Consider the following 115343-nt stretch of genomic DNA (forward strand, 5'->3'; position numbering starts at 1 on the left):
ATTTAGTTAGCAATTGTAACTACTAATTTTTACCCTTTGCGTAAGCAGAGGTATATGAAAACTAATTTGTATATTCCTTGTGGTTGGTAGGTATTTTTACATACCTATCGACTCATTGACCCCCCTCTCGCTAAGTTACCCTCTCCTATTCAGTCGTATTTAATAGTTTTAAAAACTCATTTTTATATAAACCTTTATCTTTTTTATATGGTGACAGTCTAATTAATGCTTTCAACAAAAAAGCGCCCTAATAAAATCAGGACGCTTTGCGTTTAGGACAAATGAACAAGGATTATACAAATTTAAATAACAAATATTTGAGCGCTACCTTCATACTACGCTTATTACTTTGACAATATTTCTCGTAGTTAATTATGCCAATAGCAATTTTAGTGCAAAACAAACTCAGGGCGATAAGCCAAGCAAAATTTTGAGTCGACTTGTACTGTAAAAACAATATAGATGAGCCACTAAAAGTAATAGTCGAATAAACAATTTCTATTCGATATCGACTAATAGCTTTCAAAATTTTGGGCATTAAAAGCCGTCATCGAACGGGTCAAAAGCATCAAAACAGTCATCATTGTTTGAATCGGCTATCGAATCTTCAATCTCATAAACAGTCATTACTCTATTAGGCTGGCCTATCACATTGCCGCCAACGTCTACGATATTAGCGCTCGCATTTGTGATAGGTAATCCTGTTGTTGGGTTAATAGCTATGTCAGTAACGTCATTCTTTTTCATTTTTTAGACCTTCTTAATTATTAATTACACTTCACAATTTAATGATTTCGTGATAAAAAACAAACTCGTTTGACTGCGCAGCTCAGCAACAAACGGTTTGAATAAGACATTCACTCTTCTTCTATTTTCACTTAATTTTTTTAAGTAAAAACCCTTTCCTCTTTATCTAAAAAATACATTATTAAGTTAATTTGAAGGCGTATTTTGTCTGAAAGACAGATTTAAACTCGCATTTTTCGGCACGAAAAACTGCAAAAAAAAGCGCCTCAGAATGAGGCCAGTAGCTCGCGTAATACATTGTAGGCGAAGCCGAAAGTGTATGGAGTCGCGCGAATGTACAGCTGGTCTGTACTAACCGCGATAATGTTTCGCATCAGCGAAATTCGATTAAAATTTGGCACAAATTGATATCGAACCATCTATTTTCGTAGAAAATAACAGCAAATGAAAAAGGCGAATAGTGAGGAACTCACAGCCTTGTCATGCGCGGCAGTATGGCGGTTAGTACAGAGCGTAGCTCGGTGCATTCGCGCTGGGTCTACAACGCTAGCGCGATAGCGCGTCGAGTCAGCTCGTTGCGGAGCAACATCAGAGTTGGCGGGCGTTTTAGACCCAATGGTTGAGTAGCGAAGCGACGAAGCCATCCGCTGAAAGCGGCTTTTGTTCCGATATTTATCGCGACAATGATTTCGTGCATGCTGTCAAAGCATCTCGGAATGAAAAACGGGGTTTAAGTCATCAAATAACGGTAATTTGTGTACTGTGATACTAGTTAATTTTACTAATTAACTTACTAAAAGGATTTTGTGAATTGACTCAGCAACCATCAATAAATTTGGAAACGAACAACACTCTTCATACTCACTACCCTCGCTATTTTGATATTGATATGCGATATCGTGCAGGCGCAAATAACCATCAAAAAGGAGTTAACAGAACCAAGCTCTCGGTGCTTATTGCGATTCGGTTTTCTATTGTTACACCAGGCATTGTGCGTTGGCTATATGCCATCAATCATCGGTTAGCTTTAGAGCATCTAAACCGGCTAGAAAAAGATGGTTTTTTGCGGGTGGTAAAAACACACCGCAGTCCAGATGGTCGCGTCTATGTTCCTACCTATACTGCTGCCAAATTTGTCGAGGAGTTGATGGGCATCGACGTATATTTTAGGAGCAATAAAAACCCTGCTCTGCAGTTCAATCATAATAATGTTATGCATAACCTAATTAACGCATTTGTCATGCTGCGCGGTCTACATAATTATCACAGTGATGAAACATACGCCCCAATGTGGACGGGGTTTATTACTGAGCCTGAATTTAAACGTATTAATAACCTATCTGATACGCGAACTGTGGATGGCGCCGTGCTTCTTCCTGATGGCTCAATAGCCGCTATTGAGGTGGAACACAGTTTTAAAAATAAAACTGCACGACAGGTCATTTTACTAAAATATTTGGCCTCGTTAAAAAATGGCGATTACAGTAAGATTTTTTTATTCTCCCAATCAGTTAAAATTTTTGATGACATTAAGCGACTCCACGAACAGCTATTTACGGAGCTAACTGAACGTTACGACAAAAAAACGCGAGCACCACTTCTCAGTGAAAGCGATGCTGAATTACTTCACTCATCTATTATTTTCCGTACTAAATTATGTGAAGAAATTAATGAAATGTTTTATCAATAAACGATAGATAAGCAAAGGGGGAATGGATGTTAATCTATTCCCCCTTTGCTTTTGGCCTATTTAAAGCCTTGCCAACATTATTATTAAATACACGCTTTTGTGAAGTAATAACAAGGCGCTATATTTGCATCACGCCTTCCCCTAGAGGTGTAATCTCTATTAATGAGATTGAGCTGCTTAAACCAGATTCCAGCTTAAGCAGTGAGCCTGCAAATAATGACTCATGGCATATTTTAGGGGTAATGATTAGGCAGTTATTCTATTATTAAAATAACTTATATTTGTCCTTTATTATTTATTTAGAAGACTGTTTATTGCATCTTGGATATTACGATCAATACGATCTTGTTCAAACTCGTCAACAAATTCATTTTCAATATCATTTTTATAGTCTTCTTCAAATTCATCCTCAAACTTGCTATCAAAAACTGAATCAAAGTGTTCTTCTGGTGCATCATTAAATGCTTGCTCTGGCTCTTCATAAAACTCGTCATCGTAATCAGGACATGCTGATACGGGTTGGTGTACATCGTTTATTAAACAAATCATTAATTTATACATCAACAATTTTACGCCACGATAATTAAGATGTTTTTTATTAAAAACTTGAGGCTCTACAATAGCCCAAAAGCCTTTAAAGTTAGGGTTGTCTGCACTTAGCATTAGTTTATTTATTTTATGATCGTTATCCCTTACAACCGTTTTGACATCTTCTAACAGGGTGATAATGTCTAGAGTAGAGGTATATCTGCAAGTCATAGAATTTCCTTATTTAAAATTAACTTAATAATTATTGTCCGTTAATAATTATTTACTCCTCTTATTGTGAGGCTACTATTAAATAGGCACTTTCAGGGAGAAATAGTGACTTTTTTGTGAGTTTAAATTATTTATTTAAAACACAATTGGATCAGAATCTTTAAAATTAAAAAGCGAGCCAAAAGGCTCGCTAGAGTTTATGAGCTTTCTATTAACCGTAACCAACTGTCTTCTGCAGCTGCAAAATATACGTTGGGTTTTAGCATAAACAGCTGCTCAAATTCTGCACTAAACAAGCTGCAAAAGTTTGTTATATCTTCAATATGTATGAGTAAAAAAGCATACATCTCAATACCTTCCAAATACCTCTCCGAGAACTCAGGATTAGTAGCTAGTAACTGTTGAGAAATACTAATACCCAGCACACTCCCCATGCTATCTCGGTGTAAATAAATGTAATTGGTGAAACCTAGTTCTAGTGTTTGCTTATCAATAACATCAGCTAATAGTAAAATGGTGGAAGCATCTTCCCACGGTGATTTACTAGCGCGTACATATTGGCGTATAAACGGTGATTTTTGTTCTTTCATGATTTTTCCTCGTTAATTTGTCCTAAAGCTAACTAGGCATAAGTCAGGAGAAAAATTGAAAGTTAATAGATAAACGACTTAAATTTGCAAAACACCTCAAAAACATTAATGTTAAGTTACTATTTCAAATATTGAGAATCTAAGATGAGTGATTTTATATGGTTATTACCAGCTGCTGTGCTGACGATAATTCTAATTAGACTTGTTAAACAAGCTAAAAAAGAAAATTAAGTAAAACAATACTTAACTCTTTGAGTACAACCAGTAGTAGTTAAAGTGACCAATAAGTCACTTTAAGGCCTTAAATGCAGCTTAATGATCCCTAAAAGGCACTTTATTGTGAAAAGTGAAAAACACTAAAATGCGTTTTAATTTTTTAAGCTTCTAATTTGATTTACACTCTATTGTATAAGGAACCTGAACAAGATTAGTCGGTATCTACTTTACTTGGCATTAACACATCTCAAACGCTTTACTCGCAAAAAATAGACACTATTGTATCCATTAATCCTATTTTAAATCCATTTAAGATACAGCTGTGTCTCTTTTACTTGCGGGTTATATTATTAATTACCTACTATTAAGCGAAGGTGATGTGCAGCTAGCTTTTGCAGAGCATCTAAAAGAACGTCGCAAAAAAGCAAAAATGTCACGCGAAGCGTTAGCTAAAAAAAGTACGGTACCTGCTTCTACGATAAATGTTTGAAGTTACTGGGCTCATTTCATTCAGGCTGCTATTATTTTTGTGGCAATCTCTCGACTACTTAACTCGTTTATATGACTTAACAAAAGTGCCAACTCAAGGCAAGAATGCGCCAACGTCTATCGCACAGGTATTAAAGCGTTATTAAATAATATCGATTCAAAGGTTATGGTAGTTTGTGTTTTTAATTTTGTAGTTAATACAATTTGCCTTTTAAGGCTGTTTTTAAGATACTAACTAAGTGCTGACGAGTTACATAAAATCGTAGCACAAGCCATAGCACGACAAAGTAACAGACTGTTTTTAAAGACTTTAATTGAGAACCTTATAACTATCGCAGTTAATTCTTTTGTTATTTATGAGTAGAGCCACTTATTAGCCTTTCCAATTAAAGTTCATATAAAACAAAAAATGAAAAAATAGAACATTTACTGCTTTATTTTAAATTATATGATTAACAGCGTTAAATTATGCATTTTATTGACTTTTTCTTTGTTGATCTTTATCAATAAAAACTTCTGGCTTCTCTAATGAAATTTTAAAGCGTCGCTGTTAATATTGTCTACATCCTAAACAATAAAGTAGTTCTGATGGCAGCTAATTATTCTCTCGATGATTTACGTTACTTTTGCACCATAGTAAAACTTGGTAGCTTTAAAAAAGCATCAATAAGCCTTGATATGTCACTATCAACTTTGAGCCGTAGAATACGTTTATTAGAGCAAGCACTTCAATTAACGTTACTAAATCGAGATGCCCATCGAGTTACACTTACGCATACTGGCGAGTTATATTACGATCGCTATCGTAAACTGTTTGATGAAGTAGAGTGTATAGAGCAAGCACTTTGTGATGAGAAAAACCAACCTAAAGGGAAAATTAGGATCTGTGCACCCATTTACATGGGTAAACATTTTTTAAGTGCTATTTTTTGTGATTTTTTACTGCAGTATCCCGATATTCAACTAGATTTACGCTTTTCAAATAACCTTATTGATATTGAAAAAGAAGGGATTGATATAGCGTTTAGAGTAAGAAATCCTGCCATTGATAATTGGGTTATTAGGGAGCTTAAGCTTACTCACAATATATTATGTACTCACTTAAATCATGATTATCAATCCATCACTCATCCTAAGCAATTAGAAGATCACCCAAAAGTTACGTGCGTTGGGTTGGTACCGTGGCAATTAAAAAATCAGCAAACGAGTGAAGAGTACAGTTTTAATCCAAACACACATGTTCGATTAGAAGTTGATGAAATTCAAATGATGAAACAAGCAGTTGAGTCTGGTGTGGGTATTAGCTACATCCCTGATTATATAGCATTACCACTTATTAAAGCCGGAAAGCTTAAACACATTCTTCCTGATTGGCAAAGCAAAGGGCAGCCATTTTCTATGCTTTATCGCGACAGAAAACAAATCCCTTATCGAGTGCGATTACTTATAGAGCATACACTGCAACACTTCACTAAAATGTAGCAGTGTAGGCTTTTCACAGCAAAATAATTAAGCTAATTCGTCTTTTAAAAACTAAGCCTTAGTACGATTACACCTAAAAATGCCGTTGTTAATCCTATAACTTCTTGGCGTGTAAAAGACTCTTTTAGAATGATGCGTGAGTACAGCAAAATAATTAAAATATTCATTCCTGAAATTGCCGACACTAGCCCTGTATTACCAATTGCAAAAGCCGATATTATTGCAACCATACCTGCTACATTCGTTAAACCAATAAGTAACCCGCACGAGAATGTTTTACCTGCAGACCAATATGCTTGAGAGCTGCCTTGCTCTGCTAGCGTTTTTTTGCGTTTTACTAACCAACTAACGGCAAAAAGAAAGCTACCAAACCCAAACATAGACGTTAAAGTTGCAAACGTATCCGCCTCAAGAAGCGTTGATTGCTTACCCATTAAATCATTAAATGCAAAGGACAGTGCCGCCAGTAATCCCCATTGCGCGCCTTGTAAATTACTTAATGAGATATCGCTGGAATAGCGAATAATATAAAGACCGCCAAAAATAATAAAAAAGCCGATTAATTGAATAACAGTTAAGGTTTCTTGCCATAATAAAAAGGCAAATAAAAGCACAAATAAAGGCGTTAAGCCCGACAGAATGCTAATTAAAGACGCCTTTCCAACCGAAAACCCTTTGTGCAAAAACCCATTAGCCGCAAAAGATCCAAAACCTAAAGCGAGTCCAACAGTAATGTCAGCCCAGCCGTACCATGTATGTTCAAATATTACAGTACCTAGCGCGCTAATTATGAACCCTACAAAAAAACACCGAATAATAATAGATTACGATTAATCTTTTTTTGCGACGTCCATTGGTACATTATTCCTCGAGCACCAAAAAAAACGGTTGCGAGTAATGCAAAAATTATCCACATACTAAAATGATTCCTTTAAAAACAACAATAAAGTAACTGTAATGAGCGTTTTAACAACACGTGTTAAATATGAAAGCCTAGTATATTCGCTTTTTAGATTTTATAAATAAGCATTACTGGCAACATAGGTTTCATAAGTGGCATTTAAATAAATATAGGTTGATTATTTTAGTAGGGAGTGTAGAAAATATAACTGCTCAATTTTACTTTACTAACTGTATTAGATAATAAAATGGCCTGAGCAGTTACTAAAAAGGCTAAACAGCTTGTTTAAATGGATTACGAGTATCTTGATGCTCATCAAGATTGCGCATTAAAATAGCGTGCTCTAAGTCAATGCCTTCATCTAGTGGTATTTTTACAATGTGACCAGAGCCTTTAGCATCGCTAATAGTTTCCCCCTTTTTGTTTTCCATATATTCAAGCTTAAAAGTAATGTTACCTTGTGGTGTCATAAGCTCTAAGGAGTGACCTGTACAAAATTTATTTTTAACGTCTATTTCAACTAATCCATTTTCGCAGCGCCCAAGTACTTCACCCACAAATTGCTGTTTAGTTGATACAGAATGACCGTACTCATAGTTTTGATAATCTTGATGGGCATGGCGTTTTAAAAAGCCCTCTGTATAACCACGATGCGCTAGATTTTCGAGAGTTTTAAATAAGTTAGTATCAAATGGTTTACCCGAAGCGGCGTCGTCTATTGCTTTGCGATAAACTTGTGCTGTGCGCGCTACATAATAAAATGACTTAGTACGCCCTTCTATTTTTAAACTATGTACACCCATTTTTGTTAACTGCTCTACGTATTGTACTGCGCGTAAATCTTTTGAGTTCATAATATACGTGCCGTGTTCATCCTCAAACGCAGGCATATACTCACCAGGGCGACCTTGTTCCTCTAGCATAAATACATCGTTACTTGGCGCGCCTTCACCCAGAGTAGGAATCACCTGTTTGGGGTCAATTTTATGCACCATTTCGCCGGTTTCGTTTTCAACCCCTGGTTTTACATCATAATCCCATCTACATGCATTAGTACACGTGCCTTGATTTGGATCGCGCTTATTTATGTAACCAGAGAGCAAACAACGCCCCGAATACGCCATACAAAGCGCACCATGTACAAACACTTCAAGTTCGGTGTCTGGGCAGAGTGTGCGTATTTCGGTTATTTCTTCGAGCGACAGCTCCCGTGATAAAATAACACGTTCAATCCCCTGTTTTGCCCAAAATTGTACACTTGCGTAATTTACCGCATTCGCCTGTACTGATAAGTGAATAGGCATGGCTGGCCATTTTTCACGAACAAGCATAATTAAACCAGGATCTGACATAATCAGCGCATCGGGCTGCATCGCAATAACAGGTTCTATATCACGTAAATACGATTTAACTTTAGCGTTGTGCGGTGCAATATTAGACACCACATAAAACTTTTTATTTTGCGCATGCGCTTCACTAATTCCTACTTGCAGAGTATCAAGGTCAAACTCATTATTGCGCACACGCAAACTATAGCGAGGCTGCCCTGCATAAACCGCATCTGCGCCATAAGCAAAAGCGTAGCGCATGTTTTTTAAACTGCCTGCGGGGCATAGTAATTCAGGAATAAAAGGCATTGAAGAAATAACGGGTGACATGTGCGCTCCATACATCAAACTGGGTTTAAGCCAGTTGCATAAGTAGTTAACCTGAACTCTGAAAAATAAATCTATCCCAAGCAGAATTCAGATTAGTCATTAACAAATAAGTAAACAGAAGCGCGGCAGTATAAATGCGGTCAATAATTTGTATTTGATCGAGATCACAAAACGGCAACCAAACTGGTTTTTAATAAAATTAGGATTTTTCACTTAAAACGCGTATAATTCGCGCCCGTTAATATTCACACTTTTACTTAAAATTATTGGAGCATAAAGATGGCTTTAGAACGTACTTTTTCAATCGTAAAACCTGATGCAGTTGCTAAAAACCACATTGGCGCTATCTACAACCGTTTCGAATCTGCTGGCCTTAAAATCGTTGCAGCTAAAATGGTTCACCTTTCACAAGAGAAAGCTGAAGGTTTCTACGCTGAACATAGCGAACGTCCTTTCTTCGGTGCTTTAGTATCTTTCATGACATCTGGTCCAGTAATGGTTACAGTTCTTGAAGGCGAAAACGCTGTTCTTAAAAACCGTGAAATCATGGGTGCTACTAACCCTGCTGAAGCACTAGCTGGTACTTTACGTGCAGACTACGCTGATAGCATCGACGAAAATGCTGTTCACGGTTCTGACGCTGTTGAATCTGCTGCTCGCGAAATCGCGTACTTCTTCGCTGACGAAGAGCTTTGTTCACGTACTCGTTAATTCGAATTCGTTAACATATTGAAAAGGGCTTTCGGGCCCTTTTTTAGTCATTACGTAAAGTATTAATCAGAAACTCATGATGTTTTACTTAATGATTAAAGTGAGTGAATTGTGTACAATTCGTCCTCGTAAATTTTATCTCCACCGTCACCGATTGAGGTTGTTTCATGACCGAGCAAAAAAAGATTAACTTATTAGATTTAAACCGAGAAGCAATGCGCGAGCTATTTGCATCGTTCGGTGAAAAGCCGTTTCGTAGTGACCAGGTGATGAAATGGATTTATCATTTTGGCGTAGATAACTTCGACGATATGAGCAACGTAAACAAAAAGCTTAAAGAAAAACTTAAAGCTGAGTGCGAAATTGTAGCGCCAGAAATCACTGTGCGCCAACAAGCAAGCGACGGTACTATTAAGTACGCACTTATTCTAGAAGGCGGCCAAGAAGTAGAAGCCGTTTGGATCCCTGAAAAAGAGCGCGCTACGTTATGTGTATCATCACAAGTGGGTTGTGCTCTTGAGTGTACTTTTTGTTCTACTGCTCAACAAGGCTTTAACCGTAACTTAAAAGTATCTGAAATTATTGGTCAAGTTTGGCGTGTAGCTAAAGATATAGGCCTTGATGGCCATAGCGAAAAGCGCCCAGTAACTAACGTTGTAATGATGGGTATGGGCGAGCCTTTACTTAATCTTAAAAACGTAGTGCCAGCAATGGAACTAATGATGGACGATTGGGGCTTTGGTTTATCTAAGCGCCGCGTAACATTAAGTACTTCAGGCGTTGTACCTGCACTTGATTTACTAAAAGAGAAAATTGACGTAGCACTGGCTATTTCACTTCACGCACCCGATAACGCACTGCGTGACATTTTAGTGCCAGTTAATAAAAAGTACCCTATTGAAGAATTTTTAGCCTCGTGTCGTCGTTATATCGATGGCTCAAAAGCAAATAAAGATGTAACGGTTGAATACGTGATGCTTAACGGTATTAACGACAGCACCGATCAGGCGCATGCATTAGTGCAAACGTTAAAAGGCACACCTTGTAAAGTAAACCTTATTCCGTTTAACCCGTTTCCGGGTAATGAATACACGCGCTCAAGCAATAGCCGTATTGACCGTTTTTCAAAAGTATTACAAGCAGCAGGCGTTACCTGTATTGTGCGTCGTACTCGCGGTGACGATATTGACGCTGCTTGCGGACAGTTAGTAGGTGATGTAGTTGACCGTACTAAACGTTTAGCTAAAAAGAAAATGCGTGACGATAACGCAATTAGCGTTAATATCCACCAAGCATAATCTGTAACCACCCTATGTTAATTAGTCATGTAGGGTGGTTAAGTTGTTTATTTTTAAATAAATGATGCAACAACAAAGGTTTTAGGTAAGATAGGCGCCATGGACTAAAAATAAAGAGATAAGGTAATGCGATCTATACTTGCTATAACACTATCAACACTTGCCTTAAGTGGCTGTGTTAGCGAAAGTAGTTATAACGGCAGTAATAAGCCCGTCGTCGAAAATAAAATTAATAATACTGGCGCAGCACGAACACGAATTGCTTTAGCCCTACAGTATTTAAAAACGGGTAATAACTCTCAAGCCAAATACAATTTAGAACGTGCAGCTGCATTTGCTCCTGACCTACCTGAAGTACATTACTCTCTTGCTTATTACTATCAACAAGTAGGCGAAAACCCGCTAGCTGATAAAGCCTACCAAAAAGCACTCGAAATAAAGCCTGACGATCCTAATACCCTTAATAACTACGGCGTGTTTTTATGTGGTATTGATGAATACGATCGTGCAACTGATCAATTTTTAAAAGCCATTGAAGTACCAAGTTATATTCGTGTTGCCGAAAGTTACGAAAATTTAGCCTTGTGTGCTATTGAATTTGATGATTTTGAAAATGCAGAAAGTTACTTTCAACAGGCACTTAATCACAGCTCTCAGCGTACATCTACGTTAATTAGTTTAGCAGCGCTGTATTACGCAAAAAGTGACTTATACAAAGCCAGTGAACTTTTAAAACGCTACGAAAGCACAGGTCGAGTATCTTCTCGCGCATTAATGCTTAGCTACCTTGTAAAAAACAGAATGGGCAGAATAGAAGAGGCTGAAAAAATTTCCAGCACTATTTTACAAACTTACTCTAGCAGTAACGAAGCCTATGCATTAAAAGAGAAAAGAACACGTTTTAATGAGTTTGAAATACTGCGAGAAAAATACCGTAAAGCGCAGTTAAAAGAACTAAAAAATGACGAAAGCGGCGCGCACGTTAGTTCAAAAAAACCAAAAATAAAAGTAATCAGAAAGAAACGTTCACCACAAGACGGTTCAACAAGCTTGGTAACAAACGACGAGCAAAAAACAGATAAAAAGATCGCAATAGCAAATAACCAAGATGTAAATCCAGTTATAGTAAGAGAAAAGCAAGCTAAGGCGGTACAAAACACGGTCAGTAAGCAAGCCGACGAAGCAACCGTAATAGCAAAACAAGTAACAACCCAAAAAGAAGAAGCTCCTAAAGTCGTCGCACCAAGCAACCCTACCGATACATCGGCTGTTATGCTTGCACTTACTACTGAGCACGACTCTGCAGATTCCGTAGTAGCTGCACCTAAAAAAGCTAAGTCCGTTTACGAACCTCAAAAAGAAGCTATAGCAGCAAAGCAACCAACTAAAGCTGATGACGAGGTAACAATAATTTCGTTTGGCGCACCTAAAACAGGCCAGTTTAATTCGCAACAAACTAGTAACTATAGTAATACAGTTCCTGCAGTTACCGCTCAAAAAAATAGTAGTGACGTGGTATTCTACGAAGCGACTAAAAATACAACTGTATTTGAAAATAGCAGCTATCAAAATGATGCAGATATTGAATTTAAAAGTTACGAAGCAGTACAAAAAACAGAGCTCCCAATGCTTAACCCTAAAGTATCGCCTTTACGCGTGCCATTTCACGTAATTGCTGTTGGCGAAAACCTATTTAGCATTTCGGTGCGATACAATGTTAAACTACAAAAGCTCCTGCAATGGAATGGTCTAAAAGAGTCGGATCGGGTAATGAATGGAAGTAAAATATACCTAAACGATCCAAATATTTATTACGAAATTAAAGCTGGTGATTCCCTTTACGATATAGCTACCCAGCGGCATGTATTAATTGATGAATTAATGCGATGGAATAAATTAAGTCCTGATATAGCACTAAAACCAGGGCACAAACTTTTACTAGTGGATCCAGACTCATACACATTATGAATGAAGAAAATACGCAAACACAGAGCGAACAGCCAACTGTAGGCCAAATATTAAAAAACCACAGAGAACAAGCGAACGTTAGCATAGCGACTATTGCTGCACCGTTAAAGCTGTCTGAACTTCAAATTAAACGCCTTGAAAATGATGAATTTACATTGCTCGGCCCTATTACTTTTGTTAAAGGCTATATAAAAAACTATTGCCGTGAATTAAAAGTAGATAGCGCACCTATATTAGCAATGATGCCAGCCCCACCAGAGCCGGCTAAACCCGCTAATATGCAGAGTTTTTCACGCCGTACAGAAAAAGAAGCAAACGACAGTCGTTTAATGTTTTTTAGCTATTTAATTTTAGCGATTGTTATTGGCTCATCTGCTCTATGGTTTTGGCAAAACGCGACACCTATTGAAGAGCAAACGAGTAACATAAACGTAGCCAACTCAAAAATGAGTGAACGACAAGCCGCTCAACCCAGTATTTCAGAGCAACAGCAACAAGCCGAAATTGACGATGAATCATTATTAGAATCACAAAGCACGTCTAGTGAAACATCAACAAGCCCAGAAATAGTTAAAGAAACGGCTCCTATTGCTTCTAACAGCGCAAGTCAAGACGATGCTAGCAGTACAATTGTCATGAACTTTAATGGCGAAAGTTGGGTTGAAATTTACGACGGCGAAGGCGAAAAAATAGCATTCGGCGTTAAAAAAGCAGGCTACATTATGACCGTAAGCGGTACGCCTCCTTTTTCAGTTGTGCTTGGTAAGCATGACGCTGTAGACATTACTTTAAACGGTGAACCTGTAGATGTTTCTGCATTTCCTCAAAACCGTTTAGCCAAATTTACATTACCACTAGCAGAGTAGTCGCTATGTTTTCAGAATCTCCAATTAAACGCAGAAAATCCACCCGAATCAATGTAGGTAACGTCCCTATTGGTGATGGTGCCCCTATTGCAGTGCAATCAATGACCAACACCGACACCATGGATGTTGATGCAACTGTTGCACAAATACAGGCAATACAAGATGCAGGTGCCGACATAGTCCGTGTATCAGTACCAACAATGGATGCAGCCGAAGCGTTTAAAAGTATAAAAGAGCAAGTAACGATTCCGCTAGTTGCAGATATTCATTTTGATTATCGTATTGCCTTAAAAGTAGCAAAATACGGTGTAGATTGCCTGCGTATAAACCCGGGTAATATAGGTAGTGAAGAGCGTATTAGAGCCGTAGTAGACTCAGCACGCGAGCATAACATTCCTATTCGTATTGGTGTAAATGGCGGTTCACTAGAGCGCGACTTACAAGAAAAATACGGCGAACCAACACCAGAAGCCTTATTAGAATCAGCAATGCGCCATGTAGATATCTTGCGCCGCCTTGATTTTGACCAATTTAAAATATCAGTAAAAGCGTCTGACGTATTTTTAGCTGTAGGTGCATATCGCTTACTCGCTAAAGAAATAGACCAACCACTACATTTAGGTATTACCGAAGCGGGCGGCATGCGCTCAGGCTCTGTTAAATCTGCAGTAGGTTTAGGTATGCTTCTTGCCGAAGGTATTGGCGATACCCTGCGTGTATCACTTGCTGCCGACCCGGTACAAGAAATTAAAGTCGGCTTTGATATCTTAAATTCATTGCGCATTCGTTCGCGTGGAATTAACTTTATTGCCTGCCCTAGCTGCTCACGCCAAGAGTTTGATGTAGTAAGCACCATGAACCAACTTGAAGAGCGCTTAGAGGATATTATCGAACCTATGTCAGTTTCGGTAATTGGTTGCGTTGTAAATGGACCAGGTGAAGCGCTTGTGAGTGATATAGGGCTTGCCGGTGCAAATCGTCGTTCAGGTTTGTATATAAATGGTGAACGCCAAAAAGCGCGCATTGATAACAATAATATTGTTGACCAGCTTGAAGGTTATGTACGCGACTTTATAGAAAAAAAGCAGAGCCAAACACCGATTGACATAAAAATAGTCGAATAAATACCGTTTAAGGTGGCAAACCCCGTGGTTTGCCGTTTACCTTTATAGCTAGTGGATACCCAAACGACCCTAAGATACAGAATTCAGCGTTTCACAGGCTCTTAATATCAAGGCGTTACTTTGCAAGAATGGCAATCCCTTTTAAAAAGTAACAACGATGAGAGTAAGTGTCTGTGAACCGCCCAACGGGTTGGTTTAAAAGCGATTTATACTGCGTTATTGATTTTAACAATAGAACCACTATTACTTTCAATCAATGCCTTGCCTAAATCGCTTTTAATTCCAACTGAAACTCGCATCATGGGGTCATTTGGGTATATAATGACGGGTCAATTTTTAGCATTCTTGTTGTGTAAGCATTTTTCATTACACAAAAAAACAGCATTTAGGATTTATCAGTGGCAAAACAAATTCAGGCAGTTCGCGGTATGAACGATTGTCTGCCGGGCGATACACAAGTTTGGCAGAAAGTAGAAAACATTTTACGCGAGACAGTAGCATCGTTCGGTTATCAAGAAATTCGTTTTCCTATTGTAGAATCAACCGACTTATTTAAACGCTCTATTGGTGAAGTTACCGATATAGTAGAAAAAGAAATGTACACCTTTGCTGATCGCAATGGCGACTTATTAACACTTCGCCCAGAAGGCACCGCAGTATGCGTACGTGCTGGCAACCAAAATGGCTTACTATACAACCAAGAACAACGCCTTTGGTACATGGGTCCAATGTTTCGTCACGAGCGTCCGCAAAAAGGTCGTTACCGTCAGTTTCACCAATTTGGTTTAGAAACATTTGGTATTGCTACAGCAGATATAGACGCAGAAGTTATTTTATTAACAGCGCAACTATGGGAAGCCTTTGGTATTACTGACCACGTTCGTTTAGAGCTAAATTCTTTAGGGTCTAACGAAGCGCGTGCAGATTACCGTGATGCGTTAGTAGCCTACCTTGAGCAACACATTGATGTGCTTGATGAAGACTCAAAACGTCGTATGTATTCAAACCCATTACGCGTACTTGATAGCAAAAACCCAGACGTACAAGCAATTTTAACTGATGCGCCTAAATTGTCTGAAAATTTAGATGCTGAATCAAAAGAACATTTTGCAAATTTATGTGAACGTTTAGACGCTGCTGGCGTCTCATATACGGTTAATGAAAAGTTAGTACGTGGTTTAGACTACTACAACCGCACTGTATTTGAATGGGTAACCGACAGTTTAGGTGCACAAGGCACTGTATGTGCTGGCGGACGTTACGATGGCTTAGTTGAACAACTTGGCGGCAAAGCAACGCCAGCAGTTGGTTTTGCAATGGGTCTAGAGCGCTTAGTATTATTACTACAAGCACTTGAGTGTGTAGGTGACATTCGTCGTAATGCTGATGTATATTTAGCAGCAATGGGCGACAAAGCAAGCATTCAAGCTCCTGCAATTGCAGCGCAACTACGTAAAGACGTACCGGGTTTACGCGTTATGGTACATGCGGGCGGCGGCAACTTTAAAAAACAATTAAAACGTGCTGATAAAAGCGATGCACTTGTTGCAGTGATTATTGGTGAAGATGAATTAGAAAAAGGCGTTGTGACCATCAAGTATTTACGCGAGCGTAAAGAACAAGTCACATTAGAATTAGAACAAGCTAAAGCGCTATTAGCTGAGCTTATTAACGGCTAAGCGAACATTAGAGGTAAGAATGGATATTTATTCAACAGAAGAACAACAAGCAGAAGCCATTAAACGCTTTTTCCGTGAAAACGGCATTTCACTTGCGCTAGGTATACTTGTTGGCCTAGGTGGCTTATATGGCTGGAAAGCATATAACCAAAACCAAATTACTACCGCTGAAAAAGCATCAGATTCATATACAGCGCTTGTTGAAAGCGACGATGTATTATCTTCAGCTGATGCGTTTATTAGCGAAAATAAAGACACAAACTACGCAACACTTGCTGCATTCGTTGCTGCAAAAGACGCAGTAGAAGCGAAAAAACTAGACGTAGCAAGCGAAAAGCTAAGCTGGGTTGTGTCTAATACGCCAAATACAGAATTAAAAGCAATTGCGATTACACGTTTAGCACGTGTTCAAATTGCGCAAACTAAATATGACGATGCATTAACAACATTAAATGCACCATTACCTGAAGCGTTCAATGCAAACGTGGCCGAGCTTAAAGGCGATATTTACACTGAGCAAGGTAATAAAGATCAAGCACGTACTGCATACCAAGCAGCAATAGATGCGGGTGGATTAACAAGTAACCCACTATTACAAATTAAGTTAGATGACCTAGCAGTAACTAGCCCAGCGGCATAAGGTTTTAGGCATGAAAAAATTTACAACAGCAGCCCTTGCCCTATGTATGGCAACATTGATGGGTTGTTCATCAAGTGATGATGAAGATGAACTAGTACTTCCTGAAATTGTAAACCAATTTGAAACTGACGTTGTTTGGCAAGAATCTGTAGGTGATGGCGTAGAGCATTATTTTTCTCGTTTAACACCCGCAGTTTACAAAGATACTGTGTATGTTGCTAGCCGCGAAGGCCAAGTAGAAGCGCTTTCGCTTGATAATGGCGATACAAAATGGGAAACCGATGTACGCCAAGATTTATCGTTTTGGCCTTGGGCTGACAACGGTAATGCAAAATTATCAGGTGGTATTTTGCAAGCCTATGGTAAAATTTATATTGGTTCTGAACACGGCTTTATTATTGCTCTTGATCGCGAAACTGGTGAAGAAGTTTGGCGTAAAAACGTACCAGGCGAATCTCTGTCTAAACCAACAGCAGGCGATGGCTTAATATTTGTAAATTTAGGCTCTGGTAAATTGTTAGCACTTCACCCAGATACAGGCGAAGAGCGTTGGAGCTTTGAACAAGAAGTTCCACCACTAACATTACGCGGACAAAGCTCGCCAACCGTTGCTAACGGTGGTGTATTAGTAGGCCTTGAAACAGGCAAGCTAAGCGTATTAATTTCAGACAGTGGTTACTCAGCATGGAGCGCAGAAATTGCGGTTGCTAAAGGCGCATCAGAATTTGAACGCCTAGTTGACGTAGACACTCAACCACTTATTAGCGGTCCATACGCTTACGCTATAGCTTACAACGGCAACTTAGCCGCTGTAGATATTCGCTCTGGCAATGTTGTATGGAAACGCGAGTACAGCAGCTACCGCGAAATTGCGATGGATGCACAAACAATTTATTTAGTAGATAGCGATGGTGTTATTTACGCATTAGATAAAAATTCAGGTATTGAACGTTGGAGCCAACCCGCTCTACGCGGTTGGTACCTAACAGGCCCTGCAGTTGCAGGTAGCCACTTAGCTTTAGGCGACCAAGAAGGTAACCTACATTGGCTAAATAAAGAAACTGGCGAGCTAGTATCTCGTGAAGACTTTGACAGCTCGGGCTTTTTTGTTGAGCCAGTTGTTGCCGACGATAAGCTAATTTTATACACCCGTGATGGTGAAGTTAGTATGGTAAAAATACCAAACTAAGTTACTAATAGTCATATGTTTTTTGTAAGGCTTCGCACTGCGAAGCCTTTTGTTGTTTTTTAAAGAGGTAGTTTATGCTTCCCGTGATCGCTCTAGTTGGGCGACCCAATGTGGGCAAATCCACATTATTTAACCGTTTAACACGTACTCGTGATGCACTCGTAGCCGATTTTCCAGGTTTAACACGAGATAGAAAATATGGCCAAGCTAGTTACGATGGCTATGAATTTATCGTGGTAGACACGGGCGGTATTGATGGCTCAGAAGAAGGCATCGAAATCGAAATGGCAGATCAATCTCTGCTAGCTATTGAAGAAGCTGACATTGTTCTGTTTTTAGTAGATGCTCGTGTAGGTATGACCGTAGCTGACCAAGCAATTGCTAATCACTTGCGTAAACAAGATAAAAAGTGTTTTGTTGTTGCCAATAAAACCGATGGTATTGATGCAGATTCAAACTGTGCTGAATTTTACCAATTATCATTAGGTGAAATTCATCACATTGCTGCATCGCATGGCCGTGGTATTACGTTATTACTTGAGCAAACACTTCAGCCGCTTATTGCTGAATTAGCTGCACAAGACGAAGACGTAACAGGCGATGACGAAGAGCTTATTAATCTTTACGAAGAAGATGAAGACAGCGATACCGATCACCAGGCATTTGCAGACAAACCTGTAAAGCTTGCAATTATTGGTCGCCCTAACGTTGGTAAGTCAACACTTACAAACCGTATACTGGGTGAAGATCGCGTAATTGTATACGACATGCCAGGTACAACACGTGACTCTATCTACATTCCGATGACTCGAAATGAAAAAGAGTATGTGTTAATTGACACCGCAGGTGTTCGTAAGCGTAAAAAAGTAAGCGACGTAGTTGAAAAGTTCTCTGTAATTAAAACGCTTCAAGCAATCGAAGATTGTAACGTTGTGTTATTGATTGTTGATGCTCGCGATGGTATTTCTGATCAAGATTTAAGCTTATTAGGCTTTGCTCTTAACTCAGGTCGTTCATTGGTAATTGCAGTGAACAAATGGGATGGCTTAGACGATTACGTTAAAGATCGTATTAAATCAGAGCTCGATCGCCGTTTAGGCTTTATTGACTTTGCACGCCTACACTTTATATCTGCACTACACGGTACAGGTGTTGGTCATTTATTCGAGTCTGTTGACGAAGCGTATGAATCAGCGACTAAACGTATAAGTACTGCAATGCTGCGTCGAATTATGGACATGGCTCAAGCCGATCACCAGCCGCCACTTGTTCGTGGTCGTCGTGTTAAGCTCAAATATGCGCATGCCGGTGGTTATAACCCACCACGTATTGTTATTCACGGTAACCAAGTTAAAGATTTACCAGATAGTTATAAACGCTACCTGATGAACTACTACCGTAAAGCGCTTAAAATTATGGGCACACCTATCAAAATCGAATTTAGAGAAGGTGAAAACCCATTTGCTGGTCGTGTTAATAAAGTAACACTGTCGCAAAAGCGTAAAATACGTGCATTTGCTAAAGAAAACCGTAATAAATAAACTTTTCAAGAGTTAGTTTATTACAATAAAAACGGCGTACTTTTAGTACGCCGTTTTTGTTTTAATATATTATTAAGAGTTACAAACCAAGTAAAGCTAAGCGCACTAAGTTCTCCACCGTGGCTTCATGCGCACTTTTATTTTTATTAGTTGGCGTAAACCTAGAAGCAGGTGATTTAATAGTTATAAACCCATGATTGGTGGCCATTTCGTGGGCTAAAATTTTACGCTCTCGAGGTGTTAAATGGTTTTCGTGTATTTTTGCCAGCTCGCCGCTATCAAGCCATATGCCTGCACAGCCTGGGCATTCATCTATTTCGACAGCCTTTACTGGCGAAAAATACCTGCGCATCATCACAATGCTTATGCACTTTGGACAATTAATTCGTAGCGATACATCGTATTCACTCTCGATATGATCACTTAAATGTTTAAGTAATACCTGACCATGTTTTAACGCTGGCGAGCTAAATTTAAAAATTTGGCTGTTATCAAAAAATACGCCGCCTTGCGCTGAAGTGTAAACAGTAATACCGCCAATTAATAACGGCTCAAGAGAGGCATTTGTACGTGGGCAATGCATTTAAAATTCCTTTTTATTTTTATACTTAAATTATACTACTTTACTCAAGTGCTTTATGAATAAGCCCAACAAGTGGATCTGGTAATGTAATATTACCTGTAAGTACAAACTCATGGGCTTCATCTGACATTTTTTGCCATGTGCGGCGAATAATACCAATCCATTTTTCTTCATTGTAATCTGGTTTTGCATTGGCAAACCCAAGCATGTAGTGTTCAATAAACACCAAACTTGCTACATCTTCAACTATTTGGCTATCTGGATTGCGCTTAATATCTTTTTTAGCAACAGCGTTATAAACACGGTTTTGGTCCGTATCGTTAAACCCAGCCTGTTTCATTAATTCAACGGCTAGTGACGCATGAAAAATATAAAGTGCGCTACGCCATTGATGATAACCCTGCTTGTTCATTTCAAAGTCGCTACGTGGCGACTTCCAACGCTGAATATGCTGTGCACGCGCTGCAATTTGCATGAGTGCATCGGCATCAGGTTTAAAACGAGTTAGCATTTCGCTCATACGCTGTGAGTATAAATACTCTTTTGGAAAACTTTCTCCATTGTGCTGCTCAGTATTAGGGTCTTGGTTATTAGCTTCATCAATCAGCGCTATTACTTTATTAAACATGACGGTCATTTATTGTAATTAGTTTTAATCATTCTAAACGCTGATAAAACAATAAACTAGTGGCTCACTCACTTCAGCGGTGAAATTTGTTCAATCAAAAAGTAAAACCAATAGATACAGGTATAAAATTAAGCGCATTAATAAAGTTAACTTGTTATTATCTTAGAAACAAAAATAACATATGTGCGTAAACTAATAAAAATTAACGCGCTAAAAATGAGAATAATATGTTTAAAAAAACAATTTTAGCTATTTGCTTAGCTGTAGCATCACTGCCGAGCGCAGCCGATAGCAATGCAGATTTAAAAACCATTATTGATAACCATTGGCAAAATGCAAAAGCCGAAAAAATATTCTTTCGTACCGACCCAGATGGCTGGAAACCCAGTGGTACATTACCAAATTGGACCGAACAAGCCATTGCAAAGCGCCAAGCTTATAATAACAATGTATTAAAAAACTTAAGTAAAATAGATCCTAAAACGCTGAGCAGCTCGCAACTAATGAACTACCGCTTATTTAAATACGAGCGAGAAACAGAGCAGCAAAGCTACCTTTTTCAAGATAAGTATTTTCAGGTTAACTTTTTAAGTGGCTGGCATACCTACTTTGCCGAAGCACCGGCTAATATGGCATTTTTAACACCTGATGATTACAACGCATTTTTAGTAAGCCTTGCCGACTACCCTCGCTTTAATCAAGAAAACATTAACTTGATGAAGGAAGGAATTGAACTGGGGTATACGCACTACTGCAAAACATTTGAAAGTTACGGCCAGAGCATTAACGCTCATATAGTTAAGCAACCTGAAAACAGTGCCTTATACGAGCCCTTTACACGTATACCAAATACGTTTACAGCAGAGCAAAAGGCCACATACCAAAACAAAGCAAAAGCCTTAATTAGCTCAAAAGTAGTCCCGGCTTATCAGCACTTTTACGACTTTTTTGAAAACGATTACATGCCTAATTGTAGAGCAGAGCCGAGTATTTCAAGCGTTAAAGGCGGGCTTGAGTATTACAAATATGCAGTTAATTACTACACCACAACAAACGCCACACCAAAGCAAATACACGAACTAGGCCTTAAAGAAGTCGCGCGTATTAAAGCGCAGATGCAAAACATCATTGATAAAGTAGGTTTTGATGGCACATACAGCGATTTTTTAGAATTTTTAGCAACCGATGAGCAATTTTACGCAACAGACGTGCAAGACTTGCTAGAAAAAACCGCTTTTATTACGCAAAAAATGTATGGCAAATTACCAACCTACTTTAATCATTTACCGCGTAATACCTTTACTATTAAAGGCTCAGCGAGTCGCGGCGCGTTTTATATGCCACCTGCTGATAACCGCTCCCCTGGCACTTACTTTTTAGCCTCAACACCTAAGCTACAGCCTTTGTATAATTTAGAAGCACTTAGCTTACATGAAGCAATACCAGGGCACCATTTACAAAACGCCATTGCAATGGAGTTAGATGTACCTCAGTTTAGACGCACACTTAGCCACTCAGCATTTGGCGAAGGTTGGGCACTTTACACCGAACGTTTAGGTAAAGAAGCCGGCTTTTATCAAGACCCATACAGCGACTTTGGTCGTTTAGGTTACGAAATGTGGCGTGCCGTGAGACTTGTTGTTGATACCGGTATTCATGCATTTGGTTGGAGCCGTCAAAAGGCAATTGACTACTTGGCAGATCACACTGCTTTGCCACAAAGCGCGGTAGAGGATCAAATAGATCGTTATATATCATGGCCAGGCCAAGCGCTTTCGTACAAAATGGGCGAAATAAAAATACGCGAACTGCGTGAAAAAGCCGAAAAAGAGCTCGGTGCTAAGTTTGATATACGCAGCTTTCACGATACTGTTATAGGCCAAGGGTCACTCCCTATGGAAGTGCTAGAGGATGTAATAAACGATTGGATAGCAAAACAAAAATCAGCGAGTTAAAACAATACTTTTACAAACTAAAGGGCGGTAAGTTTATCGCCCCCTTTTTAAAACTCTATTAAACATCTAAAAACTAATCCCTACCCGCTTTTGCTTCGTAAACTTAATGATTACAAAAACCTGAGCAAACCTATGAGCAAACGCATTTTATATTGGTTACAAAACGATTTACGAATAGACGACAACCCTATTTTAAGCGAACTTGCTACTGAGCAATGTGCGCTCGATATTGTATTTGTTATAAACCCGCACTGGTTTAAAAATAATAATTACCAACAAAAGCCATATGGCGTGCACAAACAACAGTTTTTAATGCAAAGCTTATTTGAGCTGCAACAAGCGCTTATTGAACGCGGGCAAACACTGCACGTACTTGAGGGTGAACCGGTTAGTGTTTTAAAGCAACGCATAGCTGAGCAACACATTGACGAAGTGGTGTGCAGTGAACATGTTGGAACCTATGAGCAGCGCCAACTCGCGCGACTAAAAGCACATTGCCTACATGTCATATTTAAAACAACTCAACAAGACACCTTATTTCAACAAAGCGACCTCCCTTTTGATTTAGACGAGCTGCCTAAAAGCTTTACTCCATTTAAAAAAAAGGTAGAGGCGATAAACATACCTATAACAATCTCAGCTCTACCTAAAGGTTTACTCCCTCAGCCTATAACATTATGTGCTGCAAACCCAATTGAGCTTAATGAGCATACTAATTATAACAACGCAGTAATGCATGGCGGGCTTAAAAGTGCGCAAACACATTTAGCGCAATACTTTTCAGGCTTGCTACCAAGTACTTATAAAACAACTCGAAACGAGCTTGATGGCTTTAATAACACCACAAAGTTTAGTACCTGGCTTGCCTTTGGCTGTGTAAGTGCACGGCAAGCTTATAACGTAGTTGAAGAGTACGAACATAAACATATCGCAAACGAATCTACTTATTGGATTAAATTTGAATTGCTATGGCGAGAATATTTTAAATGGCATGCACTTAAGGCAGGTAAAAGCCTGTTTAGCTTTAAAGGTCAAAAGCAAACAAAACCCCTTACTACATTTATGCCAAACCGATTTGCTGCGTGGTGTAATGGCTCAACACCCTACCCATTAGTAAATGCGATTATGAACGAGCTAAATGCTACGGGTTACATATCAAACCGTGCAAGGCAAATTGCAGCGAGCTGCTTAGTGAACGAACTTGGTCTTGATTGGCGTTATGGCGCAGCCTATTTTGAGCAACAACTTATTGATTACGATGTAGCCGCTAATTGGGGTAATTGGCAATATATAGCAGGTGTAGGCGTAGATCCGCGTGGTGGTAGGCACTTTAATATTGAAAAACAAACGTTACAGTTTGACCCGCACGCTGTTTACACTAATAAATGGCAAGGCAATAAAAATACCAGCACACAGCTCGATAACGTAAACGAAGTTGATTGGCCAATTTAAGCCGCCAATCAACTTTTACCAAGTAACGTTTAAAACAGCTCAGCAATGCCTATATTAATAGCGTAACCACCCAATGTTAAAAACAAAAATAAACACAGCGCCAGTAACAGCGGTTTAATACCCGCTTGGCGAATTGCCCCAACATGTGTGCGTAAGCCCAAAGCCACCATCGCAATGGTTAGTAATATATTATCAAACCAAACAACTGCGCTTGTAGCCACTTGAGGAATAACTGATAGCGAATGTAGACCACTTGCCACAATAAATAACACTGCAAACCAAGGGATGCTAATACCTGATTTATTATCCTCATTACTTATAGTATTACCTGCCTTTGCTCTTTTTTTACTTTGCCAAAACGATAAGCCCACTAAAAATGGCGCAAGCATCATCACCCTTAGCATTTTTTCTATAACGGCGGTATCTGCAGCATTGGCGCTTACAGCTGTGCCCGCTGCAACCACTTGCGCTACTTCATGAATAGTTGAGCCTACAAAAATACCGTAAGCGTGTTCACTCAGTCCCATGTAATCAAACATGATTGGATAGGCAAACATGCTTAACGTGCCAAACACCACCACCGTTGCCACCGCTACCGATACTTTATGCGCCTGCGCTTTTATAACCGGCTCAGTTGCCATAACCGCAGCGGCACCACAAATAGAGCTACCCGCGCCAATTAATATGGTTGTTTGTTCATCAAGCTTAAATACTCGTTTGCCAAGCTGTATTGCTAAGATAAACGTACCACTGAGCATAACAATGTCGGTTAGCAATCCACTCCAGCCAACGCCTGCTACCTGTGCAAAGGTAATTCTAAAACCAAATAAAATAATACCCGCTTTGAGTAAAATACTTTTAGCGTAATCAACACCTATATCGGTTCGCGTAGCAATGCGCGAAAAAACACTGTTGCCTACAATAATGCCAAGCACAATACCAATAGTTAAGGAGCTAAACTGGGCACTTTGCATTACCGGTAACTTACTCATGGCAACAGCAACACACGCTAAAACAATAACTAATAGCATTCCTAGCCACCAACGTGAGTTGGTATACTGCTTAGTATTAATACTGAAAGGCTGTGACATATCTTTAATTGCACTAAGCATAGTCATCCCTTAATAAAGTTATCGTAATTAATTGACTTCATTTTAAGAAAGCGCAAGATATAACTCCAATACATTAAAATCATGATTCGATAACTTAAGGTTATGTGATTTGAGAGGCACAATGAACTTGCATGCACTTCGGGTGTTTTATACGGTTGCTAAATTAGGCAGTTTTTCATCAGCAGCTGAGGCGCTTTTTATAAGCCAACCAGCTGTGTCTAAAGCTCTAAAAGAGCTTGAGTATCAGCTAAATATACAACTTATTGAGCGTGCATCTAAGGGGAAGAAACTCACCTTAAGTGAAGGCGGACAAGCACTTTTTGAACATGCTCGTAGTATTTTTGCCATAGAAAAAGCCGCCATTGAAGATATTAAATCACGTACAGGGCTTAAGCGCGGCACACTCGTTATAGGCACCAGTACAACCATTGCCAGCTATTGGCTACCGCCCTATTTAGCCAATTTTTGCGCACAATACCCCCATATAAAAGTAGAAGTACAAGTTGCCAATACTGCAAAAATTGAACACGCCCTACTTGAATGCACTATAGATTTAGCACTGGTTGAAGGCACACCAACCGAGCCGCATATTATAAGCAAGCACTGGCAAAACGATTTAATGAGTGTAGTTATACCCAGTAACTTTAAGCCCACGAAAGACTTAAAAGCATGGTTAAACAAACAATTTTGGCTACTGCGCGAGCCGGGCTCGGGCACTTTAGAAATGTCGGTTAAGTTATTAGCCCAACATGGCGTAATAGCAGAGTGCAGTATGCAATTGGGCAGCAACGAGGCAATAGCAAGGGCAGTAGCACAAGGAATGGGCGTGGCTTTATTGCCTAATGTAGTCACTGAGGATTTAGTGCAGCTTGGTAAATTAACGCGCCTGAGTCAAAAAAATAACGAGCAACTCTCTCGGCCACTGTATCAACTACACTATAAAGACAGACCGTCTTCACATGCCGCACAAGCATTCGAAAAAAGCCTGTTTAGTGAATAATGTTTATATGCGTAAATTTAACCGTTATATGTATGCTACGTATGTGCCAATTGCGAACGCTATTGACTTAAGATGCATGGAATCAAGATTTAATCCCTTTAGCTGAAGCCTCAATTGACGGCTTTTGTATCTAAGATCACTTTCAAACAATGAATAAAGACCCCCTAGTAAGCATGCTATGGGTGTTATCTGACAAACTAAAGAAGATTAAGTGTAGTGTAAGAAAAATTTAGTCATATAAAAACCCGCTAAATTAGCGGGTTCTAGTAAAACAGATTTAAAGACCTGCTGTGGATATTGAGCGATGATAGGGTGGAAAACTGCACCTACTGACTTAAACTTATTAAGCCCGCATGAACTTTTTTGCTATATTCTTTATCTCTAATGCAAAATACAAATTCAGCACTGGAGAAAAAATTAATTATAACTAAAGTGTCGGTATTTTTCATATCTAAAAAAGTATAATTAACTGTCTGACCATTTACACTAAACCATTTCGCATCCTTAAGCCTATTTTCTACCTCTACTTTATCTTTTTCATAAACAAAAGGGGTTGGAACAAATGAAATTGACTTACTCTTGATTAGTACCTCGCCAAACTCCCTAAAATAAAGCCCTTTCGCACATTTTTCCGCTGAATCTAAAACTATTTGTGTATGCTCTCTAGCATTCCATAGCCTAACTTTCTGTCCATTACGTTCCTCTATCTGTAAGTTATGTATAAAACTTCTTTTTAACTTACCATTATTATCAAATGTTTTACTGACACTATATAAGAGCTCATTTCCATCCTGCTGCGCTACCAAACCAATAAACACTTTAAAAATTTCATCTTGTTCTGAAGAGCCATTATTACAAGACTCACAAGCTTTTAAAGTATGTAAGTTTGGAATGATTTTCCTTGTCTCTTTAGGGTATAGACCTTTTTGTGGTAGGTGCTCTTTTGTTAACTTTTCCGTAAAACGACCACATAATGCGCACTCTAGAGCAGCCATAGAGACTTTCCTTAATAAGACATAACACAATAAAACTCAGTTCCCTCATGTATATAAATTGGTGACGGTACTATTTATATGATTATTCAAAACAGATATACATCAGATAAATCTCACTCAACATATAGAAGGAATCCAAAAGAGTAAATTTTTGGCTTCACACATTAAAGTATCAGGAGACTACTCATAGCAGCCCAACAGCTAACTTATAAACCTATTTGCTAAATCGTTAACCCCAAATACGAACAAGCTCTATTTACAAACCCTGTGTTAAATCTTGCGCCAATGTACCCGTTGGCTTTTCAATTACGCGTACTAACTCTTTACCATTTTGTTTTACTATAAACGTAGGTGTGTATTGTAAATCGTTAGCTTCTGCAATGCCTGCATCGTCTTGCTTGTTGTAACCTACGGCCACATAGTCAATGCTTGCAAGTTGTACTTTCGATGCATCAATTAACTTAATGAGTTTTGGCACTTCGCGCTCACTGTCGTGGCACCACGTTCCAAATAATACAATAAGCTCTTTGCCTTCTAGCTTTTGCATTAGGGCAATGTCTTGTGCTGTTGGCGTAAACGCTTTGTATTGTTCGTTAAACTTGTCGTAGGCGCTTAGCAGTACATCAGTGCTAATTCCGCCCGAAAACGGTGCATCAGCAGCGCAGCTTACAAGCGGCATGCTTAAAGCGCACAGTAAAATTAATTGTTTAAACATAAGGTTGCTCTTAATTTAGGTATTAATTTAGGTATTAAACGACTATACCCAATATTGAGTGTGGAGTGAACAACTCAAGACCGTTACTTTTTATCCATAAAAAAGTTAACTTGCGATAAGTTAGTTAAATATTCTCGCCTTACGTCTTTATTCTCAGCTAGCTTCTCTAAATTACCAATCAAGGTAACTAGTTTATTATGAGAATGGCTGCTTGTTTTTTTAAACTCATCTTGTTTTTCGTCGCTCTCAACACGCTCTTTTTTATTCATGTTGTAGCTGTTTTCGTTTTTTTCAAGCCAAATATCGTCAATTAAGCGAATGTCACTTTTGCTAATGGTTTGCTCTTGCATCGCCATTTGCAGCTCGTATTGATTAGTTTGCGGATTAAACTCAAACATTTTTGTATCAACATCAACCTCGTGAGACTGATCAAGCCCCACAAGCTCTTTATTTTTAACGGCGGTGTTTACGTTATAACTCTCTTCTTTGTTGTAATAATCAGGGCGACTGTATTGATAATCAAAATGGCTACTTACATTTTTACTTTGCGTTACACCGCTAAGCTCCCCTAATTGGGCTTGTTCAGTCGCTTGGCTTAGCTCAATTGTACTTTTAGGTTGATAATCGCCGTTATCCAGCGCATAAGAAAACGTAGCATCAAAATCAGCGAGCTTAGAAATCCCCGCACCCAATGTATTTGGCGCTTTATTACCTAGCCCTTGGTAACGGACATCGTTTGTAATCATGTTATCAACCAAATCGGCAACCATGGCGCGCCCGTCATTAAAGTGCTGAACTGCAAGTGACTCCAAATTGCTATAACGCTCAGCAGCCGACGACATACTCGCAAAAGCCCCTTTAAACAAAGCAAAACCTTGCTGCATTGCCTCATCGCCTTTGCGCCCAAATGCCGACTCTTTATCGTCTTTGGTGCTGTTTACTCGGCTATCTTCTAAGCTTTGATCTAGCGACGCTAAATACTGCTGCATTTGCTGCGTGTCTTTAGCGCCAATGGTTGACATATCGAGTGCAAAATCAATGTCGTTTTGCCCACCTACTGCTTTAAACACAAGTGCTTGCTGGTTTGATGCTTCATAAATGGAGTAGCTTAAATCAAGAGTATTCTCTGCAGTATCAAGCGCATCATTTTGCGTTGTTGAAAACGACACATTAAAACCGGCTAACTGCTCACTATTAAAGCCTGCTAAAAAATCTAAGCTCATGTCTGTTTGGTTTGGCACTATAAGAGGATTAAATGAATTTTCACTCACTTTAAAAAACTCATCGGCCATTTCACCAACACCCGCCATAACCTGCGTTAAAGCCGTATGTTCAGCCTCAGATAAATTGCCATTAACTTCGTAACTTATGCCAAAGCCATCTATCGCTTCACCTGTTTCTTCGTCATAACCTTGCGATGAGTTAAAGGTAATGTTTATAACATCGCCTTCTTTAGTTTTTACCGAGAGCTCAAACAAGTAGTTATCGTCATCCTCGTATTTTGCGCGATTAAGGCTTTCCATGTAAGGATTAAGTGAGCGCTCAACACGTTGCTGGCTTGAGGCTAAAAACGTTTTTTGCTCATGCCCAAGCTGACCTAAACTCGATAAAATATCGCTGGTATTAGCATAAGCACCCTGAATATTTTTAACTGACGTATTTAATCGCTCAATTAATTGGGTACTGTTTTCGTTTTTTAATAACCCCTCATGCTGAGAACTTATTACGGTGCGCAGGGCAAGTTCTTCATCGGAGAGTTTATAGTTAAGCGTGCTCGGCGTGCTTGAAATTGTAAATAACGAGGTAAGTTGCTGCTGTAAAACGTCCCCTACTTTTTGATTGCTGGCTAGTGCTTCGTCAATAGTTTCGTTATTTAGCTGGCTTAGTTGTTTTTCGGATATTTTGGGGGCGTTAGTTTGTAAATCATTAATAGCTTGAAGGTCGCTACCGGTTAGTAGCGAAGGACTCACAGAGGTTTGGTTAGCGTTATTAACTGATTGAGCAAGTAAAGTACTTAAATTAGACTGGCTGCCAAGTGCATTATTAACCATGATTATCCTTAATCGCTAAACCCTATTAAGTAATTTATCGGTCGCAGCATTAAAAGCTTTAGCTTAAGGAGACGTTTTTTACCTATTATTTATACAAACAACCCATTAATAAATTAAATAAGCATAAATGACGTAAATCTAAACCGGATAAGCGTAGGTCGGATAAGTACAGCGCCATCCGACAATTCACCACTCTATTTATTTACAACACGCCTGACTCTTAAGGGCTATTCTGTTCGCTTACCACTTTCATTTGTTTCTTTTATTCTTTGTACTAAAAAGTCGACCGCCGCTTTTACCTTTGGTACTAAATAGCGCTGCTTTTGATACAACAAATAAACCGCCATGGTCGCATTTTGGCTTATCGCTAACTCATGCTCAAATTTAAGCTCTTGTAATTGGCCAGACTCAAGGTATGAGTCGAGCGCCCACCGAGTTGACATTAAAATGCCCTCACCATTACATGCTTTTTTAGCCAGCCACGATCCGTTATTTGAAATAGCGACCGCAGGGCCAGAAACGTCGTGCCATTGCTCATCCACTTTACATAACCAAGGTGTTGGCCCCGCTGGCGTTTTAAAATAAAGGCCACTGTGGCCCTTTAATTCCATAACATTAGTAGGTACACCGTATTTTTGTAAATAGCAGGGTGACGCGACAGGAATAAAGCCGTTATCCATTAGTTTTATTGCTAGCACGCGCTCATTTGGCGCATAGCCACCGCGAATAGCAATATCAACATCGTCACGCCCAAGTGTCGACAGCTCATCACTTAAGCTAACATCTAATATAATTTCGGGGTATAGCGCGCTAAATTCATCAAGCAAAGGCAGTAATATTTTGTCACCAAAACTCACCATTGAGCTTATACATAATCGCCCCATTGGTGTTGTTTGATAACTGCGTACAGTTTCGTGGCTTTGCTCTAGCTGATTTAATATTTGCTGAACATCGTTATAGTAAATTTGCCCCACTTCGGTCAATTTAACTATGCGGGTAGAACGCTTTAAAAGCGTCGCCCCTAGGCTTTTTTCTAAATCAGCAACTCGCCGCGACAACGACGAGGGCGGCACATCAAATGCTTTGGCGGCTTTGGTAAAACTGCCCGTTTCAACCACTTTAATAAAATACCGTATGGCTTTTAGTTGATCCAAGTTGCCTCTCCATTAAATAAAATGCTTTATTGTCTTAAAGACAAAAGTGATTCGCATTTTCCCCTATATATAAGCAAATTAAAACAAGTAATAATGTACTCAACCTAAAGACAGGGACTTAAATTGCATTTTTTGGCAATTAAACACCTTCACTCAATGATGGAAAGCTGACTTATGATTACTTTGCACGGTTTTGCTGCTAGCAACTATTACAACCTAGTTAAACATGTACTTTTACACAAACAACTGCCATTTAAAGAACACCTTGTTTACGGCGGTAGTGAAGAGTTACTAGCAATCAGCCCTGCAGGCAAAGTGCCTGCAATCACAACAGCTAACGGCCTTAATATTTCTGAGTCGAGTGTTATTTGCGACTTTATAGAAGAGTCGTACCCACAAACCCCGCTATATCCTAAAGATGCAGGTGAGCGCGCAGTTGTACGTCAAATTATGAAAATGGCAGAGCTTTATTTTGAACTGCCAAGCAGACGGTTTATCCCTTATGTATTTTCAGGCGCTAAAGTACCTGAAACAACTAAAGCCGAAGTACGCCAAGTATTAACTCGTGGTGTAACCGCTTTGAGTAGCGTGTGTAAGTTTTCACCTTGGATTGCAGGCGAGCAATTTACAATGGCAGACATTTACGTTTATTACGTAAACACCATAGTTAGCGCCTTTGGCTCAAGCCAGCTTGATTGGGATGTACTAGCACAAGTTCCCGGTATGAAAGAGTGGAACGAATCAATGAGCCAATTAGCCATTGCCCAAAGCATAGAGGCCGATCGCCAATCAAATATGGCTGAATTTATGCAAAAAGTGAAAGCGCAAATTCAAGCAGCAAACACTAAATAACGCGTAGCTATAAAAGTATCTATTCTAAATTTTAATTACTAACACAGTATCGCCAATACAATAATGTTATTGGCTTAACAAATTTAATTCTTTGCAGGAGACACCTATGACAGATAAAAATATCCAACTTACTTCAACTATCAGCGAAGACAATAAACTTACACTTGCCTTAAAAAACATCGAGATGCCAAAGCCGAATGCCGATGAAGTAGTTATTCGCATTGAAGCTGCACCATTAAACCCATCAGACTTAGGCGTTTTATTCAGCGCAGCTGATATGTCTACTGCAAAACAATCGGGTACTGATGAAGACCCAGTAATTACTGCCGATGTTCCAGCTCAATTTATGCCATCACTTAAAACCCGTGTTGGAAAAGCAACCCCTGTAGGTAATGAAGGCGCAGGCACCGTAGTGGCAGCAGGCTCATCACCAGCCGCACAAGCATTAATGGGTAAAACCGTTGCAGTAATTGGCGGCGGTACGTATCGTCAATTTATATGTGCCAATGTACAAAGTTGCCTAGAGCTAAAAGAAGGGACTACTGCTAAAGAAGGTGCATCATCTTTTGTTAACCCACTTACCGCACTTGCAATGGTAGAAACCATGCGCGCTGAAGGCCATAAAGCCATTATTCATGCTGCTGCAGCTTCTAACCTTGGCCAAATGCTAAACCGTATTTGTATTGCCGATGGCGTTGATTTAATTAATATTGTTCGCAAACCAGAACAAGAAAAATTACTGCGCGATATGGGTGCAAAATATATTGTTAACTCAAGCAGCGACACTTTTCTTGCTGACCTAACAGCTGCAATAATCGAGACCGGTGCAACTATAGCGTTTGACCCTATTGGTGGCGGCCAACTAACAAGTGACATTCTTAACTGTATGGAAGTTGCAGCTGCGCGCGATATGAAAGAGCACACAATTTATGGCTCTGATACATTTAAACAAGTGTATATTTATGGTGCACTAGACCGCGGCCCTATTACGTTAAACCGTAACTTTGGCTTTGCTTGGGCTGTAAACGGGTTCTTGTTATTTAATGCTTTAGGTAAATTAGGCACAGATACAGTAATGAAAATGCGCAAACGCGTTGCTGATGAAATCACAACTACATTTGCGAGCAACTACACACACGAAGTGTCATTAGCTGAGGTATTACATTTACAATCAATCGCGGCTTATTCTAAACAAGCTACCGGGGAGAAGTACTTAATTAAACCTCAAGCTTAATTGAATATTCTTCGTTAGAAATATAAAAGCAGATGCTAATTAGGTATCTGCTTTTTTGTCGTAATAAAAACTTAAAAATATAATGAATGCGCAATAGGCTCGCTAATTGTTATTGAATTTATAATTTTTAATACACTCATTCAAGCCATCAATGAAATTTTGGTGTAAATGAATATCTAAATTACTTAACGCATTTAAGAACGTATCTTTAGAAATATCACCTGGGATCACCTTCTAGCATTATAAAATTTCAACAAAGATCATCTTTGATCAAACCACTCAATAATTGTACTAATTAATGCAATTAGTCATAAATCTGTAACTTTGATCCGCGATAATCTCTATCCGATAAATAAATAGACTCAAGAAGACTAAGTAAGATGAGTACACCCTTAGTGCAACTAACATTTGCACTGCAATCATTTGATGATTCTATGTCTGCGGCGATGAGCCACGCTATGGAATATGAAAAGCTATCGCTAAAAGCCAATGCTGCGCATAACATTACGCTGCAGTGTGTGTTGCCTGATGGCGCAAATGAGAGCGATGTTATTTCACTAAGTGCAACGCAGCCCAGTGCGCGTGGGGCGCAGTATTTTACTGAAAAAACGCTGAGCAATGCGGATCTTGAATCTGGTACTGTAAACCTAACTTTAAGTAACATTACACAAAGCCAGTGTTTTGTAGTGCAAATGATGCTGCATGGAAAAAACACGACTTTAAAAGAAAGCCAACAGCTCGATGTGTACATTAAAGCATTTGATCAAGGCTATATTCCTGAGCAAATAAAAACTGAACATACCAAGTCACAGGGCGTTCGTAGCTACTTTGCAAGTATGGGTTCTACGTTTTTATCGCTGTTTTAGTGCTGACTGCACTTAAATTACGCGACGCTACTTATAAGTTATTAATCTGCAAAACTTACTTTACCCATAGTAACTCCCGCAATACCTTGTGCAGTATTACTTAGGTGTTGCTGCTCTCCGGCTAGGCATTCGTTTGCTAAAATAGCAAATAACACGGCCTCTTTTGCGTCGGGATTTATACCTAAATCGTCGGTGTTTTTAAAAGCCTTAATACGTGGGCAAAGCGCTTTAAGTTGCGCCATTATTAATGGGTTGTGAATACCCCCACCACTTGCATACACCACACAATTTTGTTCGCGCTCTGCACACTCGTTTAATGCATTTGCTATAGCGGTTGCTGTAAAGGTATTTAAGGTGGCCATTACATCTTCATGGCTTAAGTGCTGTGTATTTGTAAGCTGCTGTGCGGCGTTTAAATACGCTAAGCTAAATACCTCTGGCCCTGTGGTTTTAGGCATTGGGAGTTTAAAAAATGCGTTATTACATAATGCATTTAATAATGGTGTATTTACCTTGCCTGCTTTTGCTATTTTTGCGCCATCGTCATAATGTAGCCCAGTAAAATGTTGCTGTACGTAGGCATCCATAATGGTATTACCGGGGCCAATGTCGGAGCTAAACACACCGTTTGCATCACCATTTTTGGGTAAAAACGTTAAGTTAGCTATGCCGCCCATATTTAGCAAAACCCGACTCTCCACAGCGCTCGAAAAATACAAATAATCGCCATACACAGCAAGTGGTGCGCCCTCGCCCCCTGCGGCTATGTGTTTTTGCCTAAAGTCCCCAATGGTAGTAATACCCGTAGTAACGGCTATTTGGTCACTGTCGCCAATTTGTAAAGTGCCGTTATTAAAGTCTTTATGGTTATGCTGCGACTGCGGGCAGTGGTAAATGGTTTGTCCGTGGCTTGCTATTACATCAATACTTGCCGGGTTTATTTGCCAAGTATGTAAGCACTGGTTAACCATATCGCCATGGAGTTTACCTACCCACGGGTGCAGTAAAGTAACAAGCTCTAAATCGCATTCTCGCTTAGCAAATACCTGCTTTATTTTAGTTTTATAATCGTCGTTGTAATCAACAGTGGTAAAATTTAAAACCTCAATGTGTGTATTTAAGCCCGCGCCCGTTACTTTACATAGTGCAACATCAAGCCCATCCAACGAGGTACCGCTCATTAAACCAATAATTAAACGGCTTGGTTTTTGGGCGCTGTTATAAAGAGCTTTAATGTGAGGGTGCATAATGGCATCTAAAATAGGTGTAATATTTTGCTTATATTAGAGGACTTTAAAACAAAGTAATAGCCGTAAACCGTTTAATTTAGGTTCTGATTGTTTAACGTTAAAATGATTGTTAAGTTAGTGTGCATACTAAAAATTTATGAAAAAATATGATCACCCTCAGAGAGTTTAAAGCCCAAGACGCGCCTTTTATTATTAGCACCCTAAATGATGAACAGGTAACGCGTTATTTATCGTCAAAAATTCCGTTTCCGTATACGCAAGCCGATGCTGATTGGTGGATAAACCAAGGCTCAAAAAACGGCGTAATTGACGCAACGGCTAAGGCCATTGAGGTTAATGGACAATTTGCCGGCTGTATTGGCATAACTCCCGGCGAATTTGAATACAGCCACAGTGGCGAAATTGGTTATTGGCTAAATAAAGCCTATTGGGGGCAAGGCATTATTACTCGCGCTATTGAACTTATATGCGAAGAAGCGTTTGCAAACTCACACTTAAACAGAATTTTTGGCGCTGTGTTTGCTGGTAATACCGGCTCTATGAAAGCACTTATTAAAAGTGGCTTTGAGCAAGAGGCTGTGCTTAAACAGGCCATTTATAAAAACGGGGTGTTTTACAATAGCCATATTTTTAGCAAGCTAAAATAAACCATTTAGAATAAATACTCTGCAAAGCTTGAATTATCAACCACCCGCCCAAAACTCCTTTATTAAGGTACGCATTGTACATATTCATACTGCTTAGCCGCGCATTATTGTTTAGCTGATCACGATTTTTAAAGCGTAAACATTCGGTAAGTAGTTTATTTATATTAATAGGAGATCTTTTATGTCTACGACTAGTCGCCAACTTACTCTTGAATCACGCCCTAATGGCGCTCCAACAGATGAAAACTTTAAATTAAAAACGGTAGAGCTTCCTGCATTAAAAGACGGCGAGGTTTTACTACGCACTATTTACCTATCGCTAGACCCGTATATGCGTGGTCGTATGAGTGATGCTAAGTCGTACGCTGACCCTGTTAATATTGGCGATGTAATGGTTGGCGCAACAGTGTGCCAAGTAGAAGAGTCTAAAAACGATAAGTTTAACGAAGGCGAATGGGTCCTTGCCTACACAGGTTGGCAAGACTACGCCATTACCGACGGCGAAGGCTTAATGCAGTTAGGTAAAGAGCCTGCAAACCCTTCATACGCATTAGGTATTATGGGTATGCCTGGCTTTACTGCTTACATGGGTTTACTTGATATTGGCCAGCCTAAAGAAGGCGAAACCGTAGTTGTTGCAGCAGCAACAGGCCCAGTAGGTGCAACGGTTGGTCAAATAGCTAAAATTAAAGGCTGTAAAGTAGTCGGTGTTGCTGGTGGTAGCGAAAAATGTGCACACGCCGTTGAAAAACTAGGGTTTGATGCCTGTATTGATCACAAAGCTGATGACTTTGCAGAGCAGTTAGAAAAAGCCTGCGATAAAGGCATTGATGTTTACTACGAAAATGTGGGCGGTAAAGTATTCGACGCCGTATTACCACTATTAAATACCGCAGCGCGCGTACCATTGTGTGGTTTAGTATCGCAATATAACGCAACTAGCTTACCAGAAGGCCCAGACCGTTTAGGTATGCTAATGGGTCAATTGCTTACTAAGCGTATTAAAATGCAAGGCTTTATCATTTTTGATGATTACGGCGACCGTTACGACGAGTTTGCACAAGACATGCAAAAATGGCTACAAGACGGAAAAATTCAATACCGTGAGCACATGGTAGAAGGCATCGAAAATACAGTAAGCGCGTTCAACGACATGATATGCGGTAAAAACTTTGGTAAAACTGTGGTTAAAATTAATAACCCACTTTAATTTTAAACGGCTTGTAAGGCCAAGTCCTTACAAGCCACAAAAGGACTGACATGATCAAACTACACCATTTAAATAAATCACGTTCTAAACGCGTAATTTGGCTTTTAGAAGAGCTAAATGTTGACTACGAAATTGTGGCTTATCAGCGTAATAAAGACACCTTCTTAGCCCCTGACGAACTAAAGCATATTCATCAACTTGGTAAGTCACCGGTAATTGAAGATGGCGGTTTAATTATTGCTGAATCAGGCGCTATTACCGACTACCTTATTTCTAAATACGGTAACGGTAAATTTGCTCCAAAAGTAGATACCGCTGAATATGTTGACTACCAGCAATGGCTGCACTTTGCAGAAAGCTCAGCAATTTTACCGCTTTTACTTAAAATGTTTGTACTAAAAGACGGCGCTAAAACGCAGTTTTTAGAAGGCTATGCCGACGCTGAAACAGCTAAAGTAATTAGCTACTTTAACGACCGCCTTGAAGGTAAACGTTATTTAGTGGGCGATACCCTAACGGGCGCTGACTTTATGATGTCGTTTATTGTTGAAATAGTCAAAAACTCAGGTCAATTAGCGCACTTTAAAAACCTCGTTAAATACGACGAACAATTACAAAGCCATGAGAAGTTTCATACAGCTAATGAGCTAGAAGCAAAGTACGACTAAACTTTTATATAACACTAAGGGGCATTTAGCCCCTTTTTTAATGCCTGAAAAACACTCCTCATTAAAGTTACGCTTGTAAACTAAATTAACAAACAATCCCTTATTGCTAATAAAACTTTAATTAATAAGGCATAATGCTGCTATTGTTTTAGAATAATCACTAATAATACAAGCTGCTCTTGCGCGTATTGACTCACACTTGGGATCAACCATGACCATAAACATGCGTTTAACGACTGGCTTTGGCGTAATTTTATCAATGATGCTTATTTTAACCATTATTGGAATTTCGCGCGTTAGCCTCATTAATAATAACATTACCCACATGACCGACGTAAATTCGGTAAAGCAACGTTACGCAATTAACTTTAGAGGCAGCGTACACGACAGAGCAATAGCCGTGCGCGATGTAGTGCTAATTACCGATCAAAGCAGTTTAAGCACAGTGTTAAAGAACATAAAAGAGCTAAACGCATTTTACCAAACGTCAAGCCGGTCTATGGCCGAGCTAATGGGTAATATGAATAATGAAGAACGCGCTCTAATTAATAAAATAAATCAAATAGAGCAGCGCACTCAACCTTTCATTCAAGGTGTAATAAACGCTAAAAATGCAGGAAACCTAAACGAAGCTGAGCGCATTTTATTAACCGATGCGCGCCCTGCGTTTACCCAGTGGCTAAATGTTATAAACCAATTTATAAACCTACAAGAACAAGCAAATCAAACCACCACTATCGATACTCTCGATATTGCCAGCTCGTTTAAAATTTGGATGATTTCGCTCACCGCGCTTGCCTTTTTAATAGGCACAAGCGTTGCGTATGTTATTAGCCAACTGATCAGAAATTCAGTAGGTGGCGAACCACAAGAAGCTGCTGAAGTAATTGCCCTTATTGCGCAAGGCGACTTAAGAGGTGATGTACAGTCGTGTTGCCCAAATAGTATGATGGCTTCTGTAGGGGTTATGCAATCTAAATTAAAAACCATTGTAGATAGCATTATTAACTCATCTGAAGAGCTTTCTACTCACTCTGCAAGCGTAGCGTCTGGCTCGCAGCAAGCACTTAGTGCCGCTGACGCACAAGTAACTTATACAAACTCGGCAGTAAGCAGCCTAGAAGAAATGAGCCGTAGTATCCATGCTGTAGCCGACTCAGTTAGGCAAACAGAAGATAACTCAAAAATAACCGCGCAATTATCGCAGCAAGGTAGTATTGCAGTGCAAAAAGTAGCGGCCGAAATTGAGCAAATCTCAGTAACCGTAAAAGCCACAGTTACCCAAGTAAACGTGTTGCAAGAACATGTAAAACACATTGGCGATATTTTAAGTGTGATCCGCAGTATTTCCGATCAAACAAACTTGCTTGCGCTAAATGCGGCAATAGAAGCTGCAAGAGCAGGCGAAACAGGCCGAGGGTTTGCTGTTGTTGCTGACGAGGTAAGACAACTTGCCCAGCGCACTGGCGACGCAACAGGCGATATTGAAAAGATGATTTTGCAAGTACAAGAAAACACGCAAGCGTCGGTAACAGCTATGGAAACCACAGTACCACAAGTAGAAAATGGCCTAACGCTTACTCACGAAGCAAACGAGTTACTGCATCAAATACAGCAACAAGCTAACGATTCATTAAGTAACGTGCTTGAAATTGTTGAATCAACATCAAACCAAGTAGCCACCGTGGCGCAAATTAGTACTGGCGTAGAAGAAATTGCCAGTATGTCCAAAGAAACCAGCATGTCGCTTAACAGTAACGCACAAGAAGCCGTTGCATTAGCTGACCTCTCAAACACACTTAAAAAGTATATTAGCTACTTTAAAGTTTAATTTTTATAGTAAGCAATAAACAAAGGGGCTTTTAAGCCCCTTTGTCGTTTATGTACTTTAATAATAGCGGACTATATACCCGCTAAATCGCGCTCGGTAATACACTCACCCGACGCCATTTCAAACTCGCGACATACTAATGGGCGGTTTTCGTAAATAGAGCACATAAGCGTATTACGGTCGAGTGCTTGGCACCAGCCGTCGTCAGCGCGTTTCATTACTTCGCTGCCCCATTTATCGTATTCTATATAGTTAAAAGGCACGCCGGTGTCGGTTACTATGCGCACTTCTAATTGGCAACAACAGGCTTGGCAGTTAGCACACGTAACGGGCTCTGGGGTAGTAGAAATATTTTCAATGGGGATAACAATATGAGGCATAGTGGCTTACTTTTTTGAATAAGCCACTAGGATACAGTAACTAATTTAACGCGCTAGTAGTTTTGCTTTAATATCGCTGTAACGCATTTGCTCACACAGTGCAAAACCACTCAGCTGGCGTACTTTATTACGTGCAAATAACGGCACACTCATCCCTGCTAAAAAGCGGCATTGGGTTTCAATACCCACATTATGATTACCTTTGCCTGCCATATGCGCTAAAAACTCATCTACTTTTTGATAAATAAGTTGCTCGTCAATATATGCAGGCTCTATAGAGTATTCAAGCTTAACCGCATGGCCTCTACATACACTACAATGCCCACATTGCTCAGGTGCATTTTGATCGTCAAAATAGCGCGCTAAGTTATAGCTTAAGCAACTTTGTAGCTCAAAAAAGCGTACCAGTGCAGCAATACGTTTAATTTCGGCCTGTTCTTTATCGGTAAAGTAGTCGTGAAGTTGCTGGGCAAGTTCTGGGTTATTTATAACCTCGCTATGCACTTTGTATACTTGGGTAATACGTTTGGTTTCAAGCGTTATTAGGTTTTTTTCGGCTAGGTAATCAAGAGCAGCCACTACGCGTTTTCGATCAACCTGCGCAGCTTGTGTAAGGGAGTCAAAATTTAGCGTACCCCATATTTTTTTAAAATCGGTGTGGCTAAATATTTGTGTTAAAAATGCTTGGCGTTGCTCGTCAAAATGGCTTAGTAGCTCGTTTTTATCAACCAAAAATTTGTATTTAAAATCGGCGTAGTAAGCATATTGCGGCGTTATAGCGCCTTGCATTTCAAGCTGTACAAGTAAGGTTTTAAGGGCCAGTTGCCTAATATTACTTTCGCTCGATAGGCTGTATTCTTGCATTTCCCATTGCTGGTGGCTTTGGCGAATATCGTTAATTACGTATTCAATACCGCTAAGCTCAGGGGTGTCGCCATATACAAAGTTTTCAACCGTATTTAGGCCGTCTAGGTTAGCAAGCGTGTAACAATTTGATGGATTGCCATCGCGCCCTGCTCGGCCAATTTCTTGGCTGTAGTTTTCTATCGATTTTGGTAAGTCGTAATGTATAACAAAGCGAATATCCGATTTATCAACGCCCATACCAAAGGCAATGGTAGCCACCACTACGTTAATTTTACCGCCCATAAAGTCATCTTGAATTTGCCAGCGTAGCGTATCTTCAAGCCCTGCATGGTAAGCAACGGCATGCACGCCTTGCGCACTTAGCACATTAGCAACTTGCTCAGCGCTTTGCTGTAGCGTTACATACACAATACCTGGGCCACTTTGCGCGCGCACAATGTTGGTAAGCTCTGTGTTTTTATCGGCGGTTTTAACGCTCAACACACTTAAATCTAAATTAGCGCGGTAAAAACCCGTTTGCACAATGCACTCAGGCGCAATAGCAAAGCGCTCTGCCATATCGCGTTTTACTTTTTTAGTGGCCGTTGCAGTAAGTAACAACACTAAAGGAATATTAAGCTCTTCGCGGTAACGCGGTAGTTTAAGGTAGTCGGGTCTAAAGTTATGGCCCCATTCAGATATACAGTGCGCTTCGTCTACCACTAACATCGAAAGCGCCACTTGGCTTATAAACTCTCTAAAACGCTCGTTTTTAAAGCGCTCAACCGACACCATTAATACTTTAATTTTACCGTTTCGCACATCATTCATTACGGTGCTGCTTTGCATTTGATCTTGGCTCGAATCAAGGCTAGCCGCGTAAATACCTTTGCTATTTAAAAAGCTAATTTGATCTTTCATCAATGCAAGCAAAGGCGAAACCACTAAGGTTAAATTTGGTAAATGCAACGCAGTTAATTGATAGCACAACGATTTACCCGAGCCGGTCGGAAATATAGCCAACGACGATTGACCATTTAAAAGCTGCTCTATAGTTTGTTGTTGCCCTGTTCTAAATTGGCTAAAACCAAAGTGCTGCTCAAGTGATTGAATTAGTGGCGTGGTCATAAATGTCCTTTTGATGTTTTTAAACAGCGATTTAACTGCACAGCTAGGCGATAAGAAAGTGAGTATAACTTATATACCTTTGATCATCATTTTTTGCTGACATATCCTTTATTTAGGCGCAAACTAGGCACCCATTAAATAAGTAGTAACTACTTGTTGCCAAAATAATTTATTGATACCCAAGTCACCTTAAAAAACTAATAAAAAATACAGATCACTTGGGTATATTATTTTTAAGGGCAACGTTATGAGTATTACAATACCTAAAATCGTCGTTATTGGCGGTGGTGCTGGCGGATTAGAACTTGCAACCCAACTGGGGCATAAGCTAGGGAAAAAAAAACAAGCAGATATACTGTTAATAGACAAAAACCGTACCCACATATGGAAGCCGTTACTGCACGAAGTAGCGACAGGCTCTATTGACCCTGATTTAGATGGCGTTGTGTATTCAGCCCATGCCGCAAAACATCATTATCGTTTTCAACTTGGCACCTTTTGCAATATAGACCAAAGCAATAAAACAATTACCCTCTCCCCACTTAACGACGAGTTAGGCCACACTATTTTACCTGGCCGTACAGTTCGTTACGATCACCTTGTTATTGCCATCGGCAGCGTAAGTAACGACTTTAATACCCCTGGTATAAAAGAGCACTGCTACTTTTTAGATTCAAGCCAACAAGCAGAGCGCTTTCAGCACTCATTACTAGATAGCTTTACGCGCCTTCATCAAGACGACAACCAACAGCAATCACTTAATATTGCCATTGTAGGCGGCGGTGCTACGGGTGTTGAACTCTCAGCTGAGCTTTACCATGTGTCTGAGCTATTAAAGCTTTATGGCTTAACAAATATGTCGTCTAAGCGTTTGCATATTCATTTAATTGAAGCCGGACCGCGTATTTTACCTGCATTACCAGAGCGTATTGCCGTAAGTGCCAAACGCGAGCTATTAAAGCTTGGCGTAAACGTGCGCGAACAAACGCAAGTAAAAGAAGGTACCGCACAAGGCTTTATCACCAAAGATGAAGAACACATTGATGCTGACATTATGGTGTGGGCGGCAGGCGTAAAAGCACCTGATTTTATTAAAGACTTAGGTGTTTTTGAGCTTACTCGTAGCAATCAAATTCAAGTAAACGAGTTTTTACAAAGCACCGTTGACGAAAGCATTTTTGTATTAGGCGATTGCTGCGCATTTACCCAAGCCGATGGCAAGCAAGTACCACCACGCGCACAATCGGCGCACCAAATGGCGTTATGCGTCGAAAAAAATCTAATCGCAACATTAAAGCAGCAACCACTACGTGGCTTTAAATACAGCGACCATGGCTCGTTGGTTAACTTATCGAGCTACAGCACCGTGGGTAACTTAATGGGTAACCTAACCAGCAATACCTTTTTTATTGAAGGTAAAATTGCCCGCTTTATGTATATATCTTTATACCGTATGCACCAACGCGCCATACATGGCAGCGCAAAAACCTTTGCATTATGGATAAGCGAAAAAGTGTTGCGTGTAGTGCGTCCTAAAATGAAATTGCACTAATCTATATATACTAAATTAAAGACAGTGAGCGTTATCACTGTCTTTAATTTTTAACATTGTCTGTGTAGAGTATTTAAAACAACTAAGGGAATTGGGTTATGACGGGTAAAACGCTAATTTTTAACTTTGACGGCACAGGAAACGAGCCCCGTGACGCAGAACAATTTAGCTCAGATCATTTTAAAGAAGACTCTAATATTACCAACATTCTAAAACTGCATTTACTGCTTGGCGGTAAATTAGAAGACTCCCCCATTACTCCTTTTGCTAACCAACTCAGTTTTTATTATCAAGGTATTGGCACTAAAGGCAGCCGCCTTAAACGCATTTTAAACCAAACCCTTGCACCTCGTGGTGACGACGTAGCCAGTATTTTAAATCAAGCATTAAGCGACTTTAAAGCTCACTATCAACTAGGCGATACCATACTGCTAACAGGCTTTAGCCGAGGCGCTGCGCTTGCCAGACGTTTTGCTAAATGTTTAGAACCTTTAATAAGCAACAACGTGTATGTATGTGTGTTTGATACCGTCGCCTCTATTGGCTTGTCAAAAGTAAGTAAAGCCACACGTGGCGCAGAACACGTTATTTTTGAAAACCACACCATTGCCAACAACATTACTCACGCGCTGCACTGCGTAGCCCTTGACGAAAAACGCCGCGCCTTTGAACCCACACTCATGAACCATCAAAACAATATTACCGAGCTATGGTTTGCAGGTGCGCATTCAGACATTGGCGGCGGTTACTACCGCGATGGCCTAGCCGATATTAGCTTGCGCTATGCACTTGAGTGGTTAATAGAACAACCACTTAATATATCGTTACTCACTAGCCACGATATAGATTACGAAACCCTACTCCCCGATAGCAACTTAGTAGCACAAGATGACGTAACAGTAACGCCCGATCCGCTCGCATTAAGTCATCAACAAAATTACTTTTGGTTTAACCCGTTTTTTAAATTAGTAGATAGAGAGTGCTATGTATTAATTGATGACGAAGCTAGCAACCTTGAGCCCTTAGTACACTACAGCGTAGCCGAACGCATTAATAAGCTAACCAGTTATCGCCCAGAATCGCTTAAAAAATTGCATTACAAAATTAGCTACAACGACAACACCACGCTCAGTTTTATTGGTTTAAGCCAACACATAGAACTGGCTAATCAAAACATGAGTGTGCTGAGCATTAACCAAAGCCAAGATGTAATGGTATTTGCCTCTGAGCAATACAACGCAACCGGGCTCATGCTAGAGCAAGGCGCTACGTACCGCTTTACCCCATACCCAAATCAATATTGGTTTGACGATGGCATAAAGTGCACGCCATTAGGCTGGAACCGCGACAACGTACAACTTGGCGTAAAAGAAATCCCCATGGCTGTGCTTGAACCATTTAGACGATTTCCTCGCGCACAATGGTTTTCACTCATTGGTGCTATTAATAAAAACGACGACCACCTTTTTGAAATAGCCAACGGCGCCGATATTAAAATAGATAAATCAGGCGAGTTTTGCCCATTCGCAAACGACCTAAGCCGCTTTTATGGCGCTAATGCCGGTAAAATAAAAGTGAAAGTAACGCGGCTGGGATAAGAGGAAACCGAGGCTTTTAAAATGTAGGCCGAAATTTACATCGCACTTTGGCTTTATAAAAACACTCGCGAGGTATAAAACCTCACAAACCACCGCACTCAACAAAACCGTAGGTGCGATTTTACATCGCGCTTTCGCTTTATAAAAACACCCGCGAGGTATAAAACCTCACCTACATTAATTAAACCACTGCACTCAATAAACCCGTAGGTGCGATTTTACATCGCGCTTTGCTCTTATAAAAACACCCGCGAGGTATAAAACCTCACCTACAATAATTAAACCACTGCACTGACAAAACCGTAGGTGCGATTTTACATCGCGCTTTCGCTTTATAAAAACATTAAGCGAGGTATAAAACCTCACCTACAACAATTCAAACACCTATTCGCCTCGCGTAATGAGGCAAACAATATGTGTAATTGCCTCATTAGGCAATTTTGTAACGTGTACTACGCCCACCTGCAGCAGTTTTTGTTAAAAATCCAAGCGTTTGCAAGTCCGATAAATGGCGTGTTGCGGTGGCACGGCTAACCTTAGCCACCTTTTGATACTGACTCGCACTAATACCCTGTTCAAATTGGCCATCAAGTAACTTATTAAGCACTTTTACTTGCTGCTCACCTAACTTTGTTTGATCTTTACTTGCCCAGTAATTGGTTTTAAAAATTGTTTGCTCAATATTATTAAGCGTATGGTGTATCGCATTATTGAGCGTACGTAAAAACCATTTAATCCACTTTGTAATACAAAGATCTCCACGTTGAGTGGCTTCAAGCACCTCGTAGTAGCTTTTTCTGTCTTCTAAAATAGCCACCGACATAGCGTAAAACCGAATCGACTCAGCATGTTCTTGCGCTAATGCCAGGTCGGTTATAAGCCGTGTAATACGCCCATTACCATCCTCAAGTGGATGTATTGTTACAAACCATAAGTGTGCAATAGCTGCCCGAATAAAAGGATCTATTTGAGGTTCGTTTTGCGTTTTGTTAAACCAGTTAAAAAATAGCGAAAGCTCTTTATTTACTCGCTCTTTAGGAGGCGCCGTAAAATGTAATACCGGTTTATCTAAGCGCCCCGATACCACTTGCATTGGCTGGTCACCACGCAATTGCCCGCCCTCAATTTTAGTAAATAAGCTTTGCTCATCTGCAAACAATAAGCGATGCCAATTAAGCACTCGCTCTAAATTAAGCACAGAGTCTGTGTTATTTATTGCATCAAGCATAATCTCTGCAAGATTATCGCTTTGCACTGTTGTTGGGTAAGGTTGCTCATTAATATTGAGCTTTTTAGCAAGAGAAGAGCGTACCGAAAATGCATTAAGCTTTTCACCCTCAATCGCACTGGAGTGAATAATATTTGCAAGTAAAGTATCAAGGGCTTGCTGCTTTTGTTGAGCACTTTGCACGCCCATACGCCCTACTAATAAACCTTGATTATATGAAAGCTCCCTTAGTAAAGGAGCAAGCGCCGCAGCATCCCACGTAAAGTTTGGCCAGTTTTGCTGTTGCCATATCCACATAGTCTTTAGTCCTAAAGTTAATTAACTTCAGTCTATGTTATTTAATTGCCTCACGCAATGAGGCGAATAGAAGAGTTAATTGCCTCATTACTTTTAAGCGTTAAACAGAACAATAATTCATTTTTCAATGGTAAAAACAATCCATTCATAAGCGAGGTATAAAACCTCACCTACAATAATTTAAACACCACTCTCAACAAAACCGTAGGTGCGATTTTATATCGCGCTTTACCTTTTAAATAAGGCCAAGCTAAACACCTGTAGGCGCGAAGCTTGCTCGCGCGAAAAGCGTAGCTTTTAAATTGTAGGTGGGAGTTTCTCTCGCGTTTTTAATTTTAATTTGTAAATATCGCGTTGATGCTGACAACCAAAATATGAATTACTTACTCAAAATACGTGTATTTATTTTCTGAAATTTAAATAAATGCATCCATATTTGGTAGTTGTATTATTTGCTCACTCAGCTTATTTGCAGCTTTATTAATTATTTTTATGCACAAATCAATGTGTGCTAATTCAGCAGTAGACAAGTTATTTTTAACAGCAGAAACTTTAGCTGTATCAATTGCAGCTAATACAGAGTCAACGGTTTGACTCATAAGTAGTTGCATCCGTGGTAGTGAAATAGCAAATTCATCAGCAAAATCAGCTAACATATAAGCTGTAATCTCATTAGTAAAATTGCCTGCACTTTGCGAATTATGCTCACCCACTGACATAGCATAACACCTTGATATTTTGGGCTGTAAATAGCCCATATCACGGTCAATGCTTCCCTGCTCAATAATAGCCTCTATATTTACCAAGTCGTAAAACGGCGTAAGCTCTAAACCATTTTTACCAACAAAAAAACTGATATTTTTGCCATGAGCATCGTAATTACGTACTAAAATATTAAATGTCATCCAACGAATAAGCTGAGCCTCATACGCTTGTACATTCGTTGTTTTAACATTAAATAGTTTTGCAAAAGAAACGCCATCTCGAATATAAATACCATCCCCATCATCACCATGCTGACGCTCATATTTATAAGAAGGAGGTAAATTAGTGGCTTGGCAACCATCAATAATATGACGACGTAATACACGGTTTTGATCTTGTGTAACACGCCTATCAAAGCGATCTATTACAAATACTCTTATATCTGCATAAGTGCGCAACTCAACATGGGGAACATTGAGCCCCGACTCTTTTGCCAAAAGCATGGTAAAAAGTTCATTTACTGCAATGAAAGGAGCGGTACCTGTTTCAAATTTAAAAATTTTATTAGAACATAGCTCCCCTTCACCAAATCCTAATTTACTATCGATTTCGAGTAGGTTTAGTTTGTCTTGAACGCCAGCAACAGAGAGCCGAGTTCGGCCATCCCAATGAGTAATTGGCTCTCCAACTTGTACAAAGCGTTTAAGTTTTTGGCTTAGCTCATCATTAGTTACTTCACGAAAAGATGTTTGCTTTAAAGTACTGTTACTTGCTCTAAACGACAAAGCGCCTGACGTTTCCTCGCCAATGACTTTAATCAAACCAAACGTATTATTTTTAGAGATAGTAGTACTACTTATAATCTCATCAAGACCTTTGCCCTCGGGTAATAAGTTTTGTAAATAATTACGCACATCACGTGAGTCAAAATCACCATCGAGCGGTAAGTGTGGTGAAATAGCAAAACCCTTATTAATCCACTCAGGCTCATAGGTAAATGTAATTTCATTTTCAGAGCCTATATCAAGGGCTATCGCACCTATCTTCTGCGTATGCCCAATAAATACATCTAAGCTATTTTTTTTAATACCATTGCTCATCGCTCACCTCATCCTTGTTGTTGTGGTGCGACTCGTCATCACTGACAAGGCTAAACGACAACCCCAAGTATTCCATCACTTTGAGTACATTAAAAAACTGCACATTCACATCACCTTTTTCTATTTTTATCAGCGTAGGCTTTGAAATATTAAGTGCTTGCGATACATCAACCAGCGTAAGCTTCATGCCAGTTCGCTTTGAAGTAATCGCTTTAGCGAGCCGCACCGACGAAAACGGCTTTGATAGATCAGGCATTTCAGTGCGTTTAACAACTCTTCCAAGTGTTTTTTTTGCTAGTAATTCACTCATTAAAGGTCAACTATAGTTTACTTATACAATTTACTTTAGAGTAGCCTACCCAAAAGTCAAATATAACTTACTTTTAAGTTTTAACGTATATTTACTTTCTATAAGTAAACCTTACTTTACTTATAGGAAGTAAAATAAAACACAACCCCATAAGTAAAACATAAATTACTTATGGAAAGTTAATGACATTTTGAGCTTAATAGCCAAGCTAAACACCTGTAGGCGCCCAGCTTGCTCGCGCGAAAAGCGTAGCTTTTAAATTGCCTTACTATCGTTTAAGGCTCGCTGCACCACTTGATAGCAAATAGCACGCTGCTGCTCTTGATTTAAGCTAACTTGTCGCATTGAAAGGATCGTTTTAACTATTTGTTTATGAGAAACGATTGGAAAGATTGGTCTCTGCTTTAGTTCCACAAACCAACCAGGAAAGCATAAAACAGGTAAAACCGGAGTATTAAAACCGGTTGATTCATAAAGCCATTTATTCACCCAATTAGCTTGATTTTGAGCTTGCTCTAATGGCTTGCTTTCAAACCAAGAAGGAAATGCTAAATGATTATTTTCAAATTTAACTTTGTAATTTGTATCGTCTTTTATTCGTTTATGTCTGCCTTTGGTTTCAATAGCAAATATCCCATTTGGCCCAACAACCAAATGATCAATATTAAAACCATCTGCTTGTATATCATGAAATACCTGGTAACCGTGTGACTGTAATTCTATAAGTTCTGAAGCAACTGCCAATTCTGCATCACGTCCTAGTTTTAACTTGATTAAATCGTTAGATTTAAGCCAGAGCTTTCGTGCCACGTAGATTAAACTCAATACGATGACAGTAATTAAAAGGTAATTGATCTTGCCGCTTGCAAACATTTCAGCAATACCTTTAATGGCAAAAGGCATTGTGACTATCAAAGCCGACAAAAAGATTAAACCTATAACATCAAATATCTTATCATTAACTTGTTCATTGAGTGTTTGCGCGGCAACACGTTTAAGCTTTTTGCGATCTACAGGCAATTTCGCATTTTTCTGATGAAGCCATATTTTGAAAAACAAAACACCTAATAATGAATAAACACTACCAATAACAAATAAAAGGCTTAAACCTTGGTTTAATAAATCATCCATGATGAGTTCCTATAATCACAATGTTTACTTTATACCTTAAAAACAGGTACATGTCGCATTATTCAAACTCACGCTACAAAGCTCACCGAAATACCTGTAGGCGCTCAGCTTGCTCGCGCGAAAAGCGAAGCTTTTAAAATAATTTACAAATATCGCGTTGGCGATGGCAACCAAGAGGCGGATACCGCCGACCGCCCCTTGGAACCCCACGGCGCCCCTCAAATTCACTTATCTTTAAACACTAAATTAATATGAACGTAAACGCGATGAAAGAACATCCATGTGCAAGCATCGCTTTCCTCGAATCCATGCGAGGTAATTACTCATTAATTATGTGTTTGCAGGTGAAGTTGAAGGGGATAATTTCTTAGCATCATCATTTGATTACTCTCTCGGCTAATACTTAACTCACACGTTTGTACTTAATTACTAGTAACTTAGTCGATTAATACTTGTAGCTGTACCGCATTTAAGTAAACTAACTACTCGCAAACAGGGAGTGGTTTTAATGCAGCAAATTGGTATTTACGAGCAGTTAATTACGCAAGTAATTGAGCAAAACTTAGATCGTGATCAATTTTATGTGGGCGAGCGCCAGCTTGAAACAGCCGAAGCAGCAACATGGCTTTCACGCTTTTTAAGTAAGCTTGTTGAGCATGCAATAAATGCTATTCCCAACTCAAAAGAGCGCCTACAAGAACAAATTAGCCTAGCTAACAGCCTTGTACTTTGGCTTAAAGATCATATTCGCGATGACGAGCTAATTAACGAAAATCTTATCGACAGCCAAGGCCGAATACTTACCGCGCTGTTTAATACCCAAAACCCTATTGCGGCCAATCTTAAAGATTACTCAAGCGATATATTCCCACTCACAGGCCTTACGCAAAGCGAGTTATTTAGCGGTGCTAATGCAGGTATATCGCTCGAAACCGAGCTAAAGCGCGAGATTAAATCGTCCGACACTATTTACTGGCTGGTCTCATTTATAAAATGGACAGGCCTGCGCATTTTTAAAAATGAGCTTGAAGCGTTTACCAAAAGCGGCAATAAACTCAAAGTTATTACTACTTCGTACATGGGCGCAACGGATGCTAAAGCCGTTGAGTTTTTAGCAAACCTACCAAATACCGAAGTAAAGCTAAGTTATAACAATCAGCAAGAACGCCTACATGCTAAATCCTACTTATTTATGCGCAATACGGGTTTTCATACAGGGTATATTGGCTCGTCTAACTTATCGCATTCGGCGCTTACCAGCGGCCTTGAATGGAACTTAAAAATTACCGCGCAAGAAATCCCGCACATCATAGCTAAAACCAAAAGCACGTTTGAAACCTACTGGGAATCAAAAGACTTCGAGCTATTTACAGGCGCTGTTGAGTGTAAAGAAAAGCTCATCAATTCACTTAACGAGCAACGCGGTGTTGGGCAATCAAGCAGCCAGTTTTATTTTGATATAACACCAAAAACGCATCAGCTCGCCATTTTAGAAAAGCTAAGTGCTGAGCGCAGCGTACATAATCGTTTTAAAAACTTAGTAGTTGCGGCAACCGGCACGGGTAAAACCATCATATCGGCGTTCGACTTTAAAACTGTTTACGATAAAAACCCAAACGCACACTTTTTGTTTGTAGCCCACCGTGAAGAAATACTAAAACAAGCGCAGAGCGCTTACCGTGGAGTACTTAAAAATAACGACTTTGGTGAGCTGTGGGTCGGTAACTACAAACCACAGCGCTACAATCAATTATTTGCGTCAATCCAAACATTAAACAACCAAATTGAATTACTTAATTTAACCAGCAATTACTACGACTACATAGTGATAGACGAAGTACATCATGTAAGCGCTGCAAGTTACCGTGCCATTTTAAGTTACTTTACGCCCGCAATATTACTTGGCTTAACCGCTACACCAGAGCGACAAGATGGCGCAAATATACTCGATGACTTTTGCGGAGTAATAGCCGCTGAAATTCGCTTACCAGAGGCAATAAATCAACGCCATTTATGCCCGTTTCAATACTTTGGATTGGATGACGACACCGACCTAAGTCAAATAACGTGGCGAGGCGGCCGTTACGATATAAGCGAACTAAGTAACCTTTATACAGGTGAAAACAGCCGCGCTAACAAAATTATATCGAGCCTTGCTGATATAGTAACCAATGTTCACGCTATTAAAGCACTCGCGTTTTGCGTAAGCCAAAAACACGCTGAATTCATGGCCTCTAAATTTAACTTAGCAGGCATAAACGCCGATGTACTCACCAGCAAAAACACCAATGAGCGCGCGGCTAAGCAACAAGCACTGCGCCAAGGTGAAATACAAATACTTTGCGTGGTTGATATTTTTAACGAAGGTGTCGATATTCCAGAGGTCGATACACTATTATTTTTACGCCCAACTGAAAGCCTAACGCTGTTTTTGCAGCAACTAGGCCGTGGTTTGCGTTTACCCGACAACAGCCAAAAGCAATGCTGTACCGTACTCGATTTTGTAGGTAATGCCCGCCCAGAGTACGACTTTGCTAGCAAGTTTCGCGCACTCATTGGTAAAAGTAACCAGCCTATAAAAACCGAGATTGAAAACAACTTCCCGCATTTACCGCTGGGTTGCCGTATAGAGCTACAAAAGCGCACACAACAAACAATATTAAAAAATATTCAGCAAGCTATAAACTCTAAACGCCGTTTACAGCAGCTGATAAATAGCTATTCGCAACACACTAATGACGTGCTAACGCTAAGCAATTTTTTACGTATAAACCCGCAAGTTACTCTTGAAGATATATACAAACCAAAAGATAAAAAACTCGGCGGCTGGAACTGGCTTAAAGGCGATGAAATACCAGTAGAACAAGCCGATATTTACACCGCGTATTACCGCGCAATCAACACCCAATTACTCGGCTGCGACTCGCTCAGCTACTTATGCTTTTTACGTGATTTATGTAAAAACGACTTTAGCTTTACCCCAACACCACAAAACCAACAGTACGCGCTTATGGTGCATTACAACTTTTGGGATAACACAGGCACAAGTTTAGGGTTTAAAACGCTTGAGCAAAGCTTGCAAGCACTTAAACACAAAAAGCTACAGCACGAACTTGCACAAGTAATTACGCTATTAATAAACCGCATTCACCAGCAAGAAAGTGACTTAGCGTGCCTACCTAATCACGCAATAAAATTACACAGCCGCTACACGCGCCAACAAATACTCGCAGCTTTTGGGGCTCACTCATTTGATAAAAAATCGACCGCCCGTGAAGGCGTTTTAGAATTTAAAAACCAAAACCTAGAGCTGTTATTTGTAACGCTTAATAAATGCGAAAAAACCTACTCGCCCACCACGCTATATCACGACTACGCAATCAGCCCTACTTTGTTCCATTGGCAAACGCAAAACAGCGCCCGCCCAGAACACGGCCGAGGCCTTAGTTATATTCAGCACCAAAAAACAGGCAAAACCATCCTATTATTTGTACGCGAACAAGGCAAAGACGAAAACGGCCGCACCATGGGGTTTGTAAACTACGGCGAGGTTAAATACCAAAATCACAACGGCAGCCAGCCGATGAATATAACGTGGGAATTAACAAACTCTATGCCAAGTGAAATGTGGTATGAGGCTGGGAAGTTGGCTGTTGGGTAATGGATTTCAAGCTTGATCATCCTTAGCTGCTATGTGCCAATAGCAGACTTTAGTAACCCTGCAATAAGCGGCAGACACGCTTTTTCGGGAGTCCGACTTCAGTGGTTGTTATATGTATCAGAGCGACGACCAAATAAGTGAGCCTGCAAAAAAGGTTATTCCAAGCACGATAGATAAATATACTGCCCAGCGAATAATCTCACTTAATTTTGCAGCTATAACACCTACTAATATAGCCGAGCCAATAATTATGGAAAATCTCATTAATTTGAGGTCAATTTTTCCATCTGTAATATTTGCCACAACAAACCCAGCACACAATGAAGCTATGATAAATACCCATACTTTCCAATTTTCTGATTGATGCTCAGAGAGCTCTTCATCTGATAAATATGAATTACCAACACGATGTCTAGCCATTAAATTCTCCTTTTCCATGCCAAAACATATAACACTTTATTAGTGATACTCTAAAAGGTAGCATATCTTGCAAGATTTCGAACTACCATAGTTAGCTTTTCAGTCTTTGCCGAAATTCTGACCCGTACCATGAACGGCCCTCATAACCTTAGGCACTTGTTATGAGTATATTTAACGTTCACCGACATACCTTATCTCGCCTTCAGACATAGCAATATCCTTTCTAAGTGTATCAATTATGGGGATTGATATATTTCGAATCGTTACCCAGCAGTATTCTTTTTCGCTGTTATAGATAGAAATGATTTCGTCAATTAAAGTATCAAAACTTTGTACTATTTCTGGTGATGACAACATTGCCATGTAAGCTCTATTTTTTAGTCGTGAAACATTAAATTTATGGAAGGATTTTTTCTTTGCTTCTTCATCTAACTCTTTATTACGATATAAATCAAGATCAGCCAGTGCTTCAGAAATAATATCCATTGCTTGTCGGTATATATTAATCTTGTCTTTAAAACTCTCTATTTCTTTAGTTTTAAAAATTTCAACATCTGCTTTTAATTTTTCAATTTCTTTTTGAGCATTAAGGCTTATTTCTGATTTGAACGTTTCAAGGTCTTTAGCATACTTTTGCTTTTCAGCTTCCATTAACCTGACTGCCCAGATTTTACCGAGCCAATTAGATAATCCTAATATTATTAATCCGGCACCACCTACGGATGAAATGATAGCAAATGCTAGTTTGAAATATTCCACGAGATTCCCTTATACTTATAACGCTCGGCTCTGCGGCTGGAAAAATCGGAGGCGAAGCCGGAGCTTTTGCCAGTCCGTCAGCAGCCGCTTGTTAGGGCTTGATCTCTGTTGAGAAATTACAACCAAGCACTTTCACTGGCTCAGAATTTATACTGACAGCCGCCAAATAATCATCATCCTGAAGTTCTTCATACTTTACGAAATAAGAATGTATTTTGTTTTTTAAAATAATATTTCTTTGTTTTTCAATCCATTTAAGCCTATCGGTTGTAAAGAAGACTGACTTACAGATAAATATACGACCAAGAACGGAGGGCATGTATTCTCTTTTATCGAATGCTGTAAAAGGGTCACTTATGGAAAGAATAGAAATATTTCCATCTTCCCCCTTATCACGCATTCTCTCAGCGGAATTATAAATACCGCTCGGCAGGAAAACCCCAGTTTTAACTCCCTTTTTCATAGCAACTAAAGCCATTCGCTTATCGAATGCAGAGCCACCAAACAAAACACTATGATTGTTAACTTCACAATAGTTTATTAGCTTATTGACGACAGACTTTTCTTCCTCGCTAGGCTTTGTTCCAGAGATTATGGCAATATCAAATTCTGTGGTTAAGTTCCCTAGAACCCAGAGATCTTTTTCTGTATAGCGTGTCAATCCAATCGGATAATGTTTTTCATTCTTCCTTACAAGGCTCACACCTAGGTTCTTAAGTTCGGATATCTTTTCAGGCGTGATTGACAGATTTTTTCCAGCATTTTTAGAGGCTTCAGGCTCAAACACAAGAATATTGTTTGACGTTTTTTCAAGGTATTTTAGGATAAGTCGCTTTACTTCCCCCCAATCCAGGCCTCCATGTCCGCAGCCAAGAGCAGGTAATGTTATCGTCAACCCTTCTTTATTCTTTAAGTAATTAGAAAGCCAGATGAGGCCATCTTCAATATACTCATATTCAGAGGGGTTTCTCCAATGATTTTTTGTAGGGAAGTTTATGATTTCAATCCCTTTCGAAAACATATCTCCTTGCTTCCACACAGTAGGTTTTCCAGGGGCAATTTTTTTTTCTTTGCATTGCCGAGCATACTCCCTGAACATCTCAGGGTATTTTTTCTTGAAAGCTAGTGCTACACCAGCACCCATGACACCAACGCAATTGACCGTATTGATTCTAATGTCAGCATCAAAATTGAAGAAATCACCTTTAACAAACTCTAGCATGGACTATTGCCCCCTATAACTTGAAGCATTCTGCTTTTTAAAGCTTCAATCGATTGCCCATGAGATATTACCCAAAACATATTGATTGAGTTCATGTCTGCCTTAGCAAGAGCTATAAGCATATTTAGATCGTTTTCATTTTCAATAATATCGGCCAATTGTTTTTCATCGCGCTCTCTAGCAACAATATCTCCAATCAGATCATCATAGGTCACCAAAATCACTATTTTCCTTATTGATTCCTCACTAAGTCCTCCAATATCTTCAGTGAGGATTCTCTTTAACATAGGCAAGGACTTCACGGCATGATCATTATCAGCCCGAGTCATCCCATCTTGCCCCCATCGAGATTTTGGTCCTTTTCCTATATCGTGCAAATACGCTGACAACAGAACAATTTCTTTATCCTCTTCTGATAGCTCATTATATTCGCGCAACTGATTAAGGCCTTCAGCTACTTTTCTGCTATGTGTGCCAACATCATCGATATGTGGCCCGTAACTGGCTCTTAATCCATCAATATCATCAAGTTCTTTTATCGACGAAAAGTTAAGTGCTATAGCATCTAGTGAGGCGCGAATACTTTCATATTTTTTGTGGCTACATGCGCTTCCACATATTTCTGAAATAGTCTGTTCAGCTTGATTTTTTAGAAATCTAGGACCAGTTATAATTGATTTTTTTCCGCCTTCGTAAAAATTAATGTAGTAGTGGTCTGTATCATATTGGATTCTTGGGGGCTGTATTCCTTTAGCTAGGAATATCTTTTCCACTTCTCCCTTTATCCAATCATTCCAGACAACGATGTAAGAAACTTCGGAAATATCAACGCTGTCAGGTATAAGCAGCTCTGCCATTTTCTGATGCCGATATTCATCTGTTGGGCATCCCCACTTTTTATCATCAATAGCAACCCAGTTTAAAGAGTCAAGCATATTTGCTGATGATAAATTATAAAATTTTGGAGGAGTTTCTGTATTTGCGGAAGCGTCGGAAAATACAACACCCGCTTTTTGTTCAAGAATCTCTATCGGAATTGCAAAATATAACAGTAGGGGCTGGTCTACATTCTTCTTATTAATTACACCAAGTTGCATGGATGTTTTTTTTGAAAAATAAAAAGGAACGTAGTCGTGAACAAATTTTCCTCCGAAGCACGGCACAGGCATAGTGCTCCTTCTCCCTTGAATCCCTTGTTCAGCAATGTTCTCGTGAGATACCCCACGAGCATTCTTTAAGTTTGTACACAACAACCCACTATCAATGATCGATTCTAGGTTATCGATCAAAGTAAAATGATACGCGTATCTTCCTTTCAGTCCCTGTGGGATGCTCATAAGTTATTCCTTGCTAATCCGATGTTCGATTGGTGCCCTAACAATTTAATAGTGCACTCATCGCGCATATTTCTACATTATATAGCTTTAACAAATAACCTAAGGTATTACTATCTCTAAGTTTTCTAAAATATTTGTGTAAAGTTAAATAAAACAATATGCGCGGTTCGCTTATTTCCATAAATATATACGCAAAGAGCAGTTTGACCAATTAACTATTATATTTAGTCAATCCCAGTGACCGCTTTTTGCTGTGAATTCAACCACAGCTTTTTACTAAAAAAACATCCCTCGTTTCTAAAAAAAGCATAACAACTACACTACTCAAAACTTACTTTTCGCATCTACAAAGCCATGACACAGAAAAAACTCCCGCCTACATTCATAAACACCAATCTACCAACACACTCCAATTACCCGTGATCACACCCGAAAGTCATAAATTGATGAGTAATCACTTGCATGGATGGCAAGCTAAGCCGTGACCTCGCCATGGATGGCGAATACACGGCGTTTACGTTCACACCAATTTTTAATTTGAGGACACAGTGTGATCCTCGGGTGCGCCGTGGGATTCCAAAGGGCGGTCGGCGGCAGCCACCCTTTGGTTGCCATCGCCAACGCGATAAAACCTCGAATAGAGGTTTTTTAATCCTTTAAACCCACATCAAAACACCAAATTATGAGCGCGGTATAAAATCGCACCTGCATATTAATTACGCCGAAATTTAAAAGCTTCGCTTTTCGCGCGAGCAAGCTATGCGCCTACAACCCAAAAGCGCGAGATAAACTCCCGCCTACGGCACGAACTACAAATTATTCATTACACGTCATACCTTGGCTTTTCTTCCGCTACTAAACCCAGCCCTATACTTGGTTGCTGATATTTAAAACTAGCTGCTTCTTCAAAATAACCTTTCTTTAGCCATAACTTTGCACTGTTAGCCTGTGCAACCTGATACGCCCAATCACTAACCGAAAGCGACTTATCTGAATCGCAATTAAAGTAATTACTAAGTTCAGTTGTTAAATGCTGGCTATTAATCACTAAGTTTTGTTCTTGCCAGCGTTCGCGGTGAAGTTGCGCAGCTAAAAAGTCACTTTTACTGTTATTACAGGTGCTATGTGCTGCCACAAAGTTATGACCTAAATCATTTGCGTAGCGAGCAAACGGTATAAAGTGATCAACCTCGGTTTTACTGTTCAATGGTTTTTCGCAATAAAAACAATTACCGTGCTGAAGCTCTATCAACACAGGCTTTGCCTTACTCAATGCATTGCGATCAAAGCCGAATAAAAAATCATGTAGTTGGCTTTGTGGGCCAATTAAGGCTTGGTTATGCTTAATACTTTGAATTTTTTGCAGCCATGCATTTTTTGCTAAATAAACAACTAGGTCGTAAAAACGCCTAAAGCAGCCTGCAATACCTTCATTTAAGGTAATGTATGATTGGCCTTTAATATGGGGATACAAGAAACACTCTTCTTTGCCATTTAATTTTTGTAATAACCAAAGCGGGCCGTCTTTAATGGTTTGTAATGTTGAGCTACGTATATTTTTCCAACCGTGGCTCTTTTTTAATTGGCTAATTGAATTAATATTATTTAATTTTGCATCATGAAGCGTAGTTATAATTTTGGCTTGTTTATTAGAGTTGGTATTTTGTAAAAGTAGTTGCTCTCTATTATTACCAATTGCACCAAATGGCGACGCTTGGTGCCAATATAAAGTAATAAATTTGTCGACTAATTCATCAAATTTTATTTGTAACTGTGCTTGCGGATCGGCGTGATGTTTTTCGATACTAATATCAGCCAGTGCATGTAAAAGCGCAAACTTATAAGTAGCACTAAAATCACCTTCAACTAATAAGCGCTGAATATAAGCAATAAAGTCGAGCTGTTGCTGCATTGATCCAATCATAAAACGTGTACTACTTTAATAAGTGCATTTAACCACACTTCACTTTCGCGCTCTGGGCGCTTGTCAACACTTTGCCATTGTTTAATAGCTTTTAACTGCGTATAGCTAAGTAAATGCGTTAAAGCATTTTCGTTCAAATCGGTAAATTCACGACCATTATGCACACGCTCTGTATCGCCATATTTAAACGATACATATAAAACACCATTCGGTTTAAGCGCATTTTGTAGGTTTAAAAACACCTGCGGTAACTCAGCTTTTGGAACGTGTAATAAACTAGCGCAGCACCAAATACCGTCGTATTGATTTACACAATTTAGCTCTTGGAATTTTTTAACCGCTACAGGTTGTTGTAAGTAACTGCTTGCCAACTCTGCCAGCTCTGGGCTTGCATCAAACGCACTTACAGTAAAACCCTGTGCTTTAAAAAATGCGGCATCGCGCGCACTGCCACAACCGGCATCTAAAATACGCCCGTGTTGTGCAACGTGCGGTAAAAACTCAGCATAAAGCGCCGACATATCAACGTTAAGTGTTGAGTCGCTAAAGGCTTTGGCATTTTGGTTGTAATAAGTAAGTGTGGTGTTTGACACGAGACTCACCGCTCCTTGGCTAATCGTTTAACAGCTAAGACACTGTTAATACTGCATTCATTATTTGTTTAATCTACAGGAACAGGCGCATTAAATATAGGCTTAATAAGTAGAAATTTTTAAATTAATACGCCATTGTTATTAAGCACTGATGTTAAGTGATACATACGCAGTATAAAATTTAAAATGCAATACAAACGCCCTTCTATAAACACCTGCATACTAGGCGTTCTCATCATTACGGATGGTTTTTACATATTCATACAAACCCGCGCCGCTAAAATACAAAAGCTGGTTTATACTGTTGTAATAATGAGCAAAATAATAACTATGAGGCGTAATGAATAAATTAATTACCGTATTTTTATGTTTGCTGTTTACGGCTCCATTTAATGTATTTGCTTGTGAAAGAACCTTTAGCGTGGCATCGCACGATGCTTTTTGGCCGCCTTATGTAATGGGCATTAACGGTAAGCTGCAAGGCTCGGAGGTTGATGCACTTAACATTATATTTGCTGACTCCCCTATTTGTTTTGAAGTTAAGTTACTACCAAATTCTAAGCGGGCTTTTATTGAGCTTAAATACGGCCGTATTGATTTAGAGTGGGCTGCAAGTTATACAGATGAGCGCGCTAAATATGTGCACTTTAGTGATAACTACCGAACTGAAGTTATGCGTTTATACGAAAACAAAAATAATCAGCATAGCGTTAAAAACCTCGAAGACATTTTTAAACAAGGCTTTATTGTTGGCGCTAACTTTGGAAGCTACTACGGCGAGGAATTTGAGCAATATAAAACTAAATATAAAAAGCAGATTGAATACACCAGTGCAACCAGTAAACGCTTTGAAATGCTTAATAAACAACGTATTGATTTTGCTATTGAAGACGAGTTAGTGGGTGCTTATTTTGGCCAAAAGGGCTCAAATATAAAATTAGTAACCAACATTGAGTATGTAAATAAAGACGATATTTATTTAATGTTTAGCAAAAAAACGGTGTCGGTTACTGAGCTTGCAGTAATTAATGAGCATATAAACAAAAACAAAACAGCACTTAATGCGCTATTTAAATACTAGGAGTGTAATGAAAACTTTATTTTTAACATTTACTACACTGCTATTTACTCACTTTAATGCCCTTGCGTGTTCAAAAACATTGGTAATGGGCACTAACGAAACTAATTGGCCGCCTTACCTTGTTAAGCAAGGTGATACATTTTTAGGCACAGAAGTGGATGCTGTAAACGCTATTTTTAAAGATTCAAAATTTTGTATTAAATGGACTTATTTCCCGAGTTTTTCGCGTGTTCAAGCTGAGCTTAAAAATGGCCGAGTAGATATAACTTACGCGGCAAGTTACACAAAAAAACGCGCTCAATATGCGCATTTTAGTTTGCCTTATCGCGCAGAAGTTATGCATCTTTATAAACATAAAGACTCGCCTGATGTAACAAGTTTACCTGAGCTTTTTAGTAAGGAGTTTACAGCTGGTATTAACCGAGGAAGCTTTTTTGGTAACGAGCTTGAACAACTAAAAACTAGGTATTCAACACAGGTAGTGCTTACTGCTCAAGCAAATAATCGATTTAGCATGCTAGATAAAAAACGAATTGACTATGTTATTGAAGACTCTGTGGTTGCGCAGTACTTTGTAAAAAAACACCCCTCAATTACGCAGGTAAAGTCTATTACACCGATTAACGTTAACAATGTGCACTTTATGCTAAGTAAGGAGTCGCTAACACTTGATGACGTGGCGACCGTTAATCAATTAATTACTAAAAATGCGGCTGCTATAAAGTTAATTTATCAACCTGCGCATTAAAGCATGGGTAATAACTTAGCTCTTTGGCGCCCCCTCCTTAATATTGCTTGGCATTAGTAATTATTTACATTGTGGCTGTAAGCACATTCAACGCCGCTCACGCTAAAAATAGTGGCTTAAAAACGAGAATTGCCGTTATTTTCGCTTGGTTATAAATTAGCTACCTTTTATCTTTCATTCGTTGTGGCTGATCTGTATAATTCGCCAGCTAATTTACCCTATTGTCTGGTTCTTGTTTGTGGCGTTTTGCTGCAGCGTACTCCTGTCAGTACTAATCTAGGATTACCCTTTTTGATCTCCACCGCAAATATTACGATGCAGTTTGGCGCAGAGCCGTTGTTTGAAAACATTTCAGCTAAATTTGGTAACGGTAACCGTTACGGTTTAATTGGCGCTAACGGCTGCGGCAAGTCGACTTTCATGAAAATTTTAAGCGGTGCGCTTGTTCCAAGTGCGGGTAATGTATCTATTACTCCAGGGTTGAAATTAGGTAACCTAAGCCAAGACCAGTTTGCTTTTGAGCAATACAGCGTTGTAGACGCGGTAATTATGGGCGACGTGGAGCTTTGGAAAGTAAAGCAAGAGCGCGAACGTATTTACTCGTTACCAGAAATGAGCGAAGACGACGGCATGAAAGTAGCCGATCTTGAAAGCGTATTTGCTGAAATGGACGGTTACACTGCAGAAAGCCGCGCTGAAGAAATTTTGCTTGAAGCGGGTATCGATAAAGAATTTCATTACGGGTTAATGGCAAACGTTGCCCCAGGTTGGAAATTACGTGTGCTTTTAGCACAAGCGTTATTTGCAAATCCTGACATTTTGTTACTTGATGAGCCTACCAATAACTTGGATATTCATACAATTACGTGGCTCGCTAACGAGCTTAACAAACGTAAATGTACGATGATTATTATTTCCCATGACCGTCACTTTTTAAACTCGGTATGTACACACATGGCCGACATTGATTACGGCGAGCTGCGTATTTACCCTGGTAACTACGAGAAGTTTTTAGATGCTGCGGGCCTACAACGCGAGCAACTTTTAGCTGAAAATGCTAAAAAGAGTGCTGAAATTGACGAGCTACAAGACTTTGTTAACCGTTTTGGTGCTAACGCTTCAAAAGCTAAGCAAGCGAGTTCGCGTGCTAAAAAAATGGATAAAATTAAGCTTGATGAAGTTAAATCTTCAAGCCGTATGAGCCCATCACTTTCGTTTGACGAAGGTAAAAAAATGTATCGTCAAGCGCTTGAAGTTAATAAGCTTGGCCATGGTTTTGATGGCGAAACATTATTTACTGGTGGCGACTTATTACTAGAAGCTGGCGCTAAGCTTGCTGTAATTGGCGAAAATGGTGTGGGTAAAACTACATTTTTACGCTGTTTAGTAGACGAGCTTAAAAGTAATGAAGGCGAAATTAAATGGTCTGAAAATGCGACCTTTGGTTATTGCCCGCAAGACAGCACTAAAGATTTTGAAAACGATTTAACGTTGTTTGATTGGATGTCGCAATGGCGTACAGCTAAGCACAACGATTTAATGGTTCGTGGCATGTTAGGCCGTTTGTTGTTTACAGCAGACGATTCAAACAAAAAAGCGCGTAACTGTTCTGGTGGTGAAAAAAACCGCCTGTTATTTGGTAAGTTAATGATGCAAGACGTTAATGTGCTTGTTATGGACGAACCAACTAACCACATGGATATGGAAGCCATCGAAGCGCTTAATAATGCGCTTAAAGACTTTGAAGGTACGCTTATTTTTGTAAGCCATGACCGTGAGTTTGTATCGTCATTAGCTACGCGTATCATTGATATTAAAGATAAAAAAGTAATCGACTTCCAAGGTACGTTTGACGAATACCTAGCAAGTTGTGAAGAGAAAAAAGCGTAAACTTTTTCTAATTGCTTATAAAAACGGTGCTAAATTTAGCACCGTTTTTTATGTGTGGAATTTGAGTTTAACTATAAAATTAATTAATAAAGGCTTAAATAAATAATTCACTAAGAGGTTAAGAGACGCTACGCTTTTAGAGTCAGTGATAAAATACTCGTTTCTGGCTTGGTTCTTCTCATTTACTCCTCTTTGGCTTCTCCTAGTGCAATAGTTTTTCAAGTAAATAATTCACTAATGGTGATATAAGACGCAGCGCTTTTAAAGTGAGTGATAAAATAAAAAAGCACTGTTTTTTTGACTTTATTTTTCTTAGTTACTGCTGCTTCGCTTTTCCTTATGCAATTAATGGCTCTTATCGCAGAGCTAATTATTCACATTATTTTATTGGTAAATTCTGCATACATCACTGCTTTAAATCGAGTCATATTCTCCTGTAAGTCTTTGTCACTTAATGCTAATGTTTATGGGGTGAGTTATTTAAAACTTTAATGGCTAAACCAAGAGGTAACTATGTCTAATTGGGTTGAAGCAACAGTAAAAAGCGTAACATGGTGGAGCGAAACGCTCTTTAGCTTAACCGTTAATGCTAATGTAGAGCCGTTTAAAGCAGGGCAATTTACAAAGCTTTCTATAATGGATGGCGACAAGCGTATTGCTCGGGCTTATTCATATGTGAATGCCCCTGAAAATCCCGATCTTGAATTTTACCTTATTAACGTTATTGACGGTTTGCTTTCTCCTCGTTTAGCTACATTACAACCTGGCGAAACCGTATTAATAGAACAACACGCAACTGGCTTTTTTACCCTTGATGAAATACCACAAAGCGATCAGCTTTGGATGTTAGGTACTGGCACTGCCATAGGGCCTTTTTTATCAATATTGCAACAGCCCGATGTGTGGAAAAAATACAAAACTATAAACTTAGTGCATGGTGTACGTTTTAATAACGATTTAAGCTATCAGGCACTTATTAACGAGTTATTAAGAGTGTACCCAGAACAACTCAACTATATTCCTGTTGTAAGTAGAGAAGAGCCATTACAAGGCTTAAGTGGGCGGATTACTAACGCTATTGAGAGCAACCGTTTGTTTGAACATGTAAAATTAAACCCTGAGCCTAGTAACGCGCAATTTATGATTTGCGGAAACCCACAAATGGTAAAAGACACAACAGCGCTACTTCTCGATAAAAACTTTACGCGTAACCGCCGCAAAGCACCCGGTAACATTACTGTAGAGCAGTACTGGTAGGCTACAGTGGTGGTATTAACTACCCGATAACGTTAAAATTTGCTATGTTGCACCCTTATACCAATATTATCAAAAATATGATCATTCTATCGCATTAAATAACTCACTAACTGCGTTAAAAGTTATTCATATAGAACAACTATATGTCACAATTTTCGCCTTGTTATTGTGCTATTTTCTTGACGCTATAATAGATCACTTATTTAATGTAATTGGTATTACACGTGTTTAGTGTTCATTTTAGGAAAGTTATGAAACCGTTATCTATTATTTTTGCCTCGTTAATTACCACCGTTGCGCTTATTACTTACGCCGCAGAACAAAGCGAGCCTGAGCAAAAAGAGCAGCAAGTTGAAGCTCAAGCAAACGCTGAAAAACCAAAAGTTGAAGATGAGCAATCAGTAACTCAAGTCAAAGCTGACGACAAAGTAAATACGCTTGAATACAAAGCACCTGAGCTTAAAAAGCCAACAATTGATGCGACTAAACCAGACGATTCAAAGGTATTGGGTAACGAGCAGATTAAACCTACTGAAAAGCCTAAAAATAAAATAGAAAAAGCAGTGGCTGTAGCCGAAGCTGAAAAAGCAGTTACGCAAGCAAAAGAAGCGCTGACAGTTAAGCAACAAACTAAAGCTAAGCAATCGCGCGAATCACTTGCGGTAGTAGAGCAGTTAGTTAAAGCGTATAACGCGCGTAACATTGAAGAGTTTCTTCGTGTATATGCCGAAGATGTTGAGTTTTATATTTTCCCTAATGAGCTATTATTTAAAGGTAAAGAAAAACTAATAGAACGTTATGGGCTAATGTTTAAAAAGTTAAAGTGTATTCACTCATCACCAATTAAGCGCATAGTGCACGGTGATATAGTGATTGATCACGAACTATCAGAAACCTGCTCAACTGACGAAAAGGTAGTTGATAAACGTTCAGAACTTATTTCGAGTTACCAAATTAAAGATGGAAAAATAGTACGCGTACTGTTTTTTAGATAAAGGCTTTATATGCAAATAAATGACGACAAAAAAATTCGCTTAATGTATCGCATCGAGCCCGGTTGCCTTGGCCCTAAGGGTGCTGAGCATGTTGAAGATTTTTGTCGTTTTGCAAATAAACATATTAAGTCACCATTTTATGGCCAATTTGTATTTTTACCTCGTTACGATAAAACCATAGACGAGCGACAATATAGCGTTAACAGCCGTAATTTATCCCTTGTGCAGGCTCGAGCTTACTTAAAGCACTTTGATATTAATATTGAAGAATTTGAAGAACAACTCGACGAGCTCCTAACCAAAGCGATTGATTTATACTTTAAGCGATAGCGTTTAATTGCTGTTGCTTAGGTATTCTTGCCCTCCACAATACGTTTTTATTTTAATTATTATTAAAAAACTACTTTTTTACTCGCCAAAAAGCTGCGCGTCTACGGTAAACATTGCATCGAATTTGACGTAATACGTTGTTTTGTAGATGTAGAGCTTGCTCACGTTAGAAGCGTAGCTTCTCCTTGTTTTGTGTATAGGGTTTGATACATATGTAGCTTAACAATTCTGTAAAAGCGTTGCTTTTAAACGCCAGCAAGCTGCACGTCTACAGGTGTTTATACCAAAGTTTAAGAGTATGACTTGTAGAGCACTTTCTTACACGAGAAGCACAGCTTTTGATTACTTACTCACCTAAAAACTACGTTTTTACATGCTGCCATGGCTGCCCCTCTACAACAAAATTTTAAAAGCCCTAAAAACAAAAAAGCGGTGTTAATTTTAACACCGCTTAATGCGAAATATGTTTAGCTATGTGCTTTAGTAAGCTTGGGTTACAACATAGGTTTTATAACATCAAACACAGCTTCTATATGGTCGTCTCTGTCGTTTAGTGCCGCTATGTAACGGTATTTTTTGCCGCCTGCATTTTCGAATATTTCACGATTTTCGCCTTCTAGCTCTTCAAGTGTTTCTAGGCAGTCGGCGCTAAAAGCAGGGCTGATAATGGCTACATCGGTAATACCCTCATCAGGCAGGGCTTCAAGGGTTGCATCGGTGTAAGGCTTTAACCACTCGGCTTTACCAAATCGACTTTGAAAAGTACTAATTACTTTGTCTTTATCAAGGCCCAGTTTTTCTACAACCAAGCGTGTGGTTTGTAAACATAGGCAATGATACGGATCGCCTCGCTCTAAAAATAGTTTAGGCATACCGTGATACGAAAAAACAATTTTTTGTGGCATACCATTCGCTTCTAAATCCTCACTAATACTATTAGCAAGTGACTCAATATAACGGGTGTTTTTATGATAGCCATTAATAAAGTGCAGCTCTGGCACCCAGCGCCATTTACGCAGTACGCTTGATACAGCATCGAACGTTGAACCCGTGGTTGGGCTAGAATATTGCGGATACATTGGCAATATAATAATACGCGTTAAGCCTTTATCACGAAGCTCCTCAAGGCCGGCCTCTATTGAGGGATTACCATAGCGCATAGCCATTACTACTTCGGTATTGGTATAACCTTGTTCTTTTAATAAAGTATTTAACTTTACGCTTTGTTGGCGAGTAATGTGAGTAAGCGGTGAGCCATTTTCGGTCCATATACTTTCGTATAATTTAGCCGAACGCTTAGGGCGCACACGCAAAATAATGCCATGTAAAATTATCATCCATACTAGGCGTGGTATTTCTACAATGCGTGGATCTGATAAAAACTCACGTAAGTATATACGAAGCGCAGCAGCTGTTGGTGCATCAGGGCTACCTAGGTTAGTAAGCAGTATTCCCGTTTTTTGGTTAAAACGCCCATCATGGGGATTGTCAGTAACCGCAGAAAATCGCGACACAGAGTGCTCCTTCAAGCAAATTCAATAATGTATTTTATGCACATTGTAACGAAAAAAACTGCCGTTTAGATCAATCATTTAGCAGTTTTAACCATAATTCTAAATGGGGCTGGTTTTTTAGATTCTAGTTGCTGCAGTTTTTCTATTGATTTGCGGCTAAATACATGACCTTTAGGCAGCAACATTATACCCGAATGGCTGTGCAGAGCATGGCCGAGTATCATTTGATCTTTGAGTTCATGGGCATTACAAATTAGTACTGATCCTGCGATACTTTTTTGTTCGTGTAGTTTTGCATGGCTTGCTTCAAGCGCACGAACTATTTTAGGGTGGTAAAACGAACCACTATAAAGTTTTACACTTTCGAGTGCATCCTCATGGCGCTGTTTTTCATCGCTTGCATTGCTCTGCTCAAACGCATCCCAATAGTCGCGCGCTAAACCTAATACCATAGCCCCTATCGGTATGTCGTTTCCAGCAAGGCCTTTGGGCATTCCATTTCCGTTAAAACGTTCAAACTGATAATAAATAGCATCCGACAAATCGTGTAAATGTATTGCTGGCATTAGCATTAATTGTGCAGTACTTGGATGAGTATAAAAGGTCTTACGTTGTTGCTCATTTAGCCGATTTAGCGGTTTTTTATAAAGTTCAGGATCCATAGCAAGCAAACCTATTTGTGCTAAATAACCCGCCATTGGGGCAAGATCAATGCTTTTTTGCGACAGGTTTAAGTAAAGCGCTATTTGTGTGCAGGTATTTGCAATATTTTGTGCTTTGTTGCCATCAAGGTAAGGGTTTGCGTTAACAAAATTATATAGCAGCTCAACGGTTGATTTGTGCTCTTGTTTTTCGCGTTCGTTGGCGTCTTCAAGCTTTTTTAAAACTTGTTTGATTTGTAAGGTGCGTTTTTCTACTCGTTGCTCTAACGTGTTGTTTAGCTCAAGTAGTTCTTGGTTTTGTGCCTTAACTTGTGTTTCTAATTTTTTGTTTTGCTTTTTTAGCGCAAATTTTTCTAGGCTATCTTTAATGCTTCGAAGTAATAAATCGTTTTGCCATGGTTTTTGAATATAACCATTTATTTGCCCTTGGTTAACAGCCGCTAGGGTTGTTTGTATATCGGCGTAACCGGTTAATAAAATGCGTTGAGTGTCGGGTGCCAGCGCACGCGCTTTTTCTAAAAACTCGGCACCGTTCATTACTGGCATCCGCATGTCGCTAATAATTAAACCAAATTCATGGTTTTTAAAAAGTGTTAGTGCGTTTTGCGGATTATCGCAAACAATAACCGTTAAGCCATTTACTTCAAGTAGTCGTGTTAACGTACGTAGTACTATTTCGTCATCATCAATACAAAGTACATCAACCTGATTCATGGGTGTGTTTGGTGTTGCTTGAGTCATTGCGCCGCCTTTAAATTACTTCTGGCTAAATAATAGCTTAAAAAAACATCCGTGACCTGTTTATGCTTACCTTTTATATAGAGTAGGAGTCACCTAATGTGGTTATTATCTATAAGTAGATAAATGCTCACACTAAAGTTGCAAATTTGCATGTAGACGACTAAACGTTAAGTATAAAGTTATCTATATGGATGAAAGGAATGAATGGATCAGATGGTAATTTTGAACGTGCTTTTTTAAACGAACAAAAGCTGCGCTTGGCCGCAGAACAATTACTCAAAGATAAAAGCACCGTTTTAGTTGCCATAAATAATGAATTACAAAAAAAAGTAGCCGATTTAGAACACCAGCAAATGCTGTTTGTGCAAACCGAAAAAATGGCAACCTTAGGAACGCTTTGTGCAGGCGTAGCCCACGAAATAAATACCCCGCTTGCCTATGCAATGAGTAATATAGAAAGCTTACAAAATTCTACCCCTTTGCTCATCACGCTGCTAAAGCTTAACGAGCAATACTTAAACAATGAAATTAAAGAAAGCCGTTTTAAACACGAAATAGACATACTCAATTTACAGTATCCGTATGCGTGGCTTTATAACAATTTGCAGGGACAAGTTAACGACAGCGTTGAAGGACTCAAACGAATAAAACAAATTGTGCATGACTTATTAAACTTTGCCCACCCCTCCTCCTCGCAAGATAAACAACTAACCGATGTAACAACGGGTGCTAATAATGCTTTAAGATTATTAAGTAACAAACTCAAACTATGCGAGATAAAAACGCGGTTTGAACCACTACCACTTATTTGGTGCAATTTATCGTCAATTAATCAAATTTTTGTAAATCTATTAATGAATGCTTGGCAAGCATGCGAGCTTGATTTAGAAAAAGGCTGCATTATTGAGGTCAATATTTTTGAACTAAACACAAATATCTGTATTGAGGTAAAAGATAATGGCTGTGGAATGAGTGAAGACACAATAGCGCATATGTTTGACCCTTTTTATACAACAAAAGAAGTTGGTGAAGGTACCGGTATGGGTATGACACTTGTATACGCTATGGTGAGCGATCATGGCGGAAAAATAGAAGTTAACAGCACACTAGGGACAGGTACGACCATCCGCTGCCTATTACCTTTAAAAGCGTAAACTAACGAACAAAACCACAATGTAAATAAAAAATTAACAGATCTATTTTTGAAGTTTAATGCTCTTGTAGCGTGTATTTTAATCGATTAAAGGTGGTTTTTTCTTATCTTGAAATTTATTTGCATACTTAGACCAAATATTTAGTTTTTTTCATTTCTTTTTGTTTGCATATGTTGCTAGGATGTTTACAACAGGTTATGAGCACCATAACCACACACATATTATAAGAACACAAAAAAACAGGGTCGTCACTATGCCAACATACCGTTTAAACACACTTGCTGTAGCCGTTGCTTTCGCGTTTAGCGCACCAAGCATTGTTAACGCAGAAGAAGCACCAGTGCAAGCTGCTAAAAACATTGAGCAAATATCTGTATTAGGATCGCGTGTATCTAACCGTACTTCTACTGAGTCTTCTTCTCCTATTGATTTAATTGACGCAGATGATTTAACCAAAGGTGGCTTTACCGAGCTTGGCCAAAGCCTTCAAGCGACAGCGCCTTCATTTAACTTTTCGCGTACACAAGTATCAGACGGTTCTGATTTATTTAGACCCGCCACACTTCGTGGCTTACAGCCAGATCAAACTCTTGTATTAGTAAATGGTAAACGTCGTCATAACCAATCAATTTTTGGCCTTAACGGTACAGTAGGCGCAGGCGCTGCGGGTACTGATATGAATGCGATTCCGCTAACGGCCCTTAAAGGCGTTGAAGTATTACGCGATGGCGCAGCGGCGCAATATGGCTCTGATGCTATTGCAGGCGTAATTAACTTATCTCTTAATAACTCAACCGGTATTACAACGGGTTTTGTACAATACGGCGGCACAAGTGAAGGTGACGGCGACACTATTTCAGCAGGTTTAAACCGTGGTTTTGATATAGGCAGCGAAGGCGGCTTTATTAACCTATCGCTTGAGTACCGTGATGCCGATGGCACTAACCGCGCCGAGCGTGATACGGGTGGTTCGCTTAATGTTGAACCAGGTACGTTAAGTGAAGATGTACGCTGGGGCCAAGGTAACTCAGAAAGTGAATTTACGTCGTTATTTTACAACATGGCATTACCAATGGGCGACGGCGAGCTTTACTCGTTTGGTGGCTACTCAGAGCGCACGGCGCTGGGTAATGGTTTTTACCGTAACTTTAACGAAGCCTCTAAAAACGTAACTCAAGTATATAGCGATGGTTTTTTACCGCGCATATATAACGAAGCACAAGATATTTCAGTCGCGCTTGGTTTTAAAGGCGATATAAACACTGATTGGAATTACGATGTATCGGCTGTTTATGGTGAAAATCAATACGACTTTACATCACGCAATACATTAAACGCTTCTTACGCGGCTGAGTATTTATTTAACAACCCAAGTGCAAGCGATGCCGATATTGCAGCAAATTCAGGCCCTAGTGGCGGTTACTCAGGTGGTTTTAGATTTGATCAAACAACGGTTAACCTTGATGTAAACGGTATTGTAGATATTGGCCGTGGCGAACCTTTATATGTAACAGTAGGCGCTGAATACCGTAAAGAAAACTACGAAATAGTGCCTGGCGATGAAGCATCATACGCCTGTGGACTAGCAAATATGGATACCTCGTACCCATCAGTAAACGATCCGGACCAATTTGCACAGTGTGGTTTTCAGGCTTATAACGGCCTACGCCCTGAAGCGGCTAACGACAGCGACCGTAACAGCTACGCAGTTTATGTAGACGTAGAAACTATGATCACCGACGCATGGAACGTAAGTGGTGCGCTACGTTATGAAGATTTCTCAGATGCTGGGGATGATTTAATTGGTAAATTAGCAACACGTTATGAATTTTCAGATGATTTTGCTGTACGTGGTGCGGTATCTACCGGCTTTAGAGCACCATCGCTTCAACAAAGTGGTTATACAGCCTTTACAACTAACTTAGGCTCAGACGGCACATTAACGCAGTCCTTCACTGCAAACACCGGTACAGCCTTCCCAAGTGCGTTAGGCGTAGATAGCTTAGAGCTTGAAACTTCAACAAACTACAGTGCTGGTTTTGTTTACGATGTAACAAGCGAGCTTTCGTTAACGGTTGATTTTTACCGTGTAGAAATTGAAGACCGTATAACGCTTGGCAGCTTACTTACGGCTGACGACGTATCGTTTAGCTCAGAAGCGGTTGCAGCGCTACAAGCAACAGGAGCAGTGCAAGCTAACTACTTCTCAAACTCGGTTGATTCTACTACGCAAGGTGTTGATATTATTGCATCGTACCGCACTGAAGTTGAAGGCGGCAATTTAGGAATAACCTTTGCGGGTAACCTAAACGATACTAAAATTGACGGCGTAAATGCTGAAGACGGTATTCCTGAAGCGGTTGCTTTTGACGACCTACAACGTAGCTTTTTTACCGACGGACAACCTAGTGAACGTGCAACGCTTACGTTTGACTACGAGCGCGATGCCTACACATCAACCATTCGCTTTAACTACTTTGGCGAAACAGACGTAAAATACTTTGGTAACGACCATATTTCATTACCAGGTGAGCTTTCGCCAACAGGGTCGTTTAAACCAACAAGTACGGTTGAATCTGCTGTGTTAGTTGATTTAAATGTTAGCTACCAAATTAACGACATGTTTGCGCTTTCGGTGGGTGCCGATAACGTATTTGACGAAACGCCAGACGAGCTAGGCGACGACGAAGTACTTAACTTTATCACCAACGGTGCATTTAAATATCCAGTACGTGCATTACCATACGGCTTTGACGGCAGAACGTACTATGCAAAAGTAAGCTTTAGTTTTTAATTATCTTATAAAAAAGTAAAGCAAACTAAGTAATATTAAGCGCAGTTATTAACTGCGCTTTTTTATACTTTTTTATTACTAAAAAAGTACCTGTTGGGCATTAAAAATACTTGCGCGGTTGAAAATTAAGCCTACAATCGCCATCTCTTAAATAGGCTAATATAAAAGCCTTTTTATTATTTAACTTAAAATAACCATTGGCTGATAGGAAATATATGACTAAAAAATCTAAAGCAAAAACCGCAAACACCAGCGCGGTAGACACAGGGCGAGGCGTTATAAACCACAATGCACTAGCGGCGATGGTCACCTCTAAATTATTTAAACCACAAGTAGTTAAAGCTAAAAAAGGCAAAGGCTCGTTTAAACGCAGCAACAAACATTCAGGACAAGAGTCCTATTTAATCGCGGCTTAAATAGCACCGATCAAATAGGGCTTTTGAATATAGTAAGCGAGGTTTTATACCTCGCTTTTACTTTTAAAGCATACAAGCCACGTTACATAAGCGCGAAATAAATTCGCACCTACGGGTTTGGTATTTGCACGATGTAGCTGAGGTTTTATACCTCGCGTTCACTTTTAGAGCATTTAAGCCATGTTACACAAGCGCGAAATAAATTTGCACCTACGGGTTTAGTGTTTGCACGATGTAGGTGAGGTTTTATACTTCGCTTTCACTTTTAAAGTATTAAAGCTAAATTACATAAGCGCGAAATAAATTCGCGCCTACGGGTTTGCTGTTTGCACGATGTAGGTGAGGTTTTATACCTCGCTTTCACTTTTAGAGCATTAAAGCCACGTTACACGAGCGCGAAGTAAATTCGCACCTACAAGTTTGTAGAGCACGGTGGTTTAAACTGCTGTGCTGAATTTTTTAACTGTTTGTGATGGGTTTTCACCAAATAGTTGCGTGTAATCTTTAGCAAATTGTCCCGCATGCCAAAATCCCCAATTGGCTGCTATTACTGAAATTGGCTTATCTTGGTTTGGTTTTTTTAGTTCCCGCCTTACATTATTTAAACGTGTTAAACGTAAAAACCGCAAAGGGTTAATTCCTAAAATACTCTCAAAGCTATACTGAAGTGTGCGCCTACTTACAAAGGAAAGCTCGCACAGCTCAGTTATTGTTATTGGGTTTTGTGGATTTGTGGCCACGTAATCTTTTACTTTATCTACTACGGCTTTTCTATGTTTATAACTTGGCGCAATATTTTGTTGTGGATTATCTGCTTGTAATAAGTGTAGTGCCAACATGTTTAGCATATCTTGTTGTGATTCGGTTTTAAGTCCAAAGCCCTTGCCTACAACCATGCTATTAATTATTTGCCTTGCCGTTTGTAATGATGAGTTGCTTACCGATAAGCGAGCTGATTGGGCAGATGACAGGTTTTTCAATGTTACGCCTTGTAGCTGCGCCATATATTCAATTGAATTCCAATCGATTACCAAACCATAAATATTAAATTGCTCAGGGGTTATCAGCTCAAAGTCATTATCACTTGTACGGCACATAAATTGATTACTTGCCACACTTAGACCATTAATCTTACTTTGCTGCGACTGACAAGGAATGCCAAGCCAAACAGAATTGGGGGCGATGTTACATTGCTGACGAAGCGCTCGCTCGGTGTATTCTTTAAACACATGAATATTGGCGTAATCTGTTTCTTCAATAAAACCATAAAAGCTGCCGTCGCTCATTTGATCGTATTTTTGCTGCCATTGAGTAAGGCTATGCGCTTGCTCGTCTATATCGTGTGTTTGCACCTTGCTCTTTAGTGGTGCGTTGTAGCTACTTTGCTGCGCCATATAGGGGATGCTCTTTTTCGTTACACTTTTATTATGGTTAAGTTAACACCGCTTTGCGTGTGTAACCAATTGAATTGGATTAATAAATAATCTTTTGCCGAAATTCGATAGTTACTTGGTACAAAATAAGCTGTCTTGTAACTATTGAAAATTGATTTATAGCTAAAGATGCAGCGAAACCTATACCAAGGTTTATCATATTAGTTATGTGGAGTAAATCATGGGGCAAGCGTACAGTTACACTTTAGGTACACACACTTATAAATTCAAGAACTTAGCCCAGTTAATGGCTAAAGCAACGCCGCAACGTTCGGGTGATCGCTTAGCGGGTGTCATTGCACAATCAGCACAAGAACGTGCTGTGGCTCAAATGACATTGGCCGATGTACCTCTTAAAACATTTTTAAATGAGGTACTTATTCCCTACGAAGATGACGAAATTACACGCTTAATTATTGACGAGCACGATGCCAATGCCTTTATGGCTATTGCACATTTAACCGTAGGCGATTTTCGTAATTGGCTTTTAAGCGACTTTGCAACACCCGCTATACTTGCAAGTATAAGGCAAGGTATTACGCCCGAAATGGCTGCTGCTGTTAGCAAAATAATGCGCAATCAAGATCTCATATTAATTGCTAAAAAGTGCCATGTTACAAGTGCTTTTAGAAACACTATTGGCCTCCCTGGGCATTTATCTACACGTTTACAACCCAATCATCCAACTGACGATATTAACGGTATTGCTGCATGCATGCTTGATGGGCTGCTATACGGTAATGGCGATGCCGTAATAGGTATAAACCCAGCAACCGACAACGTTGCCCAGGCCATTAAATTAATGACATTAATGGATGATGTTATTCAAAAATACGCCATACCGACGCAAAGCTGTGTGCTTACCCATGTTACTAACACTATTGAATGTATAGAAGCTGGCGCACCGGTTGATTTGGTATTTCAGTCGATTGGCGGCACGGAGGCTACTAACTCAAGTTTTGGTTTTAATTTAAATACCTTAGCTGAAGCGCAAGATGCCGCTTTGAGTTTAAAGCGCGGCACTGTTGGCAATAATGTGATGTATTTTGAAACTGGGCAAGGCAGTTCGCTTTCAGCAAATGCGCATCATGGGCTTGATCAGCAAACGTGTGAAGCTCGCGCTTATGCAGTTGCTCGTAAGTTTAACCCGTTACTGGTTAATACCGTGGTGGGGTTTATTGGCCCTGAATATTTGTTTGATGGTAAAGAAATTACCCGAGCAGGACTTGAGGATCACTTTTGCGCTAAGTTACTAGGCATACCGATGGGGTGCGACGTGTGTTACACCAATCATGCAGAGGCCGATCAAAACGATATGGATAATTTGCTAACGCTATTAGGTGTTGCAGGTTGCTCGTTTGTAATGGGAATACCTGGCTCTGACGATATTATGCTTAACTACCAAACTACGTCGTTTCATGATGCATTATATGTGCGTCGAGTTCTTGGCTCTAGACCCGCCCCTGAGTTTGAAGCATGGCTAAGCAAAATGAAAATTATGCAAAGCACTACCGACATCACACTTTCAGATACCTTGCCTCCCGCTTTTGCTAAACCTCTGGGTGCAATTACTGGAGGTGGCTCATGAAATCACGTTCAAAACCGACCACTCCATTAGATAACTCAGTAAACGAGCATAAAAATAACGGTAATGTAGTGCACAACCCTTGGAGTGATTTACGGCGTTTTACCGACGCCCGTATTGGGCTTGGTCGCGCCGGTATAAGTTTACCCACCTCAGAAATGCTGGCTTTTCAGCTATCTCATGCACAAGCGCGTGATGCGGTGAGTTTTCCGCTTGATATTAACGCAATGACTGAGCAACTAGGCAGTATTAGTGCTCTAAAAGAGGTTGCCCCTCCCCTGCATTTACACAGCCAAGCCGTTGACAGGATTACTTACCTTCAGCGACCCGATTTAGGCCGCAAACTTGATGAAAATGGTAGGCAAGTACTTCTCAGCTATATGAATAAACAAAAGCACACTGCGCAGGCTAAATACGATTTAGCAATTGTAGTGGTTGATGGACTTTCGTCGTTGGCGGTACAAAAAAATGCATACCCATTTATAACAGAGCTATTAACGCATCTTATAACAGACAAGCAATTTAAAATTGCCCCCATTACTTTGGTTGAGCAAGGGCGAGTAGCGATTGGCGACGATATAGGTGAGTTGCTAAATGCGCAGGTGGTTATGGTGTTAATAGGAGAGCGCCCAGGACTTAGTTCGCCAGATAGCCTTGGCTTGTATTTAACATGGGAGCCCAAAACAGGACTTAACGATGCATGTCGTAATTGCATATCGAATATTCGCCCTGCAGGCCTACCTTATACAGAAGCGGCGAGACGCGCACTGTACTTATTACGTGAAGCTAAAAAACTGAAACTAACTGGGGTTAATTTAAAAGACCGCACACAAGATGATGTAATTGAGCATCAGGTTTCAACCACTAACTTTTTAATTGCTGAGTAATTTTAATTAAAAACACATGAAATAAAAAAATAAAAACTAAACATCAACGGAGAAAGGTTATGTCTACTAATAATAATACAGAGTACCTTGCTAAAAGACAGTTAAAACGGGGTACTGCGGGGTGGTTATTGCTCGCAGGTTTGGGTGTGTCGTATGTAATATCGGGTGACTTTGCAGGCTGGAACTTTGGTATCGCCGAAGCCGGTTGGGGTGGTTTTGCGATTGCTGCAGTATTAATGGCGGTTATGTATTTAGCGCTTGTACTATCGCTTGCTGAAATGTCAGCTGCAATACCTGCTGCAGGCGGTGGTTATAGTTTTGCGCGTCAAGCTATGGGGCCAGCGGGAGGCTATTTAACTGGCCTTGCCGTATTAATTGAATATGCCTTAGCACCCGCTGCTATTGTTATTTTTATTGGCTCGGCAGTTGAAGCCCTCACCGGGTTTAATGGCCCATGGGTATATGCATTATTTTACTTACTATTTGTGGGAATTCATTTAGCGGGCGTAGGAGAAGCGCTTAAAGTAATGATGGTAATAAGTGGTTTAGCGGTATTAGCTATTATTGCAACGGCTTTTGTTTTAATCACAAATTTTGATGCATCGCGCTTATTTGACGTCCCCGTAACCGATGCAGTGGGAGCCAGTGAGTTTTTACCTTTAGGTTGGTACGGGGTTTGGGCTGCATTACCGTTTGCCATGTGGTTATTTTTAGCGGTTGAAGGTGTACCGCTTGCTGCTGAAGAAGCAAAAGATCCCGCTAAAGATGTGCCAAAAGGCATTATTGGTGCAATGATCTTTTTGTTATTTACTGCTTTTTTAGTTGTTGTTTTAGTACCTGGTGCTGGCGGTGCTGCTGCAATGGGGGCAAGTGCTGTGCCTTTAGTTGATGCATTAAATGCATCCGGTAGTGAGGGCTTAGCAACCGTTGTAAATATATTAGGGCTTGCGGGTTTAGTCGCTTCGTTTTTCTCTATTATTTATGGTTATAGTCGCTTAGTGTTTGCTTTATCTAGAGCCGGTTATTTACCACGTTCGTTGTCGATTACGACTAATCGCAAAGTGCCAGCACGTGCGTTGATTGTACCGGCAGTATTTGGCTTTTTAGTATCACTCAGTGGTGAGGGTGATTTAATACTTGCAATGGCTGTAGTAGGTGCAACGCTCTCGTATGCATTAATGGCGCTGAGCCATATTTTACTTCGCGTTAAACAACCTGATTTACCTCGCCCGTACAAAACTCCAGGTGGCGTAGTTACGTCAAGTATTGCTTTAGTACTTTCGCTTATAGCATTAACGGGTGTGTATGCGTTTGACCCTCGTGCATTTTTATACACTATGGTGCTGTTTATTGTGGGCGCCGCATATTACTTTGGCTATAGCTCAAAATACTTAGTTGCTAAAAGCGCTGATGAAGAGTTTGCAATGTTGGCAAATGCAGAATCTGATTTAGAAATGGCTAAGTAGGTATTAATAGTTATTAAATATAAGTGAGGCTCCCCCTCACTTATTTTTTTATACGTACAATACGATGTAAAAATGGTGCCTGCATGTAGGCATCAAGTCCCTTATCTACTTTATTAATACCGTTTAAAACTAAAACTTTATGTTGCCGCGTAGCGCTTTGTTTTGCCCGTGTTTAGTTTTTTTGTCCATGCGCTTTCGCTGTGAATTACGGCTGGGCTTGGTGGCACGACGCGCTTTATTAACAACGGTAGCACTAAGAATTAAATCTTTTAAGCGCTTAAGGGCATCTTCTCGGTTTAGCTCTTGCGTACGGTGGCTTTGCGCTTTAATTATTAAAACGCCCTCTTTGGTAATTCTTGTATCATTTAAGGCTAGCAAACGCTCTTTATAAAAATCAGGTAATTTAGAGCGATTAATATCAAAGCGTAAATGAATGGCACTGGCTACTTTGTTAACATTTTGACCACCGGCACCTTGCGAACGAATAGCCGTAAGCTCTAGTTCCCATTCATCGATAGTGACAGTATTTGAAATTGTTAACATTGTGTTCAGCTCTATTTGTCAAAAATGTATTATATCATCAGTACATTAGCTTGTGGTGAATGAACTAAATTCTTAGAACTTAAATAAATTCTCATAAATTGTACTATAAAATCAGCCAATATATTATTTTGTGTTGGCAAGTGTTGCTTATTAGTTTCTAATTGGCACAACTTTAATACTAGGAAATGCTCAATGAAAAAAATACTTGTATCACTTAGCTTATTAGCAATGAGTTTCTCAAGCCTTGCAGTAGATATTAACGAAGGTCAACTTCAAAGCTATATGAAAGCACTGCCAGCTGTAACGAGCTGGGCAAGCAGCCAAGAGTCTTTAAAAGACTTAAACTTAGCAAGTATGTTAGGTGGTTCTGCAGATCAAAGTGTTGACGAACAAAGCTCTTTAGCTAATAGCGCACTAAACATGATTAAAGAGCAAGACCTATACAAAAGCTTCGCGGGTGTTACAGGCCGCTACGGCTTTACACCAGAGCAACTAGTAACTGTAGGTTCTGAAGTATCAATGGCTTATATCGAAAACCTTAAATCGGGTTTATCTGCTGATAATCAAGAAACAGCGAATAAAGTAATGGGCGGTTTTCAAAGCATGAAAAGTGCTAAAGATAAAGGCGCTAGCTCGTTAATGGGTTCGTTTGGTAAATCGTCAAGCGCAGCTGAGGAGTCTACAGAGTCTTTAGTAAGCGAAAGCAACCTTGAACTTGTGAGCGAATATATGCCACAACTACAAAAGCTTTTTGCACTTCTATAAGTTTTATTGTTCTATAAAAAGGTGGCTTTGCCGCCTTTTTTAATGCCTAATTTTTATATGACTTAGATAAATTACAATATTTTATAAGTAATACTGACCGGGACTATATGCAAAAACGGGGGAGTAAATTATTACTCCCCCGTTTTTATTTAGCGTACAGATTATTTAAGATCGAATCTGTCTGCGTTCATTACTTTTACCCATGCGTTTACAAAGTCATGTACAAAGCGCTCTTTGTTGTCGTCTTGTGCATAAAACTCAGCAAGTGCGCGCAATATAGAGTTTGATCCAAATACTAAATCAACGCGTGTTGCAGTCCATTTAGTAGTGCCACTTTTACGGTCTACTATATTGTATAAACCTTTTTGAGTTGGCTCCCAACGGTTTGACATGTCAGTTAAGTTTACAAAGAAGTCGTTGGTTAATGAGCCTACGCTATTTGTAAATACGCCGTGTTCGCTGCCAGCATAGTTAGTACCTAGTACTCGCATCCCACCAATAAGTACCGACATTTCTGGTGCACTTAATCCCATTAGTTGGCTGCGCTCTAGTAATAACTCCTCCGCTGACACTGCGTAATCTTTTTTCAGCCAGTTTCTAAAACCATCGTGGATTGGTTCTAGTACATCAAACGATTCTGCATCAGTCATTTCATCTGTTGCATCTCCACGTCCTGGAGCAAACGGCACGTTTACATCAACACCGGCTTGTTTTGCTGCTTGTTCTACGGCTGCTGTACCACCTAAAACAATTAAGTCGGCGATGCTAACAGGTTTACTCAAGCCAGCCTGCACTTTTTCAAGCGCACTAAGTACTGATGCTAAACGTTCTGGCTCATTACCTTGCCAATCTTTTTGCGGTGCTAAACGAATGCGTGCACCATTTGCGCCGCCACGTTTATCAGAACCACGATAAGTACGTGCGCTATCCCAAGCTGTATTTATTAAATCAGCGGCACTAACACCACAGTTTAATAATGTGGTTTTTAGATTGCTAATTTCGTCGTCTGTTAATGTGTAATCAACGGTTGGAATTGGATCTTGCCAAATTAAGTCTTCGCTTGGTACGTCGGCACCTAAGTAACATGATTTAGGGCCTAAATCGCGGTGAGTTAGTTTAAACCAGGCACGTGCAAACACGTCTGAAAAGTAGTCAAAGTCGTTATAAAAACGCTCAATAATTTTACGGTACGTTGGGTCCACTTTCATGGCCATATCAGCATCTGTCATCATTGGGTTTAAACGAATTGATGAATCTTCTACATCGACAGGTTTGTCTTCTTCTTTAATATTAATAGGCTCCCACTGATGAGCGCCTGCAGGGCTTTTAGTGAGTTCCCATTCGTAGGTTAATAAAAGCTTACAGTATTCGTTATCCCATTGTGTTGGGTGCGTAGTCCATGCGCCCTCTACACCTGATGTAACTGTATCGCGACCAATCCCACGGGTTGTAGTGTTATTCCAACCAAGGCCTTGCTCGTGTACGTCAGCTGCTTCTGGTTCTGGTCCTAAGTTTTCTGCTTTGCCATTACCGTGCGCTTTACCTACTGTGTGTCCGCCTACCGTTAATGCGGCGGTTTCTTCGTCATCCATTGCCATACGTGCAAAAGTTTCGCGAATTTGGGCCGCTGTTTTAAGCGGATCAGGAATACCATTTACACCTTCAGGGTTGACATAAATTAAGCCCATTTGTACTGCGGCTAATGGATTTTCCATGGTGTCTGGTTTATCTACACTTTCGTAACGGCCGTCACTTGGCGCTAACCATTCTTTTTCGGCTCCCCAGTAAACGTCTTTTTCAGGATGCCAAATATCTTCTCGGCCGCCGGCAAAACCAAAGGTTTTTAAGCCCATTGATTCGTATGCCATGTTGCCCGCTAAAATAATTAAGTCGGCCCATGAAAGCTTGTTACCGTATTTTTTCTTTATTGGCCAAAGTAAACGGCGCGCTTTGTCAAGGTTACCGTTATCTGGCCATGAATTTAGTGGCGCAAAACGTTGATTACCTGTACCACCGCCCCCTCTACCATCGGCTAAACGGTATGAACCCGCTGAGTGCCATGCTAAACGAATCATTAAACCGCCGTAATGTCCCCAATCGGCTGGCCACCAATCTTGGCTATCGGTCATTAAGCTTTTTACGTCTATTTTTAGCGCGTCAAGATCGATTGATTTAAATGCTTCAGCGTAATTAAAGTCGCTATTGTATGGATTTGATTTGGTGTCGTGCTGATGAAGAATGTCTAAGTTTAGGGCATTTGGCCACCAATCAGTATTGGGATTAGACGTTTTAGTATTACTGCCGTGCATGACCGGACATTGGCCTGCTTTAGGGTTGCTCATTCTGGAATCCTTATAATAGAAAAGTAAAATACTTAATCAATCAGTATTGTTGTTTATGTATTTATAACTTTTTAAAAAGTAACGGTTATTTTTATTTAATCGGCTTACTTATTATTTAGTGTGCCTGCCTAAACACTTACGTATCCTTAATATAGGCGCATAAATTATGCTACGCCAGCCTCAACATACTATTTAAAACGATTGCTCCAATTTATATTTTTGATTGGCCTTTTGCTAATGATGTATTTAACAATAGCTTTGTAATTACGTTCAAAATAATAGTAAAAATAAATCTGATGACGCTCTTGTAAGGTATTACGTAAGATAAAAAAACAAATTAGTGAATTAACCTTAACCTTTTTACTAGACCTGTGATCGAATTGAAAAATTTCGGCGTAATGGTATGTGAAGGGTTTGAAAGTGGCTTTAATTTATTTAAAGCGCACATTGGAATACCCCCCTTCACCATGAAATTGTAGTTATATAGTTATAATTATAAAGGTGCATTACTTAAGCCCAATGCACCTTTACTTTATAAACCGAATACTTTGAGTATTCTTATATTTTTAACTAATTGAATTGAATTAAGTATTTGTTCATAAAGATTCAGTTAGTATGAAGTTGTTCTCCTGTGAATCCCTACGACATATTGTTGTTTTAAGCAGTTTTTGCCAGCTCATATTGAGCTGGTTTTTTTTGCCTATTTTTTCTTAAAACCACCTAAGTATTAGCAAAATGCTCATGCTTTACCCTATTATTGCTAAGCTCACTGGGCTAAAAAATTCTTACAACTATTACTCCTATCTAAATTAGGTCAATTTTAATCCTGAAAAGTCAACGCGCCCTAGTGCCATTCAGCCCTGCATGTTAAAGTTATTACAGTAATTAATTTAATTAGGCGTACCGATGCGTTATTACCTATCTACACTTTTTGTTTGTTTAACTTTTTTTTCGGGCATAGTAAATTCTGCTGAACAAAAACCAGCAGCCCCTACAGCACAACAAGAGCAACAAGCTCTCAAACAACTTAAAGAGTCTATGTTTAAACCGCTAATGGAGCGCTACATACTCGACGAGCTAAAAGCCGTAAGGCAAGATCAACAAAAACTCCGTGAGGATGTAACTAAGCAAGTTACTCATGCACAGCTTGATACTGCAGATCGCGCATTAACGTACACTACCGATACTATTAATAATGTATTTTTTATAATTACCGCTACGGCTTCTATTTTGGTTTTAGTGGGCTGGAACTCACTACGCGATGTTAAAAATAAAGTAGAAGATATTGTAAATACACGTGTAAGTGTAATTACTGACGAGTATGAAGACCGATTAAAAATTCTTGAAGAAAAACTACGCGTACGCTCAGAAGAAATACTCAGTAACCAAGAGCGCATATCGGTTACCAACGAGGTTCATTCGTTATGGATGCGTGCCAATTTGGAAAGTGATTTTGCTAATAAAATTGAAATATTTGATGAGATTTTAAAACGTAAACCAGAGGATGTTGAAGCCATTGCTTATAAGGCCGATGCGTTATTAGAAATAAATGAAACAGCACAAGCCATTGAGTTGTGTAATCAAGCCATTGATATAGATAGTGTCTATGGTTATGCCTATTGGCAACGAGCCTGTGCTTATGCGCTAACACATAAGCATGCTGATGCATTAGCCGACATTAAAATGGCACTTGAATACTCTCCAAATTTACGTAATGAGCTATTACATGAGAGCGCATTTGCAAGCTTACATGACAACGACAGCTTTAATACTATAGTAGCTGGTGAAGTTGTTTAAGCACTCAGTATTTGGCCTGTATGATTAGGCGCAACATCATAAAAAAGGGCCTTGGCCCTTTTTTTGTTTTTAAAGGTTAAGTTTGTTGTGTAATTAGAAGCTTTACTGCGCTCTACAAACTCTGCTCTACCGTAGAGTTAAGACCTAAAGTGATTAATTCACAAATAGGTTTAGAGACGCTGCGCTTTTAGAGAAGAGCTTAGAAGTTCAAATAATAAAAACAATCAGAAACTGTGCTTCTAACATGAGCAACAAGTCATACTCTAAACTTGGTATAAACACTTCTATTCGCGCAGGTTACAAGCTTTTAAAGCAACGCTTGTACTTTTATAATGCCGAGTCAGCATTGGTTTTGCTCTTCTCATTTGCTCCTCCTTTTCTTCTCTACGTGCATATTTTTTTTAGGGCTGTTATACACAAATAGGTTTAGAGATGCTGCGCTTTTAGAGTAGTTAGCTTAAGTAATTAGAAGCTGTGCTTCTCGCGCGAGCAAGCTTAGCGCCTACAACACAGCAAATCACGTCAAAATCCGATGCAATATTGTATGGTGGCTTATTTTCTTCAGGCATAAAAAAAGCCGCATAAAATGCGGCTTTGGAGGTTTAGTCTCACTTCACTTTGGGCGTGTCTCCAAAACTTAGTGAATACGTTACCAAGGAACTGTTATGTATTATTTAAGCTATTGACTCTAATGCAATTTTAACCATTTCGTTAAACGTGCTTTGACGCTCATCAGCAGGTGTTGCTTCGCCAGTGATTACGTGGTCACTTACTGTAAATAATGCCATTGCGTTTGCGCCGTATTCAGCTGCAACGCCGTATAAACCGGCTGTTTCCATATCTACTGCTAGCATGCCTAACTTGTCTAAGTCTTTATAGAACGAGTCATCTGCTTGATAGAATGTATCTGTCGTAAATACGTTACCTACTTTTGCTTTAATGCCTAGCTCTTTAGCAGCGTTTACGCCGTTTAAAAGTAAGTCAAAGTTAGCAATAGCAGCAAAATCGTAGCCACGTACGCGTGCACGGTTTACGTTTGAATCTGTGCTTGCACCTTGTGCAAAAATTACGTCACGAATTTTGATATCTGTGCCAATACCGCCACACGTACCGATACGTATAATATTTTTAACGCCAAAGCTTACAATTAGCTCACGTGCATAAATAGACATTGATGGAATGCCCATGCCTGAACCCATAATACTTACTGGCTTACCTTTGTAAGTACCAGTGAAACCGTACATGTTACGAACGCCTGTAACTTGTACTGCATCATCTAAAAAGTTTTCAGCAATATATTGCGCACGTAGCGGATCGCCTGGCATTAATACTGTTTCGGCGAAATCACCAACGTTTGCACTGATATGCGGAGTACTCATTAATTGTTTTCCTTTTTATTTGGCGTTTTTAGCTCATTTAAAAAGCTGTCGCCGTAATCAAGCGCAGATAAGCTAAACCACTGTGCCAGTGTTTGACCTATATCTGCAAAGCTGTTGCGTTCACCTAATGGTGTGTTACTCATACCTGGTTGGTATGCAATAACAGGTACGTATTCACGAGTGTGCTCAGAACCTGGAAAGGTTGGGTCACAGCCATGATCTGCAGTGATCATTAATACGTCATCTGCTTTTAACTGATTTAGTATAGTTGGTAAATAGTCATCAAATTCTTTTAATGCTTTTGCGTATCCGACTGGATTACGACGATGACCAAATTTTTCATCAAAATCAACTAGGTTAGTAAAGATTAAGCTACGATCTGGCGCACTTTCCATTACTTCGCTTGTTTTTTCTAGCAAGTTCATAAGCCCAGGTGCTTTATGCTTTTGGGTTATGCCCTGATGCGCGTAAATATCTGAAATTTTACCAATACTAATTACTTCGCCGCCGTCTTTTGCTAGTACATCTAGCAATGTTGGTGCTGGCGGAAGTACTGAATAGTCACGACGATTACCCGTTCGAGCAAAGTCTTGGCTATTTGAACCCAAAAATGGCCGCGCAATCACTCGTCCTATATTCATTTCATCAAGTAGCGCCCGTGCGATTTCGCAAACTTGATAAAGCTTCTCTAGGCCGAATGACTCTTCATGCGCGGCTATTTGAAACACGCTATCAGCTGAGGTGTAACAGATTGGTTTACCTGTTTTTACATGCTCTTCACCTAGCTGTTCTAAAATGGTAGTTCCTGATGCATGGCAATTGCCTAAAATGCCTGGAATACCCGTACGAGCAATAAACTCGTCTATAAATTCTTGTGGGAAACTTGGCTGTGTTTTTGGGAAATATCCCCAATCAAATAACACAGGTACGCCTGCCATTTCCCAATGACCTGATGGCGTGTCTTTTCCGCTAGAGATTTCTTTAGCGTAACCCCATGCACCTTGAGGAGCTTGGCGGTCTGAAATTAAACACGGTTCGCCACCGGCAGCTTCGCATGCATCCACTAACCCAAGTTTTGATAGGTTAGGAAGCGACAGTGCAGTGCCTGTTTCGTCGTAATATGCTTTTAGTAAGTGAGCGAATGTATTAGCCCCAAGATCGCCGAATTTATCTGCATCTGGTGCTGCACCGATTCCTAGGCTATCTGCCATTAAAATAATTGCTCTTGCCATTTTGACCTCACTTTGATTCTAGGTGGTTACTTTATCCGCTGATCGAATTTTCCGTACAGGACAAAAGTCCTGTTTCATAAAACCTAAACATTATAAATTTGCACCCTTGAGCGAAGCAAAAGAGATTAATCGTGTCTTTTTTGCTATTGTGATCTACCAACAATATATCTTTCTGTGTGGATGAGAACTTTAGTGACACGAACTACTATTATAGCCATTGCAGGCGCATCAGCGTCGGGCAAATCTCTTTTTAGCCAAACAATTTACAATGAATTGGTTAATGAGCTTGAACCAGGCGCTATCGCCATTATTGAAGAAGATGCTTATTACAAGGATCAGTCGCATTTGCCGATGGCTCATCGTACGCAAACAAATTACGACCATCCAGATGCATTTGAACACGCATTAATGCTTGAGCATTTAACGCAACTTCGTTGTGGTAACTCAGTAGAAGTACCAACGTATGATTATGCACAGCACACGCGTAGCGCAACCACACGCCGAGTGCCAGCTGCTAAAATACTCATTGTTGAAGGTATTTTACTATTGAGTGATAAAGCGCTTAATAAAGAATTTGATATTAAGGTGTTTATAGACACACCTTTAGATATTTGTTTAATGCGTCGTATGCAACGTGATATGGAGCAACGAGGCAGAACATTACAATCTGTTGTTGAGCAATATCAGGCAACTGTTAGACCGATGTTTTATCAATTCATTGAGCCTTCTAAGCATAATGCTGATTTAGTTGTGACTCGAGGCGGCATGAACCGCGTTGCGATTGATATAATAAAAAGTAAAATCAAATATTTACTACAAGAATAACAACGGGAAACATTTGTATGACAACATTTATGAGCTTAGTAGGCATGTGTGTGCTACTAAGCATTGCCTTTGCTGCGTCAACTAATCGCAAGGCAATTAATTTAAGAACCGTTGGTATAGCATTTGCGATGCAAATTGTTATAGGCGGTTTTGTTCTGTTTTTCGAAGCAGGAAAAAATGTGTTAACTAGCATGTCATCAGCCGTTTCGTCGGTTATTGGTTATGCTAATGATGGTATTGGGTTTTTATTTGGTCCACTCGCCTCACAAGACACATTAGGTTTTATTTTTGCAATTCAAGTTTTGCCAGTTATCGTGTTTTTCTCAGCGCTTGTTGCTGTGTTATATCACCTTGGCATTATGGATTGGATAATTAGGATTTTAGGCGGCGGTTTACAAAAATTATTGAAGACCTCGCGCACAGAATCGCTTTCAGCAACTGCAAATATTTTTGTAGGCCAAACTGAAGCACCGTTAATAGTTAAGCCATTTATAGCAACGATGACAAAATCGGAATTGTTTGCAGTAATGGTAGGTGGCTTAGCCACTGTAGCAGGCTCTGTAATGGCCGGTTACGTAATTATTGGCGTAGATCTTAAGTATCTTATTGCTGCGAGCTTTATGGCTGCACCAGGTGGTTTCTTAATGGCCAAGATGATTGTGCCAGAAACTGAAACGCCTAGAGATAACTTAGCTGATTTAGATTTAGATGACGAAGATAAACCTGTAAATGTAATTGATGCAGCTGCATCAGGTGCTGCAAACGGTATGCATTTAGCACTTAATGTAGGTGCAATGTTACTTGCTTTTGTAGCGCTAATTGCATTATTAAACGGTTTATTAGGCGGTATTGGCGGGTGGTTTGATTACCCAACATTAACGCTTCAAGAAATATTAGGTTATGTATTTGCTCCAGTTGCATGGTTACTAGGTGTGCCATGGGATGAAGCGATTATAGCCGGCAGCTTTATTGGTCAAAAGATAGTAGTAAACGAGTTTGTTGCTTACTTAGACTTTATAAATTATCGCGATACGTTAAGTGCGCACACACAAGCAATCGTTACTTTTGCTTTATGTGGGTTTGCTAACTTATCATCGATAGCCATTTTACTAGGTGGGTTAGGCGGTATGGCGCCTAGTCGGCGGAAGGATATCGCACGCTTAGGGCTCAGAGCAGTGTTAGCAGGATCTATGGCTAACCTTATGAGCGCAGCAATTGCTGGGTTTTTCCTCTCGCTAGCTTAGAAACTTATTGAGATGAACACCGGTGTTGCAAAACAAGAGGATAGCGCTTTAAGGGGTTAAAGCTCTATCTGACTTGAACGATACTTCACCAAGGGCCGCAAGGCCCTTTTATCGTTTTAGGCCTTAATTTTTAGCCTCAACTACTTCAAACCTCAAGCCACTTATCTATCTAGCCCCTTTATAGTTATACATAACTCAAATAAACCAATATCTTAGTAACAAGTTCACATAAATAATTTTTGTGTTTTTCATATTTTCAGCCACACTTATTATTACTTAAGCTAACCGAATGATGATTCGCTATTGTGAAATATATTCTTTATTCTCTTTTTTTAATTTGCTCTGTGTATGTTCAAGCAAAGGAAGCCCTGCTTGTTGTTACAGAGTTAGCACCACCAAACCAAGTATTGATTAATGGCGAGGTAGCAGGTGAAGGTACTCAGTTTATTAGAGATATATTTGCTGAGGCTGATCTCACACCTAACATTCAAATGTATCCTTGGGCACGTGCTTATAAAATTGCAGATGAGTTAAAAAACACCTTTATATACAGCCTTGCACGCACTGTAGAGCGAGAAAATAAATTTTATTGGATTGGACCAGTTGGACGATTTGAGCTGGGCTTTATCGGCCTATCAGAGCGAAATGATCTTATTATAAATAATACTGAACAAGCAAAAGTGTATAAAATTGCAATGCAACGCAATGACTTTTCAACACAAACCCTCACGAAACTTGGATTTGAAGTTGTTTTAACCTCTGATATTCAAAAATCATACTCTTTACTATTAGCTAAAAAAGTAGATTTAATTGTAGACGATCCATTATATATGCAGCAGATGAGTGATTATCTAAAGCTCAAACCAGCACACTTAAAGTTTATTTATAAAATAGATGAGCTAACAATTGATGCTTATTTAGCTGCAAATAAAAAAACAGATATGCATTTAATAGAAGCACTGCAAGCTGCATTTTTAAAAATAAAGCAAAATAAAGGGCTTCCTTACGAAAGATAAATCATTGAAGATAAGTATGCTTATGGGCGACAAAATCATCTTTCATTTTTAATTTTTTATATTCTTTGTTAAATTACTTTATAACACGCACAACTACTTACTTATTAAATGCGATGCAATTGCTAGCAAGCGCACAAAGATGTAATTTTTGCAGCCTTTCAGCATCTTCCCCACTTTATAGTCAAAGGTTCAAACTGATGCATTATTGTCATTATGAGCCCAAAATTAGATCTATTTTCTTTTTAAAAACAAATCCATATATTGTTTTTGCCTCCAAACATTAGTAAGTTTTCGCCCGCTTTAAAACCAATTTTATATACGCCTAGAGCTGAATTGTTTTTTCGGCGTAAAATTTAGACCGCATACTTAATGGAATTGTTATAACTTACTTATCAGCTTTGAGCTTATAAAAAAAAGTTTGACTCGCGCCTAGCGGCCCAGCCCAATAAAATGGTGGGTCACGTTCGATGTTTTTAATTATTGAAACAATGCCAAAGTAAGGGGCTTTTAAACTAAGTTATAAGCACGCTTCCAAGGAAGCAATTTAAACTCGCAGGTTATATCAATAGCTGTGAAAATATCTTTTACAATATCGAGAGTACTACTAACAAGCTGGTCTTTGTCGTTTTGAATTTGTTGTTTTGAAATTATAAGGGAGAAATGTTCGGTATAAATTACAAGCTTAAACTCACTTGCATTAGCACAATGGCTTAGAAGAATAGAAAAACGAATATTAGGAGGGGCTAAATAATAGCAATATCATTTAGTTAATTTACAGTGGTAATGGGCGTTGCTTGGTTTGAGTCAAATTTCAGACACAAAAAAAGCGCCTTAAGCGCTTTTTTTCATTTTACTTAAAAAGTAAAATTATACAGCTGTGATGTTATCAGCTTGTGGACCTTTTTGACCTTGTGAAAGAGTAAACTCTACACGTTGGCCTTCAGCTAAAGTTTTGAAACCTTCGCTTTTGATTGCTGAGAAATGTGCGAAAACGTCTGGGCCATTTTCTTGCTCGATGAAACCAAAACCTTTAGACTCGTTAAACCACTTAACTGTACCTGATACGATGTTAGACATTGTAATATCCTGAAATAAAAATAAAAATATGCTCATAAGAGCGGGTGTAGCAAAAAATGAGATGGTACTTTAAAAACTTCAGGACGGTACTACAAGTATTACTTATATCGAAATGGAGATTTATAGCTTACATGCTTTCTTTCTAGCTGCGGCCCACTATATAGAGTTTAAATAATATGTCAAGTACCTATCTATAATCAGAATAATAAACAACCAAAACTACTTTTAGTTGTTATTAAAATTCAAATTCTAATGCGAGCCTAAAACTATGGTTTTTTTCTGATTGGCTTATCTCAGTGATGAAACCCGCTTCCCATTTTAATTGCTTTTGCCCATCAAAGCGCTGTAAACCTATAAAGCCAGGCCCTATACCAATAAAGTCTTCTCCTACGTAAACCTCTATAGAAGGCTGGAAAGCAGAGCGATATCGATAGCGATATTGTGCTCTAAACTCACTTTCCCATTCATTTTTAATGTCTTGCCCCCACTCATAAACCAAAAAAGCGTTTAGCGTAAGGCTTGTTTTTCCAAATTCTTTTTCGATCACAAAACCCGAAGTTGCCTCATACACATCTTCGTTATGTTTTTTTTCAAGCTCAAATAACGCGCCCCAATCAGCCCATAATTTACCTTGCTCAATTAATTGCCAACGTAGCTCAAGCTCATAAGCTTCTAAACCAAAATCGCCGTTATCATCGCGCTCACCAACTAAATAGCCTTCCAGTGCCATTGTATCGTTAATAGCACCACCGCCACCCAAACGCTGCGCTAGTATGTTGCCACTATCTGTTTGGTGCGACACTAATCGCCACTCAAACTCACGCTCAAAAGGCAAAACATAGGGGTGATATACCTTATCAACAACAATACCATCAGCCTTTGCTTGGATTGAGAATACCAACAAACAAAGAGCGGTAAAACTAAGCGCTAAATATAGGTTGAGTGCTTTCATACACGTTCCTTAGTTATTGAAGCCGAAATAACATAACAAAGTAATAAAAATAACACGCTGCTTGTACTATATATAAGTACACTCATTAAATCAGGAGTGGCCTCGTAACCAACAAGAGCACGCAGTACACGGCCGAGCTCAGAGTTTTCGTTTAACAAATCACGTAAATCCCACACTGTTGAGGTGTTTGTAATTAAATCTATTTGGCTTGCCAAATCCAGTGCAACTAATAACTTAGCCGCGCTGTTAAAAGCAAGCAAAGTAAAAAGCGGGTACATACCAAAACGGTGCTTAATTGCATTCATTAAAAAGTACAGCAATACGCTAAAACTTAAACAAATTCCCACACCTAATAAAGTGCCAATAAATAAGCTTTGCCCTGCATCATTATTTTGCCAAAAACTGGTGAGGTAAATAATATAATGGCTTAAATACAGCGTTATTGTGCTTATAACTGCGATATAAAATGCCGCTGACTTTTGCTTTAGTGCAAATACCAATACAGCAATAAATATAGTGATACATAGCCCTATTTGTGAGTACTCTAACCCCTGGTGTTCAAACCACTGGCTCACCCACGACGCACTTTGCATGTACAAAAACGACATTACCGCGCCTATTACTAAAGCAGACCCTATTTTTAAAGAGCTTTGTTTTTTAACTACTTGCAGTAGCACTAATAAAATAGCCACTGGTAGTAATTGATTAAGGCTCATGACTAAACTAGTTATTAGCATGCTGCGCCCCTTCATCATTAACTATAACAACGCCCCTTGCTGTATTTGGCGAAAACTCACCAAAAAACTCGTAATGCCCTTTACTTAGCGGCCCTATATAAATAATGCTTTTACGATTTGGGTAGAGTACTTTCTCTCTGTTTAGATCAAAGCTATCAAACTCTTCTGGTGTGCTGTCTTGGTTTTCTATCAATAGTTTTACTTTTTTATTTGCGGGAATAATTATTTGTGAGGGATAAAACAAATGATCTTTTAAAATAATAAGGTACTCTTTACTCGCCGCGTTAAACGACAAAAATAGCAAACAACAAAGACATTGATTGAATAAACGTTTAGTCACTTTTTACTCCTGTAAAAGTAACCCTAACGGTTAGTCCACCTAAAGGGCTATTCGCTAAATGAATACTTGCGCCATAAATAGCAATTATGTGTTGAACAATCGCCATACCTAAACCCGCACCTTGCTCGCCTGTTGGATGTTGATCGCCACCCACGCGATAAAAGCGATTAAATATTCGCTCTTTTTGCTCTTCAGTCATGCCCGCACCAGAATCATCAATTTGCCAACTATAGCTGTTATTACTTGATGCTAATTTAATTATAATTTGACCATTATTGGGTGTGTATTTTATGGCATTGCTAAGTAAATTAGCGATGAGTGTGGTTAATGTAAATTCATCACCATTAATTACAAAATCATCACCTTCAAGGCTAATAGTTTGGTTTTTTTCATCTATTTTGTCGTATTGCTCCGATACGACTTGTTGAGTAATCGTTAGCAATGATTGTTCGCTAAACTGCCTCTGCCATTGTTCAGGCTGAGTGCGCCCTAAAATAAGCATTTGTTCAACAATATTACTTAAGCGATTAATACCTTGTGACATGGCTTGTAATTCTTGATGGTTTTGCGAGTTGCTTTGCTTACTAGCTAAATTGTGTACATTAATTTTTAAGCTACTGAGCGGGGTACGTAATTCGTGAGCTGCATCTGAGGCAAAAAAGCGCTCTCGTAAGTAGGCAGTTTCTACTCGTTTAAATAAGTCGTTTAAACGATTAATAACCGGTTTAATTTCTTCGTCGGTTACCTGCCAGTTAATTGGCGTAAAGTCGCTTGCTTGCCGAATAGCCAGCTGCTTAGATAATCGAGTAAGAGGGGCTAATGCGTATTTAACAAAAAAGCTAATAAAAATAGCAAGCAGAGGGACTGCCCATAGCATAGGTAACATTGCAGATAAAATAACGGCTTCAGCTAATTCAAACCGCTTTGCCATAGGTTCAGCAACAATGACTTTACGGGTGTTTTTACTCATCACAAACACTCGCATACGCTGCCCTGCTACATTGGCAGTTTGAAAGCCCTCGCTAAAACTAATTTGGTTATTCGTTAAACTCGATGAGCCGCTAAGTAAACTATTGTTTTGCCAAATTTGATACAACAACTGAGCACTATTATTGCTTACTTGTACTGCATTTGTGCTTAGTGCTAATGGTTGCTCAATTAAAACGCCAGCCACTATTTTAAGTTCATTATCAAGCAAGTTTTCGCCGTGGCGCATGCTTTTTTGATAGCCTTTTACTAATGCTAAAAAGCAAGTAAGCACCATCATTGAAAGTAAAATTAAGGTCAGACGTTTACGAATAGACATTTTCAACCTCGAAAGATAAACACACCCTAACGCTTACCAACCACGTAGCCAATGCCACGTAAGGTTTTAATAAAATCGCTAGGGAATTTTTTACGAAGATGATGAATATGCACCTCTATGGTATTAGAGCCAACTTCTTCACCCCATTGGTAAAGTTTGTTTTCGAGTTGTTGTTTTGATTGCACCCTTCCCTGATTTTCCATCAGCGCCTTTAAAAGCATGTATTCTTTTCGCGGCAATGTAAGTGACTGCCCACTTAGTGTAACTGTATGAGCTGATGTATCCATTACTACATCACCACAGCGCAATAAGCTTGATTGTGTTTGGTTAATGCGCCGGCTTGCTACACGTAATCGAGCAAATAACTCAGCAGGGTCAAACGGCTTTGCAAGGTAATCGTCAGCGCCCATGTCAAGCCCTTGGACTTTGTCATCAATACTGCCGCGAGCAGTTAAAATAACCACCGGAATAACTTTTTTTTGTGCTTTAATATGCTTTAAAACTTGCGAGCCGTCGCCATCAGGTAATCCTAAATCGAGAATAACAAGCTCAATCTCACCACTAGAAAGGCACTCTAAGGCATGCTTAACTGTGCCACTATGCTCTACGCTGTAGCCCTCTTGACGCAAAGAGCGAATAAGCCCTTGCGCCACTAAATGATCGTCCTCAACGAGTAATAAATGCATTATGTGTTTATCTTTTTAGTTTTTTATCTACTTTTACCAATAGCTGGCTTATTGCTTGTTGGCGATATTCATCTGCTTTTGCACGAGTATCACGAATGCCCGCAGCTTGTGCTACAAGTAGTCGTGCTTTAGCTTGTTTATAATCGCCTTCGTCATACAAATATTCACCGTATAAGTAATTAGTATCAATGCCTTCGAGATTAAAAGCGAGCGCTTGTTTAAATAATTTTTCAGCTTTGTCATCATCACCAAAACCAATTGGCCAACCAGGTACTTTGCTATAAAGCGTTGCAAGGCTTGCGTAAGCTGAGCCATTTAGTGCACTGCCATCTATTGAGAGTGCATTTTCGAGTGACGTTTTTGCCTCTTTTGCTAAACCAAGTGCACCCAACCCGCCTTTTGCGCCTGCAAAGCTGGCTAACACAATGCCATTCCAAATATGTGTTTGCGCCGAACCTGGATAGTTTTGAACAAATAATGCGCTTTGCTCACTTAGTTGCGTAAACGCGTCTATTTGCGCATCGTCTTCAAGTTCGTAATTAGCAGTTGCCCACTTTTGTTGAATAGAGGTTAAGTCTTGTGTTTCATCTGCGTGTACTGCGGTTGCAAATACAGTTGTTAGTACTAAATAAAATGCGAGTGTAAATTTATACATAATTTTGCCCTTGTGTGTTTGTTAACTTAAAAAATGTTTAATTTTAGGAAGTTGTTTTGCAATAGCGTTATCAACAACGCTTGGGAATGCGCCATTTATGCGTGCAAATAATTTTTCAGGAAAACCAATAAAGCGCCTTGTTTGATTCGAATTTATAAGTGCTAATAACTCTTGAGCAACTAATTCTGGCGAGTCCATTTTATTACCAAGCTCTTTATTCATTGCCAGCGCTTTACTGCTATTAATAGATGTATCTGTTGCTCTTGGTGCTAAATAGGTCACTTTAACGCCTGAACCATTCAACTCACGTGATAACGCTTCTGTAAAACCACGTAAACCAAATTTACTGGCGCAATAAAGTGTTTGAAACGGGTAACCAATACTGCCAAACGATGAGCCCACGTTAACAATGGTGCCTTGGGTATACGCTAACTGCCCTAAAAATAGCTGGCATAATTTAATAGGCACCGACAAATTAGTAACGAGCATATTATCTATTTGCTCATTACTTGTGTGCTCTAAGCTTTGCATTGTATTTATACCTGCGTTGTTAATAAGTAACTTAACGCCACCGAGTTGCTTGGCTTTTATTGCTAAGTTAATCCGTGTTGTATCGTCGGTTAAATCGCCAGTAAATATTTCACTGTCTGGGCATGCACTACTGAGCTCTTCAAGGGCTTGCGTATTTCGCCCTACAAGTAGTAACTTCCACCCTTTTGCATGTAGAGCTTTAGCAATCGCTTGCCCTATTCCGCCTGTTGCGCCGGTTAACACACATAAAGCGCTACTCATGCCAATTTGCCTTGTGCACGTGCTTTAAAAAATGGTTCGTCATCGAGCCCACGAAATATATCGCCGTATAAACGATAAAAGCGCTTTGCACCATGGAGTATGGCTTGCTGATCCGCCTCATCTGTTATTTGGTTCATTAGGTTTTCAAAAAACTTTACATGCTCTATATCAAGTGCGCCGTGAGAGGTTAAATAACTAAATGCTTTTTTAGGTAAGCCCACAGCACTTGCAATGTTTGAAGCCGCGCCATCAGCAAGCGCTATAGAAGTGCCTTCAAGCACATGTACCATGCCAAAAAAGCTCAATGGGTTTTTACGTGCAATAGAGTCGTACGCGTACGACACCATCATTTCGGTAGCAAATTGCGGCTGACTGCGACGTACTGTTTCTTTGTCAAAACCACAGGCTGCAATATCATTGAGTACCCACTCTTGATGGCCTATCTCTTCTTCAATGTATTCTGCAACGGCTTCGCGTAGCCACTCTTGATCATCGGTTAATCGTGCACCAACCGACATCATTAATGGCACGGTGTGCTTAACATGGTGATACGCTTGCGCTAAAAACGAGGCGTATTCTTCAAGTGATGCTTCGCCTTTAAAAACACGCTGAATAATAGGTGCTGCAAGCAGATAGTTTTGCTCTTGTTTAGTTTGCTCTTTAAGGATGTTAAAAAAATCACTCATTAATTACTTCTCCAAGTCGGTAAAATTGATCAAACACAGCATGGTACTGCTTACTTATGGCATCTCGTTTTGGACGATTATTTGTGGTTAATAATCCTTGTTGCACACTTAATGGGGCAGCTAAACGATGCCATTTTTGAATTCGTGCATAGTCGGGTAGTTGTTTATTAATTGCGTTAATGTATTGAGCTAACGCTGGGTTACTTAGCTTTGAATCGGCGTAAATAATGGCGGTTAAAAAAGGTCGACCTTCACCAAACACAACCGCTTGTAAAATTCCGCTTTGACTTAATAATAGTGATTCAGGCCACTCGGCACTGATATTGCGCCCCATGCTGGTAATAATTAGGTTTTTTAGGCGGCCTTTAATAAATAAGGTATTTTGATGCTGATCGACCAGATCACCGGTTGCATACCACTGGTTTTTGTCGTGAGGTTGATGATTTAAGTAACCTAAAAACAAATCGCCTTTTATAAAAAGCTGGCCATTTTCAATTTTGGTTTGAATATGAGGTAACACAGAGCCTGCACTTTGGAGGTTATCGTTTGTGGGCGTATTTAAACTAACTACAGATGCCGCCTCAGAAAGCCCATAACCTTGGTATACCGGTAAATTTAAGCTACGCGCTTTGGTTAATAGCATTTCGCTGACAAGCGCACCACCTACTGCAATAAACTGTAACGAACTAGGCGGTTGCCACCCATCTTCTGCAAAAGCAACTAAGCATGCTAATAGTTCAGGCACTAAAATAAGCGTATTTGGCTTAACTTTATCAATAGCAGCTATAAGCTGTGCGGGTTGTTTTAATACAGTTCCAACAAAGCCTAATTCATTTAACGGCATTAAATGCACTGTACCGCCACTTTTTAAGGGGGCATACACACCGGCTATATTTTCAAGCAATACAGCAAGCGGCAATAAACATAAATGAACAGGCTTTTTAATATTAATTTTATCGCACAGAGATTGAGCTACCTGCATTTGGCTATTTGCAGATAAACACACGCCTTTTGGTTGCCCAGTCGATCCTGATGTAAACGTTACTTTTTGAGTTTCTGGAAAATAGCTGACGGGTTTAGCTACAACAATTTCGTAAATATATAACGTGTAAAACTCAAACATAGTAATCGATGCAGTCGGCTCCCCAAGTAAAGGGTTTAGCGTGTCGCTAATAAATAAATGTGCGCCGCATTGCGCTAGTACATATTGAGTTTGTTGTTCACTAAAAAAGTGAGCAATTGGCACAGCCACTTTATTAGAAACTGCAGTAGCGGCATCAATAACAAGCCAAGCTGGCGTATTATCGAGCTTATAAGCGACACATTTGCCGTTAAAGCTTTGTAGTATTTTTACTACTTTTTGTATTTTCTGGTTAAACTCACCACCGTTAATTTCAAGTGTTTGCTCTTTATTATGGGCAATAATTAGTGGCGATACTGCATGGGTATTATAGTAATTCATACATTCACCAATGCATTTACCAAAGAATTGATATTTGAGTGGTTTTGCTGCATCAAACTATAAAGCATTGGGGTATTTAGTACTTGTTGGTGAGCTTGCTCTAGGCTCACAATGCATACTGTTGGTTGGTTGGCGTAATAGCTGCCCCACTTTAATGGGTTCTCAACTACAAAACTGCTCGCAAGTGCAATTTCAGTACACGTAACACCAAGTAAGCGCAATAAAGCACGCACTTTGTTGGTTGCACAAAACACTAAATGTTTTGCCCCCACACTTTGCAGAGCTTCGTTAACAATAATAAAATGTGCAAGTGTTGCTCTTCGATTTGTAGAGCAGAGATTACCAAGTTCAAAAATCTTATTGCGAGAAATGCTCTCATCTAAAAAATCTTCAACGGGTGATGCTAAATATTGCTCAATAAACAATGGCGAAGTTGCTTGCCTTAGCCCTAACGTGCACTTTCCTTGCTCGGTAACGTATTGGCAAAGTAGTGGCATAAAAGAAGTAAGCTTAGCGTTATACGCAACTAAAAAACCTTCTTTCACTGTGTTTTCGAGATTTTTTCGATGCACATCATCAATACGAGCACTAATAAACTGACTGTTATTTTGTGTTAAATCTAATGATGTAGAAGTGTGGGCTAATTGCATAAGCTCGCTCATTTAAACCTGTTTATATTTCAGGGTTTAAACTTAACGAGTGAAACTTAAAGAAAACTTAAGAAAAAATTAATTTAAATGAAAAAGCGTCTTAAGTGTTAAATCGCGAGGGCCTAGGCAAGCTAAATAGATCAGAATTCAACTAACTAACAAATTGCTATAACAAAACTTCTTTTTTAAATTAAACTTAGGTCAACAGGCCCTAGCAGCTTTGTATGCATCACGTTAGTATAGTGTTCTACTTAAGTTACATAACGATAATTACATGAGCATAAAAACAAACGCGTTAATTTACTTTTTAGCTTTTTGCAGCGGCTTTTGCATAATGGGCATTGAGCTTTTAGGTGGGAGAATTCTTGCCCCCTTTTTTGGCAGTAGCGTGCATATTTGGGGCAGTATAATTACTGTGTTTATGCTTAGTTTATCTTTTGGGTATTTACTTGGTGGTAAACTCAGCACTAAAAATGCATCCCTTACCAAATATGGTCTAATATTTTTAATTGCCAGCATTATGGTTGTGCCTATTACATTATTTTCGCAGCCTATAATGGAATTTATATTTACCCATATTGAAGATAGCCGCTACGGCTCGCTCTTAGCGTCAACTGCTTTATTTTTTATACCTACCGTTATTTTAGGTATGATCTCGCCCTACTCTGTGCGCTTACTGGTAACAGATAGCGATAAAAGCGGCCAAGTGGCTGGGCGTTTATACTTTGTAAGTACGCTTGGCAGTGCCCTGGGTACTATAATTACCTCTTTTTACTTTGTACTCGCGTTTGACGTAAATACAATTATTAGCGCCTTTGCTTTAACACTTGGGGCACTGGGTTTAGTCGCGATTGTTATTAATACCTTGGTTAATAATAAGGGGCTTGCTCATGCTTAAATATTTGCTACTGCCATTAATTGTGTTGTCAGGTTCTGCGTTTAGTAAGGTTATTCATGAAGAACGCTCGCTTTATCGCAATATTATTGTTGAAGAAACAAGCGACTTACGTTGCCTTAAATTTAATACTAAAAGTAGCCAAACAAGCCAAAGTTGCATGTATAAAAGCAATCCCGACAAACTTGTTTTTAATTACACAAAATTGACGTTTGCGAGCCTTTTAGTAACCGACAACCCTAAAAGTGTACTTATTATAGGATTGGGTGGCGGTACACTTTCTAACGTTATTCATGAGCTATACCCCACTGCAAATATTCATAATGTTGAAATAGATCCTGCAGTAACTAAAGTTGCACGCGATTACTTTAACTTTATAGAAAACGACTTAGTGACATCAAGCGTGCAAGATGGCCGTATTTTTATAAAGCGCGCCGCTATTAAAAAGCAAAAGTACGATTGGATTATTTTGGATGCGTTTAACGGTGACTATATTCCGGAGCATTTGCTCACTAAAGAGTTTTTTGAAGAAGTACAAAGCGTATTAGCCGATGGTGGCGTTATTGCCGCAAATACGTTTTCAAGTAGTAAACTTTATGAGCATGAGTCGGCAACTTACCACGCTGTATTTGGCGACTTTATAAATGTAAGCCGCGAAAATCGCAGCAACCGTATTATTTTAGCGGGGCTTAAATCAATACCGAGCGAAGCGCAAATTAACACGCGTGTTAATGCTCTCGCCCCTAAATTAGTAAAATACGGTGTAGATATAAAAGCGATTAGCCAACTTATGCACTTTACTAAAGACGGCCAAGATTGGCCTGCAGATACAAAAGTACTTACCGATCAATACTCCCCAGCTAATTTACTTAACTTTTAAAATTCCCTAAACCTCACCATTTTTTTACAGGTGAGGTTTAGCAAATATTTTGCCACTTCCCGCACTTACACATATTTACTTAGCAAGCTAAGTAATGATAAAATAGTTAGCTTGCTAACTATGTTGGGATGGCTATGCCTACACAAAAACCTTTTCACGAGACGCTCGATTTAACAGTTATCGGTAATATGGGCCGAGTTCATCGCTTATGCCGCGAAGCAGTAACCATTGCTGTTGAGCCTTTGGGGCTTACTCAGTCGCGCTGGACTGCACTAATGCATATAAATATGCGTGGTGAGGGACTAACACAACTTGAACTTGCTAATAGCTTAGGGATAGAAATGCCTTCACTGACTCGCACGCTTAAGCAATTAGAGGAGCAATCGTTAATCGTTCGCCGTGTAGACAAACATGATAAGCGCAGTAAAAGACTCTATTTTACTGAGCAAAGTGATGCCATTTTACATTCATTGCAAGAGACCATTTCCGATATAAAAAATCAGTTATACAGCGGTTTATCTGTTGAGCAGCTAGATGCCATTGCATTTGGTTTGATCAAAATAGAGCAAAACGCCCTTAAATGTATTCAAGTTAATAAGTAAGGCTAAAAATGACACCGGATCAAAAGTTTGCACGCTATGTAAGGTTTTCTCTCATAGGGTTTATCTTAGTATTTATTTACTATTTAGTGGCCGATATGGTTTTGCCTGTGACACCACAGGCACGTGTATACCACCCTGTTGTGCAAATATCACCGCAAATTAGTGGCCGAGTCACTAGTGTGCAAGTTAATAATAACCAATCAGTTAAAGCGGGCGATATATTATTTAGTATCGATGAAGGCCCATATAATTTAGCCAAAGAGCAAGCTCAACTCGCGCTTGATGATGCCAAATTACGAAATAAGCGTCTTGATACCAATGTTAAAGCCCTTGAAGCACAAATTAGTGCCGCAAATGCTAAGCAGCATGAGCAAAAGCTATTAAAAAGCAGAGGCGAAAAACTCTATACTCAAAAGTCTATATCGGAGCAAGAGCTTGAAAGCATTCGTGCTAATTTTGAAGCCAGTAAAGCAAATGTTGCGGCTCTAGAAGCGCAGTTAGCTGAAGCAGTTTTAGCTAGAGGTGACTCAGGTAATAAAAACTTAGCTATGCGTCATGCTGCTAACCAGTTAGCGCAGGCTGAGTTAAATTTATCCTACACGCAAGTACGTGCACTAAGTGACGGCGTAGTTGCTAACTTACAATTATTAGACGGCGCATACGCAGTTGCAGGTAGCCCATTATTAGCTATTGTCGCTAAAAAAGCCGACTTAGTTGCCGACTTTAGAGAAAAGTCACTCTCAAATATGAAGCAAGGCACTCAAGCGCGCGTCGTATTTGATAGCCGCCCAGGTGAAGTTTACGACGCAATACTAGAAACATTTGAAGCAGGTGTTAGCAACGGTCAACTTAGTGCAAATGGTTTACTAAGTACAACAGAAACCAGCAATCGTTGGGTACGCGATGCACAGCGTCAACGTATTCATTTAAAGCTCGCAAATCATCAAGACTTAATAGCGAACATGCCAAGCGGGTCACGTGCAACAGTACAATTATTGCCCGAATCGACAATTGGGCAATGGTTTGGCTCTGCACAAATTAGATTTATTAGCTGGTTACACTACATTTATTAATGGAGGCTTTATGACTCAAATTGTTAGCCAAGGCCCACAATTAGACTCTAATGGCCTTCGCCAAGCACTACGCATTGCAGGTGGATGCACCCTTGGCTTTACTATTAGTAAATTAATGAACTGGCCTAATGGTATATTTTTTACCGTTTATCCTATGTTGATATTGGGCATGGTACCTACGTTAAGTCGTGGGCTTATAAATCAATTTATAGCATCTGCTGCATTTAGCGCGCTTATAGTGCTGATAATGCAGGGATTGTTTTCTCACTTACCAGTCGTTATGACATTATTAGTGTTTGGTGTTTTTTGCTTTTTATTTTACCAAATGAGTAGCGGTAGTGCCTTTTTATTTGGCGCTTTAGGCGTGATAAGCCTTTCTATTCAGCTACATTTTTCGAGCTATGTTGATGAAGGAAGTAGTATTTATCCGTTAATTTTAACTAATGGTTTGGCTATATTTTTAACCGTTGTTATTGGAGCATTAATGCATGGCCTATTTCCTGATGTAACCGCAAGGCCCGGGCGAGTAATGCCAGCTAAAGCAAAAGAAAGTATTCGCCATGAGGTATTGTTATGCTCAACCGTGGCTACGCTCTCTTTTGTGGTTTTTCAGGTTCTTGATTTACAAGACTCAATATCTGCGCAGGCAGCTTCTGTGCTTATTTTGTTTTCATTGTGCTGGAAAGCCGCAGGTATGGCTGGTTGGCAGCGAGCAATTGGAACGCTTATAGGGTGTAATGCAGCGTTACTATCGCAACTATTTTTGTATAGTCACTCTGATTTTTTACTTTTTCCGATGGCTATTTTATGGATACTTTCGTTTCTTTTTGCGCGTTTTCATATTTTAGGCGGAGGCATACCTGGTATTGGTTTTGGTGTGTTGACTACGTTTGGTATTTTATTTGGGAACTCACTCGGACCAGGCCAAGATCTTGTTTATAGCGCAATGTACCGGTTTAGCTCGGTATCGGTGGCTATAATATTAAGTCTGTGCGTTGTGTATATTATGCACCATATACTTAATCGGTTTAGTGTAACTCGCCATCATACTTTTGATTAGGTAAATCTTTTTTTATAAAACTAAAGGCTGCAATTGCAGCCTTTTTTATAAGCTTAGTTAAGCTATTTTAATGATATAAATAAACTATAATTTTGTTTTGAATACTCACCAGCGGCTCTTTGTACACAATAAAGCTTTTAGTCTTTTTGGGTGATAAGGAGCGTAAGCATACCTGCTATAATCCCCCAAAAGGCAGACCCCACTGAGAGTAATGTTAAGTTAGATGCTGTTACTAAAAAAGTAACAATTGCGGCCTCCGTATATTTAGTACTACTAAGGGCTTGCTGCAAACTATTAGCAATGGTGCCAAATAGCGCAATGCCCGCCAAAGCTAAAATAAGTGCCTGCGGTAAACTTGCTACCAAGCCGACTAATGTAGCCGCGCACAGCGCCATTAAAATATAAAACACACCACCGGCAATACTTGCCCAATAACGTTTATCATGATTTTCATCCGCTTCATCACTCATACAAATAGCAGCAGTAATAGCGGCTAAATTAATAGAATAAGCTCCAAACGGGGCACTAAGCATATTTACAAAACCAGTAACATTAAGAGACGCAGATATAGGCGCTTTATATTTATGCGCTTTTAAAACAGCAATACCCGGTAAATTTTGCGAGGTCATGGTAACTATATAAAGTGGTAAACCTATGCTAATGCATGCTTGCAAGTGAAAAACGGGTTCAATATAAGCAAATTCGCTCATTTTCCAGTGCAGTGCGCTGGTATCAATATGGCCTATTTGCCAAGCGAGTAGTACACCTATAATAAGCACACTTAACATAGCAAAGCGGGCAAAAAAGCGTTTACCAATAAAGTACATAACAACCATTAAGCCAATCACTAAAGGCATGTCGTTCATAAAATTAAAAACATCAATACCAAAGGTAACAAGTACGCCGGCCAACATGGCGCACGCAAGCTCACTTGGAATACGGTTCATTATTTTTTCAAACCAGCCCGTCACCCCCGACAAAAAAACGAGCAATGCACTGAGCATAAACGCGCCAATAGCCTCGTTTAAGTTATACCCTTGTGCACTTGAAATCAGTAATGCAGCCCCCGTGGTAGACCACGCAATTAAAACAGGCACTTTGTAATAGTACGACAAACCTATTGACGTTGTGCCCATCACTAAACCAAGCATTAAAATCCAACTAGCTACTAAATCGGGTGTGCCTCCAAGGGTTATCACCACCTGATAAATCAATGCAATAGAACTCGAAAAACCAATAATTACAGCCACAAGCCCTGCTGTAATTCGGTTAAGCAACTGATCAGACACCTTCATAAATCCCTCGTAATGCCATTTATGCAGCACACAACATACGTGCCCGATAAATGCATTGCAATTAGCGATTAGTTTACAAAGAGTGAAAAAAATTCACTTTTTATTTTTCATTGTAATTAACGTCAAAAAGTCACTTTTAACCATTGTATTTAACTAAACAAACAAGTACCCACAAACGCGCCAAAGGCCGCATAAACCCTACAAAAAACCAATACTAAAAAGAGTGAAAAACATACCAAAAATAAATATCCTTATATTTTATAAGGAATTATGAAATTTAGAATTAATTCTTTTCGGTTACATTTATTATCTTGATCTAATCCATTTAATAATATAAAACGTAACAAACGGTTAACCAAAAACACTAAAAGAGAAACAAATGAAGAGATCTGTCGTCTTACTAATTGCTATACCATTATCGGCATTTGCAGTTTATGGGCTATTTTTTAATGCAGATGAAACGGGCGAACCTATCGCGCCTGTTGCTATTGATTTTGTTCCTATTGATTTACAAAAAACGCGCAATACACATCCCCCTGCACCTATTGATATGAGTAAAGATCCAATTACCGTTAAACCCATTGTTGCCCCTGACAACAATTTACCGTTTGAAGAATTTGATGCCGTAAATCGCCTATCCGACAAAGCAAAGCAAGTGCTTATAAACGCAAAAGTTTTACCTACCGACTTACATAACGAAGCCTACATTGAGTTTGATTTAAATTCTTTACAGGCTTTAGAAACTGGCGAAAATTTTGATTTAGCTATTCCGCAAACAGCCGAAACATTCACCGCAGAAGTGACTAATGTGGTTGAGTCTGAAAATGGCGATAAGAGCATATTTGGCAAAATAGTGGGTGTTGACGGTCGCATGCATAATACCGTTTTAACGGTAGGTAAAGATGCCGTATATGGTCAATTTACTGCGCCTTCTGGCAATTATGTATTCGAAAGTAAAGGTAAGTACGGATGGATTGCAGCAAAACGCGATTTATATAAAAGCCACATAGAGCATGATGTAACCGCACCAAAACCCAAATCAGATAAAAGCATCGATATATTTGCACCAAAAATTGATGGCTAACCAATAATCAAAATATAAAAAACAACTAAAGCCGCACTATAGGGCAGCTTTAGTGTGTCTGCTTTTTATGAGATCAACCAAGTTAAAAACAAGTTCCAACCACAACAAGAGTAAGGAAATACAATAATGAAAAAAGTAATCACAACAACCGCACTGGCTGCGGCATTATGTGCAGCAAGTGTTGCACAAGCAGAAACAATCGATATCGGTATTTTATATACCGACCAATCAGCTGCTGCAACTAGCAATATTGACACTAAAATAAATCAACTAATTGCTTTTAGTAATCAGGTATATAGCCAAAATGGCGTTGATATAACACTACGCTTAGCTGGCAAACAAAACTTAGGTGACTATGCAGTAACGCCGTCTGAGGATTGGTTAGATTCGGTTACAAATAGCAGCTACGTAGATGGTTTACGCAGCGATTGGAAAGCCGACATGATTGCCGTATTAGGTACTGGTCAAAGTGCTGGCAATGGGCTTATTTCATGTGGTTTAGCATGGGTTGGCCAAGGCACTAATGGCAATCTATACAGCTCAATGAGCAGCCGTATGTACTCAATCACTGCAATTGATTGTGGTGCAACTACATTTGTACACGAACTTGGTCATAACCAAGGTTTAGCGCATTCACGCAAACAAGGTGATACGTCTGGCGGTGTATATGTAGATGGCATGGGTCACGGCGTACAAAACGAGTTTGCAAGTATAATGGCTTACCCGCACGTTTACGGTAGCGCTACTCAGTACGATTACTTCTCTAACCCTGGCTGGAGCGTAAACGGTATTGCATTTGGTATTACAAACCAAGCGCATGCAATTCGCACAGTTACTGCTACAAAAACAAGTATTGCTAACTTTAAATAAGCTGCCCAATAAAAAAGTGGGCTAAATAGCCCACTTTATAGTTTTAACATGTTCTTCCCTGCAGAGCGCTTACGCGCTCTTTTAGATTAGGCTAATGCACAACGATTTTTTGCTTAATTGCTGGCATTAATGTTTTACCATTGCCATCTACTTTGTTTAACAATTTAAGTCCCATCACTTTTGCAAGTACTGGGTAAATATCAAGGTTATTTACTTCTTTAAGGCTTACACCTTGTTTAAATGCAGGGCCTACAGCAATAAATGATGCTGCCATATCCTCGGTATATGCATAACCGTGAGTCCCTAAATAGGTTGGTTTTTTACCATTGGTAAATACCGCTGGCGCTGTAGTTTGCACCACAATATCGCCTACGCGAGTGCCTTTATTGTAATGATACGCTGCTAATTGTTCGTCAGTTAATACTGTATAACGACCGCTTGACGCATCTCGTAAACGTGCTTTGTAACCTTCAATATCAGCGTTTTTAGCATCCGGTTGGGTATAAATAAGTAAACGTGGGCCAGTATTTTTAACTAAAAAGTTTTCATCTTGAGGCAGTGTGGTTACATCAATGCTTTTATCTGGATCTATACTCGTCATACCATGATCCGACACAATAACTAAGTTTACCTCTTGCTCTAATTTACTTAAGCGAGCTTGTAATTGCCCCATTAATTCATCAAGCTGTTTAACTGCATCACGCGTTTGTGGTGCGTCTGGCCCAAATTCATGGCCCATGCTATCAACTAGCGAAAAGTAACTCGCAATAAAACGTGGGCGCTGTGCTTTTGGTAAACTTAACCACTGAATAATTTGATCAACACGGCTTTGGTAATCGCTGTATTTAGAATAGTGATAAAAGTAATCTGGTGTCATGCCGTTAAATAATGCATCTGACTCAGGCCAAAAATAAGTAGCCGATTTAAGTCCCTGCATTTTGGCTAAATTCCAAAGCGGAATACCCTTTACCCATGTGCTATCGCCCAATGCTTTGCCCATGCTGTAACAGTCGTTTTTACGCGCTTTATCACAAAAGCTATTATCAACAATGCCATGGTTTACTGGCAGTAAGCCCGTAATAATAGAAATATGGTTAGGAAACGTTTTAGTTGGATAAACAGGTATTAGTTTTTGTGCGCGAACACCGCGCTCGGCCATTGCTTTTAAATTTGGCGCGCCGTGTTTTTCAATATAATCCCAACGCAGGCCATCAATTGATACAAGCACCACAGTTTGCTCTTTTGCAGCAAATGCGCTGTTCATTCCTAACATTAGGCAAATTGATACTGCCTTTAAAATCCACTGTTTCATTATAAACACCTATAAATGCACAACAATTACTCAAAAAATTATTTTAAAGCAAGTTGTTACTTTATGATACAAACTGATAGATTAAACCCTGTATATTAAAGACAAATGACTATGTGCTAAAAACTATGCCAGTCATCAATTGTAAAAAAGGACAAGTATAAAGATGACCATAGATTTTAGTAAAAAAATAACGCCAGCACGAATGTACCGCACAACCTCTAACTTACAGATGGCGCTAGAAAGCGACCGTGGCCGTATTATTAACAGTGCCGCTATTCGCAGGCTGCAGCAAAAAACCCAAGTGTTTCCGCTTGAGCGCAACGCAGCTGTACGCTCTCGCCTTACCCACTCGCTTGAGGTACAACAGGTTGGTCGTTTTATAGTGCAACGTATTTTTGCTAATTTAAGCTACCAACAGCAAAAAGATTACGGCTTAACCGACCTAGAACGCCCGCTAGAAAGTTTAGTAGAAATGGCCTGCCTAATGCACGACATAGGCAACCCACCGTTTGGGCATTTTGGCGAAGCGGCTATTAACCACTGGTTTAATAACAACTTGGCAAGCGTAACACCCGAGCGCTGTAAAGAACCAAACACCGGTATAGGTGTTGTTTTTAAACACCTTGCGCTTGATATTTGTAACTTTGAGGGCAACGCTCAAGGCATACGTATAATTCATTCTTTGCAAACACTTAATTTAACCTACAGCCAAAGTGCTGGTATTTTAAAATACACTCGCCCTGCTGGGCTTGATGTAAAAGACATTCCGCAAAATAAAAACTATTTAATGAAAAAAGTAGGTTACTACTACAGCGAAAAAAACTTTGTTGAAGCGCTACAAAAAGAGCTCACTATTGAGCCTTACTGCCGCCATCCTGCAAGTTACATAATGGAAGCCGCCGACGACATTTCGTATTGCCTAGCCGACATAGAAGACGCCGTAGAAAAAGACATAATAAGCACTGAGTTGCTGTGCGAAAAACTTAAAAGTAGTTACAAAAAAGTATTAATAAATCTGTTAATCGACGACGCTCAACATCAAAATTTTGTAGACAAAGCCGTAGACTACGCACTAGAGCGTGCACAAGCACAACCCTATAATTTTAATAGTGAATTTTTTATATACTTGCGGGTTGCATTGCTACATCCGCTAGTAAATCACGCCGCAAAACGCTTTATCGAAAATATAGAACCTATTTATCATGGCGATTTTAACCAAGCGCTTTTAGAAGATAGAAGCCATCTACATGCAGTAACTAAAACACTAAAGCAGGTAGCGCTTGAGCATGTATTTTCAAACAAAGAAGTCGAAAAATTAGAGCTACAAGGGTATCGCATAATTAATGGTTTGCTCGATTGCTATAAACCATTACTGCTACTAAACAAGGATGACTTTAAGCGTGCACTAAATGGCGATTCACGTTTATTAATAGAGTCGCGACTTGTTAAAAAGCTCTCTAAAAAGCACTTAAATAGTTACCAACACGCAATAGATGCGATGCAAGAAGAGCCCGATCACTTTGCGGCATACGAGTTTTATTATCGTTGTAGATTAATCCAAGATTATATAAGCGGTATGACCGACCAATTTGCTTACGATGAATATCGTAGCCTTATGGTTATTGATTAGTTGTATTACTCTGGATAATTTTTAATTTTGCGCTTAAAATCAAACTATTAATATTTAAGCGCGCATAACTTCATGATATCAAAACTAATTAGATTTACCCTTTGCTTTGCCTTATTTTATAGTGCGCAAAGTGCTGCATACAACGAAGCTATGTGCATTTTAATTAAACAAGAAATGCAGCAAAATAGTAATAATAAAGCGAGTCAAAAATATCGTAAAGCTGCGCGTGATTACAAAAATAACTGTAATAAGCCAAAAGAAATTCAAGCACAACCTAAGCCCCAAATAATAGAGCCTGAGCCGACTATTATTACTCAGCCACAACCTAAAATTGTTGAACCTGCCCCTGTAATTAAACCTACTGAAGAAGCTGTTAAAGAAAGCATCAACGAGCAAACCCTTAATTTAACTAATGATCAAAAACAACAAATAAACGATCAGCTAAATACCAACAGTAACGAAATAGTAATTGATGCAGAGCCAACAAAAGCAGCACCCGAGCAAGTAGTTACAGAGCAAAAAAGCGAAGCCGCAATAGGGCAAGTAAAACCGGCGACGCCAGAGCAAAACGTTCAACCTACGCCTGAAAAGTCTGTACCTGTAAAACCAGCACCGGTGTTAACTAAACCAGCGCCAGTAATTGCGCCGCAACCTGTAGCACAAAGCCCAAGCTCGTTACTTTTACCCACTTTAATACTTGTTATAGTGGTACTTATTGGCGCTATGGTAGTCGTGCGCCTGCGCCGTGCAAAACAAAGTAAAGCGATGGCAAAACCGACTATAGCGGCTCCACCTGAAGTTAAATCAGAAAAAATTGCTACGCCAGCTAAACCTGAAATTAAAGCAACAAAGCCAGTACAAACAACAAAAGAGCCAGAGATTGAGCCTGTCGTCATTAACGAAGCAACTCAAAATAATAAAGCAGTTGAGAGCAGCGTAGCGACAAATGAAGAGTCAGTGGAACCTACTAACACAGCACAAAATGCTGATATTGAACATACACCACCGCAAATTTCAGATGAGCAAAACAACCTAGTTACACCATCGCAAACAAGAGAAATTGAGCCTGCACAAATAGAGCCAGCAGATACTTTAGAGCAAACAAGTACCGCTACGTTTAACGAAGTAAAACAAAAACCAGAGCCTAATACAGCTGAGTTTGAAGCCGCCGCCAAAACAACCTTAGAGCGCATTAAAAATGCCAGCAGCTTTAATGAGCCAGAGGTACGCGACTTTGACCCAGATGCAAAGCCAGTAAAAAAACAACGTAAGCACTATACAGCGCAAGTAACGGAATCTGCGCCAATAGAAGCCGAACATAACACTGTAGAGCCGGTTATTACTACTCCTGAGCCAGTAACAGCGAGTGAGCCGGTTATCGATTTACACGCTCCAGAGCAAATATCTGACGCTCAATCGACTACGTATACAACCGAGCAAGACTTTAAAGAACCAGAGGTGCGTACATTTAACCCAGATGCACCATTACCTGGTGAAAAGCCGATGCCTAAAAAAGAAGACGCGATACCTGAGCAAGCACAAACAACACCGCTAGTTGATGAGCCAGTAATTGAGCCTAAAAAAGCAGACAGTAACAATCCATTTGCAAACTTATCGTTAGACTCAAGCTGGGATCCTGACTCGGCTGAAAAGCCCAAAATAGAAGAGAAAAAACGCGCGCCAAAATCGCAAGCATTAATAGATGCAGAAGAACGCGCTAAAAACATGCAAACCAAGTAGTAAGTTTTAAAATAACGCTTCATATTGTGAGGCGCTATTTTCGTAACCAAATAATTAACTGCTTTTCACCGTATTACTTACACTCTTATCCCATCCTAAAATGCGCCTTAGTAATTAGAAGCTTCACTCCTCGCGCAAACAAGCTCAGCGCCTAATGCTATATTCAAGCTTGAGAGTGTTTTATAAGCCTACAACTTGTTGACGCGATGGGTGCTGAGCATACATTTAACAGGTGGTATTTTTAGACTGGAGTTTACGGCTACGTTATCCGCAGCCATAAATTAAAGTAACTTGGTCAACATGCCCTAATTAAAAGCCCTAGTTAACAGCCCTAGCGGTACGTTTATTTTTAAGCTTTAACCCGCCAATTAATAGCAGTGGCCCTATAAACATAGCAAGTCCATACACGCCACCGGTAACCGCGTATTCTGGTTTATTCAAAAAGCTAATAGCAATTAAAATAGCTAACGATGCATTTTGAATTCCAACCTCAATTGAAAGCGTCAGCGAATCAGTTAAATTTAATTTTGAACACTTAGCAATTAACCAACCAACAACCATTGAACCAATATTAAGTGCTATGCACGCCCAAAATACATCGCTAAATGAGCTAACTAATAAATCGCGCTCTTTTATTACTAGTGCGGCAATCATCATAAGCATAAAAAACAACGAGAAGCGTCTAAAAAACGGCTCTGCTTTAATGGCAAAATCACTTTTAAAGTGACGTAACCAAATGCCTATAGCAACTGGCACTAAGGTAATAAAAAATAGCCCTAATGAAGTAGTTAAAATAGAAAAAGTAGCATCGTCTGCTGGGGCAAACTGACTCATAGCAAAGCCAATAATAAACGGTGTGGTTATTATACTAATTGCGGTAGAGGCAGCGGTTAAACTTACCGAAAGCGCTAAATTAGCTTTAGCAAGCTGGCTTACTACATTTGACATAGTACCGCCTGGGCAGGCAGCTAATATCATTAAACCAATAGCGATAGGCGTTGATAGGTTAAGTAAATAACACAGCCCTAATGCTAATAAAGGCATTGCTACAAGTTGGCCTATTAAACCCATAACAATGGCGAGCGGGTTTTTAAATAGACGAGTAAAATCGTTTGTTGTGAGCCCAAGACCCATACCAAACATAATAAGTGCAAGAGCGAGCGGAAGTATTACTTCGGTTAATATAGATGCATTCAAATTAGACAGCCTCGTTTGTTATTGTTTTTAATTGGAGTGTTAATTTTTAAGTTAACTGTATACCAATTCGCTTAATTAAGAGATCTATTTTGAGGATGGAAAAACGTGTTGATAGCTAGGCAAAAAATTCGCTATTTAGTTGTTCTCGGCAATTGCTCCTGCATTGCTCTACCTTCTGCATCCATGCAGTCGTAAATGAGAATTTTTTAACACATGTAGCGACACGTTTAGCCCCGCAAAATGATTAAGTATTATTGCGGATTGGTATAAAGCCCCTTTACAATAAATCCTAATGCTAGAAGCATTACTTATTTAAAATAGTAGCAATGCGTTTACCCAGTTCTGGAAGTACATCTTGTTCAAACCATGGGTTCTTTTTAAGCCATATATTATTACGCGGACTCGGATGTGGAAGCACTAAATAATTTGGCCAATACTCACGCCACGATTTTACTAACTCCGTAAGTGGCATTTTTTTAGTCTCTGGTAAATGATACGCCTGCGCGTATTTACCTAATACTATTGTCAGCTCAATATTTGGTAGTGCAGCCAATAATTGCTCGCGCCATGCTGGGGCACATTCTTTTCTCGGTGGTAAATCACCCGACTTACCCCTACCCGGGTAGCAAAAGCCCATAGGTAAAATTGCTATATTATTAGCATCGTAAAATTCATCCCTTGTTAGCCCAAGCCATTCTCGTAGGCGGTTTCCGCTTGTATCGTTAAACGGCACGCCTGTTTCGTGAACTTTTATACCCGGTGCTTGGCCCGCGATTAAAATACGTGCGTTTGGGTTAAATTGTATTACAGGTCGAGCCCCTAAAGGTAAATGAGGATCACAGATCACGCATTTACTAACTTGGTCTATTAATTGGTGACTATTCATGTTTATTTGGCCTTAAATGCTTAATTTTTATCCTAAATGGCCATTTAGGATAAATGAGTTGGTAAAAAATCGGTTTATTTTATCTAAAATGGCGATTAGTTAGTAAAATCCTGATCTTTAAGCCTAAATGCCCTACAGCCCTTATAGTACCTAGTGTTCTTTCGCCCATACCGCAAATTCGTTACCACTTGGTTCTGTAAAGTGAAACCGACAACCGCCAGGAAACTCAAAAATAGGTTTTAATATTACTCCGCCAAATGTCTCTACTTTTTTAAAGGTTGCGTGTATGTCGTCGCTATAAAAAATAAGTAATGCTGCCCCATGCTGAGTTAGTGATTTTAATGGAGCCTGAAAAATCCCACCATCTAACCCCTGCCCACTAAACGCCGTGTATTCTGGGCCGTAGTCAGTAAACTGCCAATTAAATACATGACTAAAAAAGGCCTTAGTTGCGGGTAAGTCGCATGCAGGAAACTCTACATAATTTAGTTTTTCGTGATCGCTCATCGTTATTTCACTCTTTATTTTTACTCAGTTTATTAACCTTAAGCTTTACATGCAGCCTGTGCAATATCATTAAACAATAACAGATCAGTATTTTACTAAGTAATTGAGTAAGTAAGCATAATTTACTTAAAAGTTAATGACTACAAATGAGAATAGCTATCTTTTGTATTTGTAACATATATAATAGCGCCTTTGTTTTATCCTCAGCTTTAAATAAAGGGATTAATTAACTATGCAGGCACCTTTGCACAGTGCGCCATTCGATAAGGTTAACGTAATTGCGCTTATAGTAAAAAGCGTAAGCAGTTATCGAGTTTTGGTATTTTTACGTTTTTTTATTGCCATAATTGGTGGCTATGCCTTTACCTCTGCAAGTACTGCGTTATTAAGTTTTGTATTGCCAATAGCTAAACAAGACGCTGTGCTTTTTAGTGTTTCAATTAGCATTTTAATTTATGCCGTTGTATTTATTTATGCCTTTAGCGTTAAATCATTAAGAAAAGTTTGGATCAGTATTTTACTAAGTACAGGTGCGTTTATCGGATTGCTTGTATTACTAAAGGGTTGGGTATGAAAGACAGCTTTTTCAGATCGATGACTTGGTTACACACTTGGGTAGGGTTACTCGTTTGTTGGTTATTATATTTAATATTTTTTGCAGGAACACTTAGCTTTTTTAGAGACGAAATAACGCTGTGGAATCAACCTGCCATACATAATGTACAAGCCCAAACACAGCGTATAGAAGCGCAAAAACAACAAATAATTACAGGGTTCGATTACTTAGCTAACCATGGAGCTAACTCATCAAGCTGGCGTATTACATTACCTGAGCCGCGTATTCCTTATTTAATTTATGGTTATGCAAAGCCAAAAGAGCCAGGCCAGCGCCGCAGCCAGTTTAAAAACACACAGTTAAACCCTAATACCA

General features: G+C 39.5%; 101 protein-coding genes (1 of these 101 running past the window's edge). 53 read left to right on the top strand and 48 right to left on the bottom strand.

Features of this window, described 5'->3' with window-relative positions:
* Positions 1-537 precede the first annotated feature (537 nt).
* Positions 538-747 (bottom strand): hypothetical protein, encoded by a 210-nt coding sequence (locus tag P20429_RS09705; RefSeq protein WP_007583396.1) that lies wholly within the window; start codon positions 745-747, stop codon positions 538-540.
* Positions 748-1558: 811 nt separating this feature from the next.
* Between P20429_RS09705 and P20429_RS09700 the strand changes: the two genes are divergently transcribed.
* Positions 1559-2437 (top strand): hypothetical protein, encoded by an 879-nt coding sequence (locus P20429_RS09700; protein WP_007583398.1) that lies wholly within the window; start codon positions 1559-1561, stop codon positions 2435-2437.
* Between the two features lie 291 nt (positions 2438-2728).
* Here the strand turns inward: P20429_RS09700 and P20429_RS09690 are convergent, their stop codons facing one another.
* Positions 2729-3196 carry a hypothetical protein gene (locus P20429_RS09690; protein ID WP_237715157.1) on the bottom strand — a complete coding sequence of 156 codons (468 nt, stop codon included), beginning with the start codon at positions 3194-3196 and terminating at the stop codon, positions 2729-2731.
* A 197-nt stretch (positions 3197-3393) separates the two neighbouring features.
* On the bottom strand, positions 3394-3786 hold the full coding sequence (locus P20429_RS09685) for a hypothetical protein (protein ID WP_007583403.1): 393 nt from the start codon (positions 3784-3786) through the stop codon (positions 3394-3396).
* A gap of 538 nt (positions 3787-4324) precedes the next feature.
* On the opposite strand from P20429_RS09685, the gene P20429_RS20870 reads away from it, so the two are divergent.
* Together P20429_RS20870 and P20429_RS09680 are read left to right on the top strand one after the other, a co-directional pair.
* Positions 4325-4492, top strand: coding sequence for a helix-turn-helix domain-containing protein (locus tag P20429_RS20870; RefSeq protein WP_007583405.1), 168 nt, complete (start codon positions 4325-4327; stop codon positions 4490-4492).
* A gap of 587 nt (positions 4493-5079) precedes the next feature.
* A complete protein-coding gene (locus P20429_RS09680) occupies positions 5080-5973 on the top strand; it encodes a LysR family transcriptional regulator (RefSeq protein WP_007583410.1) in 894 nt (297 codons plus the stop codon).
* A 44-nt stretch (positions 5974-6017) separates the two neighbouring features.
* On the opposite strand, the gene P20429_RS19530 is transcribed toward P20429_RS09680, so the two are convergent.
* Positions 6018-6794 (bottom strand): EamA family transporter, encoded by a 777-nt coding sequence (locus tag P20429_RS19530; protein WP_370494016.1) that lies wholly within the window; start codon positions 6792-6794, stop codon positions 6018-6020.
* Positions 6795-7146: 352 nt separating this feature from the next.
* Complete coding sequence (gene yegQ, locus P20429_RS09675) at positions 7147-8532, bottom strand: tRNA 5-hydroxyuridine modification protein YegQ (protein ID WP_007583417.1); 1386 nt, start codon at positions 8530-8532, stop codon at positions 7147-7149.
* 279 nt (positions 8533-8811) lie between these two features.
* On the opposite strand from yegQ, the gene ndk reads away from it, so the two are divergent.
* From ndk to der, 9 genes are all read left to right on the top strand, one after another.
* A complete protein-coding gene (gene ndk, locus P20429_RS09670; RefSeq protein ID WP_007377442.1) occupies positions 8812-9243 on the top strand; it encodes a nucleoside-diphosphate kinase in 432 nt (143 codons plus the stop codon).
* Positions 9244-9410: 167 nt separating this feature from the next.
* On the top strand, positions 9411-10541 hold the full coding sequence (locus P20429_RS09665) for a bifunctional tRNA (adenosine(37)-C2)-methyltransferase TrmG/ribosomal RNA large subunit methyltransferase RlmN (RefSeq protein ID WP_007583420.1): 1131 nt from the start codon (positions 9411-9413) through the stop codon (positions 10539-10541).
* Between the two features lie 126 nt (positions 10542-10667).
* Positions 10668-12509 carry a type IV pilus biogenesis/stability protein PilW gene (gene pilW, locus P20429_RS09660; RefSeq protein ID WP_007583422.1) on the top strand — a complete coding sequence of 614 codons (1842 nt, stop codon included), beginning with the start codon at positions 10668-10670 and terminating at the stop codon, positions 12507-12509.
* A complete protein-coding gene (locus P20429_RS09655) occupies positions 12506-13375 on the top strand; it encodes a RodZ domain-containing protein (RefSeq protein ID WP_007583424.1) in 870 nt (289 codons plus the stop codon). The genes pilW and P20429_RS09655 overlap by 4 nt, the downstream gene beginning before the upstream one ends.
* 5 nt (positions 13376-13380) lie before the next feature.
* Complete coding sequence (ispG, locus tag P20429_RS09650; protein ID WP_007583427.1) at positions 13381-14499, top strand: flavodoxin-dependent (E)-4-hydroxy-3-methylbut-2-enyl-diphosphate synthase; 1119 nt, start codon at positions 13381-13383, stop codon at positions 14497-14499.
* A gap of 398 nt (positions 14500-14897) precedes the next feature.
* Entirely contained in the window at positions 14898-16178 is a 1281-nt protein-coding gene (gene hisS, locus P20429_RS09645) for a histidine--tRNA ligase (RefSeq protein ID WP_007583429.1), read from the top strand.
* Between the two features lie 19 nt (positions 16179-16197).
* Positions 16198-16818: a tetratricopeptide repeat protein gene (locus P20429_RS09640; RefSeq protein ID WP_007583431.1), complete on the top strand. Its 621-nt coding sequence runs from the start codon at positions 16198-16200 to the stop codon at positions 16816-16818.
* 10 nt (positions 16819-16828) lie between these two features.
* Entirely contained in the window at positions 16829-18007 is a 1179-nt protein-coding gene (gene bamB / locus P20429_RS09635) for an outer membrane protein assembly factor BamB (protein WP_007583433.1), read from the top strand.
* A 74-nt stretch (positions 18008-18081) separates the two neighbouring features.
* Entirely contained in the window at positions 18082-19548 is a 1467-nt protein-coding gene (gene der / locus P20429_RS09630; RefSeq protein WP_024592997.1) for a ribosome biogenesis GTPase Der, read from the top strand.
* 79 nt (positions 19549-19627) lie between these two features.
* Here der and P20429_RS09625 read toward each other — a convergent pair whose 3' ends face one another.
* Both P20429_RS09625 and P20429_RS09620 read right to left on the bottom strand, forming a co-directional pair.
* Positions 19628-20131, bottom strand: a complete 504-nt coding sequence (locus P20429_RS09625; protein WP_007583437.1) for a zf-TFIIB domain-containing protein — start codon at positions 20129-20131, stop codon at positions 19628-19630.
* 40 nt (positions 20132-20171) lie between these two features.
* Positions 20172-20759: a DUF4202 domain-containing protein gene (locus tag P20429_RS09620; protein ID WP_007583439.1), complete on the bottom strand. Its 588-nt coding sequence runs from the start codon at positions 20757-20759 to the stop codon at positions 20172-20174.
* A gap of 227 nt (positions 20760-20986) precedes the next feature.
* On the opposite strand from P20429_RS09620, the gene P20429_RS09615 reads away from it, so the two are divergent.
* A complete protein-coding gene (locus P20429_RS09615; protein ID WP_007583441.1) occupies positions 20987-22714 on the top strand; it encodes a DUF885 family protein in 1728 nt (575 codons plus the stop codon).
* A 132-nt stretch (positions 22715-22846) separates the two neighbouring features.
* A complete protein-coding gene (locus P20429_RS09610) occupies positions 22847-24166 on the top strand; it encodes a DASH family cryptochrome (protein WP_007583443.1) in 1320 nt (439 codons plus the stop codon).
* 29 nt (positions 24167-24195) lie between these two features.
* Here the strand turns inward: P20429_RS09610 and P20429_RS09605 are convergent, their stop codons facing one another.
* A complete protein-coding gene (locus tag P20429_RS09605; RefSeq protein ID WP_007583445.1) occupies positions 24196-25278 on the bottom strand; it encodes a YeiH family protein in 1083 nt (360 codons plus the stop codon).
* A 121-nt stretch (positions 25279-25399) separates the two neighbouring features.
* On the opposite strand from P20429_RS09605, the gene P20429_RS09600 reads away from it, so the two are divergent.
* Entirely contained in the window at positions 25400-26278 is an 879-nt protein-coding gene (locus P20429_RS09600; RefSeq protein WP_007583447.1) for a LysR family transcriptional regulator, read from the top strand.
* Between the two features lie 326 nt (positions 26279-26604).
* Here the strand turns inward: P20429_RS09600 and P20429_RS09595 are convergent, their stop codons facing one another.
* From P20429_RS09595 to P20429_RS09580, 4 genes are all read right to left on the bottom strand, one after another.
* A complete protein-coding gene (locus tag P20429_RS09595; RefSeq protein ID WP_007583449.1) occupies positions 26605-27273 on the bottom strand; it encodes a hypothetical protein in 669 nt (222 codons plus the stop codon).
* A 256-nt stretch (positions 27274-27529) separates the two neighbouring features.
* Positions 27530-27988: a thioredoxin family protein gene (locus tag P20429_RS09590; protein WP_007583450.1), complete on the bottom strand. Its 459-nt coding sequence runs from the start codon at positions 27986-27988 to the stop codon at positions 27530-27532.
* 83 nt (positions 27989-28071) lie between these two features.
* Positions 28072-30039: a hypothetical protein gene (locus tag P20429_RS09585; protein WP_007583452.1), complete on the bottom strand. Its 1968-nt coding sequence runs from the start codon at positions 30037-30039 to the stop codon at positions 28072-28074.
* Between the two features lie 227 nt (positions 30040-30266).
* Positions 30267-31193, bottom strand: a complete 927-nt coding sequence (locus P20429_RS09580) for a LysR family transcriptional regulator (protein WP_007583453.1) — start codon at positions 31191-31193, stop codon at positions 30267-30269.
* Between the two features lie 174 nt (positions 31194-31367).
* On the opposite strand from P20429_RS09580, the gene P20429_RS09575 reads away from it, so the two are divergent.
* From P20429_RS09575 to P20429_RS09565, 3 genes are all read left to right on the top strand, one after another.
* The gene (locus P20429_RS09575) at positions 31368-32045 is read left to right on the top strand and encodes a glutathione S-transferase family protein (RefSeq protein WP_007583455.1); all 678 of its coding nucleotides are present in this window, start codon (positions 31368-31370) and stop codon (positions 32043-32045) included.
* Positions 32046-32151: 106 nt separating this feature from the next.
* Positions 32152-33279, top strand: a complete 1128-nt coding sequence (locus tag P20429_RS09570) for a zinc-binding dehydrogenase (protein ID WP_007583457.1) — start codon at positions 32152-32154, stop codon at positions 33277-33279.
* A 380-nt stretch (positions 33280-33659) separates the two neighbouring features.
* Positions 33660-34145, top strand: coding sequence for a hypothetical protein (locus P20429_RS09565; protein ID WP_007583459.1), 486 nt, complete (start codon positions 33660-33662; stop codon positions 34143-34145).
* Between the two features lie 41 nt (positions 34146-34186).
* On the opposite strand, the gene P20429_RS09560 is transcribed toward P20429_RS09565, so the two are convergent.
* Positions 34187-35392 (bottom strand): anhydro-N-acetylmuramic acid kinase, encoded by a 1206-nt coding sequence (locus P20429_RS09560; protein ID WP_007583460.1) that lies wholly within the window; start codon positions 35390-35392, stop codon positions 34187-34189.
* A 149-nt stretch (positions 35393-35541) separates the two neighbouring features.
* Here P20429_RS09560 and P20429_RS09555 point away from each other — a divergent pair, with 149 nt between their 5' ends.
* From P20429_RS09555 to P20429_RS09540, 4 genes are all read left to right on the top strand, one after another.
* Positions 35542-36042 carry a GNAT family N-acetyltransferase gene (locus tag P20429_RS09555; RefSeq protein WP_007583462.1) on the top strand — a complete coding sequence of 167 codons (501 nt, stop codon included), beginning with the start codon at positions 35542-35544 and terminating at the stop codon, positions 36040-36042.
* A gap of 181 nt (positions 36043-36223) precedes the next feature.
* Positions 36224-37252: an NADP-dependent oxidoreductase gene (locus tag P20429_RS09550; RefSeq protein WP_007583464.1), complete on the top strand. Its 1029-nt coding sequence runs from the start codon at positions 36224-36226 to the stop codon at positions 37250-37252.
* A gap of 50 nt (positions 37253-37302) precedes the next feature.
* The gene (locus P20429_RS09545; RefSeq protein ID WP_007583466.1) at positions 37303-37920 is read left to right on the top strand and encodes a glutathione S-transferase family protein; all 618 of its coding nucleotides are present in this window, start codon (positions 37303-37305) and stop codon (positions 37918-37920) included.
* Between the two features lie 211 nt (positions 37921-38131).
* Positions 38132-39751 (top strand): methyl-accepting chemotaxis protein, encoded by a 1620-nt coding sequence (locus tag P20429_RS09540; RefSeq protein ID WP_007583468.1) that lies wholly within the window; start codon positions 38132-38134, stop codon positions 39749-39751.
* Between the two features lie 71 nt (positions 39752-39822).
* Here P20429_RS09540 and P20429_RS09535 read toward each other — a convergent pair whose 3' ends face one another.
* Together P20429_RS09535 and P20429_RS09530 are read right to left on the bottom strand one after the other, a co-directional pair.
* Positions 39823-40131 carry a YkgJ family cysteine cluster protein gene (locus P20429_RS09535; protein WP_007583472.1) on the bottom strand — a complete coding sequence of 103 codons (309 nt, stop codon included), beginning with the start codon at positions 40129-40131 and terminating at the stop codon, positions 39823-39825.
* Between the two features lie 45 nt (positions 40132-40176).
* On the bottom strand, positions 40177-42105 hold the full coding sequence (locus P20429_RS09530) for an ATP-dependent DNA helicase RecQ (protein ID WP_007583474.1): 1929 nt from the start codon (positions 42103-42105) through the stop codon (positions 40177-40179).
* 247 nt (positions 42106-42352) lie between these two features.
* Between P20429_RS09530 and P20429_RS09525 the strand changes: the two genes are divergently transcribed.
* On the top strand, positions 42353-43657 hold the full coding sequence (locus P20429_RS09525) for an NAD(P)/FAD-dependent oxidoreductase (protein ID WP_007583476.1): 1305 nt from the start codon (positions 42353-42355) through the stop codon (positions 43655-43657).
* A gap of 98 nt (positions 43658-43755) precedes the next feature.
* On the top strand, positions 43756-45255 hold the full coding sequence (locus P20429_RS09520) for a DUF2235 domain-containing protein (RefSeq protein WP_007583478.1): 1500 nt from the start codon (positions 43756-43758) through the stop codon (positions 45253-45255).
* A 430-nt stretch (positions 45256-45685) separates the two neighbouring features.
* Here the strand turns inward: P20429_RS09520 and P20429_RS09515 are convergent, their stop codons facing one another.
* From P20429_RS09515 to P20429_RS09505, 4 genes are all read right to left on the bottom strand, one after another.
* Positions 45686-46780: a Fic family protein gene (locus P20429_RS09515; protein WP_007583482.1), complete on the bottom strand. Its 1095-nt coding sequence runs from the start codon at positions 46778-46780 to the stop codon at positions 45686-45688.
* 416 nt (positions 46781-47196) lie between these two features.
* Entirely contained in the window at positions 47197-48585 is a 1389-nt protein-coding gene (locus tag P20429_RS09510) for a HipA domain-containing protein (RefSeq protein WP_007583484.1), read from the bottom strand.
* Positions 48569-48895, bottom strand: a complete 327-nt coding sequence (locus P20429_RS19535; RefSeq protein ID WP_033026800.1) for a helix-turn-helix domain-containing protein — start codon at positions 48893-48895, stop codon at positions 48569-48571. Before P20429_RS19535 ends, P20429_RS09510 begins: the two co-directional genes overlap by 17 nt.
* Before the next feature lie 255 nt (positions 48896-49150).
* A complete protein-coding gene (locus P20429_RS09505; protein WP_007583488.1) occupies positions 49151-50026 on the bottom strand; it encodes a nuclease-related domain-containing protein in 876 nt (291 codons plus the stop codon).
* Positions 50027-50534: 508 nt separating this feature from the next.
* On the opposite strand from P20429_RS09505, the gene P20429_RS09500 reads away from it, so the two are divergent.
* Positions 50535-53687: a DUF3427 domain-containing protein gene (locus tag P20429_RS09500; RefSeq protein WP_007583489.1), complete on the top strand. Its 3153-nt coding sequence runs from the start codon at positions 50535-50537 to the stop codon at positions 53685-53687.
* A 117-nt stretch (positions 53688-53804) separates the two neighbouring features.
* Here the strand turns inward: P20429_RS09500 and P20429_RS09495 are convergent, their stop codons facing one another.
* The 6 genes from P20429_RS09495 to P20429_RS09470 all read right to left on the bottom strand — a co-directional run bounded on the left by P20429_RS09495 (position 53805) and on the right by P20429_RS09470 (position 59942).
* On the bottom strand, positions 53805-54107 hold the full coding sequence (locus P20429_RS09495) for a hypothetical protein (RefSeq protein WP_007583490.1): 303 nt from the start codon (positions 54105-54107) through the stop codon (positions 53805-53807).
* 171 nt (positions 54108-54278) lie between these two features.
* The gene (locus P20429_RS09490) at positions 54279-54866 is read right to left on the bottom strand and encodes a hypothetical protein (protein WP_033026802.1); all 588 of its coding nucleotides are present in this window, start codon (positions 54864-54866) and stop codon (positions 54279-54281) included.
* A gap of 91 nt (positions 54867-54957) precedes the next feature.
* Complete coding sequence (locus P20429_RS09485; protein WP_007583492.1) at positions 54958-56088, bottom strand: macro domain-containing protein; 1131 nt, start codon at positions 56086-56088, stop codon at positions 54958-54960.
* A complete protein-coding gene (locus tag P20429_RS09480) occupies positions 56082-57425 on the bottom strand; it encodes a DarT ssDNA thymidine ADP-ribosyltransferase family protein (protein ID WP_007583493.1) in 1344 nt (447 codons plus the stop codon). The genes P20429_RS09485 and P20429_RS09480 overlap by 7 nt, the downstream gene beginning before the upstream one ends.
* A gap of 823 nt (positions 57426-58248) precedes the next feature.
* Positions 58249-59349: an HNH endonuclease gene (locus P20429_RS09475; protein ID WP_033026805.1), complete on the bottom strand. Its 1101-nt coding sequence runs from the start codon at positions 59347-59349 to the stop codon at positions 58249-58251.
* Positions 59346-59942, bottom strand: a complete 597-nt coding sequence (locus tag P20429_RS09470) for a bifunctional 2-polyprenyl-6-hydroxyphenol methylase/3-demethylubiquinol 3-O-methyltransferase UbiG (protein ID WP_007583495.1) — start codon at positions 59940-59942, stop codon at positions 59346-59348. The genes P20429_RS09475 and P20429_RS09470 overlap by 4 nt, the downstream gene beginning before the upstream one ends.
* Before the next feature lie 340 nt (positions 59943-60282).
* Between P20429_RS09470 and P20429_RS09465 the strand changes: the two genes are divergently transcribed.
* The 6 genes from P20429_RS09465 to P20429_RS09440 all read left to right on the top strand — a co-directional run bounded on the left by P20429_RS09465 (position 60283) and on the right by P20429_RS09440 (position 66243).
* A complete protein-coding gene (locus P20429_RS09465) occupies positions 60283-61023 on the top strand; it encodes an ABC transporter substrate-binding protein (protein WP_007583499.1) in 741 nt (246 codons plus the stop codon).
* Between the two features lie 7 nt (positions 61024-61030).
* Positions 61031-61771: an ABC transporter substrate-binding protein gene (locus P20429_RS09460; protein WP_007583501.1), complete on the top strand. Its 741-nt coding sequence runs from the start codon at positions 61031-61033 to the stop codon at positions 61769-61771.
* 291 nt (positions 61772-62062) lie between these two features.
* Entirely contained in the window at positions 62063-63661 is a 1599-nt protein-coding gene (locus tag P20429_RS09455) for an ABC-F family ATPase (protein ID WP_010555514.1), read from the top strand.
* A 513-nt stretch (positions 63662-64174) separates the two neighbouring features.
* On the top strand, positions 64175-64918 hold the full coding sequence (locus P20429_RS09450) for a ferredoxin--NADP reductase (protein WP_007583505.1): 744 nt from the start codon (positions 64175-64177) through the stop codon (positions 64916-64918).
* 251 nt (positions 64919-65169) lie between these two features.
* Positions 65170-65913, top strand: coding sequence for a nuclear transport factor 2 family protein (locus P20429_RS09445; protein ID WP_007583507.1), 744 nt, complete (start codon positions 65170-65172; stop codon positions 65911-65913).
* 9 nt (positions 65914-65922) lie between these two features.
* Positions 65923-66243: a hypothetical protein gene (locus P20429_RS09440; RefSeq protein WP_007583509.1), complete on the top strand. Its 321-nt coding sequence runs from the start codon at positions 65923-65925 to the stop codon at positions 66241-66243.
* 494 nt (positions 66244-66737) lie between these two features.
* On the opposite strand, the gene hemH is transcribed toward P20429_RS09440, so the two are convergent.
* Together hemH and P20429_RS09430 are read right to left on the bottom strand one after the other, a co-directional pair.
* On the bottom strand, positions 66738-67757 hold the full coding sequence (gene hemH, locus P20429_RS09435; RefSeq protein ID WP_007583511.1) for a ferrochelatase: 1020 nt from the start codon (positions 67755-67757) through the stop codon (positions 66738-66740).
* Between the two features lie 74 nt (positions 67758-67831).
* On the bottom strand, positions 67832-69160 hold the full coding sequence (locus P20429_RS09430) for an HD domain-containing phosphohydrolase (RefSeq protein WP_007583513.1): 1329 nt from the start codon (positions 69158-69160) through the stop codon (positions 67832-67834).
* Between the two features lie 200 nt (positions 69161-69360).
* Between P20429_RS09430 and P20429_RS09425 the strand changes: the two genes are divergently transcribed.
* The 3 genes from P20429_RS09425 to arfA all read left to right on the top strand — a co-directional run bounded on the left by P20429_RS09425 (position 69361) and on the right by arfA (position 73524).
* Entirely contained in the window at positions 69361-70314 is a 954-nt protein-coding gene (locus P20429_RS09425) for a sensor histidine kinase (RefSeq protein WP_007583514.1), read from the top strand.
* Between the two features lie 253 nt (positions 70315-70567).
* The gene (locus tag P20429_RS09420) at positions 70568-73108 is read left to right on the top strand and encodes a TonB-dependent siderophore receptor (RefSeq protein ID WP_007583516.1); all 2541 of its coding nucleotides are present in this window, start codon (positions 70568-70570) and stop codon (positions 73106-73108) included.
* Between the two features lie 215 nt (positions 73109-73323).
* Positions 73324-73524, top strand: a complete 201-nt coding sequence (gene arfA, locus P20429_RS09415) for a ribosome alternative rescue factor ArfA (protein WP_007583517.1) — start codon at positions 73324-73326, stop codon at positions 73522-73524.
* Positions 73525-73961: 437 nt separating this feature from the next.
* Here arfA and P20429_RS09410 read toward each other — a convergent pair whose 3' ends face one another.
* Positions 73962-74918 (bottom strand): helix-turn-helix domain-containing protein, encoded by a 957-nt coding sequence (locus P20429_RS09410; protein WP_007583518.1) that lies wholly within the window; start codon positions 74916-74918, stop codon positions 73962-73964.
* A gap of 220 nt (positions 74919-75138) precedes the next feature.
* On the opposite strand from P20429_RS09410, the gene P20429_RS09405 reads away from it, so the two are divergent.
* From P20429_RS09405 to eat, 3 genes are read left to right on the top strand one after another with little or no spacing between them, the layout of a single operon-like run.
* On the top strand, positions 75139-76545 hold the full coding sequence (locus P20429_RS09405; RefSeq protein WP_007583519.1) for an ethanolamine ammonia-lyase subunit EutB: 1407 nt from the start codon (positions 75139-75141) through the stop codon (positions 76543-76545).
* The gene (eutC, locus tag P20429_RS09400; protein ID WP_007583520.1) at positions 76542-77429 is read left to right on the top strand and encodes an ethanolamine ammonia-lyase subunit EutC; all 888 of its coding nucleotides are present in this window, start codon (positions 76542-76544) and stop codon (positions 77427-77429) included. Before P20429_RS09405 ends, eutC begins: the two co-directional genes overlap by 4 nt.
* Positions 77430-77488: 59 nt before the next feature.
* Positions 77489-78895: an ethanolamine permease gene (gene eat, locus P20429_RS09395; RefSeq protein ID WP_007583521.1), complete on the top strand. Its 1407-nt coding sequence runs from the start codon at positions 77489-77491 to the stop codon at positions 78893-78895.
* A gap of 129 nt (positions 78896-79024) precedes the next feature.
* On the opposite strand, the gene arfB is transcribed toward eat, so the two are convergent.
* Positions 79025-79438, bottom strand: coding sequence for an alternative ribosome rescue aminoacyl-tRNA hydrolase ArfB (gene arfB, locus P20429_RS09390; protein WP_007583522.1), 414 nt, complete (start codon positions 79436-79438; stop codon positions 79025-79027).
* 192 nt (positions 79439-79630) lie between these two features.
* Between arfB and P20429_RS09385 the strand changes: the two genes are divergently transcribed.
* A complete protein-coding gene (locus P20429_RS09385; protein WP_007583523.1) occupies positions 79631-80203 on the top strand; it encodes a hypothetical protein in 573 nt (190 codons plus the stop codon).
* A gap of 161 nt (positions 80204-80364) precedes the next feature.
* Here the strand turns inward: P20429_RS09385 and katG are convergent, their stop codons facing one another.
* Complete coding sequence (katG, locus tag P20429_RS09380) at positions 80365-82545, bottom strand: catalase/peroxidase HPI (RefSeq protein ID WP_007583524.1); 2181 nt, start codon at positions 82543-82545, stop codon at positions 80365-80367.
* 906 nt (positions 82546-83451) lie between these two features.
* Between katG and P20429_RS09375 the strand changes: the two genes are divergently transcribed.
* Entirely contained in the window at positions 83452-84342 is an 891-nt protein-coding gene (locus tag P20429_RS09375) for a tetratricopeptide repeat protein (protein ID WP_007583526.1), read from the top strand.
* Between the two features lie 674 nt (positions 84343-85016).
* Here the strand turns inward: P20429_RS09375 and deoD are convergent.
* On the bottom strand, positions 85017-85721 hold the full coding sequence (gene deoD / locus P20429_RS09370; protein ID WP_002959109.1) for a purine-nucleoside phosphorylase: 705 nt from the start codon (positions 85719-85721) through the stop codon (positions 85017-85019).
* Complete coding sequence (locus P20429_RS09365; protein ID WP_007583531.1) at positions 85721-86953, bottom strand: phosphopentomutase; 1233 nt, start codon at positions 86951-86953, stop codon at positions 85721-85723. Before P20429_RS09365 ends, deoD begins: the two co-directional genes overlap by 1 nt.
* A 192-nt stretch (positions 86954-87145) precedes the next feature.
* On the opposite strand from P20429_RS09365, the gene udk reads away from it, so the two are divergent.
* From udk to P20429_RS09350, 3 genes are all read left to right on the top strand, one after another.
* Positions 87146-87778 (top strand): uridine kinase, encoded by a 633-nt coding sequence (gene udk / locus P20429_RS09360; protein WP_007583533.1) that lies wholly within the window; start codon positions 87146-87148, stop codon positions 87776-87778.
* Between the two features lie 17 nt (positions 87779-87795).
* Positions 87796-89022 (top strand): NupC/NupG family nucleoside CNT transporter, encoded by a 1227-nt coding sequence (locus P20429_RS09355; RefSeq protein ID WP_007583535.1) that lies wholly within the window; start codon positions 87796-87798, stop codon positions 89020-89022.
* 305 nt (positions 89023-89327) lie between these two features.
* Positions 89328-90038 (top strand): ABC transporter substrate-binding protein, encoded by a 711-nt coding sequence (locus tag P20429_RS09350; protein ID WP_007583537.1) that lies wholly within the window; start codon positions 89328-89330, stop codon positions 90036-90038.
* An 867-nt stretch (positions 90039-90905) separates the two neighbouring features.
* On the opposite strand, the gene P20429_RS09345 is transcribed toward P20429_RS09350, so the two are convergent.
* The 11 genes from P20429_RS09345 to P20429_RS09295 form a co-directional block, all read right to left on the bottom strand.
* The gene (locus P20429_RS09345; protein ID WP_002959120.1) at positions 90906-91115 is read right to left on the bottom strand and encodes a cold-shock protein; all 210 of its coding nucleotides are present in this window, start codon (positions 91113-91115) and stop codon (positions 90906-90908) included.
* Positions 91116-91350: 235 nt separating this feature from the next.
* Positions 91351-92067 (bottom strand): hypothetical protein, encoded by a 717-nt coding sequence (locus tag P20429_RS09340; RefSeq protein ID WP_007583539.1) that lies wholly within the window; start codon positions 92065-92067, stop codon positions 91351-91353.
* On the bottom strand, positions 92064-92804 hold the full coding sequence (locus P20429_RS09335; RefSeq protein ID WP_024591522.1) for a hypothetical protein: 741 nt from the start codon (positions 92802-92804) through the stop codon (positions 92064-92066). The genes P20429_RS09340 and P20429_RS09335 overlap by 4 nt, the downstream gene beginning before the upstream one ends.
* Entirely contained in the window at positions 92791-93144 is a 354-nt protein-coding gene (locus P20429_RS09330) for a cupredoxin domain-containing protein (RefSeq protein WP_007376645.1), read from the bottom strand. Before P20429_RS09330 ends, P20429_RS09335 begins: the two co-directional genes overlap by 14 nt.
* Positions 93137-94450, bottom strand: a complete 1314-nt coding sequence (locus tag P20429_RS09325; protein ID WP_007583546.1) for an ATP-binding protein — start codon at positions 94448-94450, stop codon at positions 93137-93139. Before P20429_RS09325 ends, P20429_RS09330 begins: the two co-directional genes overlap by 8 nt.
* 26 nt (positions 94451-94476) lie before the next feature.
* The gene (locus tag P20429_RS09320; protein ID WP_007583549.1) at positions 94477-95136 is read right to left on the bottom strand and encodes a response regulator transcription factor; all 660 of its coding nucleotides are present in this window, start codon (positions 95134-95136) and stop codon (positions 94477-94479) included.
* 7 nt (positions 95137-95143) lie between these two features.
* Entirely contained in the window at positions 95144-95791 is a 648-nt protein-coding gene (locus P20429_RS09315) for a hypothetical protein (RefSeq protein WP_007583551.1), read from the bottom strand.
* Positions 95792-95812: 21 nt separating this feature from the next.
* Positions 95813-96583 carry an SDR family oxidoreductase gene (locus tag P20429_RS09310; RefSeq protein WP_007583554.1) on the bottom strand — a complete coding sequence of 257 codons (771 nt, stop codon included), beginning with the start codon at positions 96581-96583 and terminating at the stop codon, positions 95813-95815.
* Positions 96580-97269 (bottom strand): TenA family transcriptional regulator, encoded by a 690-nt coding sequence (locus P20429_RS09305; protein WP_007583556.1) that lies wholly within the window; start codon positions 97267-97269, stop codon positions 96580-96582. The genes P20429_RS09310 and P20429_RS09305 overlap by 4 nt, the downstream gene beginning before the upstream one ends.
* Positions 97262-98731: an AMP-binding protein gene (locus P20429_RS09300; protein ID WP_007583559.1), complete on the bottom strand. Its 1470-nt coding sequence runs from the start codon at positions 98729-98731 to the stop codon at positions 97262-97264. The genes P20429_RS09305 and P20429_RS09300 overlap by 8 nt, the downstream gene beginning before the upstream one ends.
* A complete protein-coding gene (locus P20429_RS09295; RefSeq protein ID WP_033026818.1) occupies positions 98728-99381 on the bottom strand; it encodes a thermostable hemolysin in 654 nt (217 codons plus the stop codon). Before P20429_RS09295 ends, P20429_RS09300 begins: the two co-directional genes overlap by 4 nt.
* A 274-nt stretch (positions 99382-99655) precedes the next feature.
* On the opposite strand from P20429_RS09295, the gene P20429_RS09290 reads away from it, so the two are divergent.
* From P20429_RS09290 to P20429_RS09270, 5 genes are all read left to right on the top strand, one after another.
* Complete coding sequence (locus tag P20429_RS09290) at positions 99656-100279, top strand: fused MFS/spermidine synthase (RefSeq protein ID WP_007583564.1); 624 nt, start codon at positions 99656-99658, stop codon at positions 100277-100279.
* Positions 100272-101156 (top strand): spermidine synthase, encoded by an 885-nt coding sequence (locus P20429_RS09285; protein ID WP_007583565.1) that lies wholly within the window; start codon positions 100272-100274, stop codon positions 101154-101156. The genes P20429_RS09290 and P20429_RS09285 overlap by 8 nt, the downstream gene beginning before the upstream one ends.
* Positions 101157-101290: 134 nt before the next feature.
* On the top strand, positions 101291-101758 hold the full coding sequence (locus tag P20429_RS09280; protein ID WP_007583567.1) for a MarR family transcriptional regulator: 468 nt from the start codon (positions 101291-101293) through the stop codon (positions 101756-101758).
* A gap of 8 nt (positions 101759-101766) precedes the next feature.
* The gene (locus tag P20429_RS09275) at positions 101767-102831 is read left to right on the top strand and encodes an HlyD family secretion protein (RefSeq protein WP_007583568.1); all 1065 of its coding nucleotides are present in this window, start codon (positions 101767-101769) and stop codon (positions 102829-102831) included.
* Between the two features lie 10 nt (positions 102832-102841).
* On the top strand, positions 102842-103891 hold the full coding sequence (locus tag P20429_RS09270; protein WP_007583570.1) for a DUF2955 domain-containing protein: 1050 nt from the start codon (positions 102842-102844) through the stop codon (positions 103889-103891).
* Between the two features lie 137 nt (positions 103892-104028).
* On the opposite strand, the gene P20429_RS09265 is transcribed toward P20429_RS09270, so the two are convergent.
* Positions 104029-105186, bottom strand: coding sequence for a benzoate/H(+) symporter BenE family transporter (locus tag P20429_RS09265; RefSeq protein WP_007583572.1), 1158 nt, complete (start codon positions 105184-105186; stop codon positions 104029-104031).
* 379 nt (positions 105187-105565) lie between these two features.
* On the opposite strand from P20429_RS09265, the gene P20429_RS09260 reads away from it, so the two are divergent.
* Positions 105566-106270, top strand: a complete 705-nt coding sequence (locus P20429_RS09260) for a hypothetical protein (protein ID WP_007583574.1) — start codon at positions 105566-105568, stop codon at positions 106268-106270.
* 126 nt (positions 106271-106396) lie between these two features.
* Complete coding sequence (locus P20429_RS09255; protein ID WP_007583576.1) at positions 106397-107140, top strand: zinc-dependent metalloprotease family protein; 744 nt, start codon at positions 106397-106399, stop codon at positions 107138-107140.
* Positions 107141-107231: 91 nt separating this feature from the next.
* Here P20429_RS09255 and P20429_RS09250 read toward each other — a convergent pair whose 3' ends face one another.
* Positions 107232-108452 carry an alkaline phosphatase family protein gene (locus P20429_RS09250; protein ID WP_007583578.1) on the bottom strand — a complete coding sequence of 407 codons (1221 nt, stop codon included), beginning with the start codon at positions 108450-108452 and terminating at the stop codon, positions 107232-107234.
* Between the two features lie 163 nt (positions 108453-108615).
* On the opposite strand from P20429_RS09250, the gene dgt reads away from it, so the two are divergent.
* Both dgt and P20429_RS09240 read left to right on the top strand, forming a co-directional pair.
* Positions 108616-110082 (top strand): dGTPase, encoded by a 1467-nt coding sequence (gene dgt, locus P20429_RS09245; protein ID WP_007583580.1) that lies wholly within the window; start codon positions 108616-108618, stop codon positions 110080-110082.
* Positions 110083-110154: 72 nt separating this feature from the next.
* Entirely contained in the window at positions 110155-111822 is a 1668-nt protein-coding gene (locus tag P20429_RS09240; RefSeq protein ID WP_007583582.1) for a hypothetical protein, read from the top strand.
* Between the two features lie 318 nt (positions 111823-112140).
* Here the strand turns inward: P20429_RS09240 and P20429_RS09235 are convergent, their stop codons facing one another.
* From P20429_RS09235 to P20429_RS09225, 3 genes are all read right to left on the bottom strand, one after another.
* Positions 112141-113019: a bile acid:sodium symporter family protein gene (locus tag P20429_RS09235; protein WP_007583584.1), complete on the bottom strand. Its 879-nt coding sequence runs from the start codon at positions 113017-113019 to the stop codon at positions 112141-112143.
* 304 nt (positions 113020-113323) lie between these two features.
* Positions 113324-113905 (bottom strand): uracil-DNA glycosylase family protein, encoded by a 582-nt coding sequence (locus P20429_RS09230; RefSeq protein ID WP_007583587.1) that lies wholly within the window; start codon positions 113903-113905, stop codon positions 113324-113326.
* A 150-nt stretch (positions 113906-114055) separates the two neighbouring features.
* Complete coding sequence (locus P20429_RS09225) at positions 114056-114412, bottom strand: VOC family protein (protein ID WP_007583589.1); 357 nt, start codon at positions 114410-114412, stop codon at positions 114056-114058.
* Positions 114413-114644: 232 nt separating this feature from the next.
* Here P20429_RS09225 and P20429_RS09220 point away from each other — a divergent pair, with 232 nt between their 5' ends.
* Both P20429_RS09220 and P20429_RS09215 read left to right on the top strand, forming a co-directional pair.
* Positions 114645-114986 (top strand): hypothetical protein, encoded by a 342-nt coding sequence (locus P20429_RS09220; RefSeq protein WP_007583591.1) that lies wholly within the window; start codon positions 114645-114647, stop codon positions 114984-114986.
* A protein-coding gene (locus tag P20429_RS09215) for a PepSY domain-containing protein (RefSeq protein WP_007583593.1) crosses the window boundary here: on the top strand, positions 114983-115343 show its beginning. 1241 nt of this gene lie beyond the right edge of the window; only the first 361 of its 1602 coding nucleotides appear in the window; the start codon lies at positions 114983-114985; its stop codon lies off the right edge, out of view. The genes P20429_RS09220 and P20429_RS09215 overlap by 4 nt, the downstream gene beginning before the upstream one ends.

The organism is Pseudoalteromonas sp. BSi20429 (assembly GCF_000238895.1).
In the GTDB taxonomy this organism is placed as follows: domain Bacteria; phylum Pseudomonadota; class Gammaproteobacteria; order Enterobacterales; family Alteromonadaceae; genus Pseudoalteromonas; species Pseudoalteromonas arctica.

What these genes read in the sequence shown, in the direction of transcription:
- P20429_RS09705 (WP_007583396.1), bottom strand. Translation starts at nt 747, where the DNA reads ATGAAAAAGAATGACGTTACTGACATAGCTATTAACCCAACAACAGGA.
- P20429_RS09690 (WP_237715157.1), bottom strand. Translation starts at nt 3,196, where the DNA reads ATGACTTGCAGATATACCTCTACTCTAGACATTATCACCCTGTTAGAA.
- P20429_RS09685 (WP_007583403.1), bottom strand. Translation starts at nt 3,786, where the DNA reads ATGAAAGAACAAAAATCACCGTTTATACGCCAATATGTACGCGCTAGT.
- P20429_RS09680 (WP_007583410.1), top strand. Translation starts at nt 5,080, where the DNA reads ATGGCAGCTAATTATTCTCTCGATGATTTACGTTACTTTTGCACCATA.
- yegQ (WP_007583417.1), bottom strand. Translation starts at nt 8,532, where the DNA reads ATGTCACCCGTTATTTCTTCAATGCCTTTTATTCCTGAATTACTATGC.
- ndk (WP_007377442.1), top strand. Translation starts at nt 8,812, where the DNA reads ATGGCTTTAGAACGTACTTTTTCAATCGTAAAACCTGATGCAGTTGCT.
- P20429_RS09665 (WP_007583420.1), top strand. Translation starts at nt 9,411, where the DNA reads ATGACCGAGCAAAAAAAGATTAACTTATTAGATTTAAACCGAGAAGCA.
- pilW (WP_007583422.1), top strand. Translation starts at nt 10,668, where the DNA reads ATGCGATCTATACTTGCTATAACACTATCAACACTTGCCTTAAGTGGC.
- P20429_RS09655 (WP_007583424.1), top strand. Translation starts at nt 12,506, where the DNA reads ATGAATGAAGAAAATACGCAAACACAGAGCGAACAGCCAACTGTAGGC.
- ispG (WP_007583427.1), top strand. Translation starts at nt 13,381, where the DNA reads ATGTTTTCAGAATCTCCAATTAAACGCAGAAAATCCACCCGAATCAAT.
- P20429_RS09640 (WP_007583431.1), top strand. Translation starts at nt 16,198, where the DNA reads ATGGATATTTATTCAACAGAAGAACAACAAGCAGAAGCCATTAAACGC.
- bamB (WP_007583433.1), top strand. Translation starts at nt 16,829, where the DNA reads ATGAAAAAATTTACAACAGCAGCCCTTGCCCTATGTATGGCAACATTG.
- der (WP_024592997.1), top strand. Translation starts at nt 18,082, where the DNA reads ATGCTTCCCGTGATCGCTCTAGTTGGGCGACCCAATGTGGGCAAATCC.
- P20429_RS09625 (WP_007583437.1), bottom strand. Translation starts at nt 20,131, where the DNA reads ATGCATTGCCCACGTACAAATGCCTCTCTTGAGCCGTTATTAATTGGC.
- P20429_RS09620 (WP_007583439.1), bottom strand. Translation starts at nt 20,759, where the DNA reads ATGTTTAATAAAGTAATAGCGCTGATTGATGAAGCTAATAACCAAGAC.
- P20429_RS09615 (WP_007583441.1), top strand. Translation starts at nt 20,987, where the DNA reads ATGTTTAAAAAAACAATTTTAGCTATTTGCTTAGCTGTAGCATCACTG.
- P20429_RS09610 (WP_007583443.1), top strand. Translation starts at nt 22,847, where the DNA reads ATGAGCAAACGCATTTTATATTGGTTACAAAACGATTTACGAATAGAC.
- P20429_RS09605 (WP_007583445.1), bottom strand. Translation starts at nt 25,278, where the DNA reads ATGCTTAGTGCAATTAAAGATATGTCACAGCCTTTCAGTATTAATACT.
- P20429_RS09600 (WP_007583447.1), top strand. Translation starts at nt 25,400, where the DNA reads ATGAACTTGCATGCACTTCGGGTGTTTTATACGGTTGCTAAATTAGGC.
- P20429_RS09595 (WP_007583449.1), bottom strand. Translation starts at nt 27,273, where the DNA reads ATGGCTGCTCTAGAGTGCGCATTATGTGGTCGTTTTACGGAAAAGTTA.
- P20429_RS09590 (WP_007583450.1), bottom strand. Translation starts at nt 27,988, where the DNA reads ATGTTTAAACAATTAATTTTACTGTGCGCTTTAAGCATGCCGCTTGTA.
- P20429_RS09585 (WP_007583452.1), bottom strand. Translation starts at nt 30,039, where the DNA reads ATGGTTAATAATGCACTTGGCAGCCAGTCTAATTTAAGTACTTTACTT.
- P20429_RS09575 (WP_007583455.1), top strand. Translation starts at nt 31,368, where the DNA reads ATGATTACTTTGCACGGTTTTGCTGCTAGCAACTATTACAACCTAGTT.
- P20429_RS09570 (WP_007583457.1), top strand. Translation starts at nt 32,152, where the DNA reads ATGACAGATAAAAATATCCAACTTACTTCAACTATCAGCGAAGACAAT.
- P20429_RS09565 (WP_007583459.1), top strand. Translation starts at nt 33,660, where the DNA reads ATGAGTACACCCTTAGTGCAACTAACATTTGCACTGCAATCATTTGAT.
- P20429_RS09560 (WP_007583460.1), bottom strand. Translation starts at nt 35,392, where the DNA reads ATGCACCCTCACATTAAAGCTCTTTATAACAGCGCCCAAAAACCAAGC.
- P20429_RS09555 (WP_007583462.1), top strand. Translation starts at nt 35,542, where the DNA reads ATGATCACCCTCAGAGAGTTTAAAGCCCAAGACGCGCCTTTTATTATT.
- P20429_RS09550 (WP_007583464.1), top strand. Translation starts at nt 36,224, where the DNA reads ATGTCTACGACTAGTCGCCAACTTACTCTTGAATCACGCCCTAATGGC.
- P20429_RS09545 (WP_007583466.1), top strand. Translation starts at nt 37,303, where the DNA reads ATGATCAAACTACACCATTTAAATAAATCACGTTCTAAACGCGTAATT.
- P20429_RS09540 (WP_007583468.1), top strand. Translation starts at nt 38,132, where the DNA reads ATGACCATAAACATGCGTTTAACGACTGGCTTTGGCGTAATTTTATCA.
- P20429_RS09535 (WP_007583472.1), bottom strand. Translation starts at nt 40,131, where the DNA reads ATGCCTCATATTGTTATCCCCATTGAAAATATTTCTACTACCCCAGAG.
- P20429_RS09530 (WP_007583474.1), bottom strand. Translation starts at nt 42,105, where the DNA reads ATGACCACGCCACTAATTCAATCACTTGAGCAGCACTTTGGTTTTAGC.
- P20429_RS09525 (WP_007583476.1), top strand. Translation starts at nt 42,353, where the DNA reads ATGAGTATTACAATACCTAAAATCGTCGTTATTGGCGGTGGTGCTGGC.
- P20429_RS09520 (WP_007583478.1), top strand. Translation starts at nt 43,756, where the DNA reads ATGACGGGTAAAACGCTAATTTTTAACTTTGACGGCACAGGAAACGAG.
- P20429_RS09515 (WP_007583482.1), bottom strand. Translation starts at nt 46,780, where the DNA reads ATGTGGATATGGCAACAGCAAAACTGGCCAAACTTTACGTGGGATGCT.
- P20429_RS09510 (WP_007583484.1), bottom strand. Translation starts at nt 48,585, where the DNA reads ATGAGCAATGGTATTAAAAAAAATAGCTTAGATGTATTTATTGGGCAT.
- P20429_RS19535 (WP_033026800.1), bottom strand. Translation starts at nt 48,895, where the DNA reads ATGAGTGAATTACTAGCAAAAAAAACACTTGGAAGAGTTGTTAAACGC.
- P20429_RS09505 (WP_007583488.1), bottom strand. Translation starts at nt 50,026, where the DNA reads ATGGATGATTTATTAAACCAAGGTTTAAGCCTTTTATTTGTTATTGGT.
- P20429_RS09500 (WP_007583489.1), top strand. Translation starts at nt 50,535, where the DNA reads ATGCAGCAAATTGGTATTTACGAGCAGTTAATTACGCAAGTAATTGAG.
- P20429_RS09495 (WP_007583490.1), bottom strand. Translation starts at nt 54,107, where the DNA reads ATGGCTAGACATCGTGTTGGTAATTCATATTTATCAGATGAAGAGCTC.
- P20429_RS09485 (WP_007583492.1), bottom strand. Translation starts at nt 56,088, where the DNA reads ATGCTAGAGTTTGTTAAAGGTGATTTCTTCAATTTTGATGCTGACATT.
- P20429_RS09480 (WP_007583493.1), bottom strand. Translation starts at nt 57,425, where the DNA reads ATGAGCATCCCACAGGGACTGAAAGGAAGATACGCGTATCATTTTACT.
- P20429_RS09475 (WP_033026805.1), bottom strand. Translation starts at nt 59,349, where the DNA reads ATGATTGGATCAATGCAGCAACAGCTCGACTTTATTGCTTATATTCAG.
- P20429_RS09465 (WP_007583499.1), top strand. Translation starts at nt 60,283, where the DNA reads ATGAATAAATTAATTACCGTATTTTTATGTTTGCTGTTTACGGCTCCA.
- P20429_RS09460 (WP_007583501.1), top strand. Translation starts at nt 61,031, where the DNA reads ATGAAAACTTTATTTTTAACATTTACTACACTGCTATTTACTCACTTT.
- P20429_RS09450 (WP_007583505.1), top strand. Translation starts at nt 64,175, where the DNA reads ATGTCTAATTGGGTTGAAGCAACAGTAAAAAGCGTAACATGGTGGAGC.
- P20429_RS09445 (WP_007583507.1), top strand. Translation starts at nt 65,170, where the DNA reads ATGAAACCGTTATCTATTATTTTTGCCTCGTTAATTACCACCGTTGCG.
- P20429_RS09440 (WP_007583509.1), top strand. Translation starts at nt 65,923, where the DNA reads ATGCAAATAAATGACGACAAAAAAATTCGCTTAATGTATCGCATCGAG.
- P20429_RS09430 (WP_007583513.1), bottom strand. Translation starts at nt 69,160, where the DNA reads ATGACTCAAGCAACACCAAACACACCCATGAATCAGGTTGATGTACTT.
- P20429_RS09425 (WP_007583514.1), top strand. Translation starts at nt 69,361, where the DNA reads ATGAATGGATCAGATGGTAATTTTGAACGTGCTTTTTTAAACGAACAA.
- P20429_RS09420 (WP_007583516.1), top strand. Translation starts at nt 70,568, where the DNA reads ATGCCAACATACCGTTTAAACACACTTGCTGTAGCCGTTGCTTTCGCG.
- arfA (WP_007583517.1), top strand. Translation starts at nt 73,324, where the DNA reads ATGACTAAAAAATCTAAAGCAAAAACCGCAAACACCAGCGCGGTAGAC.
- P20429_RS09410 (WP_007583518.1), bottom strand. Translation starts at nt 74,918, where the DNA reads ATGGCGCAGCAAAGTAGCTACAACGCACCACTAAAGAGCAAGGTGCAA.
- P20429_RS09405 (WP_007583519.1), top strand. Translation starts at nt 75,139, where the DNA reads ATGGGGCAAGCGTACAGTTACACTTTAGGTACACACACTTATAAATTC.
- eutC (WP_007583520.1), top strand. Translation starts at nt 76,542, where the DNA reads ATGAAATCACGTTCAAAACCGACCACTCCATTAGATAACTCAGTAAAC.
- eat (WP_007583521.1), top strand. Translation starts at nt 77,489, where the DNA reads ATGTCTACTAATAATAATACAGAGTACCTTGCTAAAAGACAGTTAAAA.
- arfB (WP_007583522.1), bottom strand. Translation starts at nt 79,438, where the DNA reads ATGTTAACAATTTCAAATACTGTCACTATCGATGAATGGGAACTAGAG.
- P20429_RS09385 (WP_007583523.1), top strand. Translation starts at nt 79,631, where the DNA reads ATGAAAAAAATACTTGTATCACTTAGCTTATTAGCAATGAGTTTCTCA.
- katG (WP_007583524.1), bottom strand. Translation starts at nt 82,545, where the DNA reads ATGAGCAACCCTAAAGCAGGCCAATGTCCGGTCATGCACGGCAGTAAT.
- P20429_RS09375 (WP_007583526.1), top strand. Translation starts at nt 83,452, where the DNA reads ATGCGTTATTACCTATCTACACTTTTTGTTTGTTTAACTTTTTTTTCG.
- deoD (WP_002959109.1), bottom strand. Translation starts at nt 85,721, where the DNA reads ATGAGTACTCCGCATATCAGTGCAAACGTTGGTGATTTCGCCGAAACA.
- P20429_RS09365 (WP_007583531.1), bottom strand. Translation starts at nt 86,953, where the DNA reads ATGGCAAGAGCAATTATTTTAATGGCAGATAGCCTAGGAATCGGTGCA.
- P20429_RS09355 (WP_007583535.1), top strand. Translation starts at nt 87,796, where the DNA reads ATGACAACATTTATGAGCTTAGTAGGCATGTGTGTGCTACTAAGCATT.
- P20429_RS09345 (WP_002959120.1), bottom strand. Translation starts at nt 91,115, where the DNA reads ATGTCTAACATCGTATCAGGTACAGTTAAGTGGTTTAACGAGTCTAAA.
- P20429_RS09340 (WP_007583539.1), bottom strand. Translation starts at nt 92,067, where the DNA reads ATGAAAGCACTCAACCTATATTTAGCGCTTAGTTTTACCGCTCTTTGT.
- P20429_RS09335 (WP_024591522.1), bottom strand. Translation starts at nt 92,804, where the DNA reads ATGCTAATAACTAGTTTAGTCATGAGCCTTAATCAATTACTACCAGTG.
- P20429_RS09325 (WP_007583546.1), bottom strand. Translation starts at nt 94,450, where the DNA reads ATGTCTATTCGTAAACGTCTGACCTTAATTTTACTTTCAATGATGGTG.
- P20429_RS09320 (WP_007583549.1), bottom strand. Translation starts at nt 95,136, where the DNA reads ATGCATTTATTACTCGTTGAGGACGATCATTTAGTGGCGCAAGGGCTT.
- P20429_RS09315 (WP_007583551.1), bottom strand. Translation starts at nt 95,791, where the DNA reads ATGTATAAATTTACACTCGCATTTTATTTAGTACTAACAACTGTATTT.
- P20429_RS09310 (WP_007583554.1), bottom strand. Translation starts at nt 96,583, where the DNA reads ATGAGTAGCGCTTTATGTGTGTTAACCGGCGCAACAGGCGGAATAGGG.
- P20429_RS09305 (WP_007583556.1), bottom strand. Translation starts at nt 97,269, where the DNA reads ATGAGTGATTTTTTTAACATCCTTAAAGAGCAAACTAAACAAGAGCAA.
- P20429_RS09300 (WP_007583559.1), bottom strand. Translation starts at nt 98,731, where the DNA reads ATGAATTACTATAATACCCATGCAGTATCGCCACTAATTATTGCCCAT.
- P20429_RS09295 (WP_033026818.1), bottom strand. Translation starts at nt 99,381, where the DNA reads ATGCAATTAGCCCACACTTCTACATCATTAGATTTAACACAAAATAAC.
- P20429_RS09290 (WP_007583564.1), top strand. Translation starts at nt 99,656, where the DNA reads ATGAGCATAAAAACAAACGCGTTAATTTACTTTTTAGCTTTTTGCAGC.
- P20429_RS09285 (WP_007583565.1), top strand. Translation starts at nt 100,272, where the DNA reads ATGCTTAAATATTTGCTACTGCCATTAATTGTGTTGTCAGGTTCTGCG.
- P20429_RS09280 (WP_007583567.1), top strand. Translation starts at nt 101,291, where the DNA reads ATGCCTACACAAAAACCTTTTCACGAGACGCTCGATTTAACAGTTATC.
- P20429_RS09275 (WP_007583568.1), top strand. Translation starts at nt 101,767, where the DNA reads ATGACACCGGATCAAAAGTTTGCACGCTATGTAAGGTTTTCTCTCATA.
- P20429_RS09270 (WP_007583570.1), top strand. Translation starts at nt 102,842, where the DNA reads ATGACTCAAATTGTTAGCCAAGGCCCACAATTAGACTCTAATGGCCTT.
- P20429_RS09265 (WP_007583572.1), bottom strand. Translation starts at nt 105,186, where the DNA reads ATGAAGGTGTCTGATCAGTTGCTTAACCGAATTACAGCAGGGCTTGTG.
- P20429_RS09260 (WP_007583574.1), top strand. Translation starts at nt 105,566, where the DNA reads ATGAAGAGATCTGTCGTCTTACTAATTGCTATACCATTATCGGCATTT.
- P20429_RS09255 (WP_007583576.1), top strand. Translation starts at nt 106,397, where the DNA reads ATGAAAAAAGTAATCACAACAACCGCACTGGCTGCGGCATTATGTGCA.
- P20429_RS09250 (WP_007583578.1), bottom strand. Translation starts at nt 108,452, where the DNA reads ATGAAACAGTGGATTTTAAAGGCAGTATCAATTTGCCTAATGTTAGGA.
- dgt (WP_007583580.1), top strand. Translation starts at nt 108,616, where the DNA reads ATGACCATAGATTTTAGTAAAAAAATAACGCCAGCACGAATGTACCGC.
- P20429_RS09240 (WP_007583582.1), top strand. Translation starts at nt 110,155, where the DNA reads ATGATATCAAAACTAATTAGATTTACCCTTTGCTTTGCCTTATTTTAT.
- P20429_RS09230 (WP_007583587.1), bottom strand. Translation starts at nt 113,905, where the DNA reads ATGAATAGTCACCAATTAATAGACCAAGTTAGTAAATGCGTGATCTGT.
- P20429_RS09225 (WP_007583589.1), bottom strand. Translation starts at nt 114,412, where the DNA reads ATGAGCGATCACGAAAAACTAAATTATGTAGAGTTTCCTGCATGCGAC.
- P20429_RS09220 (WP_007583591.1), top strand. Translation starts at nt 114,645, where the DNA reads ATGCAGGCACCTTTGCACAGTGCGCCATTCGATAAGGTTAACGTAATT.